Source organism: Pseudoalteromonas sp. SR44-2 (genome assembly GCF_014163745.1).
Classification (GTDB): domain Bacteria; phylum Pseudomonadota; class Gammaproteobacteria; order Enterobacterales; family Alteromonadaceae; genus Pseudoalteromonas; species Pseudoalteromonas distincta.
In genome coordinates this window covers 57672-162812 of sequence record NZ_JACJDW010000007.1, presented here as the reverse complement: position 1 = coordinate 162812, position 105141 = coordinate 57672, and the positions used below count along the sequence as shown (strand labels likewise).

The window sequence follows — 105141 nt, the reverse complement described above, 5'->3', positions numbered from 1 at the left end:
AGTATGTTCGTTAATCATAATGTGCCCTCAAACAAGATTTGAAGATCTGATCATGAAATTGAGATTTAGTTCAAAAAAATCCCCGCTAATTTCTTAGCAGGGATTTGTGTATAAGAGACAGCTTACTAAGCGCCTTTTTACTACATAGAAAAACAAGCTTAAATCGCTTCTTCATCTTCCTCTGCAGTACGAATACGTATTACACGCTCAACATCTGTGATAAATATTTTACCATCACCGATTTTTCCTGTTTGCGCCGTTTTTACAATAACTTCAATTGCACGGTCTACATCTTCATCAGTCAATACAATATCAAGTTTTACTTTAGGTAAAAAATCGACCATATACTCTGCGCCACGATATAGCTCTGTGTGACCTTTTTGACGTCCAAAGCCTTTAACTTCGCTTACCGTCATCCCCGTAATACCTACATCAGACAACGCTTCACGCACATCATCTAACTTAAAAGGTTTAATAATTGCTTCTATTTTTTTCATATTAATTACTTTTGAAAGCTCCAGTTGCCTCGATTTTAGACAATCATGGTGTTCATAGCAAACAAAGCAATTGAATTACGGTGATAAAACAACCTATCGTGGTATAATTTATTATATAAAAATAGCTATACTTAAATGACTAGCAGTAAATGAGATTAATATGAAAAACAAACAAAACGGGTTCACCCTTTTAGAACTCATGGTAACCGTTGCTATCGTTGGCATTATTGCATCAATTGCAATTTGGAATAGTAGCGATATGCTAGAAGAAAATAGAGCTGAGAACTTTTTGTTGGAATTAAAAAGAAATATTAGCTACGCCCGTGCTCAAGCTGCAAGTACGGATGAAATTGTTATCATATGCCCTGCTCCTATAAGTAAAGTTGAGATTAATCGATACTTTAAATGTCAAAGTTCATGGGGGGAGGATTCAATCATAACTCTCTTTGTAGATACCAATAATAACGGAATATATAACTGGGAAAAAGATACTATTTTACGCACCATGGAGCAGATAAATAGTATAGACAAGGTTAAATTTACTGGTGATAGTAGCCTTCGCTTTAATACTAGTGGGCGCATTACAACAAACCTAAACACCAGCGGTAACTTTGCTGGCTTTGTATACTGCCCCAATAATGACAATGAAAACAATAAAGCGCTGAATGTATCAGTATCTGGTACTGCTTTTTACCTTGGTGACACCACTGAAAAATGTGATTAAAAAACGTACAATTATATCTTGTCATATTTGTATCATTTACTAGACTGAGTTAATCATTTATTAACTCAGGTCTTCAAGGGTGAGATTATCAATATCAAAAAGTAAGGGAGTAACACTTCTCGAATTAATGGTATCTATGGCTGTTGTCAGTATTATTAGCCAATTATCTATGTGGTTTTACCCAGATTTTTTAGCTAAAAACCGCTTAGATAACCACGTAAACCTCCTACACCGAGATATAAATTATGGCCGTTTATATGCCATTGAAAATACTACTTACGTCACGCTTTGTGCACTAAAAGACAGTCAATGTACAAAAGACGAGTGGAATGGCCAAATATCACTCTTTATCGACAAAGATAAATCAACCTCGTTAGATGATGATGAACTACTCTTAAGTACTTTTGAGGAGATCCATGAAGCTGACAGTCTTAAATACCCTCGCAGCGCAATTACGTTTCGTCCTGATGGTTCTTTGAATGGTTTTCAAAATGGTACTTTTATATATTGCCCCAACAGCAATAAGGCCAACCTCGAGGGGTTGGCCTTATCAGTAAGTCAGACTGGCAGAATACGTATTAAATCAACTGATAAGTGCCAGAAGAAGTAATCTAGGCTATCGACCCCAGCAATAACCAATATCGGTGTCTCCTTTAGACCCTTTTGCACCTTTGAGACCAATATCAGTGATTGAAAGCTCTTTACAATCAGTATCTCCTTTTACAGCTCCGTCTATAGGCTTAGCTGTAATAGTGAAGGTATTACTATCAACTACGCTGATAGATAGTTCAAAGTGACCATTTTCGGTTTTACTTTGTAACCCTAAGTCAGTAAAGGATTGCGTATACTCACGATTATCTACAAAATATTGCTCCTCTTTGTTTGCAGCATCTAACAATGCTGCAGCAGCTTCAGCGCGCGAAGCACGCTTTACATATTCTGTATAATTGGGCAATGCAATTGAAGCAAGTATGCCTACAATTGCAACCGCTATCATCAGCTCAATTAAGGTAAACCCATGTTGTTTCTTCATTTAATTTCCTTAATTATTAACTTCGTCATTTTCTTCACGTTTATAGATATATGTTTGTTGAGTTTTAAAGCCAAACCCTACAGCATTGTCATTAACCAATACAACTTTACCATCAACGATTGTTAAGCCAGGACCTTTTATTTCTACAGGCTTCATTGGGTTTTCAGCATTTTCACCTTTGATACCCGGCCCAATTAGATAAAACTGACTTTCTTGTGTTACGTCAACTGTTGGGTTGTCATCACACTTACCATCTCCATTACCATCTACGCATGAAGGGCCTTCGCCAAAGTATAACTGAGGTGTATCTGGTACATCATAGCTGGTTGTAAATTTAAGGTCGTCATACACTTTAGTACCGTAATGTAAGTGAAATGCGTATAAAGAACCACCACCACCACTTAGTGAACATTGGTTTTCAGTCGATGTATCTGATGCAGGTGTGAAACTTGTAAAATAAGCAACACCTCCAACAACTGTAGCAGCAGCTAGTGATTTTTCACCCGTTCCTAACTCATATCTCCAGCCATTAAATTTAGCCAAGTCGACTTCTAAGTCAACAAAATCATCAACGTCATCTAGAGCATTACCAAATGGGTCTGAATTCATTTGCATCAAATCAGCAGGTACAATAGTATCTGGTGCATTCGTTTTATACGATTTAGTAACTGTATTTTCATCTCTGATCATAAACAGTTGATCTTTTTCATTGGTACCGGTTGGTTTTGAGCGGTTACCACTACCAATAACTATTGCATCATACGGCGTATCTAAGCGTGTTATAACGGTACTACCATCAATTGTTGTCTCGCTTACTTTACTATAAATAGTTCGTGCTACGAGTGGTTTGTAAAAAAAGCGTCGGTCTTCAGTTGCTTTATTACTGCCAAGCTCAGCTAATTTAAAGTGACTAAATTCACTAGTACTAGTGCCTGGCATATCTATACGCCAAATATCTCCACCAGTATCTGCCGCATAAATTCGGTCTATATATCCATCATAATCTGAGTCAAGCGTGGTAATATCTGCAGCAATACTATGCTTACCTTTAAAGCCATTAATATCGGGTGTTAATGCCCATACTCTTTTACCTGTTTCGGCTTCAACAATGTAAATACCTCGCCCTATATTATCTTCACTACGAATAGCTGCATCTTTATTTGTATCGTATCCAGCACCAAAAATTAATAAAGGCTTATCACCAAATGCTTTAATATAGGCTATTTGTGGCTTTGACCATGTTTGCGCAAGCTCTTTAAAATCACCTTTTCCGCCCTCTATTGGTGCGTCCCATAATTTTTTTGGTATGTTTGGGTTTGTTATATCAAGTCCGTAATAATTTTTACCACCGCGACGCATTCCTGCAAAAGCCCACACTCTATCGTCGCCACTCGCATCAATAATACCGTCGTTTAAACCATCACTATTTAAGTTTTTATTATCAAAATAAATACTAATAGGGCCATCCATACCATATACTTTCGTATCGGCCTGATTTTTACGTAGAGGTTCAATAATGTCGTATAAAGCAGACGGTATAAATGCCCAACTTTCACTTACGCTATCATCAGAATCCTTGAACATATGCAAAAAGCCTGCATTAGTTCCTATTAAAACTCGAATATCATCATTACCATAATCGATTGCGACAGGTTTAGAATGCAGAGGATCACCAAAAATATCTTGACGCTGGTCAACGTTAGACCCATCAGCATCATCATCATCAACATCAACACCCATCGCCCATTTAATATCATCGCTCGATAAGCTCAGAGGATTATTATCGACTAAATTAAGAATATCACTGACAACTGAGGTATTAAAATTTACTATTGCTCCTTGATTGTCAGTGTATAAATTACGGCTATCTGAATCTAATGTAGTTAAATGAAGGTTTACACCACCTTGTGCAACTAAGTTACCATCAGCTGGCTCCCCGCTTGGCAACCAAAATGTTTCTGCATTTTCGTCAATCAAGCCATTTTCATCAAGTGCCGATAATCCTTTTGAGTCAACAATTTGACTCCCTGATACTTTCAGCTTTTTTAGGTTTCCACGCCAACGAGCACCTGTTTCTGGGTAAAACATGGCAAAATAAACAGCATCTCGACTACGAGTTTGATCTACATTATTACTTGCAACTGAAGGTGATGAAAAACTATCATTTACTTCTCTGATTCTTGAAATCGTATTTTTTAATGCCTCTGTTAAAGCCTCTGAAGTTCGCGCCTCTAAGTACTGCCCTCCACCAACCGATGCCGCTTTCTCTAGTAAGTCAATACCGCCATCACTCATTCCTGTGCCAAAGCCAATGGTAAAAACTCTACCCGTATCTAGCACATCGCTTGTCTCAGAGTATAAATCTACTTTTGTATTATTTGTTCCATGTATTATTTTTGATAGAGCAACTAAATAGCTATTAGAATAATCACCACTCACAAAAGGGATTGAATCATTAAATAAATTATTATGTACACTTTTAATCTGATCATCACGACCATCATCGTTAGTGGGATCTCCATCAGTCATCAAAATAATATTAATTGAGTTATCGCACCTAAGAGGATCTCCTGACTCCTTTTTAAATGGTGACTTATAAGTTCCATTAGCATCAGCTGCTTTATCTCTATTGTTAATACCATAACCATAGTAAAGACTTTGCCCAGTAATATATCTATACGCCTCCCATAAGGTTTCTGTTAAGGGAGTTGCTCCACTTGCAGGCAAATCATCAATTTCATTAAGTAAGGTATTTTTGTTAGAACCAAGCCTTGCTAATACATAGCCACCTGAACTTTCTCTAAATCTCATTAAACCAAAATCAATATCATCATTATCAGTAACTAGTTGGCTAACGGCGTTTTTTGCTACTAATAATCGGCTATCTTCACAAATAGCTTGTGCATATCCATTTACAGACTTGTAACACTGCTGTGTGTAATTAAAGTAAGTCTGACTTTTAAAACAATCAGATTCATAGAACTGTCCATTTTGGTAACGACGATAACACTTGCCTCCATCTACAACATCCCAAGCCATACTTCCTGAAGTATCAAATATCATTAACACTCTTGGATTTTCGTCTGTCTCTACATCATGATTTACATAAAGTTCAATATCCTCTGCAAATACCGACATACTTATTGTTAAGCCAAGTAAAGAGGCTAACACTTTGTTTAATTTTAATTTCATATTAAATCCCCTTACTTATGCTAGCCATTTCTTGCGCTACACCTGTAACAATGGTTAGTTCATGCTTACTTTTAGAGCCATATTCTATCGTAGTGGCGACCTGTAACATATTGCACGATATACCTGCTGTAAAATTAAAGCGTCGAGGACACTCTAGGTCAAGCGCACCTTTGTTTAGATTAACCATTTTGCTTTGCATACCATCATGTGTTGCGATCACCATGCCTTCTTTATCAGAGGCTGCAATCGAAGTGACTTCATCTGGACTCAAAAAAAACTGATTATTCGCACCTTTATTTGCTTCATCAGAAATCATGCGCTGTACTTCGCCAATAAGTTCATTTTCGGCCACTTCACGCTCTTGCGCTGCATTGGTAATTTTAATATCAATACTACTACTGCTCATAAGAGTCACCGCTATACCCGTCACTGCAATTACCATTATTAGAGCAGTGATCAGTACTACACCCTGCTGCTTTTTCTGTGATTGTTTTAAATACGCCATAAATTTGATCCAACATTATTTAATCGAATAGTCGTGGTAAACACTGTGCGTCTGAAACTATCTGTGAATTTCAATTCACGCTTGTCTTCATCTTCACCTAATATATAAGTTTGGTTTTTAATTTTAACCCCAGGGTCTGGCTCCAATGCGCGTATTAATAAAAATACCTGTACTGTTAAAATACCCTTTCGATTTTCCCAATCAGTGTGCTCCATACTTTTAATACTTCGGTATGTATCTACACGATTGTCGCTGTTTGTATCGAGACCAAAAACAAACCGCATGTTTTCGACACCTTCCATAATAGTTTCTGTGGTGATATTCCCACCAACTAAGCGCTTTCTCATTAATGCAGGTACAGTTAGGTTCTTGTTATTTACTTTATATGTTTGCTCTGAAATATAATAAACATGATGGCTATACGGCCAAATAGAGGCATTAACAGAACTTCCTGTAATTTCACCTCGCTTGAATTGGGCTCTCTCTTGCTCCGCTATGAAATAGTTTTCACTCGTTTGAGTCTCACCTTCAGTTAATTGATCACCTTGTAAAAACTTTAACTGAATAATATCGGTACCTTTTACTGGACTCGTTACGCAGTTTAGTTCTTTTGAAGCATCTGCAACCTTCGCATAAATAGTTCTAAAGTTACTCGCAGTTGCCAAATCAGGAAAACTACCGTTATTTAGTCCTTCAAAACAGTCATTTAGCGGGTTTGATAATGCTTCTGTGTTTACCGAAGTAAAAGAATCATCATAATAAGTGCCCCAAAAGCCAATTTGTTCAATATCACGTTGCATTATGTTAATTGCAAGGCGTCCTGATTCTTGAAGTTCACCAATAGTCATCGTATCTTTAGTGGTTACTTTCATACCTATATAGGTAAACATAACGCCGCCTAAAATTAACCCACCAATAAATAATGAAATCATCATTTCTACAAGTGTAAAACCTTTTTGCTTCATGTTAGCTCCTAAGGTAAATATAACTAGTTAAAACAACTAAACGGCGCTTTTTATCAGCCGTTCCACACTTGATGTCTCCAGTCGTACTATTTGCATTAAACTCTTGACGCCCTTGCCAAGATACAACGACCTCTAAATTAAATGCTTTACCACCTGTACCTGCAACTGCAGTAGCCGCAATACATACAGTTGCGTCATCTAAAGAGCCTGTGTTTTCCCTTGCTTTTATAGCTCTTTTCCATTGCTCAAGGTCTAGGGCTGCAACTTGCGCTGCGCTACAAGTGCTTGTAAAACACGTCTGTGAGGTTTTAGTTGAGGCTTCGCTATTAAATGTTTGGGTATATAGGCTAGCTATTTGCGGGGTATCGTTAGCACGGATACGCTGCACAATATCATTACCAAGTGCAACTGCAGCAGCACGCTGCATAGAATCAAAGCTTGCTTGCTTTGCTTTTGCTTGCAAAGCAACTGCGCCTAAAAGGCCAAAACTAAGAATAATAAATGCAATTAGCACTTCAATCAGAGTGAAGCCTCTTTGCACTTTTACGTGAGGTGATTGCATAATAAAACCAAATAAAAATTATCTGATTATAAGTTTATGTTATTTATTTGAGGAATCAATGAGGACTAAGACAAGCGGTTATATTTGTTGATAAACGGTTAATTAAACCTGTTTATTCAATAACACCGTTGATAATTAAGACTCAAATGTATTTAAATCAGGGGAAGGTTAATTGCAAGGTAAGCCTAAAGCGAATTTTTTACTAATTTAAGCTCACGGCGGCTCACTGGCAATAACTCACTGCACCCTTGTAGCTCAATCATATGATTGCCATTCGCTTTTGAATGCAAAGCAATGACTTTTTGTTTATTAACCAATGTATTGCGATGAATTCGCAAAATATGTGTAGGATATTGTAACTCTAATTGTTTTAGACTTTGTTCAAGTAAAGCTTCTCCACCACAGAATATCATTTTGGTATACTTTTCTTCGGCACTAAAATACAAAACATCATTTATATCAACACTGCGTAGAGTACCAGCTAGCTGATAAGAGATTTTTACATTTTGTTGTTTTTGAATATGAACTTTATTTAAGCGCCCAACTTGCTTAAGCACCTTTTGCAATGATTGCTCTGAAATAGGTTTAACTAAATAGCCTGCAGCGCTTAATTGTAAAGCATCGAAGGCATGCTCAGGGTGAGCAGTTATAAAAACAATAGCAGGAGGTAGAGTTAAACTATTGAGCTCATTAGCAACTTGCAAACCATTCATACCAGGCATATCAACATCTAAAAAAATCAAATCTGGCGTTTGCTTTTTAGCAAGTACTAGAGCTTCATTACCATTACTTGCCTCGCCTTGTACAACTATACTTTTATCATGAGCCAACAAACGAATTAAGCGCGATCTCGCAAGAGGTTCATCGTCAACAATGAGTACGTTCATACACTACCCTCAATAAGCTTAGGGATCACGACCTTGACCCTAAACACATCATTTTTATTAGTAATTGTTAGCTGCGCTTTATTTTTATAATAAATATTTAATCGCTGGCGAATATTTTCAAGCGCCATGCCGTTATTAGGCCTAGTTTGAGCATTAGAAATTGTTATTGGGTTAGAAACAATCATGGTTATATAGCCGGTAGTAATATGTAGCTCTACTTTTATTTCTGCACCATGCTCACTTGTTTCAACACCGTGGCATACTGCATTTTCAATTAATGGCTGCAGGGTTAAACAAGGAATGCTCAATGCAGGTAGTTCATTGGGTATTTGCCAATTAACTCTTAAGCGATTACCGAAACGCCATGTTTCAAGTGCTATATATTGCTTACTCAGCGTTATTTCATCGTCAAGAGATACATTTTTTCCTGAGTGCATTGCAGCCTGCGATAAGGCGGCTAATGCTAAAATAGCCTGCTCTGCCGCATCGGCATCATGATGAGTAAGCTCTGCAGCAGTGTTTAAACTATTATATAAAAAATGAGGACGTATTCTAGCTTGCAAGGCATCAAGTTCAGCTCGAGAAAGCGCTTTAGTTTGCTGCTCTTTTTCAAAATGAATTAATAAAAATTGGACGAATAAAGCCGCCAGCAAAGCCACTATAATGCAATTGCGAAGTGTGAAATAAATTAAGTTATCTGTATCATCTATATCAAAAGCAAAATGGGAAAATAAAATACTAAAAATGCACGTAGATAATAAAAAAAAGATAAAAAACAAACTTAACTGAAAAGTTTGAGTGCGCGTTTGTAAGAAAAATCTACAAAAATATAAAGAAGAGGTACCGACTAAAACAATTAAATGAATAAACAAACTAATGATCCCAAGTCGAAGCCAAATATCGCCTTCTACATTGGGTGCAAAGGCTAAAACAATAGCAATAACTTGAGAAACAATAAGCGAAGCTAGTACGCCTCGCTCATTAAAAAGAGCCGAAAAAAGCAAACCATCATCTTTTAGTGACTTGCTCATAACGACTCTCCTATAATCTAAATTTTAAATTAACGTAGCTCTACAGGAACAGCAAATACGATATTCTCTTCTTCGCCTGGGTTTTCAACAACCTGCGTACCACCAAGATCTTTTAATCGGCTTATAACTTCTTGTACAAGTACTTCTGGCGCAGATGCACCCGCAGTTACACCCACTGATTTAGAACCTGAAACCCACTGCTCTTGCACATCAGTTGCATCATCAATTAAATAAGCAACAGTGCCCATTTTATCTGCAAGTTCACGTAAGCGATTAGAGTTAGAGCTGTTTTTAGCGCCAACAACTAATAGCACATCAACTTTGTCAGCTAAGTCACGAACAGCATCCTGACGATTTTGCGTTGCATAACAAATATCATCTTTACGAGGTCCGTCAATTGATGGAAACTTATTGCGTAGTGCGTCAATAACATCTGCTGTGTCATCAACTGAGAGTGTTGTTTGGCTGCAATAAAAAAGATTTTCAGCATTTTTTACATTAAGCGCAACAACATCATCAACGGTTTCAACAAGATAAATACCACCGTCTGAGTTATCATATTGTCCCATTGTTCCCTCTACTTCAGGGTGACCATGATGTCCAATTAAAATACACTCAATACCTTTGCGACTCGCACGTGTAACTTCCATATGCACTTTAGTTACAAGCGGACACGTTGCATCAAATACTTTTAAATCACGACGTTTAGCCTCACTGCGAACCGCTTGCGATACGCCATGTGCGCTAAAAATAACAATACTGTCGTCAGGTACTTGATCAAGCTCTTCAACAAATACCGCACCACGGCTTTTTAGTCCATCAACCACATAGCGGTTATGTACTACTTCGTGGCGAACATAAATTGGCTTTTCAAAAATATCTAAAGCGCGCTCAACAATACTAATAGCACGGTCAACACCAGCGCAAAAGCCGCGAGGATTAGCTAGTAATATTTCCATTAACCTTCCACCTCAATAATATCAACTTCAAACGTTAAACGCTGGCCAGATAAAGGGTGATTAAAATCAATCGTTACCGACTCACCTTGCACTTCGCGAACTAAACCAGGAAGCTCAGTGCCATCAGGTTGAGTAAACGCAATAATTGCACCTACCTTAGCTGGTGTTTCTGGACCAAACTTACTACGGTCAACGTAGTAAATATTATCTGGATTTGGTTGACCAAAAGCATCTTCAGGTTCTAATTCAAACGTTTTACTTTCGCCTGCAGTTAAACCTAATAAACACTTTTCGAAGTTTGCCGTTAAGCTGCCATCACCCATTGTTAATTTAGCAGGTTTGTTGTGCACCTTGGTAGAATCAGCGGCAGAGCCATCTTCTAATTTAATAGAAAAATGGAAAATAACTTGCGAGTTTTCACCAATTACAGCTTGGCTCATGCTTTATGCTCCTTTGGACTCTCGCCGGTGAAGGCGTCAAATAACAATAATGCTGCGCCAATACAAATAGCGCAATCGGCAATATTGAATACAGGGAAATGTGAGTCTTTATAAAAAACGTGAATAAAGTCGATTACATAACCATACGCAATACGATCGTATAAATTACCAATAGCGCCAGCAAGTACCAATGCATAAGCACCGCATAGTACTTTATTTGTAGCAGGTAAGCGTTTTAGCCACCACACAAGCAAAGCACTAATAGCAACGGCAATTGCACTTAAAAACCAACGCTGCCAACCACCCGCTTCACTTAAAAAGCTATAAGCAGCACCATAGTTATGTACATAAGTAATACTAAAAACAGGGAGTAAGTTTATAGACTCTTGATAAGCCATAGTCCCTACAACAAGTGTTTTACTGGCAAAGTCTATTACTAAAAGTAATAGACTCAACCAAAGCCACACTAAACCACTTTTTTGGGCTAGTTTGCTCACTAAGAATAACTCCTAAGCGAATTGACGCTTTTCACCTTCGCCGTCAACATTACTTACACAACGACCACAAATTTCAGGATGAGCAGGCTCAACACCTACATCTTCGCTGTAATGCCAACAACGCTCACATTTAGCAGCATCTGTTGCAGCAACGCTAATGAACAAACCTTCAATTTCGGTAGCTTGTGTATCTGCAGGCTGGCTATCAACTTCAGTAACATTCACCGCTGATGTTAACAATACAAAACGCAGTTCATCACCAAGCGCGTTTAATTTAGCGGCAAGCTCTTTACCCGTAAATAAATTCACCGTTGCTTGAAGTGTTGCACCAATTACTTCTTCTTTACGTGCAGCTTCTAATAAGCGGTTTACTTCGTCACGTACAGTTAAAATCTCTAACCAATCATCGTTACTAAATTGGCTATTTGTTGGCGCTTGTAAGCCATCGTACCAAACTGATGTAAATACGTAGTCACTACGCTCACCCGGTAACGCTTCCCAAATTTCTTGTGCGGTAAAGCTCATAATAGGTGCCATCCAACGCGTCATTGCTTCTGCGATATGATAAAGCGCAGTTTGACAAGAACGACGTGCATGGCTATCACTCTTAGCTGTATATTGACGATCTTTAATAACATCTAAATAGAACGAGCCAAGCTCACCCGTACAGAAGTTCATTAGCTTTTGAGTTACTAATAGCATTTGGTAGCTGTCGTATGCGGCTAAAATTTCGTCTTGCAACTGAGCTGCGCGGCCAACAATCCACTTATCAAGCTCAACCATATCATCAACAGCTACTTGATCTGTTTCTGGGTTAAAACCATTTAGGTTAGCAAGCAAGTAACGGCTGGTGTTACGAATACGGCGGTAACGATCGGCTGAGCGTTTAAATATTTCATCCGACACAGTCATTTCTGCCGTGTAATCGGTAGAAGCCACCCACAAACGTAGAATGTCAGCACCTAGTTTATTCATCACATTTTGTGGTGAAATAACATTACCTAGTGACTTAGACATTTTGCGGCCGTTTTCATCAACAGTAAAACCATGAGTCAATACTTGGCGGTATGGCGCATGACCATTAATAGCCACAGATGTCATCATTGATGACATAAACCAACCACGGTGCTGATCAGAACCTTCAAGGTATAAGTCAGCTGGACCAACCAGGTCTTCACGTGCATCTACTACACAAGCGTGTGACACACCTGAGTCAAACCATACATCTAGCGTATCTTGCACTTTCATGTATTGCTTGGCGTCTTCTTCACCAAGTAAAGTAGCTGGTTCTAAATCGTACCATGCTTGTATACCAGACTTTTCAACAAGCTCTGCTGCTTGAGCAATTAACTCTTGTGTATTTGGGTGAAGTGCACCGGTGTCTTTATCAACGAACAATGCAATAGGAACGCCCCAAGTACGCTGACGAGAAATACACCAATCTGGGCGGCTTTCAACCATGTTAGAAATACGGCTTTCGCCCCACTCTGGTAACCATTGCGTGTTTTTAATCTCAGCAAGAGAATCTTGACGTAAGTTAGCCTGATCCATACTTACAAACCACTGCGGTGTAGCACGGAAAATGATTGGTGTTTTGTGGCGCCAACAATGTGGGTAACTATGCGTAAGCGCATGGTGATGCATAAGCGCACCACGCTCTTTTAACACTTCAATTACGCTCGCATTCGCCTTAAATACGTGCTGACCTGCAAAAAGTTCGGTATCTGGTAAATAAACACCATTTGCACCAACAGGGTTAGCCACTTCAAGGTTGTAATTTAAGCCTGCCACGAAATCTTCTTGACCATGGCCTGGGGCGGTATGTACAACACCAGTACCTGAATCAGTAGTTACGTGTTCTGCAACAATCACTGGTACATTAAAATCATAAAAAGGATGGGCTACTTGCAAGTTTTCAAGCGCTGCACCTTTTACATACCCTAGTACGTGAAAGTGATTAAAACCAAAACGGTCCATAGCATCTTTAACAAGCTCAGAACCTAAAATTAGGCGTTGTTGTACGCCTTCATCTTCAACCTGTACTAACGCATACTCTAAATCGGCATGCACAGCCACAGCGCGGTTTGCAGGAAGCGTCCACGGTGTTGTTGTCCAAATAACAGTACCAACACTGCCTTCACCTTTATGACCATCAGCCAGATCAAAGGCACTAACAACAGCATCTTGATCAACAAATGTAAAACGCACATCGATTGCTGGTGACTGCTTATCTTGGTATTCAACTTCTGCTTCTGCTAATGCAGAGCCGCAGTCTGTACACCAATGCACAGGCTTGGCGCCTTTATGCAAATGACCTTTTTCAATAATTCGACCAAGCACACGAATTGCATTCGCTTCAAAGTCAAAGTTCATTGTTAAATATGGCTTATCCCAATCTGCAAATACGCCTAAACGTTTAAAATCAACTTTTTGACCTTCAACTTGTTTTTTAGCGTATGCACGGCATTTTTCACGAAACTCACTCGCAGTAACTTTTACACCCGGCTTGCCTACTTTTTTCTCAACCATTAACTCGATTGGTAAACCATGACAATCCCAACCTGGAACTAATGGTGAATCAAAGTCAGATAATGTTTTAGACTTAACAATAATATCTTTTAATATCTTATTAACTGAGTGGCCTAAATGGATATCGCCATTTGCATACGGAGGGCCGTCATGCAAAATAAAGGTTTTTTTACCTTTCTTAGCGCTGCGAATTTGACCATAAAGGTCGTCCTCATACCATGCTTTAAGCATTTTTGGTTCACGTTGTGCCAAATTGCCACGCATTGGAAACGGTGTTTCCGGTAAGTTCAAAGTATGTTTATAGTCGCTCATTTATCCTACATTCCGTCTCTATCGGCTACCTGATTTAAACCAAAACACTGCTTAGCGGCAGCAACATCAGTTGCTATTTGCGCCGTTAATTGTGTTAATGTCTCGAATTTTTTCTCATCGCGAAGTTTTTTTATTAACTCCACATGCATAAATTGTCCGTAAATATCCTGTGCAAAATCAAAAAGGTGAACTTCTAATAATGCACGAGTTCCATTAAATGTCGGCTTATTGCCTACATTTGCAACTCCAAAAATCTGTTTTCCTGCAATCGTTGCTTGCACTGCAAACACTCCGTTGACAGGACACACTTGGCGTTTTAGGGCTATATTTGCCGTTCTAAAACCGAGTTCACGCCCTCTTTTCCAACCATGTATAACACGCCCAGAAATAGCATAATCGTGACCAAGCATTATTTTAGCACTTCCTAAGTCACCGGATGCTAAAGCATCTCGTATTAAAGTGCTGCTTACTCTAGCATTTAATTGACGAAAGCTCGCGGTGCTTTTTACATCCATGCCCGCTTGCTCACCCATGCTAGTAAGTAAGTGAAAGTTACCTTGGCGTTGCTTTCCAAACTTAAAATCATCACCAACAGTAAGTGCTTTAACACCTAACTTTTTAATCAAAATCTCATTAACGAATTGCTCAGCATGCATGTTTGCAAATTGCTGATTAAAGCTAATGCAAATAACTCGCTCAATACCTAAATCACTCAATAAACGTAACTTATCTCGTAAGCGCGTTAACCGTGCAGGGGCATTGTTTTTAGCAAAAAACTCTTGTGGCTGGGGTTCAAACAGCATTACAGTGCTAGGCAAACTATGCGCTTTAGCATCGCTAAGTAAACCTTTTAATACTTCTGCGTGGCCTAAATGAACGCCGTCAAAATTACCAATAGTTAACACACAACCAAAATGGTGTGGGCGAATATTGTGTATACCTCTAATTAACTCCATGCCACCTAATGCCTTGTTTAGCGAGCTATTAATTACGGCTAAAAAATGATTAAAGCCGCAGAGTTGCCGATTATAATCTTTTTTTTAGTTTGATTCAGTAATTGCTACACTTTTTATCGTATTTAGTCTAACGCCCATCACAAATAGCATTGCAAAGTAGCTAATACCTGCCAAAGCCACTAGCGCTACTAATAATATTACTTGCTGTGTAAAGGCCCATGTAGCCCAATAATAGTAACTGCTCACAAACCATGTGACAGCTCCCATAACAATACTTGCAACAACACATTTAAGTGTAAAACGCATACTCATTGATGAGAACTGGTATACATTTTCTTTTTTAAGCTGTCTGTATAATAAAAATGCATTGCAGCTAGCCGATAACGAAGTAGCAAGTGCCAACCCTAAATAACCAATGAAAGGAGCCAGCATAATGTTAAACACCATATTAAGTACTAAGGTAATAATACCAATACGCACCGGTGTTTTTGTATCTTGACGAGCATAAAAGCCAGGAGCGAGTACTTTTATTAGCATAAAGCTTACAAGACCGACCGAATATGCGACTACGCCTAAGCTTACAGCTTTGACATGATCAACACTGTCTTCTTTAAATGCACCGTGGTCGAACAACACGGTAATAATAAGTGGACTGATGATCATTAAACCTATCATTGCTGGTAGGCCTAAAAATATAACAAAACGAACTCCCCAATCGAGAGTATGCTGAAAGTCGCTACTTTTTTTACTGCTATGTAGTTTAGAAAGCGCCGGTAAAATAACTGTCGCAATACCAATACCAAATAATCCCAGCGGAAATTCAATTAAGCGGTCTGAATAATAAAGCCACGCAATTGAACCCGTCATCAGTAATGACGCAATCATGGTATCTAGCAACAGATTAATTTGACTAATAGAGACACCAAACAAAGCCGGTAGCATAAGTTTTCGTACTTTTTTTACGTTTTCGTCTTGCCATGCCCAGCGCGGACGCGCCAACATTTTAGCGCGATACAAGAACGGTAGTTGAAATAGTAGTTGCACTACACCACCGACAAATACACCTATGGCAAGTGCATAAGCACCTACTGAAAATTTATCATGTAAAAAAATTGCACACGTAATAATAGAAACATTAAGCAAAACTGGTGTAAAAGCAGCAACAGCGAAACGGTTATACACATTCATAACCGCACCACTAAGTGCAACTAAGCTTACAAAAAATAAATAGGGGAATGTAAGTTTAAGTAGTGAACTTGCAAGTTCAAATTTTTCGGCATTAGGTCCGCCTTGCCACCAATCTATAAACCAACCGGTACCAAATAATGCTGCAATAACAGGAGAAGCAACAACACCTATAATAGTGACAATTAGTAAAATGGTTCCTAATGTGCCTGCTGCTTGTGCAACAAAAAGTCTGACCTTGTCGTCGCCTTGCTGTTCTTTAATTTCACTTAGCACAGGTACGAATGCTTGTGCGAAGGCACCTTCTGCAAATAAACGGCGTAAAAAATTAGGAATACGGTTAGCAAATAAAAAAACATCAGCCGCTGCACTTGCGCCTAATAAATTGGCAACGACAGCATCTCGAACGAGCCCTAAAATACGCGATATCATAGTCATACAACTAACAATCATACCAGAGCGAAATAAACCTTTTGACACCTTAAACCTACTCAAAAATCCTCAAGATAGGCGATTATGCCACAGTCTTTTTTATAAATCGCTTTAAAGCACTAGGCTGGGGGTCTGTGCTTTGTTACAATGTCTATATTAACTGCTAAAGCGGCAAATTGATGCTCGTTATATGGTGCAGTTTTTCTTGGATTGTTAAATTTAAATTGACATCCATGATAGAAACAGGCATATTCCACGGCCTTTAATTTAAGCTTTATTTTAAGATTGTTAGGAGCAAACCTTGGCTAACATCAAGTCTGCAAAAAAACGCGCTATCACAAGCGAAAAAAACCGTCAGCACAACGCAAGCCGTCGTTCAATGATGCGCACTTACTTCAAAAAAGTAATTGTTGCTATTGAAGCGGGCGATAAAGAAGCTGCACAGCAAGCTTTTTCTGTTGCTACACCTATCCTAGACCGTTACGCAACTAAGGGTCTAATTCACAAAAACAAAGCAGCTCGTCATAAGAGCCGTATAGCAGCTAAGATTAAAGCTCTATAATTTGTTTTTGATTGAATATAAAAAACCGGCTTTTGCCGGTTTTTTTTTATCTAAGATTTAAACTCGTACTTTAATAACAGTCGACATAAATATTTAAACAGATTGGTGTCATACATTTTCCAAGTCTGGATAAAACTTCTTAAGCATTGCCGCTATTTTTTTAGGTGTAAACGGCTTCACTACAAATCCTTTAGCGCCTTTATCAATTGCATCCTTAACATTTTCAATACCTGAATGTGCAGATACCATTACAACATTTGTCTCAGGGCTTAATTCATTGATTTGTGCAATCAAATCTTTGCCATCGCCGTCCGGCAGTTCTATGTCTAAAAAAATGATATTATAATTTGCAGCCTGGCACTCACTAATACATTGTGAGGCAGTAGATGCTTCCTTTACGTTATCTATCCCTAAGTGCATGAGCGTTTGGCTCAAAAAACTACGCACTGTGCTAACGTCATCTACAATTAAAATTGATAGCTGCGTATTCATCTTTATTCCTCGTAGGCTATAAGCTAACTTTAAGTTATCATAATAATTAGCTTAGTATATAAATTTGCTCATTTAATTATAGAGACCTACGGAAAAAAGGCCAGATTTGCTTTATGTCTAAAACCCCAAATAAACAGTCGTTGCTAGGTAAAGCACCAACAAGAAAAAAAACAGCGCAAAAAAGAAAGCCGCAACGCCCTACTCAGCGCTCTATACCCGCAGCGGAAAAAACAAACATAAACAATGGCACTAGCCAAAAAACAAAGTCAAAAAAGGGGCTATTTATATCTCTGGCCATTGTTATTGTAATAATTTTAGCTTTTCCAAAACCAACCTTGCTCACCTATAAAAAATTAGGGATGGTAAGTGAGAGTGTATACTGGCCTGGACTTTTGGGTTACGGAGCTACTTTAATTGATTCCAACTTGCACCCCAACTATGATTCTAGCCGTGAATCCCTTTATTTATGCAGTGATTTACAAAAACCACAGAGCTGTCAAAAGTATCAAGTAATTGCTGACAATGGTTTGTTTTCGGCAATTGGCAGTTACTTTTAGCATTAAAAAAACTAATCTGAAAATTTAAAATTACTTGGTTGAAAGGTGTGCAAAAGATCAACATAATGGCGCTCCTTTTTTCAACAACTGAACTATTGAAACGACCATGCTAAACGAGCTAGATTGGCTTTTAAATACTACACTACTTGCACTAGGTTTAGGTGCATTCTTTATTAACCAGATAACACTGCTGCGCGTTGCCGCCATTAGTGCATGTGGTTTATTGTTCTTATCATTTAGCCTAGATCTTATGTCGTCGAGCGTTATTTCAAATATGAGTTTAGTGTTGATCAACACTTTTTACTTGTTTAAAGTTTATACATTTGGGCAATTTAATGTAACCCAAAGTTAACAACTTTTCCTTAGAATATTTAATAGCCCAGCATTGCTGGGCTTTTTTATTGCTAATTTTTAAAATATTAGAAACACGTTGGATCAGGACAATATTAAACGCCACTAAAGCACCACTACAATAATGGTGCTGTGCATGTACTGTTGAGAGAAACGAGAAGAGAGACGAAAATACCTAATAAGCTAGGTTAATCTGCTATTGTTAATTCACTTTGGGTTTGTGTTTTAGATGGACTATCTTCAGCGTTAGCCTGATTAAACCAAGCTGAAACACCTAGCACGATAATTGAAATAACAACGAGGCTTAATTTAGCCCCACTTTGATTGGATTTCATAACACCCTCTTTATATTTTTATTAGTGAGAATATCTTTTACATTAATGAAAATTACAAATGTTAACAAGCTGTTTTTTAAACTAATTAGCTATCAGCTAATAACCTTTAGTTCTATCCACTGAATTATTAAGTGCTAAGCCCTTATTCAAACGTTCAATATTATCGGCTATTTGGTCTATAACGCTATTTAAATCAGATAGCGCGGCACAATGTGGTGTAAGTGTTATTTTGGGGTTTCCCCAGTAAGGGTGGTTCTGCGTTAAAGGTTCTTGGTCAAAAACATCCAAGGTAGCAGCGCGTAAGCTATCGTTATTTAATGCATTTAATAAATCTTGCTCAACCACATGAGCACCACGTGCCACATTAATAACAACAGCATGTGAAGGTAGCTTAGCGAGCATTGAGTGATTAATAATACCCTTCGTTGCCTGCGTAAGAGGTAATAAGCACACGAGATAATCAATCTTACAAAGCATATCGCTAAGTCCTTCATCGCCATAATAAACCTCGACATTAGTCGTGTTTTTATTACTTTGCGCCCAGGCACTTACTTTAAAACCATTAGTTACAAGTTTTTGCGCACATGCTTTACCTAATTCGCCAAATCCAAGTATACCAACATGTTTATTACTAAAAGCTCGTTTTGGCTTCCATGTTTGCTGTGTTTGTTTAGTGTAATACTCTTTTAAGCGTAATTTTTGAGCTAAGACATGTGTAAGTACATATTCCGCCATATCTTCAGCTAGTTGCATGTCAACAATACGTACTACTTCGACATGTTCAGGTAATAATGTTAAATCGATACTGTCTACGCCTGCACCAAATGACGACACAGCTTTTAAGTTAGGCAGCTGCGGCCACAGAGACTCAGGAGCATTCCACGCAAGTACAAAATCCACATTATTTGCGTTTTTGCAATCAGGCCATTGCTCTATCAATGTATTTGGTAATCGCTCTTGTAACTTCGTTATTAGCTTTTCGTTGTTGCGCCCCGTTATAGCCACCAATACCGACATAAATTCTCCTAGCAATTCACAGTTTATAATTTAGTACTTTAAAAAGTCACACTACTGCAAAGTAACTGTCACACCCTTTTTTTAATCTTACATGTATAGCGAATAGACCAAACGGAATATGAGGTTAATATGATAAGTGTTGATAAAGTAATTGCAGCAAACTTACCACAACTAGAGAACTCTCCAAAAGTAAAAGGTTTAGTAAAAAAGGGCTTAGGTTACTTATTGCATGAGCAAGAGTTTATCACCTTTGGTAATACGTACCCTCACCTACAAGGGTTAGAATTTGTTGAGCAAGTACTTGATGAACTCAATTTTGATACGCGCTATAAACCTAAGCAGATAGAACATATTCCTAACGAGGATAAACTTGTTATTGTTGCTAACCACCCTATTGGTTCACTAGATGCTTTAGCACTTATCAAAGTACTCTCTACAGTAAGGCAAGATTTAAAAGTAGTCGCAAACCGCATGTTAATGTCGGTCAGCGCAATGCATTCTCTTTTACTCCCTGTTGATAACTTATCTGGTATGAGTAAAAAGCAAGAGCTTAGTAATATACAAAACCATTTAAAAGGCGGAGGTGCCTTACTTATATTTCCTGCAGGGGAAGTGTCGCGCCTAGGACCAACCGGTATTAAGGATTGCAAATGGAATAGCGGTTTTTTACGTATGGCAAAAAAAGCCAACTGCCCCATTTTACCTATTTTTATTAAAGCCAAAAATAGTCCACTTTTTTATGGTACATCAATGATTTACAAGCCTCTGGCAAGTTTATTATTAGTGACAGAAATGTTTAAGCAGCGCAAAAAATCTTTAGAGTTTGAGATTGGTGCTTCTATCCCTCCTGAATCCTACTTAATAGAAAACCTTAAAGATAAAGAAATTGTAAACCTCATACGTAAGCAGCTTTATAGGCTTACAACTAAAAAAACACTGCCGCTAAAAACACAAACACCTATTGCTGTGCCTGAGTGTAGAAAAGAACTAAAAAGAGCAATTGAGCAATGTCAGCTTCTGGGTAAAACACACGATGGCATGCACATTCATCTATATCAATATGTAGGTAGTTCACCTATTTTTAGAGAGCTAGGACGCCTCAGAGAAATAGCATTTAGAGCAGTAGGTGAAGGAAGCGGTAAGCGTCGTGATATAGATAAATACGATATGGATTACCAACACCTTGTACTGTGGGACCCTATGCAACTAGAGCTAGTAGGTGCTTATCGATTAGCCTGCGCACAACAGATAATACAAAAACATGGACGTGAAGGTTTATATACCGATAGTTTATTTTCTTACACCGACGCTATGACGCCCTATCTAAAACAAGGAATTGAGCTTGGTCGAAGTTTTGTACAACCTAAGTATTGGGGACGTAAGAGTCTTGACTATTTATGGTACGGTATTGGTGCTTTTATAAAAAACTACCCACAGTATAGATATCTATTTGGGGCTGTAAGTGTATCCAACGCTCTACCTGAGCAAGCCAAAGCCATGCTCGTTTATTTCTATCAACATTATTATAAAAGCAGTATAGAACTAGCTACGCCTAATAATGAGCTTAAATTAACTGAGCAACAGCTAACTCAATGCAATATTCTTTTTAATGGAAACGATGTTAAAGAAGATTTTGTAGAGTTAAAGCATGTGTTAGCTAATATGGGCGCTCAAGTCCCTACTTTATTTAAACAATATACTGAGCTTTGCAACCCTGGCGGTGTACAATTTTTAAGCTTCAGCATTGATCCCGATTTTAATAATTGTATTGATGGATTGGTATTAGTCGATCTTAAAAGTGTGAAAGAAAACAAAGCTAAACGTTATTTAGAATAACTATTGATAAGTAAAGTCAGTGCACCGAGTATTTTATGCCTTATAAAGTACTCGGTTAATATTTAATTATAAATACCGACTCAATCGCGTTTAAGTCTTCCAATGCTTTTTAAATGTCGGGTGTTTAAATTATTTTTGTACCCTGCTAAAAACATATTTTCTTGTTTATTAAGACCCTTGGTTAAACACGAGATTATGACAAGGCAGTGCCTGCCTTATATTCATGTGACTGTTAATTAAATAAATATGTCAATCTTTACAAAAGCATAACGACACTAAAATTAATCTAAATCAATAAAACATTTTATAAGCTTCAAATGCTTTTTAAACTTTGATCTAGAACAGGTTTTCATATTTATTGCTCGGTAATAATAGCGCCAATCAAACAGTAGTTCTTGGAGAACAACATGAAAACTCAAATTAGCATCGCATTATTAACCTCTTTATTAGCACTCTCTCCAGCTGCACACGCTAACTTTAGCGTAAATGTTGGCGCTATTAACGTAAACCCTGATAACAGTAGCTCAGCGATTAATGAAGCACCTACGCTAGGCCTTAAAGGTGATTCAGATACTCAACTAGGTATCACCGTAGATTATGCATTTAACGATCAATGGGTGTTAGAACTGATAGCAGCAACACCGTTTTCACACGATGTAAATGGCGCAGGCGGCTTAGCAGGCAATAAAATTGCAGATATAAAACAACTTCCACCGTCATTGGTTGCACAATACCACTTTTTAGATACAAGCTATGCGCTAAGACCTTTTATAGGCGTAGGCATAAACTACACTGCATTTTTTGATGAGCAACCCTCTCAAGCACTTAAAGCAACACTAGGAACAGACGATGTAGAAGTAAAGTTAGATGATTCGTTTGGCTTTATGGCTCAGGTAGGTGCTAACTATAAAATTGATAAAAACTGGGGTTTACACGCCATGGTATCAATTATGGATATTGATACCGATGCCACTGTTTATGCTAATGGTGCAAAAGCGCTTACATCAACTGTTGAGCTTGACCCTGTTGTGGCTATGTTTGGTGTTAGGTACAGCTTTTAAAGCATATATAAAGTAGTACATAGTTGCCCAATTACAATGTGTGTTAAAAGGCCGAAAGGCCTTTTTTTTCATTTGTAGAGATTAGGGCAGGTTACTTAACTTTTTCTGCTCTAACATTTCTTTCCAGTGCATTACTTCACTTGGCAATATAGGTGTTTGCCCATCAAAACCAGCAACTTCAAGCATTTCTTCAATGCTTATAATACCCTTTTTACTTTTAAATACACCGCGTACATAAGCAATAGCATGTAAGCCTCGCTCTGAGTGAAACTTTTGCTCAATATAAAAGTATTTATGATCCCAGCCAACTAACTTAGTACTTATTGTATATCGCTGCATAGGTTTAATATCGCGGATATAAGTAATAGCAGTTGCGTTAACAATCGGAAACCAACGACGCTTCATTATTTGCTTTAGTAAGCCAACACGCTCCGTCATCCACGTGCGAGATAAATCCATCATCGCAAGATAGCGTGAGTTCGTTAAATGTAGATTAATATCACAATCAGTCGGCAAAGCTTTGTAATCAATATCTACTGTATCAAGTAGATTTTGATATTGCTTATTGCGTTTAATTTTGAAAAATAATAATAAAAGTCGAATATATAAGTTCACAAAAAAGGTCTTACCAGTTAAATTTATTCGAGTGTAGCATAGCCCCTTGCGAAGACGAATATTCTACTTTAATCTTAAATCATTATTACAATAAAAAAGATAACTAATGAAATCAAAACTAAAAATTATCGCTGCACTGGCCCTATTAGTCCCTAGCTACAATGCTTTTGCCGATTTCTCGTTACCAGGTAAAGGCTCAGTAACTTACCCTACCGGTGTAGTTAAAGAATTTAAATTTGGTTTTGAATGGCAGCAAAAAGCTGAGAAATTCACTATTGGATCTAAAAGTTACAATATGGAGCAAATTCCTAGCTCTTATTCTGTCGCCATCACGCTTTCAAAAGATGACAGCCAAGTATGGGTTCAAGAATTTAATAATGGGTTTATTGAGGAGTTTGAATGGCAAATTGGCGAACATACAGTCACTCTAAAAAAGCAGCAGTTTAGCGATCCGGTAAAAGGTGACTATGTTATTGAGCTAAATGGCCGTAGCTATTTTTTCACTCGTAATAACGCCAGTATCGTAATGAACTTTAACGAAGAAGGTATTGAGACGATTGCAATTGATGGGGTAACAAAAAATATGGGCACTAAAAATTAGTCCCCATATTTTAATTTCTTTAAGTCAATTACACTTTTACTGTTTTTCGATTAATCCCGTAATCACGTAACTTATTAGCTACAGCGGTGTGACTTAGGCCCAATCGCTTAGCTAACTGACGTGAGCTTGGGTAAGCGGGGTAGAGTTTGCGAAGTAAAGTCGCCTCAAAACGTTTAACAGCTTGATCTAGTGAGCCTTCAAAATCAGACTCTAAATACCCTAAATCATGAGTAAAAGTTGGTAACTGCAAATGCTCTACGCGAAGCTCGCTATCATCTAGTAACGACACTGCACGGTAAATTGCATTTTCCAGCTGACGTACATTTCCAGGCCACGGGTACTCTTGTAAAAAGCTTAAACATTCTTGTGATAAAACAGGAATTGCATGACCATTTTGTTGTGCGTATTTTTGAATAAAATGCTCTGCAAGTGGCCCTACATCTGCTTTTCTATCTCTTAGTGGCGCTATTTCTAAAGTAAGCACGTTTATACGGTAATATAAGTCTTCTCTAAAAACCCCTTCTTGTACCATTGCAGGTAAGTCTTTTTGAGTAGCGGCAACAATACGTACATTTACTTTAACTTCGTTCTCATCGCCTACTTTTCTAAACGTACCATCTTGTAAAAAACGCAGTAACTTAGTTTGTAGTTGAGTCGACATTTCGCCAACCTCATCTAAAAATACAGTTCCACCATCAGCTTGCTCTAATACACCACGCTTTGGCGCTGCGTTTTCTTCGTACCCGGCATAACCGAATAATTCAGACTCAGCAACATCATCAGGAAGTGAAGCACACGATAGCGCAATAAAAGGCTTAACAGAGCGATTAGATGCGTAATGGCACGCTCTAGCTAATAACTCTTTACCTGTGCCAGTTTCACCAGTAATCAAAATAGGGGCTTCTAGTTGCGCCATTTTGCGTGCTTCGCGCACAACTCGGCGCATTGCCGTACTAAAGTTATGAATAGTAGCAAAGCTTTCTTGCCCGTAGCGTCTAAATGCACTGACCTGCTGCCCTAAGCGGCTTTGCGATTTAATGTTAATAACCGCACCCGCAAGCACATCACCTTCACTACCTTGAGGGACTGCAATTGGTAAAATGTCTGCAATAAAATCCTCACCCGCCACTTCAACGCGTGTGGTTTGCCCGAGCACTTCTTTACCTTCTAGCCAACGTGTAAAGTTAAAGCCTTTAAGTAAGTTATTAATATTTGCACCAATAACTTCTTTTTCAATTAACTGTAAGTCCTTACATGCTGCATCGTTGCATAAGCGTACCCAACCTTTAGCATCAATAGAGATAACGCCATCAGGCAATGCGCGTAGCAAAGTATTTAATTCGTTGTGTTCACGCTCTGATGGTAAAAACGCAGTGGTACGCACGTCATGTACGCCGTCGATTAAACGTATCGATGGCATAATTTTTTGAAATTGTTCAAATTCTATTTCGGGAAAACTAACGTACATACGACAATTTACAGAATCAACTTCAATTCCTTTTAGATCAACGCTGTAGTTAACTAATATATTAAGGATTTCTTGAGCAATACCAATTCGATCAGCACAGTGAATATCTAGACGCATACATCCTCAAAGAAGGAAAAACTATATTAGCTGAATAATACGCTAAGTCGCTTTGAGAAGGTAGCTTATTGTAAACATTTTTGGACAAAACAGACTGCGAAAGCGATAAGTTGAAATGTAATTAAATGAAGAAAAGTAGCACTGATATTTAACTATACCAGTGCTATTTGTTAAATCTTATTATGAGACTACTTACCTTGTGGGTAAGCTGACCAATCACCACCATCTAATTGTATGAATGGTCGTTGGTTAACATACATCATTATTGTGCCTTCGTTTTCAGCAACCTTAGGTGCTGTGGGTAGGTTTTCAAGCAAATTAGCAACACTATTATTCCCACCAAATACATCAGTTTGCAGCGCCTTACTTACCAGCTCTGAAAGCGCAAAGTAACTTGTTGAATCATCAACCACAATTTGCGAATAGTTTTGTACGTCTGGGCCTATAAATTTAATTGCTACAGGTACCGACACAATTGCTGGGCTTGGGATTTCACGTAAACCTGCAAACTGTACTTTGTCACCTTTTAAATTAGCGCCGTGTTCAGGCACTATCATTAACATAACGTTGCGACCGCGTTTTTCTAATTTTTTTACAAATTGGTTAATATCAGCAAACAAGTTTTTATGTCTGATTGGGTATGTCTCTTTACTATTAACCCTTGGTTGATTCTCTAGCTGATTACCATCATGTAAACTTGTGGTGTTGTAGTACATCGCACACGGCTTACAATCTTCAGCTTGCTCTAACCAACCATCCAGCACAGCTTCATCTGAGTAAATAGGACTATTATCAAAACCTCGTAGCGCCACTGGCATTGAATCTATATTAAATGGCGTACTATCTAGGCCACCGTACTTATTTATTAAACCTTTAAACTCATCAAAATGTCCGTCGTGATTCATCACAACATTGTTTTGATAACCTAGTTTCTCTAGGTTTTTAAACAAGTGACATTGTTCAGGTGCCTCTTTAAATAATGCTGTTTGACTCGTTTGCCCACAACTAGCGCGCAGCAGCCTTACTGCAGCGGGTCCACTGTATGACGTAGCCGAGTTAAAGTCTGAAAACACCACATCAAAGTCTTTATACATATCAGTAACACTTACACCAATAGCATTTAAATCAGCAACAGCCATTGAGCATATATTCAAAATAATTACATCAAACAGCTCACCATTCACTTGGTTTGGAAAGTGGCTCATTAGTAAGCTTTGTTGTTGATAAAAATCAGCGAGCTTTTGATCGGGAGATTGCGCTGCCTGAGTGATCACTTGCGTTTGAGGATTACTTTGATTTTGGGTAACCGGTTCAGGGGTTGCCACATTATTAACGAATTGTGATTGAGAGTTATCTCCTTGCCACCCTACAACTAACAGCCCAACAATAGTCACGGTGGTAAAGCGTATCCATTGCGATGTATACCAAAAACACACACTAATTACGAACAAAGCCAACAACATATCAACGCTAATAACTCGGGTTAATAGCTCGATAAAGTAACCAAAACTAAAATCTTGAACGTTACCTGCTTGTTTGGTCAACCTGTTTATTGGTGGCAACCATGAGTCTTGATAAAGTAACACCACAGCAAACACAGCACCTAGTATATGTTTTGCCTTCTCTATTAATGGCTGTTTAAATTTAATCGCAAGCAATGCAGCAAAAGCGGCATTAGTTAGTACGTTAAAATCAATTGCACCGTAATAAAACAGAGCAAACTTAACTAAAAAATAAAGGTTCCAAACCCCTAAACCTGATAATTTCACTGCTTATCCTTTTTTACTGTATTTGGTGTATAAGGCTCTAGTACTTCATGTTTAAAAGTAAGCTTATAATAATATTTTGTTATTTGAGATAAAATGTATTTGCCTAGCATACAAAGCACCGCGCCAAGCACCATTGCAAGAAACACGGTAATTAAAAGCTGATTCATACTCATAAGTTATCTCTTAGTTTCATTATAAAAGGCTTAGCATCTGGGCGGCTTTTACTAGAAAATTCTGGGGTGTTAATATTTTCAGTAACGCTGTTTGCTATATCAGGTGCAAATTTATAGCTATCATTCTCAGCAAGTTTTTGCGAGAAATCTACAACACTCTTACCTTTATAAAATCGCCTTAACTGTTTACATTCTTGTTGAATGTAAAAGTGGTCAGAAATTATATTTTGCTGTACAAAAAAATCACTCGTTTTTAATTTAAACAAATGCTTAATTGCATTATCAACGTCATTTTCTCTACAAGCATGCAAATATAAATAAACTGTATTATCTGCAATGCTAAATACATCACCTTCGCGCTTAATATGAAATAAATGCAAAGGATGAATAGGGTCAATTCTTGGTAGTAGCTCAAGTTTCACTAGCACACCACTAACACCTAAATTAACGGCTGAGTCACTATGAATTTCTACTTGTTTCGTAAACTCGATGAAAGGTAAATATCCTTTCGAAAAGGTATTTTCAGTGTATTTTAAAACATCCTCAACTGAGGAAGGTAAAGGCCTTGAAAACTTAAAACCTTGAATAGATTGCACTTGTGAAAGCAAACGCGAAGGCTCTGAAAAGCTATACAAAATTAGATTTACACCCAAGGTTAAAAATAAGCACTCATCTTGATGGCGAATAACACCATCAACATTTTGAATAACAAGCTTTAACCATCGTCCGCAGTTTTTTCTAAGTTCAAAACACTGCTTACCCAATAGCGCCAAATCGGTGTAACGCGTAACTGCAAAAATTAAGGTGGCTGCTTCTACTTTTGGGCCTTTATTAAATAAATCATTATTATCTTTTACGCTTTTATAATGCATCGGTAACTTAGTACCTTCGGGCACAGCACTTTGCACGAGCCAAACATCGTCTTCATCGGCAAAGTCTGAGTGTTTAAGTGTTTTACTTTCGCTTGGCATTCCAGTTTGTACAACAAACTGATTACCACTTAATAATAATTGGTAATGTTCACCAGCAATAACCCCCCTACTGTGACGCCAATAATCATATTCAAGTACTCGAACCGCAGAGTCGTTATCAACAAATACCAGCCCATCAAATACATTGTTTAATCGTCTAAATAAAAAGCGATAATTTGCAATATCAGGTCCCGAAATTAAAAATAATAATGTAGCTCCCGTACTACGAACAAAATCGTTGTACTGCCTCATCATCAACTCTAAGCTTTTCTCGTCAGTACTGCTTAACTGTGCTGTATTAAAATGAACAAAAATAAGCGCTTTGTTTAGGCGTTTATAAGCACTTATTTCTTTTATAATACCTGAATTAATTTTCTCTATAGAATGATTCTGTGTTTCTGAGGCCAACGAAAAAGGGTGTACTCTATTATGCTTATAAGCATAATTTAACGATGCAGAAAAAGAAGAATCAAAAAATGATTCAATCTCTTGGGAAACTATATATATATCATTAACCAAGCTTTGGTTAATTGAATGTAACGCCAATTCGATTACAAAATTGTCTAAAGGGGCTAAAACAGCATAACTTGAAGCCGATTTTAACTCTTTTGCAGCAGGCTCTAATCCCGTTATGTTAAAGTTATGCACTTAAAACGCCCTATAAAAAATACTTTTTTACTAGTTTTAACCGTTATTCTATATATAATAGCCAAATATTGTCCACTTTTAATCAAAATAATTAAAGTAACTGTAAAGGTAATAATGAATAACTTGACGCCTAAAAACTCACAAACGTTAACATCAAGTGACATAGAAAACCTTGCACTACGTTTTGGTGGAAAGAGTGATGACTACATAGAAATTGTAAACAAACAGCAAAATAATAATACAATTAATAAGTACGCATTACTTAAAGAAATAAACAACGAACTAAACACATAAGTTAGTTCAATTAAAGATAGGTAAAACTTCCGTTGCAAAGAGTTTTCGTTAAAGGTATCAAAGGCGGTTTAGGCACTACCTCTGTGGTTGCAAATTTAGCGTGCGTGCTAAAAAAGTCTGATGTTGACGTTATTGCAATCGATCTAGATGCAAAAAGTGACCTAGGTTTACATTTTGGCTTGCCATGGAAGTATACCAAAGGCTGGAGTAATGAAGCGAGCTTTGAAGATGCACTTGTGCATTTTCATCAAGATGACGATGGCATTATATTTTTACCATATGGTGACAGCACTGATACTAGCATCGATAACATCACTAAAATGGTAAATAGATGCAAAAACCTAAATTATAGCCAAGAAGCGTGGGTAATTTTTGACTGCCCTGCACATATTAACCTTCCCCACTATCCGTTAGAGAAAAACGATATTGTAATTGAACTGGTTAATTGCGACGCTATTTGTCACAGCTTAATTTATAGACGCCTACAAACACTCAAAAATTCAGATACTGATTGGAAGCATTACTTTTTAGTTAACCGCTATAATTCTGCATCTACGCTAGAATTTGACTTGTTTTCTCTTTGGCAATCTACGCTCCCCCTTATAGCTCCGTTTTTTATCAACAGTGACGAAGTTATTAAAGAGTCAACCGCATACAGAAATGTAGCGCTTAATTGCGCGCCATATAGTGTCGCAAACGATGACTTTGAAACACTAGCTGGTTGGCTAGTTAGTAAAGCGACCTTATAAAATGAGCATTACATTATTTTATCAGCGTCCTATTCACAGCACTTTATACTTGCTGCTGAGCATTTTATTTACTGATAAGTTAGTCCGATACATTTTATTTAAGTTTCATAGCTACTTTAATCAACATAAAGTAAATGTTATTGAAGCTTTTTTAATGCCTTTTATTACGCTTTTAAGCTCACTGTTTATAAATATTAAAAAGCACAAAATCAGCTTTGAATATACTCTTTATGACTACTACCCTCATTTAAGGTTGCCTTACCGAGCCTACATTTACTCAAATATATTACGCTTTATTATACAAAGTGTTTTTTTAGTGTTTTTTAAAAACCAGCTTAAATCTAGTTCTGTAAAAGAAAATGCTGTTAATTATTTTTATGATGGTGTTAGCTACCTTTTAAGGCAATTACGTTGGTTTGATTTAAAGCTAGGTAGATTATTAAAGCGCCTACTATCAAAAAACAAAAAAGGCCCTAAAAAAAGTGCGTTTAAAACCATGGCGGATGCGCGTGTATGGCAAAATAAACTAGTCAAATACGTCATTCTCGCGTTTATTCTATTTTTATTAGCAATATTTATTACAATTCCTTTTAGCTTGGAAGCTCAAGCCGTTTTTATAAGCTTTATTTTACTAGTTGCGTATGCGCTTAAACGAGTAAAAGGCCAAATGGCAACCATTGTCATGATTACCCTGTCAGTAACTACGTCTTCTCGTTACTTGTGGTGGCGTTACACTGAGACTTTGAATTGGGATGATCCACTTGCACTTGCACTAGGTGGTGGCTTATTACTTGCTGAAACGTATGCCTGGCTTGTACTGATTTTAGGTTTTTTCCAAACAATTAACCCGCTTGAGCGAAAACCAGTTCCTTTACCAAAAAATACTGACTTATGGCCAACAGTAGATGTATATATTCCAACTTATAATGAGCCATTAAGCGTTGTGAGGCCCACTACTCTGGCTGCTTTAAGTATCGATTGGCCTGCAGATAAACTAAATGTTTATATATTAGATGATGGTAAGCGCCCAGAGTTTAAGGAATTTGCAGAGGAAATTGGAGTAGGCTATTTAGCTCGTTCGGATAACAATCATGCTAAAGCCGGCAATATGAATAGCGCTATGCGTTATACCGATGGCGAATATATCGCAATTTTTGATTGTGACCATGTCCCTGCTCGCTCATTTTTGCAAATGACGATGGGACAGTTTTTAAAAGATAGTAAAGTGTGTTTAGTGCAAACACCGCATCACTTTTTCTCTGCAGATCCGTTTGAGCGAAACCTTAACAACCATAGTCAAATTCCTAACGAAAACATGTTGTTTTATGGGCTTATTCAAGACGGAAACGACATGTGGGATGCGACCTTCTTTTGTGGCTCTTGCGCCGTATTAAAACGAGCTGCGCTTGATGATATTGGCGGTTTTGCATTTGAAACAGTAACGGAGGATGCTCACACGGCACTTCGTATGCAGCGCGCTGGTTATAAAACTGCTTATATAAATATTCCACAGGCAGCAGGTCTTGCAACCGATAGCCTGTCAGCGCATATAGGCCAACGCATTCGGTGGGCGCGTGGTATGGCGCAGATATTTAGGCTTGATAACCCATTAATGGGTAAGGGTTTAAGCGTTCCTCAACGACTATGCTACATAAACGCAATGCTGCACTTTTTATCGGGTATTCCTCGTATTGTATTTTTAACAGCCCCTTTAGCGCTAATATATTTTAATGCATACATAATTTATGCCCCATTTTTAGCTATTTTTATTTATGTAGTACCGACACTAATTCAAATAAAAGCGACTAACTCACGTATTCAAGGTAAATACCGTTACTCCTTTTGGGGTGAAGTGTATGAGTCAGTACTTGCTTGGTACATACTAAAACCAACTACCGTTGCTTTATTTAATCCTAATAAAGGTAAATTTAACGTAACCGAAAAAGGCGGTTTAAATGATGAAGAGCATTACGACTGGGGTATTTCTAAACCGTATTTAATTCTCTTACTTATTAATTTACTTGGTATATTAGTGGGCGTATTACGTCTATTTTTAGGTGACCCAAGCCAGATTGGCGTACTTATAATAAGTATGGGTTGGGCTTTTTATAATATTATAATTTTAGGTGCTGCGGTTGCTGTTGCAGCTGAAGCTCGTCAAGTGAGGCACTCGCATCGTATAAAGGCAAACTTTCCTGCCGGCGTTCGTTTAGCAAATGGCCATACTTTGAAAGTAAAAATAACGGATTATTCAGATAACGGCGTAGGCATAGAGACAGATCACGCGCATTTATGTCGTGTTAACGATAAAATTGAATTATTAATGAGTCGCGGTAATAAGCAGTTTTCGTTTACAACGTATGTATGTAATACCCGCAAAAAACAAATTGGCCTTACACTTAAAGACTTATCTCTCGAAAAACAGAGAGCTTTTATACAATGTACCTTTTCAAGAGCAGATGCTTGGCTAGATTGGCAAAATAACTTTAGACATGACCGTCCATCGTATAGCTTCAAAGAAGTACAAAAAACCAGTTTACGGGGCTTTAGTAATTTACTATTTCATGCTCCAAGAGCGTTACAACCAGTTATTAAGTTAATGACTAATATTGTCATTTACATAAATTCATTTACTCCAAAAAAACCGATAGTGCATAATAATTATGATTAAAAAGTTACTTAATACATTTCTAACATTGTTACTTATTAGTAGCGCATATAAAGTGCTCGCTATCGAGCCCATGCACGACAAAACCCTGTTTGTAAATGGTTACCCTGAGAGTGCCCAGGTTTCTAGTTTACGCCTTAGCTTTGAAAAATTAGGATTCAATGACTATAAACTCGACGGCGTGAATAATAATTCTCGTGTCGATTTCACAAATAGAATTGATAAATTAAGCACTAATTTAAAGCTTAACTTTTCGTACACTAACTCACCTTCATTACTGGCTAATGTATCGCACTTAAAAGTTTATTTTAACGATAACTTAGTAACAGTATTACCTATTAATGAACAGCTAAGTGTTGTAAAAAATACGGTAAATCACAGCCTTGACCTAAATGCTAAATACATTCAAGACTACAACCAAATTCGCTTTGAACTAGTTGGTTACTATGATTTACGATGCCAAGATTACTTTAGCCGCTCAATTTGGACTGAAATAAACAAATCAAGCCACATAACGCTTGATCAAAAACAGTTAGCAATTGATAGCCGCCTTGAATATTTACCAGAACCATTTTTTGATGCTAAAGATTACAACAAATTAAACTTACCTTTTGTATTTGCAAGCACACCTAATACACAAGCTATAGAAGCGGCAGCCACTTTATCTAGTTGGTTTGGCGCACAAGCAGACTGGCGTGGCGCTAACTTTCCCGTAGTTTTAAATAAAGCACCAGAGCAGCACAGTGTGGTGTTTATTACTAATGACTCAAAACCTGATTTTTTAAAAGATTATCCAGATGTTGAAAAGCCAACCGTCGAGCTAATTTCAAGCCCTATTCACAGATACAATAAAATGCTGCTAATTTTGGGGCGTGACGAAAAAGACTTAAAAACAGCGGTTACTGGTCTTGTGTTTGGTCATAAAATTATGACAGGCCGAAGTGCAAGTATCGAAGCAATTAACAAACTCCCACTGCGTAAAGCTTATGATGCGCCGAGATGGCTTAGAACCGATCGTCCCGTGCACTTTGACGAGCTTATTGACTATCCAACTCAGTTACAGGCTGAGGGACTTAACAACGGTCCTATAAAGCTAAATGTTCGTTTTGCACCTGATTTATTTACTTGGCGTGAAAAAGGTATTCCTATTACTTTGCAATACCGTAATACGCCAGAGAGCGAAACCTTAAATTCACGTTTAAACATGTTAATAAACCAAGAGTTTATAAGTGGTTTTTTACTTGATAAAAAAGACACATCGTTAACTACCGCAAAAACCTTACTGCCTTTAATCGCTAATACAGACACAACGCAAAGCGCTGAAGATTTTTCATTGGATGGTATTAATCTTGCCAGCCGAAATGAATTAAATTTTGACTTTAGATTTGCAGTACTTAAAAAAGGCGAATGTGCCGTTGCTCCACCTGGTGGCGAGTACGGGGTAATTGATGGAAACTCCAACATTGATGTAAGTGGGTTTGACCACTACATAGCTCTGCCTGATTTAAATGTATTTGCAAACAGCGGATTCCCATTTACAAAATACGCAGACTTACAACAAACTTTAGTCTTAATAGATGAAGTTCCATCACCTAAAGCGCTATCTGTATTGTTTAATTTAACAGGCCACTTTGGTGCTATCACAGGCTACCCCGCTCATAGAATAAGCGTTGCTCATTTAAACGAAGATGCCAACTTAGATGATAACGACATATTGATAATCGCCAAACCTAATAGCATTGCTAACAACTTAGATGAAGATGCGCAAACTAATATCTTGCTTGATAACAATCAGCGCGCTATAAAACAAGCCATTTACAATGGTGCTTACGATGAACAAACAACAGATAAAGTTCAAGTAAGTATAAAAAGTAGTGGTGATATGGCCGTTATTACAGGCTTTCAATCACCGTTTGATTCAGAGCGATCAATAGTATCGCTTAGTGCAACATCACAAAAAGCCTTTACTCTACTAGATGATGCGTTAATGAGTTCACAAGCTCTTGCGCAAATTAAAGGCAGTGCTGCGGTCATAAATTCTCAAGGCATTAAAACAATTAAAACTGATGAGCAATATTTTGTTGGTCACATTCCTGTGCATACCCTAATTTGGTTCCATTTATCGGATCACCCATTTGTACTGGCACTATTGTCTATTTTAACACTACTGTTGATCTCATTTATAATATGGCGATTACTGCAAGCATTAACATACAAGCGATTAGCTGAAGGAGATAAGTAATGAAGTCACTCATTAATGTATTTTTTACCGTGATTGCATTATTTACCTTTAATGCCAATGCACAAATAGAGCAATGCCAACCATGGGATGCATGGCAAACGTTTAAAAGTAACTTTATAAGCCAAGATGGTCGCGTTATTGATTTGGGGAGTGAGCAAAAAGTCACAACCTCTGAAGGCCAATCTTATGCCTTATTTTTTGCTGTTGTAGCAAATGACAAAGCAATGTTTGACTTAGTGCTTGATTGGACGCAAGAACATTTATCAGAAGGTGATTTAAGCACTCGTTTACCGGCATGGCAATGGGGTGTTAATAATCAAAATGTTGGCGGAATTTTAGATTCAAACCCTGCGTCTGATTCTGACTTATGGATAGCATACAGCTTATCGCAAGCAGCTATTCTTTGGGATGAGCGCCGCTACAGCATATTAGCAGCTGTACTTGCACAGCGAATAATGCGTGAAGAAACCGCTTATATCTCGGGCCTAGGTTTATCATTACTACCCGCTCCTACAGGTTTTGAATTTGATAACGAACGTTTTAAGTTAAACCCGAGCTACTCACCATTATTTATTTACCAGCAGTTTAAAAAGCTCTACCCACACTCACCTTGGCATCAATTACACGAAGGCTCAGCAAAGCTAATTTTAGATACAGCAAAGCAAGGTGTTAGCCCTGACTGGGTAATGTTTGATGCAAATAACGGCTTTTACTACGATAAGAAAACGAGCGACTTGGGCAGTTATAACGCCATCAGAGTATATTTATGGGCAAGTATGATGGCAGACAACGCGCCTTATAAAAAAGAGCTATTAGCGCAATTCAACCCTTTTATAGAAACAATTAATAAACGTGGTTACGTGCCTTTAAATACCTTTGCTAAATCAGGAAAATCTGAAAAAAGAGGCCCTTTGGGCTTTAATTCAGCTTTGTTACCTTTACTGGCGACTAATAACGATAATTCTACGGTAATGGCGATTCAGCAAAAACTAATGATTGATAAATCATTTACCCAGACTCGTTATTACGACAGCGTGCTTAACTTGTTTGGTACAAGTGCTTTAAATAAGCGTTTTTCAATTACAGCAGATGGGACGCTACAACCGGTATGGAGCACTGAATGCCGTTAAGGTTTGCCCTCGCTTGCACATTAGCGCTTAGCTCTGGATTGAGCGCTAACACAGCCAACGATATTGATACGCAATCTGTTGATTGGTTACTAAGCCAAATAGGTATTGGTGAAGCACAGCAAAATAAAAAACTAGTTGAAGATAGCTTACGAAAGCTAGTCGCTATTGCTCCTGCCCGAATAGAAACGCAGTGCGCAGTAGCGCGTTATAATTTTGCCAATGGCGAATCAGTGAAAGCCAACCAGTTATTAAGCAAAATAGATAACGGACTCACTAAGCAAGCCCCTTGTGTTGAAAAACTTAAAATACTCTCTCGTATTGAGGGTAAAGATAAGTCTTTAATTCATGAAGCTAGGCTACTTTCTCGAGCTGGACGTTATGAACAAGCCCGTGAAATATACAATAAAATATTTAAAAAAACCTACCCTACACTTAATTATGAGCTTGAGCATTTAAGCTGGTATGGACAAGACAGCGACCAATGGGAAAGTGTTAAAAAAGGCTATGAAAAGTTATTAAAAAGCTATTCTAATATCCCTCAAGTAGAAATACCTTATGCTCGCCATTTACTGAGGAAAAACCCAGCAAATAGTAAAGCTATAGATATTTTAAGTAATTACGGTACCAGCCCTTCTTTTATTAATGAAGTTGAGTTTATTTGGCTTGCAGCTCTTAAGAGTATGGATCTTACTCAAAATACAGTTGAGCAATACCAACGTTACTTCTCTGTGTATCCATTTAGTAGTAAAGGTAAGTTACAATATGAAGATTTCCAACGAGACTTTAAAGTAAGACAAGCATTACTTGCCGATCCCGCGTATCAGCTTTGGCTCAAAGGCGATCGTTTACTTAATAATAAAAAATTAAAAGAAGCTGAGCCCCTACTATTAAATGCTTTAAAAGGGCGGCCAACCGATAAAGAAATTATGCGCAGCTTAGGGTATTTGTACCTAGCGAAAAGCGACTACAAAAAATCATATTACTATTTTTTTACCGCGCAAAAATATACACCTAACTTTGATGAGCGTGAAGGACTTAAAGAGCTCGCGACAGTTGCGAAGTTTTGGCTGTATATGTCTGAAATGGAAGATGCTATAGAGCAATCTGATTTTAAAACAGCACAATTAAAACTAAATCTAGCTGAGCAACTAAATCATGACCAAGAAGCTTTTCTTTATAACAAAGGCCTATTATTAGCAGCTCAAGGAAATTACACACAAGCAGCTACCGCCTATCAAGCAGCCCTAAAAACCAATCCTTTGTATGAAAATGCCTTACTTGGCTTATTAAATATCGCGCAACTAGATCAAAACCAAAAATCAATTCGCAACTTTTATAATTCATTAAATGCAAAGCAACGAGATTTAATCTACCCCTCATATGCACTAGCTACCAGTAATACTCTAAGGGATAAAGCAAGCCAGTATACTAATGGTGGAGAGCTAGAAAAAGCAGAAGAACTACTTAAGCAAGCTATTGAGCTTTCACCTGAACAACCTTGGTTATATTACGATTTAGCTTTTATATACCAACAAAAAGGCCTGACCCAACAAGCACGTGATTTGTTTAATAATGTATTGTGGCAGTTCCCGCTAAACCCCCAAATTAGATATAGCCATGCTTTATTTTTGCGCTCTATAAATGATTATGAAGGAGCTTTGGATACACTTAAATATATTCCTTTTAAAAATCGAGATACCGATATTATTGCTTTAGAACAGCAATTGTTGCTTAACGAGTCTCTTACACAAAGCCAGCAATATCTTGATTTAAAAAATAAATCTGTCGCCATCTACCATTTAAGTAACTTAGAAGCAAGAGAGCTAACACCTGAAATGCAAGCTGAGCTTTCTAATAGTTGGTACAAAATTGATGAAAAACGACATGCTCTTAAATTACTTTCAAGTGCCCTTTCATCTGACTCATCTTTGTCGCCTTATTGGCACCTTTTACAAGGCCAGTGGATACTAGAGCAAAGTAACCAAGTTGAAATAAAACGCTGGTTTGAGGATTACGTGTTACCAGAGAGCGCTTCTGAAAACGAAACGGCTCAATATGTGCAGTTACAAAATAACTACCTCAACCAGTTTTATACCGGCAGTGACTTAATTGCTAAGCTCAATCAGCTTGATCAAAAATATAAAGATATTCCAGCAACAACAACTGCACTTATTAATGCAAACTTAGCGCTAGAACAATATGAAGCAGCCGTTATCTTATATCAGCGAAAAGTACAAAGTAGTCAAACAATTGAGCCTCAAGCACTTCTCGCTATTGCTAATGCATACATAGAACTTGGAGACGACTTTCAAGCAAAAGAAGTTACGCAAAAAGCGATTACGCAAACCACATCGCAAGAGGGTTATTTACAACGCCAAATCATGTCATCTCTTAATGAGTTTAATTACTCAGGGGATGCACTTTATTTAGCTAAGCAACTTATTGAAAAGTCACCAAACGATCAAGAGTTACGCTATTTAGGTGCTCAAGTAGCCAGTAAGTTTAATGAAACCGAACAAGCACAATATTGGTACGCACAAACCCTGTCACCTAATCGTACTTTAAACGAAAAAGAGCTTTACGGAGCGCTTTTAAAAATAGATGAAAACGATCAATGGTATGTAAACGGTGCTAAACGTGAGCTAATAAACCAGCAAAACAAAAACCAAGCATACATTGCCATTGGTGTTAACTTTAGTGGACAAACAAGCACCGAAAGTGAAGCAACACTTGGTGCGGGCTTAGTACCAATTGAAGCTTACTTTCCACTTTGGCAAGGCCAAGGTTTTATTAAAGTAGACCCGACTACTATTAGCGCACAAACAACTCGCTTTGATGAGCAGTTCGCTGGTAGTCGCTACGGACAAGGTGCTTTATGTATTTTCACTTGTTCAGTCGATGAAGTGGCACCAGAGGAAAGTGGTGTAGATATAGGTATTGGTTGGCAAAACGAAAACTGGCGTGTAGATGTAGGCACTACCCCACTTGGCTTTTTAATTGAAGACTTTGTGTGGGGTGTAAATTACGCAGACAGTTTTGGCGACTTTGGATACAGCCTAGAACTTGAAAAGCGCCCAGTTACAAATTCAGTGCTTTCTTATGCAGGCTTAAAAGATGTAAATACAGGTGAAGTATGGGGGGGCGTACGCTCTACAGGCCTAACAGCTAATGTATCACACGACTTAGGCGGAAAATGGGGTTTTTGGTCAAGCGCCGACTTTACCCTCTATAAAGGCCAAAATGTAAAAGACAACCAACGCTATCGTATGATGGGCGGTACTTATTACCGTGTAATAAGCAATCAAAAGCGTGAATTTATCGTAGGTGCTAGCTTATTACATTGGGCATACAAGTATAATTTAAGTGAAGAAACATGGGGCCATGGTGGTTATTACAGTCCACAAAACTATGTAGGTCTATCCGTGCCACTCACTTATGACGCACGTTGGGGTGATGATTTTGTTTATAGATTAAAGACCGGTGTTTCGTACTCGCAAACAAAAACTCAATCTATTGATTTCTTCCCTAACGATAGAGATTTGCAAATAGCTGCGTATGATAGAGAATCAATAACAGGTGTTGACCCTGTATTTGAAGGTGAAACAAGTTCTGGTGTTTCATATAATCTTGAAGGTAGTTTTGAGTATAGAATAACGCCGAATTGGTTTTTTGGTGGCTACTTAGCCATCGATCGTTCTGACTTTTACGAACCAAACTTTGGTCAACTTTACATACGTTACTATTTTAACCCTGTTTATGGAACGCTTGAGTTCCCAGGTACCCCTATTGTTCCTTATGCTGAGTTCTAACTTGGCATAAGGTGATACACCGCGCAATACTTCCCCTAGCACTAAGGTATATGTATACTTGTGCCCAATTGTAACTAGGATAAGGGTGTGTCTCTTACCTTCTGGTGTTACTACCATATAGCAAATCATTATCTTAGCTACAAATAATAAACTGATGGTCGAGCATTTTAGTATGACTAAATACTAAGATAGCTAAAGCAAAAAATTATAAGGCCATTACAACAATTCTTAAAGTTAGGAAGTAAATATGAGTTCAGCTCCAGATAGTGGTTGGTTTGGCCACCCTAAAGGACTTTCGACATTGTTCTTCACTGAAATGTGGGAACGAATGAGTTATTACGGTATGCGAGCTATGCTCGTATTATTCATGACAGCAAGCTTACAAGAAGAAGGCCTTGCCTTTACTGTTGCATCAGCTGCTGCAATCTATGGTTTGTACACAGGCGCAGTATACTTTTTAGGCTTACCAGGTGGTTGGCTAGCTGATAGATTGTTTGGTGGTCAAAAAGCAGTTTGGTATGGCGGCATAATTATTATGATTGGCCATATTATTTTGGCTATTCCACATGATTATTCTTTCTTCGTTGGCTTAATATTTGTAGCAACAGGTACTGGTTTACTAAAACCAAATATCAGTGCAATGGTAGGCCAATTATATAGCGATGCTGATGAGCGTCGTGATGGCGGTTACGCTATTTATTACATGGGTATTAACATGGGTTCTTTAATAGGTTACTACGTATGTGGTTACTTTATGGAGAACGTAGGCTGGCACTGGGCATTTGGTGCGGCAGCTGTAGGTATGGCCATTGGTTTAGTGCAGTACAAACTCACACTTAATAACTTACCAAAGCACAGCGCTTTACCGGCTAATCCATTAGGCTCTAAAGGTACTTCACGTGCATGGGGCGGTATTGCAGCATTTGTAATTGCAGCTGCTGCAGTTACTACGGCAGCAATGACCGGCGCAATTGTAATCAATCCAACAGTGGTTGCAGGGTACGTAGCTATTGTATTTACTATTATCTTTTTTGTTTATTTTGGTGTTATTTACTTTACAGGTAATTTAACCGATGCCGAAAAACAAAGAATGTGGGCACTATTTTTAGTCTGTATTGCATCTGCATGTTTTTGGTCTGGCTTTGAACAAGCTGGTTCATCATTAAACTTGTTTGCCCGCGACTATACTGACCGCCTTATTGGTACTTTTGAAATCCCTACAACGTGGTTTCAATCATTAAACTCACTGTTTATTATTGCTTTATCACCATTTTTTGCAGCGCTTTGGATTAACTTATCTAAAAGCCTAGTGTCACCTAGCTATAGCGTTAAGTGTGCAATTGGTTTAATTATCATGGCATCAGGCTTTTTAGTTATGTTTATGGCGGCTCATTACGCAGCTGAAGGCTTAAAAGTTGCGCCTTACTGGCTTGTTACTACGTACTTTTTACATACAGTGGGTGAGCTTTGTTTAAGCCCTGTAGCATTAAGTGCTGTAAGTAAGTTATCGCCTAAACGTTACACTGGCCAAATGATGGGTGTGTTTGTATTAACTTACTCGATTGGTAATATTATTGCGGGTTTACTTGCTGGTAATTTCGATCCGAATAATGTTGATGAAATTCCTAACTTATACTTACAAATTGCATTATTTAGCATTGGTGTTGGTGTTGTTTTAGTACTAATGACTTTTAAAGCTAAAGTATGGGAAAAACAAGGTTTAGAAGAGAAAGTCTCTTAATTATTGTTTTTTTCAAATGTAGCAATATAACCTAAGACAATTCCTCCATAGCTTCTATGGGGGAATTTTTTATTCAACTTTGCCCTTCCACCGTTAACTGATATTATATCCTGATTGGTTATTGAATAGACTCAGGGACATCCGTAGATGCAATCGTTAACGATATCACGTGTTATTATATTTATATTTCTTAGCTTTATTCTAACTGCCTGTGGTAGCGGTGATGAAGTGACGGTTAATCCAAACGATCCTGTTGAGCCTGAACCTAGCAAATTAACACTATCAAGCGCTAATGGTTTAGACGTTACATTAGACGAAGGCAATTTTATATTTAATGCACCTTCCAGTGCTATTTCTAGTGATGTAGAGCTTACCTACGAGAAAACATTATTAGATGAGACAAATATACAACAAAATATAATTTCTGATTTACATGCGCTTACGCCCTCCACGCTTACTCTTGAAAAACCTATTACCATTACAATAAAAATCCCTGATGACTACGCATTAGGCGGACAACTGTTTATCGCAAAACTATCGGGCGCTAATTGGGATACTGTTACAAATTCAATAGTTTTAGATGGGTTTGTTAGCGCTCAAGTAACAACACTGGGCACATATGCAATACAAATGCAGCGCAATGAAGCTTTCGCAAATATCGGCCCAACTTGCGACGCTAATGCAACAGAGCAATCGGTAAGGTTTGTTCACGTTGCAGATTTACATGCTCGCTTTGGCTATGAAGAGCAATATTTCAGCCGGATCAAAGCCTACTACAACCAAGTAGCAAGCCAAACCCCGCACACCTTATTTACAAACGGTGGTGACGACTATGAAAAAGGCACCGTTGCTGAGCAATTATCACAAGGTACCGCGACAGAAGAAGCTATAAAAGCAATGCAGTTTGACCTGCGAGTCGTTGGAAATCATGATTATGCTTGGGGCCCTGAAAAATTACTAAGTTATTCCCAAGACGAGAATGCAATCGTACTTGCTAGTAATACTCGTTATGAAGCAGAGCAACTACAAGATTTTGCAGGCGTAGGATTTGCAAAAGTTCAAGTAGGATGTATTACACTTGGTGTGTTTGGCATGACCTCAGTGCCATGGAATGAGCTAGATGAACCAATTCAAGATGATCCGATCCCTGATTTTATTAAACAATTTAAAATGAGCTGGCAATGGCAACAAATCGCACAAAGCATCGTAAACCAATACAGTGATGATATAGATTACATGATTATGTTAAGCCATTTAGGTGTAGGCCAAGATACTGATATGGCAACAAACGTACCCGGTATAGACTTAGTACTTGGCGGCCATACACACGGTGGGGAAAGCTACACAACCCTTGATAACGGCGCTATTGTTTTACAACCGGACTTTTATGCTAAAGGTATTACTGACTTAACGCTTACTTTTAATTTAGCTGATAAATCATCCCCAGTTGTTGATTACAAAACGATTGAAACCGATACAATTGATGAGCGCGATGAGGCAACAAAACTAGCTATAGATGAGATAATGGGGCGTTATGCTCCCGATGCAGAAACTGAAATCGCTATTTCTGAAAACTATCCAACTGATGCGCAGCTAGCCGAAATCACCGCCTTAGCCGCAAAACATTCAAGCACAATTAGCGCAGCATTACTTAACCCTGAACTAGTACAAAAGCGCTGGACACCCGGCACACTGACTCAAGAAGACTTCCATAAAGCTTTTTACGTAGAAAGACAGCCATCAAATACGCCAGGGTTTAACTCTATTTATAAAGTAACAGTATCGGGAAGCGACTTAACAACGATGTTTGCAAGTCAACCAGATTGGTTTTTACTTAAACCTGAAGATATACAACCCACTAATAATTACGAAGTTGCACTATTTAAAGGAGCAGCTTTGAATCCTGATTTATTTTTTAATAGTGTTACATTCTCAAACGTAGAACCAATAGCTGAAGCTTGGTGGCTACTTGATAAATATGCACGTGCTAGAACAAGTCAGTGCCTACACCTTGACACTGACACCGAACTTTATTCATGTAACAACTTAGCAAATGTAACCGTATGGAACTTTGACGATACTAACAACCCGTTAGCAGCTGATTTTGGACCTTCGGTACTTAGCTACTTTGATCCAGATGAAACAAATTGGGGCACTGCAGAGACACAATATAGCACCACTACTCAATTAAATATTGATGATTTAAGTGATGGCCCTTCAGGTGTTATGGCGTTTTCTCGCCACGCTCCAACAGAAGGCTTACTTATTGATTTAAACACACCAGCAAATGGTGACTTTGCAAATGAAGGAATGGTGTCTGACTACACCTTGGTAATGGATTTATACTGGCCCGCAGAAGGTAAAGATATTTACCGTGCAATTATGCAAGCCAATACAACTGATTATCTTAATGATGATGCCGATATGTTTATTGACCCAAGCGGCGGCTATGGACAAGCAACTAGCGATAGCGGCTATTTTGGCAACACACAACCTGACTCTTGGCATCGTATAGCTTTTGTATTTTATACAGCACCAACCAATGGGGTATTTGAAGTCTATATAGATGGAGAACTTGCTGGCGTAAAAGAAGATGGCGAAATCGATAGTCGCTGGGCACTCAATCAATCTGTATTGCTTTTTACAGATAACAATTACGAAACCCGACCTGGTTACTTAAATGCATTACTCTATGCGGGCCGTGCTATGACCCGTGGCGAAATTAAAAGTATGGGCGGCGCACAACAAAAGCTGTCTTTTGAGCAACCGACGCGAGTGCTAAATCAAACCATTGAGCGCCATTACCAAGCAGCTCCAGCAATTAAAACTAACGTGTGGATAGAACAACGGAACAAGTTCTTTGGTAACGGCTCTTAAAGTGTAAACAATTACATACAAAAAGGCTTTTGCTTATTAATTATAAAAAGAGGTTTAGCGCAGGTTAAACCTCCTTTTTAGTATTTAAATACAACAACTTAAAAACAAGTACCCCCACTTGAATTTATACCATATAACTTCATTTTACTTAACTGTATTACAAACACGTAACTTTATAATAACCGTCCTATAAAATTTACACATGCACTACATACTAAATAGCGCCCCCCTCTTCCCCAAATTAAAAATCTGGTTGATTATCTACTGCAATATGACAACAACACATAATCGCAGTGCTTAATTGCGGGAGTAATAATAATGAGTGAAGTAAATAACTATTTGGGTTTAGTCGGTATTGAATTTACCGAGTACGCAACACCTGATGCTGATTATATGGATAAAGTATTTACTGATTTTGGCTTCTCTAAGCTTAAAAAATTCAAAGGTAAAGACATTGTTTATTACAACCAAAACGATATTCACTTTTTACTGAATAACGAGCGTGAAGGTTTTTCTGCAGAATTTGCTAAAAGCCATGGCCCTGCTATTTGTTCAATGGGTTGGCGTGTTGAGAATGCGCAAAAAGCATTTGAAACTGCAGTAGAACGTGGTGCAAAACCAGCGACCGACTCAACGCATAAAAATATGCCTTACCCTGCAATCTATGGTATTGGCGACAGCCTAATTTACTTTATTGAACAATTTGGCGACAAAGGCACTATTTACGAAAGTGATTTTGAAGACTTAGAAACGCAAAATGTTGTAGAAGATAAAGGCTTTATCCGAATCGATCATTTAACCAATAACGTTTATAAAGGCACCATGGAAAAATGGGCTAACTTTTATAAAGACGTATTTGGTTTTACTGAAGTACGCTACTTTGACATTAAAGGTCAAAAAACAGCGCTTATTTCGTATGCACTAAAATCACCTTGTGGCACCTTCTCTATTCCAATAAACGAAGGTAAAGGTAACGATAACAACCAAATTGATGAATACCTTGGTGAGTACAACGGCCCAGGCGTTCAACATTTAGCGTTTTTAACAGATGACTTAGTAAGCTCTCTTGATAAGCTTGATAAATCAACAATTGCCACTTTAGATATTATCCCAGAGTACTACGATACTATTTTTGACCGTGTACCTTGGGTTGCTGAAGATAAAGAAAAAATTCGTGAGCATCAGATACTCGTAGATAGCCAAAGTGAAAATTGTTATTTATTACAAATTTTCTCTAAAAACTTATTTGGTCCAATCTTTATAGAAATGATCCAACGCGTTGATGATGGTGGCTTTGGTGAAGGTAACTTCCAAGCATTATTTGAATCAATCGAACGTGACCAAGAGCGTCGCGGCGTTTTATAAAATATTTGAGTAAATTAAAAGCAGCGAACTTCGCTGCTTTTTGTCGTTTTAATATTTAAAAAGTATGGCGCCAAGTACAAGTATGATTAAATAAACTATACCTTGTCGCCATACAGTAAAATCCAAAGGAAATGTAATGAGCCTAATTAACGAAACCCACGATATTAATTTAACCAGCTGGGTAGAATCAGCTAATGTTGATAATTGCGACTTCCCGATTCAAAACTTACCGTTTGCAGAATTTCGTCGTAAAGGGTCTGATGAGGCCTTTCGTGGTGGTGTTGCAATTGGTGACCAAGTAATCGATTTAGCAAAACTAAGTAAATTAAACGTTTTAACAGGTGACGCTAAAACAGCCGCAGATGCAGCAAGTGAAGCAACCTTAAATACATTTATGGGTTTAGGGAAGCAGTATTGGTCAGCTCTTCGTTTAGCGCTTTCAAAAGCACTAAGAGCAGGCTCTGAGCACCAACAAGCGCTTAGCGATACATTGGTTTCACAATCCGATATAGAGTTTTCTTTGCCTTGTCGCATCGGTGATTACACCGACTTTTACACTTCTATTTATCACGCTACAGCTGTGGGTAGTTTATTTCGCCCTGACAACCCATTATTACCTAACTATAAATGGGTACCTATTGGTTATCATGGTCGCTCTTCATCTATTGACGTATCGGGTCAAACATTTCATCGCCCTAAAGGTCAAACCAAAGCGCCAGACGCAGAAGTGCCATCATTCGGTCCTTGTAAACGCCTTGATTACGAACTAGAGCTGGGTATTTACTTAGGTAAAGGCAATGCACTGGGCGATGCAATCGCTATCGAAAATGCTGAAAACCACGTATTTGGCTTTTGTGTATTTAACGATTGGTCAGCACGTGACTTGCAAGCGTGGGAATATCAACCGCTTGGTCCATTTTTAGCTAAAAACTTTGCCTCAACGGTATCGCCTTGGATTGTAACAACCGAAGCATTAGCGCCTTATAGAACAAGCTGGACACGTGATGAAAACGATCCACAGCCTATGGACTATTTAGAATCAAAAGCGAATCGCGACCAAGGTGCTTTTGATATTCAAATGGATGTTAAAATTCAAACGCAAAAAATGCGCAGCGAAGGCCATAACCCAACGCGCGTATCAACATCTAGCTTTAAGCACTCTTACTGGACTGTGGCACAAATGGTTACTCACCACACAGTGAATGGCTGTAACTTTATGCCAGGTGACATGCTAGGTTCGGGCACTCAGTCTGGTCCAACGCACGAAGAAGCAGGTTCATTACTTGAGCTTTCTCGTGGCGGTAAAGAAAAAATCACGCTAAGTAATGGCGAACAACGCAGCTTTTTAGAAGATGGCGATAACGTTATTATGCGTGGCTGGTGTGAAAAAGAGGGCTATGCACGTATAGGTTTTGGCTCTGTAGAAAGCACTGTACTGCCGGCAAAATAATACGCATATTAAAAAATTTATTAAAAGGGCTGCTTACTAAAAGCAGCCCTTTTTTATGAATTTTTGAACAGTTACAATTTTTTTCTAGCTTTTTTAACTAAAATTGCTATCTTAATTCGGTTAATAGCCAGTGTTTATATGCCATGTCAGTATTTATAAAGTCTTTTTATCATAAATTTTTCCCAGCTCGTCAGCTACTTATTCGTCAAAATGGCGAAGTTAAGCATGTTGTTTTAGCCTCTTGGTTTCAACTTCTTGTAGCGTTACTTATTTTAGTCACTTTTACTTGGCTGAGTATTTCGAGCTTTCGTGTTTATACACAAACAAATAAAATCTCTGACATAAAACAAAATCAAATAACCGAGCAAACGCTGTGGCAACAAAAAGTCAGTGAGCAACAAGCCCTTCAAGCAACGCAGTTAGAGCAACTTGCAATACTTGAGCAAAAGCAGGCGCTACTTCAAAGCATGATAGAATCCCTTCCTGCTTCAATTAGCAAAGATGTTATTAAGCTTGATACAGAACTTGATGTACCTATTAATGAAAATGGCAATGAATTTCATGAGCCATTAGTCGATGAAACTCAAAAAGGTAAACAAGCACAGTTAATCGCTCCAATTACATTCGCAACAAGAGTGGCCAACTTAAATAATCATTATGAGCAAAGCTTTACCTATTTAGATAACCAAATTAGTGAACGTCACCAAGCCATTTTAGCTATGGTCAAAGGCGCAGGAATTGAGTCTGCGCTTGAGCAACACCTAATATTAAGCGCCCAGACAACTGCACAAGGTGGGCCACTTGATATATTTAACGAAACAAAAATTCCAAGCCACTTTTTAGCCATCGTTGATAAGTTATTAATATTAAATAATTTAGAAAACTTTTTAACTGAGCTACCAAACACCCTGCCTTTAGCTAAAGCTAAATACTATATTTCGAGTAATTTTGGCCTTAGAAAAGATCCTATGAATAGTAATCATGCTTTTCATAAAGGGATTGATTTAGCCGGTTGGCATAAAACCGAAATATTCGCCCCAGCAGACGCTGTAGTGCTTCGTGCCGGTCGTAATGGTGGTTATGGTAACTTTATTGAGCTTGAACATAAAAATGGCTTAGTGACTCGATTTGGACACTTAAATAAAATTAAAGTAAAGAAAGGTCAATCAATCACTAAACATGATGTGATCGGTCTAATGGGCAGCACCGGCCGAAGCACAGGCACGCATTTACACTACGAAGTATTACTTAATGGTAAACAAGTCAATCCTCTAAAAATAACAAAGGCGCTTTCTCGTGTTTGGTAGAAAAAAACAAAAAACAGTTAGCTCTAATTTAAAAAGAGTGAATCACACACCGTCTATTATTTCTGAAGACGTACGTCTTACAGGCACTTTAGTTAGCCAAGGTGAAGTACAGCTTGATGGCCGTATTGATGGTGACATAAAAGTGGAACATTTAGTTATTGGTTCAGCGGGAGTTGTTGAAGGTATTGTTGAAGCTAAAAGCGTTATTGTTAAAGGTAAAGTTATTGGGTCAATTAATGCCAGTGAAGTAAAAGTACAAAGTGGCGCTCATGTTCATGGCGATGTATTTCACGATACATTGAGTATTGATGCAGGCGCAGTAATTGAAGGCAGTTTAAAGCAACGCTTTGAAAAAGAAGAGCCGGAACTAATTTCGAAAGAACTAAAACCCGCAAAAGAAGTTAAAGCATTATTAAAAGAAGATGGCAGCGACTTATCATTTGTAAATAAACAAGCCGCTGATAAAAGCTAAGTCAAATCAGCTTTACGTAAGTTACTTTTTCTCAGTAATGTACATAGTAATATCTGCAGTGAAAACAAGCTCATTGCGGGTATTATACAGTTTAACCGGTACTACTAAGTCTTCTTTATCAATCCACTTATGTGGTAAATCAATTTCAGCGACTGCTCGTACATCTGTATCTACTTTAGCCAAATACCTAACTGTCATCCCTTTTGGGATCCAACGATGCGTTTTAACTGGCACTGTTGCATCAACCATTACACCTGCACACAATTCAGCTAAGTTACACTGCGCAATAGCATGAATAGTTCCAATATGATTATGAACGCAGCGACGATTTTTAACCACCGCACTACAATGGCCCTCTCTCAAATCGAGTACGTAAGGTTTCATCGAACCAAAATATGGCGCTTTAAAGCAAACAGCTTTAGTAAAAAGCCAATTCCCAAAAGGTAGGCGCTTAAATTTATGCCATATTTGTACAAGTGCAGATTTATTACTCATTATTATTTTCCATCAACAGTTACTTTTTTAAAATTAACACATCAGACCAGTTTTAAAAAGTGCATTTATGCTGGCTTTTTAGCTTAATCCAATCAAAAAGTAAGAATGACGACCTATGCAGGGGTCATAAGCCCTTTCTTTTTTATGAGTGCCCACCTAAAATACTCGACAAAAGGAGACTCAATGCAAACACAGCCCGCTAAACCTAATATGACTTTGTTACTTATCTTAGCGTTACTCGTTATATTTTGCCCTATGGCAATCGATATTTACCTACCTGCTTTTCCAACTATTGCAGAACAATTTGCAGTTACTGAACAACAAGTACAGCAAACCGTTGCTATTTTTATGCTAACAGTGGGTTTAGGCCAATTAATTGCGGGCCCTTTGGCTGATAGATTTGGCCGAAAACCAGTGGCAGTAGTGGGCATTAGTTTGTATGCAAGCTCTGCATTACTCGCATACTACTCGCCTTCTTTTGAGATATTACTAATAGCACGTGCTTTTCAGGGATTTGGAGCCTGTGCCACATTTGTTGTCGCATTTGCGATAGTGCGTGATAAATATGGTAGTGAACGAAGCGGACAAATGATTACCTACCTTAACGGGATTGTGTGCTTTATTCCGGCAATGGCACCTATTTTAGGGGCTTGGCTTACCGTACAGTTTGGCTGGCGTATGAACTTTATGTTTTTAACCGCGTTTGCTATTTTGGGCCTTATTGTTACCCTATTCTTTTTTAGAGAAACTCGTCCTGCTGATAGTCATTATCAGGGGCATATTTTAGATTTACGTCGCTTTACACCGATTATTAAAACACCGGTATTTTTGTTTAATAGCCTAATTTGTATGGTCTCAATGTCGGCCATATTAGTGTATGTAACGCTCGCACCAGGCTGGCTTATTACTCATTTAGGCGGCACCGTAGCCGACTTTACTTTTTGGTTTACGTTAAATGCCATAATAAGTATTGTCGCAAGTTTTATTTTACCAACCTACATTAAACGAAATAGCCAACGTGCTTTGCGTGTCGGTGTGAGTGTACTGGTTTTCTCAGGTATTTTAATGCTAGCCTTGAGTCATATAGAAACAGCATTTGCGCTTATGCTACCTATCTTAATTGCTGCATTAGGGTTTGCTTTAAGTTTAGGCTCTGCTGCAGGAATGTCTCTGTCTAGCTTTCCTAAACAAGCAGGCACAGCCTCTGCATTACTCGGTGCTATGCAAATGAGTGGCGCAAGTATACTTGTTGTTTTAACCCAATATTTGGGGTTAAGTACACCGTGGTTGATTGCTTTTCATTTATTATTGCTAGTTCCGCTTTGGCTTATTTTAATGAGCAAAAAAGCACATACTTTACACCCAGCTAAAAGTACTCAATGATCAATCCTGACTTTCTAGTCTCATTTTTATTAGCCAGCTTTTTAATGGCAGTAGCGCCTGGGCCATCAAATGCATTTTTGATGGCGCAAACATTTGCTAATGGTCGAAGCGCTGGTATGCAAAGTGCTTTTGGTTTTGCATTAGGTGGGGTTGTTCATACGCTATTTGCTGTTGTAGGCCTAAGCGCAGTACTGAAAGCTTCCCCTAGTGCCTATGCAGCAGTGCAATACACAGGCGCAGCATACTTATGCTATTTAGGGTTTATGATGATTAAAGGCACGCTAAATCAGCCAGAGCCGACACCTGGTGACAAGCAAACCGATAAACCGCATATAAGTACCAGTAAAAAAAGTAATGTCATGTTTCAGGCCATGATGACTGAAGTATTAAACCCTAAAGTAGCATTATTCTTTATTGCATTTATTCCACAATTTGTAGATCCAACGCTTTCATCGGCTACTTTTCAGCTCGCTTTTTTTGGCTTACTTTACCCTCTTTTTGCTTTTCCGATTGACTGCACGTATATTTATTTTGGCGACAAAATTGCACAGTTTTTTAGACGTAACCCAAATAGCCAACTTTGGATTGATAGGATCACTGGCATTGTATTTATTGCCCTTGCTATCAATCTATTATTTTAACTAACCTGCACTTTGGTTAAGAGATTTATTCTTCCGAGTTTAGGTTCACCAATAAAAAGAATTAGCATGGAACAAAAAACACAATCTCTTCCCGCACAAAAAAATATTGCTTTAGTGGCACACGATGGTAAAAAAGCAGCACTAAAATTATGGTGTGAAAAGCACAAAGAAATACTAAGTAAGCACACTTTATATGGCACAGGTACTACGGGGCATTTAATTCAAAAAACTACGGGGCTTGATGTAGTTCAGCTTTTAAGTGGCCCTATGGGCGGCGATCAACAACTTGGCGCAAAAATAGCAGAACATGAGATACATGTATTAATATTTTTTTGGGACCCATTAGCATCACAGCCTCATGACCCTGATGTTAAAGCGCTGCTGCGTTTAGCCGCTGTTTGGAATATTCCGGTGGCGTGTAATGAAGTGAGTGCAGATATGTTATTAAGCTCACCGCTTATGGACGTAGAGCTTGAACGCACATTGCCAGATTACGAAAAATACCTCGCAACCCGACAAATAGATCTTTAAACCTCAATTGTAATCTAGGTTATTTATAAAGCATGCTGGCCCATTTAGTCAGGCCAGCGGTTACACTACCAAAGTGATCCCCGTTAACCATTTTTATATTGCCTAAGTGCTCACTTAAAGCCGCTTTAATCAATGGTGATTGTGCACTTCCGCCTGTTAAATAGATAATGTCTGGCGTGGTCGCAGCGTCACTGATTGCTTGTTTTGCTAAAGTAACTATTTGGCTAATACTACTCTCAACGGCAACAGCTAAATCGCTTACCGATACATTTTTATTCAGCCCACTATCTAAAAAGCTTAAATCACAATCAAACGCACTAGCTGACGAAAGTGCTATTTTAGCCGCTTCACCTTGTTGCACTAATTGATGGCCTTGCTTGTTTTGCTGTAAATGTATTAAACGCTTATAAAGCTCAGGTGCACTTACATCACGTAATTGTGCATTTAGCTCTCGGGTATGACTTTCACTATAAAATTGGCTTTGTAAGTTTACATCGTTAATTTTACACGCTTGCCAAAACGCTTGATTAGGCAAAGGCAAACCCGATTTAAACGTACTACCTAAACCCAATAACGGCATTAAACCATGAAAGCTCAAAGCAATATCTAAATCGTTTCCGCCAACACGTTTACCACTGTGAGATAAAAAATCGCTATCGCGCTGGCTATTTCCTCTAAAGCTTGGACCCATTTGTACAAATGAGCAGTCACTTGTACCACCACCAATATCAATAACGAGTACTTTTTGATCCTGAGTTAAATCACTCTCGTAGTCGATACCCGCAGCAAGTGGCTCATATAAAAACTCTACGTCTTTAAAACCAGCACGTTTAGCAGCACGCTCTAAAATACCGACCGCTTGTTGATTTGATTGCTCGCCACCCACAGCTTGAAAGTTTACTGGGCGACCAATCACTGTTTGTGTAAGTGTTTTACCTAAAGAGAGCTCAGCGCGTTGCTTAATTTTTAAGATCATCGCGGTTGCGATATCTTCAAAAAAGTTAATTTGACCTTGCTTTAAACCTGTTGCACCAAAAAATGATTTAGGGGACTTAACAAAATAGCCTTCTTCAGGAAACTGCACGTACTCGCTAATCGCTTCACGACCAATAAATAGGGTTTCATCTGAAGGTTGTAAATCAAGGTCTGACTTAATACGAGGTAAGGTATTTAATAATGCTTGGCGCTGCGTTAAAAAGTCATGCTCATGGGCTGTGCCATGTAAATGCTTAGCAACAAAATCAACAACCAACGCACTGTGATGAGTGTAAAGTGTAGACGGTAAGTAATGTTTTCCTTGCTCTAGCGGTACTAATTGAACATTACCCTCGCTCATTACACCCATAGCACAATTAGAACTACCGTAATCAAAACCTACAAACATACTTCACCACACATTACCAAAAAGGCCGCGCAATTTAGCACACTTTGTAAAATTTATAAATGTTATAAACTATCTCTGACCCGTAAAAAACTGGCAAAACGCGGTAACCCATTTTTTGTTAAGCCATGAAATCGGTACGTTACAGTACTACCAATCTCCGGTGGGATGGAGCGCTGTGCATCATTAAACCCAGTACCAATAGAAAATACCTGCCCCTGCGCTGTTTTTACCCTTAATGCCCCTAACATACCTTGATATTTACCTTTGCCTGGTAAGTGCGCAATTACAACCGCTTCTGCATCTAAATAAGGTTTTAATTTTAGTAATGCATTACTTCTTCCATTGCTGTGCTTAGCGCTGGCCAAATGAAGCATTACTCCCTCGCCGCCCTGCTTAGTTATATTGTCAAAATACTCTGTAAGTTGCTCATTATTTGTAAAGCTATATTGAACTACAGCACTAATGTGCGGCGAGTTTAGGCTAATAATAAGCTCATTATAGTTTTTATAGCGAGTGCTAAAAGGCAGATTTTTATCTGGCATATCAAATACTTTATAAGTAATAGTTTGCCAATCATGATTATTAGGTTTTTTAGTTCTGACTATGCCACTAAGCGCAGAAAAGTGCTCACGTTTAGTCCACAGCTCACCATCAAGCCATACATTTGGCAATGGCGCTGTAAACCAACTTGGCGCATTGATAATATTACCCTTACGAGTGACAAACTCCGTGCCGGTCCAGATAGCTCTTACGCCATCATATTTTTCACTGACTAAATATTTACTTACATCATAATGCTTCGTTTCGTCATATACTTTAGCCAGTAAAACAGACGGTTGTGCTGCACTTATGCATTGCGTAAAAAGTACAATAACAATTAAAAGCAGGTGTTTAATAGTAAACATTGGCGCATCCAAGCATGTAAAAGTTGGCTTAAACTATAGTTGAGATTGCGCCCATTGCCAAAAATCATCTAAGTTGCTCATTTGATAGGTAGCTTGGCTAAAGTCGTGATCTTTAGTATGGCTATTGGCAATGGCTACAACACGTAACAAAGCATTGTTGGCCGCCGTAACGCCGGTAAATGTATCCTCAACAGCAATTGCATTGCCTGCCTGTATATTTATCTGCTCAAGTGCCAGTAAATATGGATCCCCTGCAGGTTTAGGATTAGTTACATCATCTTTTGTAACCACCGTATTAAACAGCTCATAAAACCCTAAGCCTTTCAGTATTGGCATGGCTTCACTTTTAGCACTGCCTGTTACTAGCGCCATTTTTAAGCCACTCGCTTTTACAGCTTTCAATGTTTGCTCTGTAAATGGCATCAGTGGCGGTAAATGCGTTACTACATATTCACCAAATAAACGATATTTTTCATCTGCTAAAAACTGTGCACTTACCGATAAGTTATGCTCTTGCTTAATTTCGATTGCGGCTTCTAAAGTGGGCCGTCCCGAAAAACGCTGACAAAAATCATTTTCTAAATAACTAACACCGTAGGGTTTAAGTAATTTACTCCAGCATACAAAGTGCATGCTTTCTGAATCAACTAATGTGCCATCCATATCAAATAATATTGCTTTTAAAGTCATCCTCATTCCTTATTTAACTTGAGCTAAATTTTGACAATAAAAAAAGGCGCCTTAAGCACCTTTTATATAAATACAGTTATTGCGTTAAGCCTGCTGGTGGCTCACCCGTTGCTTCCTCACCCGTTTCAACATCAACAAGCTCGTAGCCACGCGTTTTACGTACAACTTTAAGTACTGGCTTATCAAATGCTGTTTTTAAACGCTCAGAGTCATCTTTCAACTCATCTAAGGTTGTTCCAAAAGGGGCTGCGCCAGTTTCTGACCAGTTAGTTACTTTACCATTTAGGTTATATTCTACTTCATGTATTTGATATTGCGCTGCTTCGTCTTTAGTTGCTTCACAAAAAATTACACGGTAATTCCAAAATCCAGCCATCTTTTTATCTCTTTAAATTAATTAACGCTACTTTACCAGCTTTATAAAAACATAAAAGCCTGCACAAGGCAGGCTTTTAAAAATTAATATAATTTAAGGTTATCTTTAGAAAAAGTTAACTTTAAATTCAGCACCAACATAACGCTCTTCGTTAACAATACCTGTATTGTTATTAAAGTCTACAGCGCCAATAACTTGTTGCTCGTCAAATAAGTTACGGACAAAAGCAGCAACTTCGTATTCGTAATCGCCTTCAGACCATGTGTAACCTGTACGAAGACCTGTTTCAATAAGCTCTTTACCTTCAAACTCTACTGATTCGTAAAGGAACATATTGATTTTACTACGATAAGAAATATCACCGCTTGCGAAGAAGTTACCATCGGCAAGTTCTTTAGTGTAGCGAAGCGTAAAGTTAGAGATCCACTCAGGAGCATGCGGTAAGCTATTACCATCAAGGAATACTTTACCGTCTACTACTGGGTCTGTAATATTTAACGTTGAACGGTCAGGAGCTGCAATACTTAGATTACTATCTTTGATTTCAGTTTTATTGTAGCTTAAGTTAAACGTCGCATTAAATTCATCGCTTAATACCCACTGCGTATCTAACTCAAAACCATAGCCAGTCGTTTTATCAGCATTAACTAAACGGTTAAAGTTAGCACCACCGCCTACAGCGGTAAGTTGCTGGTCGTCCATTGTGTAATAAAACACAGTCGCGTTAACACGACCTTGGCCATCTAACACGTCTGATTTAATACCCGTTTCGTACGATGTTACCGTTTCTGATTCAGCTGTTGTTACATCATCACCAAACAAAATACGACCTTGTAGACTAGGTGCGCGGAAACTGTTTGCTACACGGCCGTACCAGTTAACATCGTCGTTTACTTTATAATTTGCAGATAAATCCCAGCTAACATGGTCGTCACTAACATCACGCTCTACAAGTAATGCGCCGCCGCCAATTGGGCTAAGAGTACGGTTTGCTACAAAATCTTTATCATCATCAGAGTAACGAAGTCCCGCTGTTACTTTTAAATCATCTGAAAAAGTATAATCTACTGAGCCAAATACAGCCCAAGCAGTTGTGTCTTGTTGTTGACGCACAAAACCATCTAACTCACCAGCAGGTGACGAAAATGTATTGTAGCTGTAGTTTTCAATTGTAAGCTCTTCATCAAAGTAAAAAACACCCACTTGATAATTTAAATCACCATCAAAGTTACTAGATAAACGTAGCTCTTGCGTTAACTGGTCGTGATCTGGAATACCATCAGCACTTTCTGAAGCAAATGGGATTATACCAGGACCTTGAAAGTTACCGTCATCAATAAATGCTGCGCCGTAACCGCCGTCAATATCAGCACGCGAGTATATTTCAGCACTTTCCCATGCAGAAATAGAAGTTATTGTGTGGTTTTCAAGTTCCCACTCAAGCTTTAAGCTTGCACCTTCCGATTCTACTTGTTGAGTAGAGCGAGATGCCGCATCTTGATAAACAACATCATTTTCGTAGTTATCTACTAGCTCATTAGTACCCGCTTTAATTACATTTGCACGAAATGCAATTGGTGAGCCATCTAAGTCACGTGTGTGATAGTTTAATAAAGCAGTAAAATCATCGCCTTCATATAAAAACTGAACGCGTGCCGCTTTTTCAGTGTAACCACCTTGCTCATCTTTAGCTTCAAAGCCTGGAGCTTGGTTATCAATGTAATCGTCTTTGTCTTGCCATAATAATGAAACACGAGCAGATAAACGGTCAGTTAAAGCACCACCTACAGCACCACTTGTATCTACAGCACCACGGCTACCGTATGAAACAGAGCCATAACCATCAAATTCTTGGCTTGGTTTAACAGTATCAAACTTAACAAGGCCAGCTGGCGTGTTACGGCCAAATAGCGTTCCTTGAGGACCACGTAATACTTCTACGCGTTCAACATCAAATACTGGGAAACCTTTTAAAATTGCATTTTCTTGAACTACTTCATCAACAACAAGTGATACTGGCTGTGATGCATTCAAATCGAAATCGGTATTACCTAAACCACGAACGTAAAAGCGTGGGAATGAACGACCAAATGAAGACTCAATAGATAAACTTGGAATTTTCGCATTTAAAAAGCGAATATCCATACCTGCAGAGCTATATGCATCAAGGTTATCACCTTGTAATGCAGATACAGCTACAGGTACTTCTTGTGCATTTTCTACGCGTTTACGGGCGGTAACTTGAATAACTTCTAGTTGATTGCTTTTTTTAGCCGTTTCTTCTTCAGCGGCGAATGCTGAAATAGATGTGCCAGCAGCAGATAGTAGTGCAGCGTTAATAATTGTCGCTATTGCAGATTTCTTTAATGATTTCATGTCGGGTATTAACCTTTAGTATGCACTCTTGTTCAACGGTTTTTTGTGTTGCGCAATGTATTCATTGCGGGCTCGTACAATTTTTCGCGACTTGCTATATGGCGCGCGGACCTCATCACCGAGAGTACAAAACGGAGTAACAAGGCTGAACGAACGATTAAGATTATACCATTGTGTAATAATTTTACTGCATAAATATGAACATAAATGGAAACTTTTTTGCAACATTTAACTACAAGATTACGTGTTTTTATCAATATTTAGATGCAAAAACCTAATAACGAGGACATATGTCCTTTATTGAAGATCGCGAAGTAAAGTAAGAAAAATGGATTACCTTCCATATTAACCCAAAATAGAAACGTTGTGATTACTCATAAAAAAGTCACCCGCAAGCGACTTTTTTATTAAAACTACGACCTTTTAAAAGCAATTTCACCATCTATATGAATATCGCGCTGTGGAAACGCAATCACGACATCATGCTCTTCAAATACAGCATAAATACTAAAACGAATATCACTGCGCACTTTTCTAAGCATGGTTTCAGACTCGGCGCATACCCAAAAAATAGCATTAAATACAAGCGAGCTATCTGCAAAGTCATCAAATAACACTGATGACTTTGGATTAACCAATATTGCATCATGATCATCAAGCACTTGCTGGATAAGCTTTTTAACCAGTATAACGTCTGAACCATAAGCAACGCCGACACTGACCGATGAGCGTGCATTGCCATCTATCAGCGTCCAGTTTGTTACTGTATTTTCGAGCAATTGAGAATTAGGTATAAGCATATGTACGCCGTCATTTCGGCGAATACGTGTAGAACGCGTATTAATAGTTTCAACTACGCCCTTTGCGTTACCTACCTCTAAAAAGTCACCAATGCGAATTGGGCGCTCCCACATCAATATCCAACCGCTGATAAAGTTATTAATAATATTTTGCGCACCAAAACCTACACCAATGGCTATTGCACCGGATACGAAAGCAAATGCCGTAAGCGGGATGCTGAGCACTTCAAGCGATGTAAAAATTAAAATTGCGATACTTAAAATAAAGTAAATTCGAGTAAACAAATGCACTGCATCTTGGCTTATTTTTTTAGCGAGTAATGTTTTTTTAATAAGCTTGCCAATACGTGTGACTACAAACCACATAGCAAACAATATAAGTGGCACTTGAATTACTTTTGCTACTGTAATATTCACATCGTTATAAGTGAATATTACAAAGGCTAAGTATTGATTAATTTGTTCGAGGGTCATAAGTGTTCCCAATATCTTTTTTGATTGTTATTTGTTCACTAAAAATAAGTGTGGTTCAGTTTTCGCTAAGCTTAGCACGTCATAATATAACTAAAACGCCAAGTTAATAAGTTCAATATGAATTTTATAAACAATTTATTAACTCTTTATTGCACCGAGTGCTATATAAATAGTGTACAAGCACTGGAGATCAGATATGACACAACTTACTCTAAATCAAAGACTCGCTACTTTGCAGCCGCAGGTAGATTTAAAATTGTTTGAAAGCAGCCTAGATTACCGAAATAAAGTTTTGTGCTTGCTGGCCGAACAAGAGCAAACTCTAGCAACTATTAATAAAGAGTTTGGGCAGCAATCTAATAGCTTTGGCTCAGAGAAAAAATTTGTTTTAGGTTATAACTAACCCCCTCTCAAGCACACAATCGTATAATTAAGTAGCTTTAACGTTTAATTTTAGAGCTACTTTTACCCACCTTAATACTAATTATTAGCTAATTTGCGTTCAAATCCCCCTTAATACCGATAAACTTTATTGTATAAACCCACAAATTTGATAAGTTAACTAGGTTTTTCGACTCGCAAAGCCTATTTCGGCTAATCTTTTTATGGAGTTATTATGCGTAAAACCCTGATCGCCACTACTATTGCTAGTGCCCTAATCCTATCGGCTTGTTCTTCTAACGAACCTCAAGACATGGCAAAAGAGAGCGCAGCAGAAGTGCAAGACATGAACGCAAACAATGTTTTATTCAAACCAAGTCCATTACAATACATGGCACCTGAGTTTGATAAGTTTGGTACAAAAGACTACGAAGCCGGCTTTGATGCTGGTATTGCTCAGCATACTGCGCAAATACAAGCTATTGCTAACAACCCAGCTCCTGCAACTTTTAAAAATACATTAGTTGAAATGGAAATGTCTGGCGAGCTACTAAATCGTGTATCAGCTGCTTTTTATAACCTTTCAGGTTTGATTTCTGATGACGAATACCAGCGTATAAGTAAAAAAATGGCGCCGGTATTATCTGCTCACTCTGACGACATTTACTTAAATGGTGCATTATTCAAGCGCGTACAAACTATTTACGACAACAAAGACTCGCTTAATGCTGAAGATCAACGCCTTGTGGATTTTTACTATAAGCAATTTGTAAAAGCAGGCGCTAAATTAAATGACGCTGAAAAAGCAAAAATGCGTGAAATCAACTCACAACTTGCAGAGCTTTCTACTGCGTTTTCTCAAAACATTTTAAAATCGTTTAAAGAAGATGTCATTGTAGTTACCGATAAATCTAAACTTGCTGGCCTTTCTGAAGGTGAAATTGCAGGTCTTGCGTCCGCTGCTAAAAAAGCAGGTAAAGACGGCTACATGATCACGCTAGTAAATACGACTCAACAGCCAATTTTATCAAGCCTTGAAAACCGCGACCTACGTGAGCAAATTTTTAAAGCCTCTGCTAACCGTGCAGCAAAAACTAACGGCCCAATTATTATTGAAGAAACAAACCTACGCGCTCAAAAAGCAGAGCTACTAGGGTTTAAAGATTGGGCATCGTATGTAATGACTTCGCGTATGGCACAAACAACTGACAACGTGTACGGCATTTTGGACGACTTAGCACCAAAAGCAGTTGAAAAAGCTAAAATTGAAGCAGCTGCTATTCAAAAAGTAATTAACGATTCAGGTGAAAGCTTTGAGCTTAAACCATGGGATTGGGCTTTTTACGCAGAAAAAGTACGTGCTGAAAAGTACGACTTAGATCCTGCCCTTGTTAAGCCTTACTTTGAAATGGATTCTGTAATTCACGATGGTTTATTCTTTGCAATGAACAAGCTATACGGTATTACATTTAAAGAGCGTAAAGATTTACCGGTTTATCATGAAGATGTTACAGCCTACGAAGTATTCAACGCTGACGGCAGCGCCATCGGTTTATTTTACCTAGACCCATACGCACGTGAAGGTAAGCGTGGCGGTGCATGGATGAGCGCTTACGTAAGTCAAAGCGGCTTAAAAGGCACTAAACCAGTTATTTACAATGCGCAGAACATTCCAAAACCTGCTGCAGGCGAGCCAACGTTAATGACCTTCGACGAAGTGTCAACTATGTTCCATGAGTTTGGTCATGCGGCGCACGGTTTATTCTCTGACGTTAAATACCCAAGCTTAGCGGGTACTGCTACAGCGCGTGACTTTGTTGAGTTTCCGTCGCAAGCGAATGAAGATTGGATGATTGAACCTACGGTACTTGCTAACTACGCCAAACACTACAAAACAGGTGAGCCAATTCCACAAGCTTTACTTGATAAAGTACTTGCATCGCAAAAATTCAACCAAGGTTTTGGTACCACTGAATATTTAGCAGCTGCTTTACTTGATATGGAATGGCACTCGTTTGGCTCAGATAAAAAAATTACTGATGTTCAAAAGTTTGAAAGCGATGCGCTAAAAGCACACGGTATTGATTACTACCCTGTACCACCGCGTTATAAATCAAACTACTTTAGCCATACATTTGCCGGTGGTTACTCTGCGGGTTACTACGCATACCTTTGGACTGAAGTATTTGCAGCCGATGCCTTTGCACACATGGAAAACAACGGCGGCTTAACACGTAAAAATGGTGATAAGTTCCGTAAAGAAATCCTATCTAAAGGTAACAGCCGCGACTTAATGCAAAGTTACATTGAGTTTAGAGGTCAAAAACCAACTACCGACGCATTACTTAAGCGCCGTGGTTTAGTTGAGTAAATAACTTAATTTATTGAGCTCACTTTTATAAAAGCCCGCTTGCGGGCTTTTATTGTTTATACCCTCACATATAACAGATAAACTTAGCTCAATATTTATTAAAAGATGATGGTTATGCAGTACTTATTTGCAGTCACTTTGCTTTGGGCGTTTTCGTTTAGTTTAATTGGTGTGTATTTAGCAGGCCAAGTTGACGCTTGGTTTAGCGTATTAATACGCATAGCACTGGCAACACTGATTTTTTTACCTTTTTTAAAGCTCAAACAAACGCCTAAACCTTTAGCCTTAAAGCTTATGCTGATTGGCGCTATACAACTTGGTGTTATGTATAGCTTTTACTACCACTCATTTTTATTTTTAACCGTTCCCGAAGTTCTGCTATTTACTGTAATGACTCCTTTGTACATTACCCTGCTAAATGATGGATTGAACAGATGCTTTAACCCACGCTTTTTTTTAGTCGCACTTATTGCTGTAATCGGTGCAATTACTATTCGTTACGAAAACCTAAATAGCGACTTCATAATCGGCTTATTAATCGTTCAAGGGGCGAATATAAGTTTTGCTGTAGGCCAAGTTACCTACAAACGCTTAATGAATAACAATCAGCTTGATGACAAAGCCGTATTTGGATGGTTTTTTATAGGCGCACTTATTATTGCCACAATTTGCTATGCATTATTTGGTAACTCAAACAAATTACCAACCACTATCACACAGTGGGGCATACTAATTTATTTAGGGTTGGTTGCATCAGGACTTGGTTACTTTATGTGGAATAAAGGCGCAACCCTTGTCAACGTAGGTGCTTTGGCAGTTATGAATAACTTGCTTATCCCAGCTGGGATTATAATTAACGTGCTGATCTGGAACCGAGATGCCGATATAGTTCGGTTAAGTATTGGGGCTGCTATAATGTTAGGTGCATTATTGGTCAATCAAATGCTTAATAAAAAAGTAAATTAATAAGCTTGTAGCAAAATCGTCATTAATAATCATTAAGGTAGTACAAATTTTACTTTTTAAGGATAAACAATGAAACGTATTACCTTACTTACAAGCTGTATATTGTTAGCCACACTTGCTGGCTGCGATGACGATGTAGAAATAGTAGAAAAAGAAGTGGTTGTTACCAACACCGAAGTGGAAATTGTTGAAGTACCTACGCCCATTGTTGTAGAGGTTGCTGAAGGAGTAAATATTCAGCTAGGGACTCGCCCTGACTATTTAATTAACGATATGGCGCAAAGCACACTAAAAACAAAATTAGAGTCATGCAGCGAAGGTCCTTTTTACCGCACCGATTTTTCTATTGGTCATCGCGGTGCATCAATGCAATACCCAGAACACACTAAAGAAGCCTACATTGCGGCAGCGAGAATGGGCGCTGGCATTGTTGAATGCGATGTTACATTTACAAACGACAAAGAGCTTGTTTGTCGCCACTCTCAATGCGATTTACATACCACAACTAATATTTTAGCCATTCCTGAACTTGCAGCTAAATGCAGTGTGCCATTTACACCAGCCGACCCTGCTAATGGTATTGCCGCTTCTGCAAAATGTTGTACCAGCGATATAAGCTTAGCGGAGTTTTTAACCCTTGAAGGTAAAATGGATGGTGCAAACACTAATGCAACGACCGTTGCCGATTACATGGATGGCACACCAAGTTGGCGCACTGATTTATATGCCACCAACGGCACATTGATGACCCATAAACAAAGCATTGCACTGTTTAATGAGCTAGGTGTAAAAATGACACCAGAGCTAAAATCGCCACAAGTAAGTATGCCATTTGATGGAATGACACAAGAACAATATGCGCAAAAAATGCTAGACGAGTACACGCAAATGGGTGTGCCAGCCTCAAAAGTTTATCCGCAATCATTTAACCTTGAAGACGTAAAATACTGGATTAACAATAACCCTGACTTTGCAGATAAAAGCGTATACCTAGATGGACGTGACAGTGAAGCCGGATTTGATCCAAGTAACCCACAAACATGGCAACCGGGTATGGATGAACTTGTTGCTGATGGGGTGAAAATTTTAGCTCCTCCAATTTGGATGATGCTAACAATAGATAACGAAAGCAATATTGTGCCATCGCAATACGCTATTGACGCAAAAGCAGCAGGTTTAAAGCTTATTGCATGGAGCCTTGAGCGCTCGGGCCCGCTTAATGAAGGTGGAGGTTATTACTATCAATCAATTGCTGATGTTATAGATAACGATGGCGACATGATGACAGTAGTCGACGTACTCGCAAAGGACGTGGGGGTAATGGGTATTTTTTCAGATTGGCCGGCTACGGTAAGTTACTACGCCAGTTGTAATAAAATGCCTGCAAGTATTTAAAAACAGACTACAAAAGTCGTTTATTTTATCGCGCTCAGTTACCATATCAGCATATATAATTTTATTTTACTGAGCGCTTTTTATGATAATCCAACAACATAATGCTGACTTGCCAACACCGACAGGTTTAATGCGAACAACTGTATATCGCCCTCAAGCGCAAGGACAGTTTCCTGCTATCATTTTTTATTCTGAAATATTTCAGCAAACTGCCCCCATCGCACGCAGCGCAGCTATTTTAGCAAGCCATGGCTTTGCAGTGTTAGTGCCTGAAGTGTTTCATGAGTTAAACCCTATAGGCACTGTGCTTGCTTATGATGATACAGGTAAAGACAAAGGCAATGCCGACAAATGGGCAAAGCCACTTGAGCACCACGACAGTGACACACAAACTATGATCGACTTCATTAGATTACAAAGCTATTGCACAGGCACCGTCGGCGCAATGGGCGTATGTATTGGCGGTCACTTAGCTTACAGAGCGGCACTAAACCCTGAAATTAATGCGGCTTTTTGTTTATACGCAACTGATATTCACAGCAATACGTTACCTGCGCAACCTGGAAATAACTCATTCGAGCGTATGGCTGATATACAAGGCGAAATTCACTTTATATGGGGTAAACAAGACCCGCATGTGCCACAGGAAGGCCGCGCTAAAATATACCAACAATGTGTAAGCACGGGCATCAATTACCAGTGGCAGGAAGTTAACGCACAGCATGCCTTTATGCGTGATGAAGGTGAGCGATACGATGCAGCCCTTGCGATAAATATGTATCAACAAGCGGTGGCATTATTTAGCCGAACTTTATAAATGCTGTAAAAACTACTCATTAAGTACTTTTCAGCATACCTAAAGCGGTATGCTGTTTTACAAAGTATGCTTTTAAGTAATCAATAAACAATCGTAGCTTTTTAGAGCCTGCAGCCCCTGGCGGAAATACCCCGTAAAGCTCAATATCTTTGCTTTTATAATCATCTAATATTATTTCAAGCAGTCCAGCTTGCACTTTTGGCCACGCATCGTAAAGCGGAATACGCCCAATGCCATGCCCTGCTTCAACAAAAGCAGTACGAGCAGCGGCATTATTGGTGCTTAAGGCGCCTTGCATTGTAATATCGTGTTTTTTGCCATCTTTTTGAAGTGTTAATGTTTTACTGCCCAATTGATAAACGACCCATTGGTGCTCTGCTAACTCTAAAGGCGTTTTAGGTTTACCAAAATGTGCAAAGTATTCAGGCGCGCCACAAATACAAGTGCTCATTGTAGTCAGCTTGGTTGCCTGCAAGTTGGAGTCACTCAGTGCCACGCCCCTAATTGCAAAATCAAACCCATTTTTAATAATATCAACCACATCGTCAGTAAGCTGTATGTCTATTTGAATTTTAGGATATTGGCGCTTAAACGTATTTATAGCAGGCACAATTAACTGCATTCCCACATTTACTGGGCAACTAATTTTAAGTAAACCTTGTGGCTCGCTCTTTATATTTTCTATTTGCTGATTAGCCGCATTAGCTTGTTCGGTAATTATTCTACAACGCTCATAATAAGCAATGCCCGCTTCAGTGAGCGCCATGGTACGGGTTGAGCGATTTAGTAAAGTAACTTCAAGCTGCGTTTCTAATTTTTTTAAATGATAACTTGCAACTGCTCGCGTAAGCCCTAGCTGTTTAGCAGCAGCGGTTAAGCTGCCCTGCTCTACAATTTGTGCAAATACAACCATGCTCTTTAACTGCTCAAACGACACTTTCATAAATGCTCCGTAGTGTGTTTTAAATTCAACCGCTTTATTGTATCAATAATTAAACCAATAAAGTTAAATTTATCATCGTTGTTTAAAGCAGTGTTAGTGCATATAGTAATTGGTAAGCAAGATAAACTAATTCAAATCATCAGAAGGAATATATTCAATGTCTAAAAAAATACTTATGGTTCTTACATCTCACGCAGAACTTGGTAACACTGGCGAAAAAACAGGTTTTTGGGTAGAAGAATTTGCAGCCCCTTATTACGCCTTCGTTGATGCAGGCGTTGAAGTAACATTAGCGTCTCCAGCTGGCGGCCAACCACCCATTGATCCGACAAGTACACTTTCTGATTTTCAAACAGATGCAACTAAACGTTACGACGCAGACAGCGCGGCGCAAACATTAATGGCAAACACTAAAGTGTTGAGTGAAGTAAAATCTAGCGATTTTGACGCTGTATTTTACCCAGGCGGTCACGGTCCATTATGGGACTTAGTTGATAACACAGATTCAATCTCTCTTATCGAAAGCTTTGTAAAAGAGCAAAAACCTGTTGCTGCGGTATGTCATGCAAGTGCTGCATTTTTAAATGTTAAAGATGCCGATGGCAATGCACTAGTAGCGGGTAAAAAAGTAACTGGTTTTACTAACTCTGAAGAAGCTGCAGTGCAACTTACCGATATCGTGCCATTTTTAGTTGAAGACGAGCTAATTAAAAAAGGTGGCGATTATCAAAAAACTGACGACTGGGGTGTATTAGCACTAGAAGACGGTTTAGTAATTACCGGCCAAAACCCAGCAAGCTCTGAACTAGCTGCAAAAAAACTATTAACTAAATTAGGTTAATAGTGAGTAATAATTAAAATTAAGCACAGCATTTAATGCTGTGCTTTTTTAATTGCTTTTCATTAGCAAATACAATTCCTATACTGGCAACTCTTAAAGTCAATTAGGGCGATTATATGGCAACCAAGCCAACCACACTGTCATTACTAACAAGTACCCGTTTCGCAATATTTAGTATTGTTGTTATTTGCTTCGTACTACAGGTGATCAATAGTCTACCTGGCATAAATCTTAATGGTTTAGGCATATATCCACGCAGTATCCAAGGATTAATTGGCATACTATGCGCACCTTTTTTACATGGTAGCTGGTGGCACTTTGCCAGTAATATGATCCCATTTGTAGTATTAAGTTGGCTAATTTGCCAGTACAGCGTAAAACGTTTTTATAACGTATTTATTTTTACCGCTCTAATCGGTGGACTTTTAGTTTGGGCATTTGGGCGCAGTAACATACATGTTGGTTTAAGCGGTGTTATATATGGTTTATGGGGCTTTATTCTATGCTACGGCTTAGTAAGACGCTCATTAAAATCAATTATAATTGCAGTTGTAGTGGCTATACTTTATAGCGGTTTTATATGGGGTGTTTTACCTCAGCGCTATCATGTATCGTTTGAAAGCCATTTATTTGGAGCGCTAAGCGGATTGTTTTTAGGTTATAGATTAGCAAAAGCCGATAAATTAAAAGGTCGGTAAATTAAATATTTAGGGCCTTTAATTAATTTTTTATGGCCACATTTATGAGTAAGTATTAAACATTTCCATTTAACATTGAGGTTATTTATGAGTGATCAAAACGAATACACGCCACCAAAAGTATGGACGTGGGAAAGTGAAAGTGGCGGTAAATTTGCCAGCATTAACCGCCCAATTGCAGGCGCGACTCATGACAAAACCCTACCTATTGGTGAGCACGCATTTCAGCTTTATTCTCTTGCTACGCCAAATGGCCAAAAAGCTACAATCATGTTTGAAGAGCTTTTACAGCTTGGTTGCACCGATGCAGACTATGACGCATATTTAATAAACATAGGTGATGGCGATCAGTTTGGATCTGACTTTGTTGATATTAATCCAAACTCAAAAATCCCAGCGCTAATGGATCATTCAACCACTCCACCTACTCGCATCTTTGAATCAGGTTCTATTTTACAGTATTTGGCTGAAAAATTTGATGTACTCATCCCTAAAGATTTAAAAGCTAAAACGCAGTGTCGTAACTGGCTATTTTGGCAAATGGGATCAGCGCCATACTTAGGTGGTGGGTTTGGTCACTTTTATAGTTACGCACCAAGTAAAATGCAATACCCTATTGATCGTTTTACTATGGAAATTAAACGCCAACTTGACGTGTTAAATCGTCATTTAAGCGAAAATGAATACATGGCGGGTGATGAATACTCAATTGCCGATATTGCAATTTGGCCTTGGTATGGCTCGCTTGTTTTAGGCGACTTATATGATGCAGCTGAATTTTTAGATGTCGCCTCATACACTCATGTTGTTCGTTGGGCAAAACAAGTTGCTGATCGCCCTGCTGTAAAGCGCGGTCGTCGCGTAAATCGCACATGGGGCCCTGAAGAAGATCAAATGGCAGAGCGCCATAACGATAGTGATTTCGAAGGTTAAATCTACTAAACAGCAAGTAAAGTCGTTAACACTTTAACCTGCTTAATAATTTTAAGGCTCATAATGATTATTTATTATGAGCCTTTTTACTGTGCTAGCTTTTTTTTTTGCTTTCATAAACTATATTTATTCTTATACTCAGGATTAGAGCCTAACTAATCGATGTTTAATACGCTTTTGTTCATCTGAAATATTTGCTGTATTTCTTGAACGTTTCTCCATCGCTAGTTGGAGTGACTTTTGTATAAGGTTTTACTTAGTGCCATATAAAAATCTAAATAGTGAAGAACGCAGAGAAACCGTTAAAATTTTATACTCTAATGCCATCTCTGGCATTGCCATTTCGACTGTAGTCAGTTTTATATTAGTGTTTGCTTTTGATTTAAATAACCAGAAAATATCCTACGAAAAAAGTATTTGGCTAAGCATTATGGTTGTCTTATTAGCAGCTCGCGCTATTGATGTAATATGGTTTTATAAAACCAAAAAGGATAGCCCGCTATTTAATGCTGACACATATTCAAAAAGATTTTCAACCGGGTGTATTTTAACTGCGCTATCGTGGTGTGGGTATGCACTTTGGTTTCATAGCACCTCATCAGCAATAGAAACTACAACTACTATTGCTATTTTATCTGCCTTTGCAGGAGGCTCTGCAAATCTGCTTTCAGGAAGTCGAGTAACCGCTGTACTCTATAGCATTATTTTACTGGCGCCCTACTCTTTTTTATTAACCTTTTCTAACGAAAACTACAACTCTGTCCTCGGTATTTTAGGCCTAGCATTTACTGCTATTATGGTGGCTTCATCGTACAAATCAGCCACATTTACACACAGCGCAATCAAGCTCAAAAACCAAAACAGAGAGCTGCTTAATGAAATGGAAAACAAGGTTGAGCAACGCACAGAAGAAATCTACCGTTTATCGAATACCGATCCACTTACAAATCTATTAAACCGAACCGCATTTTTAAAAAATGCAAACAGACAACTAGCAGACAACCCTCAAGAACCCTTTGCTTTATTATTCGTAGATTTAGATGGGTTTAAACAAATAAATGATTCGTTGGGTCATAAAGTAGGCGATAAAGTATTAAAAGAAATAGCACGAAGAATTAGTAATGTATGCAATCAACAGCTATTTAAATGCCGATGGGGCGGGGATGAGTTTTTAATTTTAGCAACGTATCAAAAACAAGCTGAGCTTATCGAGTTTGCAGATAAAGTACTTCAAAGCATTGGTGCCGAGCATGAAACATATAAATATCAAAAATGGGTATCTGCAACTATTGGTATTGCCATGTATCCTGAGCACGGGAGTGATTTTAATACTTTAATTCGCTCTGCTGATACTGCAATGTATCACCAAAAACGCATAGCTAAAGGTAATATCAATATTTATAGCGATTCGCTCAAATTAAAACAAGAAAGAGAGTACCTTTTGAGTCAACGCTTAGCCTGTGCCATAGAAGAAAATAGTTTAAGGCTAGTATTTCAACCAATTGTTGATAGCAAAACATCAAAAGTAACCTCTTTTGAATCATTATTACGCTGGCAACTAGATGGTGAAAATATTTTTCCTGATGAATTTATAGCTATTGCCGAGCAATACGGTTTAATAACCGAGTTAGGTATTTGGGTAATAGAACAGGCATGTATACAAGCAACAAAATTAAGTCACTTACAACCACAAATTGCTATAAGCGTAAACGTATCGGTTATTCAGCTACAAGATCCTGATTTTGTATCTAAGGTATTAAAAATAGTAAATCGCCACCAGGTAGAACCTAAAAACCTACACATAGAAATTACTGAGTCAGTATTTGCCGAGGATAAACTCACATTTTTGACAGCCGTTAAAGCACTACAAAAACAAGGCTTTTGTATTTCAATTGATGATTTTGGTACAGGCTACTCATCACTATCAAGCATGCTTGATATTGGTGTAGATATAGTAAAAATAGACAGAAGCTTTATTCAAAATATGGATAAAAGAGGGTTAAGTATTATTCATGCAATTGTACAAATGGCCTCTACTTTAGATTTTACTGTTGTTGCAGAAGGCGTTGAAACTATTGAGCAAGCAAACACGCTTACTAATATTGGTGTATCTCACCTACAAGGTTATTACTTTTCAAAACCGATGGAAATAGGTTTTGTAGATGCTTATTTAAATGAGCAAAATAAGCAATGTAGTTAATAACCAAACACTTCTAAAAGCGCTTAGCTACCATATGAGTTATGCGCAACCTTTCTTATTAGGGCCTGTTTATTTTTTGAGGTTGAATTTGCAGCAGACTGTTTGGTATTTAAGCAAGGCAGAGCCTATGTAGTGTGGTTATTAATCATACATAGTTGATAACGTAGTATTAATACTAAACATGCGCTGCCCAAAGGGTTCTGCCTAAGGAGATTGACTCTTTGTTACTAGATTACAAACCTCGCGCCGCGATTAAATCGTCCTTGGATTAAACAAATTGCAATCCTTAAAGATCAACAGCCCTTCCTAAAACATAATCTTACAATTGCTTACACCCAGTACATAGTAATTAGCGTAGGCTAAATATAATCCAACTTACATATGTATATTACGTTTAAACGAAAAAGCCCCAGCGCTGGATAGTACGTAAAATCATGCGCTGACGCTGCTTAAATAATAAAAATTTTAACGATACAACTAAATATAAAAAAGGAATTTGCATGATAAAACCACTTTGCTATTCACTCATCACTTTACTTACCCCCATAAGCGTTATAGCTCAAACAATGGCAATAAAAACAACGGATGAATTAGTATCAACCGATTCAGAGATTTTATTTGCATATAATAAAGAATCAAAACAATTAGAAGCCATCAATTTACTTACATCACTTAGTAGTGAACTTGCTTTACCAAAAAACGCCATCGGGTTTGATGTGGCAACACTTGCTAACATCACCGATAAACAAGCACTCGTACTAACAAGTGATGGCGTATATAAAGCCCAAGCAGGTAAACCAACATTGTTGTTTAATTATGAGTCGGTTCTTAATCAATTAAAAATAGATAAATTTGAAAAAGTAGACTTTGTTTTCGATGCTAACAACGACGGTCTAAGCGATATTTTTATCCCTGGATTAGCAAGCAGTACTTTATACATTCAAAATAAAGATGGCAGCTTTAAGCCTAACAAATTTAAACAAACGCCTAAGTATGAAGGCCGCTTTTCAGGAAAAGGGCTTTCTCTAGAAGTTAATATTAACAATAAACCTGTGGTTATCGATTTTAACCACGACGGATTAAACGACCTGGTTTTTTCAAATGACTTTGGAGCAGATGTACTACTTGCTAATTCAGAGGGCTTTGAGCAAAAGCTCACCTCAATTGATTTTAACATTGAGCTAGGCGAGCTAAGCAATGGCGAGACTCGCAAAATAAAGCAAATTATTGATATTAATAACGACGGATTTCTAGATTTTACAACCAGGCAGTTTAAGCCTACACAAGGTATGGACTCGCTAGATATAAAAATAGCACATACTTTGTACCTAGGGAGTGCTAAAGGTTTTACTAATACGCCCATTACCTTATTTGAAACACAGGGCCCTAGTGAGTTATTGCTCAAAACTGATTTTAATAATGATGGCTTAATTGATTTACAAAAAATGGACTTAGATATTGGCTTAGGTACAATCGCCTCTATGGCATTAGGCGGTGGTAGTACTGATATCGATGTAGAAATGAATCTTTATAAGCAGCAACCCGACGGCTCATTTGCCAATAAATCGAGTATTGAACTTGATTTAGAAATGGAAGTGGGGATGAATGGCGATGAATCAGAACCGGCTCTCTATTTAGGTGATATTAACGGCGATAGCTATATTGATGCGGTATACAAATACAGTAAAAAAACGCTGTATATTTATTATGGAGAGCAAGACTCACTGCTAAATGATAAACGCAAAAAATTAAAGCTAACGCTGCCTAAAAATAATAAAGATATTCTTCTAGTAGATATAAACCAAGACGGTAAAAAAGATTTTGTATTTAAATTTACCGAAGAAGATGGCACCAGTAAAATAGAAACACGGTTAAATTAAGCCAATAAAAAAAGCCCAACAGAATTAACCGTTGGGCTTTGGACTTAAGACTTTCGAGTAACAGTCAGCTTTACTCTAAGTAATAATACCTAAGCAGTTACATTTAGCAGTGAATCGCCTTCACTTAAGCCAAATTTCTCTTGCACTGATGCAAGGATTGATTCTTTATCTTCATCAGACAACTGGTTTGAATACTCAGTTAAGAGCTCATCTAAGTAGCTCACTACCTCGTCTGTATCGACTGATTCTAATGAGTTTTGTGACGGTGGCGGCGGTCTTTGACCCTCTGCTCTTCCTGCATCACCAATGCTTTTAGCATCAAACTCGAGTTCGCCCATTAAATCAGCAAGCTCTTTTGTTGGTTCAATACCTTGTTCTTTAAATGCCGCTTGAATACTTTGCGCATCGTCGCTAGTTAAGTTTTCTGCATCAAACTGTGCAAGCGTTTCTTTAACAAAATCGCTTTGCTCTGTTGTTAATTTTGCAGCTTGACTACTTTGTTGCGGCACAAAACTCGCAGAGCTGCTGCCAATATTATTAATCATTTTAGTATCCTTTCAACGTTCACGACGAGGTGGTTTATGATCGCTAAGCTCTTGTTCACTAATTTCGCCATTACCATCGGCATCTATAGAATCAAAAATTGTTTGTGCATCACCGTGCGGTGGTTTTTTAGCACTAAACTCTTCAAAGCTAATTACGCCATCACCATCAGTATCAATAGTTGAAAAGTCAGGTTTTTCAGGAGGATTGTCACCGCCTCGAGCAGCTACATTAGCTGAAAAAGCAATAGATAATATTGCCACAGTGGCAAGAGTTGAAAGATGCTTCATAGTAATAACCTCGTATTTAAGAATTAAACTAAGCTTACGCTTTAAAAACGCAAACAATGTGCAAATAATGAGGAAGTAATAAATTATTTTTAATAAAAACTGATGATTCAAAAAAGTTCTGGTTGATTGCTTTGCAATCAATATATAAGCTAATAAAATAATACGATTACTTACTCTCTGGCAGTAGTGTTACTGCCCTTAATTCTCAAAGCTGATATACTGCTTGAGCCAATTAAACAAACAAATACAGAGCACTTTCATAAATAATGATTAATAACCAACCCTACTTAGCAGGCAATCTGTGAAAATACCTAAACGCCTACAACCTCTTGTTGATGATGGCCTTATTGACGAAGTAATAAGCCGACTAATGAGCGGTAAAGAAGCCGATGTATTTATTGTGCGTTGTGGTGAACATATTCGCTGTGCGAAAGTGTATAAAGATGCGGTTAAACGTAGTTTTAAAAAAGCGGCACAATATCAAGAAGGCCGAAAAGTACGTGGTGGACGCCAAGCGCGTGCAATGGGTAAACGCTCTAGCTATGGCCGCCAATTAGAAGAAGAAATTTGGCAAAATGCCGAAGTTGATGCGTTATCTCGTTTAGCTGGCGTGGGTGTACGTGTTCCTGATACTTACTTTTGTATTGATGGCGTGCTGCTTATGGAGCTCGTCTCTGATGAAGATGGTAACGTAGCCCCTCAACTAGGACATGTCGTTTTTAGTGAAGAGCAAGCGATTGAGCAGTATAAACTCATGATACATTACATTAAGCTTATGCTTTGCGCTGGTATAATACACGGTGATTTATCTGAGTTTAATGTACTTGTAGATAATAACGGCCCTGTAATTATAGATTTACCGCAAGCCGTTAACGCTTCAGCAAATAACAGTGCACGAGCTATGTTTGCACGCGATGTAAATAACATACGCCGCTACTATGGTGAATTTGCGCCAAGCATACTAAAAACTCAATACGCTAAAGAAATGTGGGCACTATTTGAAGAGGCCAATTTAACGCCTAATTCAACGCTTACAGGTGAATTTGAAGACAGCGACGAACTTGCTGATGTAGATTCTATTCTTGATGAAATTCAAGCTGCCGAATACGAAGAGTTTGACCGTTTAGAGCGAATTAAAAATGCTGACGATGATGAATAACTCATCGTCATAGCTCATTCCACCTTACTGTGGATGCACAAATCGGTAACCAACCCCATAAACAGACTGGATAACACTTTCAGTTTGTGTCACTTCATCTAGTTTTTTACGCAACTTTTTAATATGGCTATCAATAGTGCGGTGGCTCACAATACGCTGATCGGCGTACATAGTGTCCATTAAGCTATCGCGCGAATAAATACGATTTGGGTTGTTAAACAAAGGTTTAAATAGCTGAAATTCAAAGTTCGTTAATTCTATACTGTTTGATTTATATTTTACGCTGTAGCTGCTCTCATCAAGCTTCATTGTTGACTCTGTAACATCACTTGCGTTATTTAATCGCCTTAAAATAGCTTTTACGCGTGCCACCAGCTCGGCATAACTAAACGGCTTACAAATATAATCATCTGCACCTAATTCAAGCCCAAGCAGCCTATCTATTTCTTCTACTTTTGCCGATACCATAATAATAGGCACGTTTGAAAAGCGCCTAATTGCTTTACACAGTTCAATACCACTTTGGCCTGGTAACATTATGTCTAGCAAAATCACACTCGGCCTGTTAATTTCAAGCCAAGGTAATACTTCATCCCCGTGATGTATTTGATGAGTAATAAAGTGATGGCTGCTTAAAAAGTCACTCATTAAGTTAGCTAGCTTTACTTCATCTTCCACAATCAGTATTTGTTCACTCATAGGCATCTCTGTAGGTAACCTCAACTTTATTTTTATAAACTAAATAGTTGGCAATCTAATAATAATAGCAAGGCCGCCTAAGCTGGCTTTTTCTGCAGCTATTTCACCTTTATGACCTTTAACTATATGCTGGCAAATAGATAAACCTAAGCCCGAACCGCCCTCTTGGCGATTACGCGAACTATCTACTCGATATAAATACTCAAACAAATGCGATAAATGCGACTGCTCTACACCTACACCATTATCTTCAATTATAAGCTCTAAATAAGTTTGCCCTTTAATACTTATATTTTTAGCTGTTAATGAAATAGTTGTACATTGTGCATAGTGTACGGCGTTCATTAAAATATTATCGAGTAGCTGCAAAAGGCGTGTTTTATCTGCTTGTACAGTTATGTATTTAGCGCTATTTAGCAGGTATATTTTTATATTATGTTGTTCAAGCAAAACCTGATATTTTTGCTCAATAGTATTTAATAATAACGCCATATCAGTAGGTTGCATTGTGTAGTGCATACCTCCTAACTCTGCGCTATTGAGCATATGCAAGTCGTCTATTAAGCGTTTTAAATGCAGGGCTTCATCGTTAGCCGAGCTTATATTTTTTGCGTTCGGTTCTCGTATACCAAGTAGCATAGCTTCAAGTTCACCGAGTAAAATGCTCATTGGCGTCCTAAGCTCATGAGAAATATTAGCAAGCCAACGCTTACGTACTTGCTCATCTTTAGCGAGTGTAAATGCAAGCGTATTAAAATCTTCGCTTAATTGGCCCAACTCATCTTTTCGTTCAAGCGTAAGTTTGGTCTCGTAATTACCTTGCGTTAAGCGATGCATACCGTTAGCAATTTGCTTTACTGGGCTTACTAAGTGGCGAGACAATAAAAAGGTAACTAGCAATGTTAGCAATACCGCAGCTAAAGCAATAAACCATAAGTAGTTAGTTTGCTGCTGTAAAAAATCAAGCTCATAGCCATCAACCAAGCTATCTCTTTTAGAAACTGCTAAGTAACCCACTACTTTATCGCTAACAATAATTGGGGTTGTTATATATTTTAAATCGCTAAGGTATTTACCCACTACTCGCTGTTTATTTTCGTCAAGCAAAGCGTAGTGAGCAATATTTTCAGGTGGTAGGCGGCGCTCTCCCCCTAAACGAATATGATCTGGCGGCGGCCGTCGCATCATTCGCCCACGCGGACCTGGGCCTTCTTGTGGCCTAGGTAAAAACTGGCTATTTTCTAGCTGCGATTCAATAAGTTTTCTAAAATTTTCGCCATTGCCGACAACACGTTCCCATGAGGGGTTTTGTTCGTATTGCTTTGCAAGTTGCACAACAAGTGGTTCAAGCGCTTTTACTTCTTTTGCATTAACAAAATCAATTACGCCTTGCCCTATACTCCATTGTATAAGTACTACTAGCCCTGCAATAACACTAAAGGTAAAACTAAATAGTATTAAAAAAAGTTTATTATGAATTTTCATTAATTCGTGTTTTCAACCTTGCTAGGAAAGCTTTCAAATCGGTATGTTATAAACTCTTTGGTTTGATCGTTAACATACAGCGTAGCAACTATTTTTTTGCCCTGAGCGGTCCAATACATATGACCATGATTATTTAAAGTAACCGATACGGTATTTATACCAGTTTTAAATAAGTTAGCAGGTAAATGCAACGCTTGTCCGTAAATTCGCTGTATTTTAACCCCATTAATGTATAAATGAGCATGACCTTGTAAAAAACCGGTGTCTTGGTTTGTTGTCACGCCCATCATTTGTTGCATGTTCATCGTGCCCTCTGGCGGCACAGACAAATCATAACGCTGTGTATCTAAAATTAAGTTATAACCCGACATACTATCTTTTAATAACTTAAGGCTTAATGCCGGGACTGGCATATCATTTGGCACTGCTATGGGCATATGGCTATGATCCATCATTTCCTGCTGCGCAAAGAGCTTAAAGCTCAATAGCGCAGCAGTAGTTAGGATCAATGCGTATTTAAAATAACGCATAGTTACTCCTACATTCCCGGTGGTGGAGCCATTGTTTCGCCCGTATCACAGCGACCAATTGAATTATCGGCTAATTGACCTTTAAAACGAGGCCCTATTTGATAAGGAAAAGAAGGCTGTAATTTACCATCGCTGTCTAACGTTAGTGTTATATGGTAGTGATAACCCTTGCCATCGTTAGTATCGTGGCCGTTATGCTCATCTAATTGAGCACCGGTTACTGTTTTTTGTGCGTAGTAATAATCTTCAAAGTAATACCCATCGTCGGCATTTAATGTATTACCAGAGAGCGTCGTTACTTGTGCACCGATAGCAGGACCTGCATCACTTGTTTGTGTGCCTTGGCTAACATCGTATTGATCAACTAAGGTACAGCTTCGTTCGCCCTCAGTACCACAACCACCTTCACTTTCTGATGCGCCATAATCACGCATTTCCCAGCCACTTAATGCTAGTTGTCCGTTACTTTCATAAGGACCATAAAGCGGATAGCCATCAGCTGCAAACCCATAAATAGGTGAATGCGCATCGCCATCATCTTCAAGTAAATCAGCTAAGCAACTAGTATAAAAATGGTGATGATATTCACCGTTAGCAGCATGTCCGCCGCACACATCAACATCGTATTGCTCAGCAATGGGCGCTAATGTATACCAAATATTATTACCGTAGCTCATACCATCGCCCCAGTTAAATATACTGGTGCCATTAACCATTAAGCCAACTGTACCTAAACCTGTTTCGCAAGTTTCAGTGTCAGATAAATCGGTAGGTGTTAGCGGAAAATACGCTTCAACCGCTTGTTCTGTTGGACAACCCGGTCCTGGAGGCCAATAACCTGCACCGCCTGTGTCATCGCAGTTTTCAGTGCTGCTGTTATAGCCAATATCTTCACCAAAAGAAATGGTTTGCCCTACTGCTGCAGAAGTTACACCGTTATAAAAATCGGTAGCTGCACGCGGGCGGTTATTTAACGCGTCTACTTGGTCTTGTGTAAGCGTTACATCATATTTAGGAATGTCAGTAGTTTGCACGTACATGTATTCAACGTCAGCATCTTCCTCAGTAACAGTAACAACCTCAACCGATTGAACATCTTCAACCACTGCACCATTATTTTGTATGTATGTAGAAGTTGTATCGTTGTTAATTAACCAGCTGGTAAGTTTTGCACTATTATCAACTGTATCTGAGTCTGATGAAGCAATCACATTAACTATAACTGTATCTACAACGACATCGTTTGTGCCATCATCTGCACTGATTTCAAATACAAGTGCTTCATCGGTTAATACCTCTGGAGCAACAAACTCTGTAGACGTTGCAGTACTTGAAGATAAACTAACGGTAGTGCCTGATGTTTGCGACCAACTAACCGATACTTCACCGTCATCTTCAACCGCTGAACTTAAATAAACGGTATCGCCCGCATTAACAGTTTGGTCAATACCAGCATCAACCGTTGGAGCACTATTACTGACTGTATCGCCGTCTGTTGCAGTACTTGTTGAATCGCTATTACATGCACTTAAAGCGATGCAAAGCGCGCTTAACGCAAATAACTTAGTGGCATTAACGGCTTTTGTTTTAAGAAGGGTTTTCAATGCTTGAACCTTTACTTTAACGTTTAATAAAACAAAGTTAACAAGTAAAAGTGCAAACAATGTGCACAAACAAAGGAAGAATCTATATTAAAATTACAACTGTGGCCTTTTAAGTAAAAACTTATCTTTGGTTGTACTAAAGTAATCGCCGCCCATTTTGCCCACTGCATTTAATAATTCTGGGTCAATATAGCCACCACTCATCACTTCATCGTCTATACAAATACCCACTACATCCAACAACATCATTTTTCCGCCGCCAGGCTCATTTGAAATACTAATAACTTCGCGTAATTTACATTCAAACCTTACTTTTGAATCGGCAACGCTTGGCGCGTTAACTAACTTACTTGGAGCTTGGGCAATGTTAGCTGCATCAAACTCGCTTATATCACTAGGATAATTTGCACAACTTTGGTTCATTTTTTCAACTAACTCTTGGCTGACAATATTAACCACACATTCTTTAGTTGCCATTAGATTACTGAGCGTATCTTTATTCGTTTTATCACTAGGGTTTACTTGCGTAACACTTAAAACAGCTGGCTTGCAACTAGCCACAGTAAAAAATGAATAAGGCGCAATATTTGCAATACCTTCGCTATTTAATGTACTTATCCATGCGATAGGCCTTGGGCTGATACCGCCTACTAAGTAAGAGTAAACATTTTGGTTGGTATTTTCGGTGAGATCTAAAAACATATTTTTCAACTAAATAAGAATATCAACATGCCTAATATCTTAATTGGGGTTAAAGAAGATTTACAAATGAGAAAAGTTAAAAAGTAAAACCGAGCCTTCAGGCTCGGTTTTCAATCCATTTAGCAAGGCGCTACATTATTGAATACTCTGACTTTTGTTTTTAAATCAAATGCAGCATAAGCTGCAACAATAATAAAACACCCCGCAGGCACAACATAAGAAAACGCGACACTGTATGTATCAATAAACACAGCTTGGAATACAGGAACTATCGCTCCACCTAAAATAGCCATTACTAAACCAGCAGCACCTAGTTTTGCATCATCGCCTAACCCATGTAGTGAAATCGCGTAAATAGTTGGAAACATTAATGATAAGCAAGCCGATATACTTACCAGCGCCCATACGCCACTTATATTTGGCATTTTCACCATATAAAAACACAGCAGCATTGCAATAATAGAGGTTGCCATTAACAGTTTGGCAGGACGAATAAATCCCATAAGCCAGGTCATTACAAATCGAGAAACTAAAAAGGTGATCATACTGTATTGTAAAATACTTCCCCCGGTAACTTCATTTGTATCGAGTGCCTCCATTACGTACTGGATGGTAAATGTCCATACACAAGTTTGCGCCGCAACATTAAAAAACTGGGCGATAACACCAAAGCGGTAATGGGTATTTTTAAACAAGCGCTTAAACGTTGCACTAAATTCTACATGCTTAGAGACTTTTTTTTGCTTACAAAAATTAGGTGTTTTAGTAAACGCAATTGCCAACCAAATAAAAACCAACACACAAGCCATACCAACATAAGGCACCATAACTGCATCAAGTTCTGCGCTTATAATGCTAGTTAATTGCTCACTATTCATATTTGTGCGCTCACCAGAGGTTGCAGTATTGAGCTTTGGTAAAATAAGGGTAGCGGCTAAAAAAACACCAATGTTAGTACCGACAGGGTTAAATGATTGCGCCAAATTCAACCTGCGAGTTGCACCTTGTTGGGTGCCCATTCCCATTACATAAGGGTTTGCTGATGTCTCTAAAATAGATAAGCCTCCAGCTAACACAAACAAAGCCACTAAAAAAAAACCATAAGTCATTGCTTGGCTGGCGGGATAAAACAAAAATGCTCCGATTGCAGCCATCCCTAAACCGGTTAACACACCTGTTTTATACGAAAAGCGTTTATTGATATATGCCGCCGGAATAGCTAAGCAAAAGTAAGCTCCATAGTAGCTAAATTGTACCAATGCAGACTGCACTGACGACATAGTAAAAATTTTACTAAACACTTTTACTAGCGGATCAGTCATGTTTGCCGCAGCTCCCCATGCAGCAAAGCACAGAACAAGTAAAATAAAGGGAACCACCATCTCCTTGGAGACAAGAGGTGTTTGTGTGTGTGTGTGTGTGGTCATTGCCGTGTCTCAGTTGTTAATGTTAAGTAAAGCATTTAACCAGTTAAATATCATTCCGTCAATAAATCAACTATAGTTATTTATTGACCTCCTGTGACTTATTTATACTCTGTCGTAAATTTAATAATAAGAAATGAACCCGGCAATAAAGCTAATATAGTCGCCAATTACACACACTCGGTGTACAATTAATCAGGTTATTCAAGATAATAACAACTAGGTAGGAATAATTATCAAATCTAAAAACCCTCGACTCTCTTTACAAGAAGGCCGAAGCCAATCTGGCCTGCGTGCTCATAATGAACGCCGAATTATGTCATTAATTCGCCAACACGGTAGTGCTCCAAAAGCTGAAATAGCACAAAAAACAGGGCTTTCAGCACAGGCCGTCACAGTAATTATCAATAGTTTAGAAGCCGAATCGTTATTAATACGGAAAGACCCTCAGCGTGGTAAGGTTGGCCAACCAACCATCCCATTTGCGTTAAATCCAGATGGTGCATTTGGAATTGGCTTAAAAGTAGGTCGTCGCAGTTTTGATTTAACCTTGATTGACTTAGTAGGAAATATACGCGCAACTTTGCACGAAAACTGCGCTTACCCCACAGTACAGAGCTTGCTAACCTTTTTAGAGAAAGGGATCAGCGTACTTAAAATGAGCTTAAGTGACGAATTAGCCAAGCGTATCTTAGGTGTGGGTGTTGCAACCCCTTACGAAATTTGGAACTGGACAGAAGAAGCCGGCGCTCCAAAAACAGTATTGAATGAATGGAAGTCTTTTGATTTTAAAGAAAAAATAAATCAAATTGTACACCTTCCCGTGTATGTATGTAATGATGATACCGCGGCTTGTTCAGCTGAATTAAGCTTTGGTAATCCTGCTCGTTTTAGCGATTTTTTATATATTTTTATTGGTACTTTTATTGGTGGTGGAGTTGTTATAAACGAAACCTTATTTACCGGTAAAAAAGGTAATGCCGGCGCTATAGGCTCATTACCTAGGCCTATGCTTAATAGTGAAGGTCAACTAACCTCCCAACAACTTATTATGCAATCATCACTGTATATTCTCGAAAAAATGCTCAAAGGTGATGGCTACAATACTGACATACTGTGGAGTTCAAAAGAGTATTGGGGAGACTTAGGCCCCGTACTCGATAAGTGGATAGACCAAGTTGCAGATGGTCTCGCCTACGCGGCATTGTGTTCTTTAGCTATTTTTGATTTTGAGGCGATTGTCATTGATGGCGCCATTCCTATCAATGTCAGAGAAAAAATAGTTTTGGCAACAAAGTTAAAATTGAGCCAGGCTGATCATCGCGGTATTAATCGCTGTGAAGTACAAAGTGGCTCTATTGGCGCCAAGGCTCAATCAGTAGGCTGCGCTAACCTTCCGTTACTTATCAACTTTTCTCAAGATCACGCAAGCCTTTCACACCACTAATATACTTTAAAGTTAAAAAGCAGCCATCGGTAACGTTGGCTGCTTATTTATTTTTTATCAGAGGAAAAAAATTCACTTAAACAATCAAAAAGCTGTACAAAAAATAATAAGTAATAATAGTTGATTTATTATTTTAAGTTCTCTACATTCTATTTACAAATTTGATAACACTGACATGTTTGATTAATAAAACCGCAAATTTGTATACACACACAACAAAGAGGGAACAGAAAAATGAAAGTATCAGCAAAAATGACTCTAATTGCAGTCGCTGTAGGTCTATCCATATCCCCTAGCGTCTTGTCACAAGAGCAACAAGAAGCAAAAAGTGATTTAGGGTTTGAGCGCATCATTGTAACGGGAACATCTCGGCCAAAAGAGAAAATCGAATCAACTAATGCAATAACTACCTTTAACGAAGCAAAGTTAGAGCAATTGGCTCCGCACAGTGTTGCTGAATTAGTGCGAAGTATTCCTGGTTTTCATGCCGAAGACACCGGTGGAGAAACCGGTAACAACGTAGCCCCACGAGGCTTTCCGTTATCAACGCAAACAGAGTTTACAGCACTACTTCGTGATGGTATGACCGTGTTTTATAATCAAGATATTTTATTTACTCAAAATGATCGCTTTACCCGTTTGTCTAATTTTGTTGGCAGCGTTGAAGCTATTCGTGGTGGTGCCTCGTCAATTTTTGTTGGTAGCGCGCCAGCTGGGTTTATTAATTTTATTTCTCGTGAAGGCTCCGATGATACCCAAGGTGATGTGTTTTTTGAGACCAACAGCAACAACCGCCTAGGTGGACAAGGTTGGGTTAGCGGATCAATAGACGATCAGACAACCTATGCTGTTGGCGCTTGGTATCGCAAGGATGACTCCGCACGCGATCCGGGGTATACAGCTAACCAAGGTGGTGAGCTTAATGGCAATATTAAGCACTTTTTTAAAGATGGCAGCGGCTTTACCCGCTTTGAGTTTAATAAACAAAACGATAGATCATTCTTTTTTATTCCTCAGCCATTAATAGGCTCAACCACCAATGCTAAAACAATCCCAGGCGGGATGGATATCAGAGATGGCACCACCGGTAACTCAGCAGGTGCGCGTTTATTAACTCTTAATAACACCCCAAGCGGCGACATTGATTTGGATATTGCAGATGGTAACTACGCTAATGTGACCTACTTTGGCAATACAACCGAAATTGAAATCAACGAAAACTTAGTCTTTTCAAATCAAATGCGTTATACCGATATGCTAACAACCTTTACCGGCATCATTAACGTAGGTAACGCCGAACCGTTAGCTAGTAAAGCACAAGCTATATATGCTGCAAATACTGATGTTCTTGCAGGTGCCATGGTTGATGGTAACCTAAGTTACGATATACGCGATGCAGGAAACGGCTTTGTATTGGCTGATTCAAGCACCGTAAATACCTACAACACCAATGGATACGGAATAAACGCAGGCTTTTGGCATAGACGTTTTGAAGGCGACAACTTTCAAAACGAAACCAGATTCAACTACACCTTTGATGATGTAGGCGAAGGGACTCTTTATGCTAATTTTGGCTTATTCTTCTCTAATATTAATGGCCATGTTACCGACTATCGAATTAATACACTGCAATCAGTAGAGCCCCTGCCGCAGCGCTTAGATGTTGTATTTACAGATGCACAAGGTGTTGACATTGCCAGCGGTACTTACAAAGGTATTCAGTCTGGATCACATGGTTTTGCCGATATTGTTTATAGTGAAAATACCCTTGCGCCCTTTGCTGACTTTGAATACGAGCTTGAAGATGTGTCGTTTAATCTGGGCCTAAGGTACGAAACCCTCAAAGCAGATGGGGAAGCGCAAAACCAAGCTAATTACACAATTGACAGTTTTGCCAGCGATACTGATACCGTCAATGGGAATATTACCCTGCCCTTTGGTGATGGGACTTACCGAAATTTTGATGTTGAATACAACGAAATGGCATGGACAGTTGCAGCTAACTACAAATTTAACGACGACTTAGCGGTATTCACTCGATATGCAGATGGTTTTCGTATGCCTGATGTAGATAAATACATGGCGATTACCAACCTAACTAGTCAAGAGGAAATTAATCAATTTAATAACTCTGAGAGACGTGAAACACAACCAGCTTCAACGGTAATGGCCGAAGTGGGCATTAAATATAACGAAGGTGATGTCGCAGCATTTGTAACCGGTTACTTCGCCGGTGCGGATGATTTATTCTTTAATGTACCTACTGTTGAAAATGGTCAAGTAGTGCAACGTCAAGCCTTTAGAAACACAGAAACCTTAGGTGTAGAAGCCGAATTTAACCTGCAAATCACCCAAGACTGGCGCATTGGTGTATCTGCAACGTACCAATCACCCGAATTTGTAAACACACCAGCGGCGCAATACTTGGATGCTAATGGAAGCTCTGCCTCTATTGATATAAACGGCAACTTACCTGTACGTGTGCCTAAGCACTTTGGCCAATTAACTAGTAGCTATCAGTTTGAAGATTTTTCGTGGGGTATGGCAGCTATTCATGGTAGCTACTCTTGGAGCGGTAAACGTTATGCCGACGACGCCAACGCAGCAGAACTGCCTATGTATGGCATGTTAAACCTTGGTTTATCCCTTGAAAACGAAGACGGTTATTACCTTCGTGCCGATGTTAAAAACCTAAATAACTCAGAAGGCTTATCAGAGGGAGATCCTCGCGCAGGTGAAACGGTAGCAGGTCAAGCAACTACATTTAATGCGCGCGTTGTCTTACCTCGTACCTTTACCCTTACTATTGGTAAGCGTTTTTAATTTTACTCTAATCTAGGGTATCGTCATGCAAAGCGATACCCTCGCAATTTTTAGGAAAATATAATGGAAGTAGTTGCAATTGGTGAAGCTTTAATAGATATACTCTCACATGACTGCATGCACAATAAGGCATCAAATAGCGAACTAGACTTCACACAGTTTGCCGGAGGCGCACCCGCTAATGTTGCTGTAGCCGTAGCAAAGCTTGGTGGTTCAAGTTATTTGCTTGGTAAAGTAGGCAATGATAAATTTGGTCGCTTTTTAATAAATGCACTCAAAATGTATAATGTAAACACATCTTATGTTGGCTTTTCAAAAAAAGGGAAGACGGCACTCGCGTTCGTATCGTTGGATGAAAACGGTGAACGTACATTTGAATTTTACGATAAAGATGCTGCACATTACGATTTACAAATAACCGATTTAGAGCCCTCTTTATTTTCAACACCTAAAATTGTGAGTTTTTGTTCAGGCTCTTTTGCAAAACCTTTAGTATTAAATACAACCTTACATGCGCTAAAACACTTTAAAGAATCAGGCTCGGTTACATGCTTTGACATTAACTTTCGTTCAGCCTTCTGGGATGAACCACTCACAGCTAAATCTGTTATTGAGGATGTTGCTAAAACAGTTGATGTTATTAAAGCGAGTAAAGATGAGCTGATCTCGCTTTATGGAATAGAGCATATTGATACCACTATTAGAAGTTGGGTAGATAGTGGCGTAGCTTTAGTTTTAATGACCGATGGTGGCGAGCCTATTACTTTTTCATCTAGCTCATTTAGTGGTACTTATCCTTGCCCTCAGGCATATGTTGTGGATACCACAGCTGCAGGCGATGCGTTTGTAGGTGGTTTTTTATATCAAATATCTTCGCTAGTGAGTAATAAAACAGAATTTACTGACTGGGCAAATAACTTTACTAACGTTTCAAAGGCTATCGACTTTGCTACTAAATGCGGAGCCAAAACAGTAGCAACGTTTGGAGCCTTTGATGCCCTACCTACATTCCATGATATCTCGGCGAGTACCCTTAAATCTTCGTGTCGATATTAAAAACCTAAATAACTCAGGAAACTTATCAGAGGGAAGTTTCACTCAGGTGAAACGGTAGCAGATCAATCAACTATATTTAATGCGCGCGTTGTCTTATCTCGTGTCTTTAGCTTTACTATTGGTAAGCGTTTTTAATTTTACCCTAACTGAGGGTATCGTCATACAAAGCGATACCCCCGCAAGTTTTAGGAAAAGACAATGGAAGTAGTTGCAATTGGTGAAGCTTTAATAGGTGTACTCTCACATGACTGTAAGTGCCAAAATTGCTTAAGTATCACGGTAATTCTCCCTATTTATAATACTTCTTTTATTGGCGACTCATTTTAGTATCACCTTAACATGAGTTGCCTATATCAAAATCGTTTTTACACTAGTCTTCTTTTACATTTAATACGTATTGGTTTTGTCTTATTATTTATAATGCCACGGTTTTAATATTGCCAGTATGAAAGAAAAAATAAACATCGTGTGGTTTAAACGTGATTTACGTCTTAGCGATCATCAACCATTAAAAAATGCATTTAGTAATGGCTTACCGACCCTGTTACTTTATAACTTTGAGCCATTACTGCTCGAAGATGCACACTACAATGAGCGGCACTGGCGCTTTGTGTATCAATCAATAGTTGAGTTAAATAATCAGCTAGCGCGTTTTAACGCCTGTGTTTATATATTTAATTTAAATATGAACGATTTACTTGAATCGTTAAAGATGCAGTTTGAAATAGTTAATATTTTTAGCCATCAAGAAATAGGCTTAAACAACACCTTTGAGCGCGATAAGGCAATAAAAGCATGGTGCCAGCATAACCACATTAATTGGCAAGAGTCGCAAACAGGCGCGGTAATTCGCGGCAAAAAAAATCGTAATAATTGGAACGAACGCTGGCAGCAAACAATGCAAGCACCTATTGCTGTTCCTAATTGGAAGAGTATAAAAACAATTACCTTTAATAACTATCAAGCGCCTGAGCTGCCTAGCGCTTACACTCAAGATCATGACAGCTTTCAACAAGGTGGCCCACTGCATGCGCGCACTGTAATGCAGAGCTTTTTTGCCGAGCGCGGTAAAGGTTATCAAAGGGGAATATCGAGCCCAAGTTTAAGCCAAACACATTGCTCTCGACTTTCGCCGTATTTAGCGTGGGGGAATATTAGCCTTAGGCAAGTGTATCAAATGGCCATTGATGAATATCATTCAAAACACCCTGACAAAAGAGGCTGGAAGCGACCGCTTGCTGCGTTTGTATCGCGCTTGCATTGGCACTGCCACTTTATGCAAAAGTTTGAAAGCGAGTGCTCTATGGAGTTTTTAGCTCTTAATCCGGGTTATCACGTATTTCCGTATCGTGATGATGAACGTGTGAAAAACGATATTGAATGCTGGGCGCAAGGTCAAACTGGTATTCCAATTATTGACGCTTGCATGCGCTGCTTAAAAGCCACCGGTTATATAAACTTTAGAATGCGCGCCATGCTTGTAAGCTTTGTAACGCATCATTTAAATATAAGCTGGCAGCAAGCAAGCTTTCCTCTCGCTAATTACTTTTTAGATTTTGAGCCCGGAATTCACTACCCGCAAATTCAAATGCAAGCCTCGGTCACAGGCATTAACACCATTAGGCACTACAACCCAATTAAACAATCAGAAGATCAAGACCCAACAGGTTCGTTTATTAAAAAGTGGTGCCCCGAGCTTGAAAAACTCCCTATTGAATATTTACATCAGCCTTGGGAGCAAACTCCAATGGAAGCACTCTTTAACGACTTTAAGTTAGGGGAGGATTACCCTGAACCCATGCTTGATTTAACAGCCGCCTCAAAAGAAGCACGCGAGCGCTTATGGCAATACCGTGAGCGAGCCGATGTTAAACGCGCCATAGGGAGGATTCTTAAAAAACACGTTGGGGGTACTCAAAAAGTTACTCGAACAAAAAGTAAAACGGATACTAAAAATAACAGTAAGGCTAAGTAAGCATGGCGCACAAAAAACTAAACTTACCTCAAAAAATGTGTCCTATTTGTAATAAACCTTTTACGTGGCGTAAAAAATGGCAGCGCGACTGGGATAACGTTATTTACTGCTCAGAGCGCTGTAAGCGAAATAAACAGGGATAACAATTAACTGGCGCCTATTTTGCAGCATCATCTGTAATTAGTGCTTTAAAGGCTTTATATAAGTTTATTTTGTAAATAACGCTTAGCTAGCCTGAAAAGCTTACACTCTAGCAAGGAGAAGATGATGACGATTAAAAAAACGGCAAGTTCAACATGGTCTGGCGACATTAAAACAGGCAAAGGTAGCATATCAACTCAAAGTGGCGCGCTTAATAAACAACCTTATGGTTTTAATACCCGCTTTGAGGATGAGGCAGGCTCAAACCCTGAAGAATTAGTAGGTGCAGCGCATAGTGCATGTTTTAGTATGGCGCTTTCACTTGCATTAGGTGATGCAGGCTTTACCGCAGATAAAATTGATACTAAAGCCACTGTAAGCCTTGATGAAGTAGATGACGGTTTTTCAGTAACGCATATTGCCCTTGAGGTAAAAGCGCGTATTGATGATATTCAAAACGAGCAGTTTCAAGCCTTATGTGAGCAAACCAAAAAGAGCTGCCCTATTTCAAAACTCTTAAATACCGAAATATCACTAGATGCGACACTTCAATCAGCATTTTAAATATTTAGGTTTAGATTACTGTAAATAAAGCACATTAAATTAAAGCCAAGTAAATTATTACTTGGCTTACTAATCATCAAGATACCTTTTTAGAGCTGCTTATACCTAAGACTTCAGATAATAAAGCGATCCCCATGCCAAGCGCGGGCCAAATCACCCATAAGGTGTTTGGTGATGTAATTAAATTAATTAATCCTAAAAACATTAAAGCAACTGCATACTGTTTAAAACTTTGAAATATTGTTGTTGATGTATTCATGGTTATCCTCCTGTTAATGTATAAATCTATTTTTATATAAAAACGAAATGCAAACCCCTGCCAAATATCATTAAAGAGCATGACATTAGTCATAATATTACTCACATATAAATAATTACTTATTACGTTAAAAAAATACAAACTAATACTTTAATCTGTTTGTGTTAGGATCTACCCTCAACTAACTTTAAAAATAAACATCAGAGGATGAACTAAGTGATCGAAAAATCAAAAGATTGTGAAAAAGTGACATGTAGTAATTGTGCTGACGCCAACGATCTTGAATTTGATTTTTCTATGGCTTTTCAACCGATTATAAACTGTAAAACTCGCCTAATTTATGGCTATGAAGCATTGGTTAGGGGTTTAAATGGCGAGTCTGCTTATTCAATTATTTCAAAAGTGAATGAAGACAACCGCTATGCATTTGATCAGTTTTGTCGTATTAAAGCCATTCAACTAGCCGCAAAGCTGGGCATAACATCAATGCTAAGCATTAACTTTTTACCTAATGCTATTTATAAACCAGAGCGATGTATACGCACCACATTAGAAGCTGCAAAAAAGTATAACTTTCCAATTCAAAATATTATGTTTGAATTTACTGAAGTTGAAAAAATTGAAGACACCGCACACATTAAACGCGTTGTTGATTACTATCAGTCTCTCGGATTTAAAACCGCCACTGATGACTTTGGTGCAGGTTATTCTGGTTTAAATCTGCTGGCTGACTTTCAAACAGATATTATCAAGCTGGATATGGCGCTCATACGCGATATTAACAACGACAAAAAACGCCAACTAATAGTAACTCATTGCTTAAATATGTTTCGCGATTTAAACATAACCGCACTAGCTGAAGGCATTGAAACAGTAGAAGAATATAAGTGGCTTAAAAACGCAGGTGTTGAACTTATGCAAGGGTATTTATTTGCCAAACCAAGCTTTGAAAACTTGCCTGAGGTAAATTTTAAGGACATAGGTGCTGATTAGTACTCAACACCTATTATTAAACCTTATTGAGTCTAAGTACGTTTAAACTACATATTACCAAGCTCTATCATCATTGCTGTGTACATACGTAAATTCAGTTCAAGTTGCTCAAGTGTCATAAATTCATGCTCTGAATGACCTGTGTAGCGCTTACCTGGCATTGAAGGGCCAAACGATACCGCATTATCAAACAGCTTTGCGTTAGTGCCACCACCTATTGATACAAAGTCAGCTTTTTCGTCGCCCGTAAAATGCTTGAAAATATCAAGCAGCTTTTGCGCATGCGGCGCGCCATCAAGTAGCATCGGTGTGCCAATAATTGTTTCTATGTTAGCAAGTGTTACATTGTTAGTAGCTTGCCAATTAGCGAGTGCATCATCAATTTGCTTTTGTAATACAGCTTCATCTTTACCCATTGGGCGACGTGCATTTACAGCGAGTGTTAGCGCATTACCATCACGCTCAATAACTGTTGGTGCCACTGTCATTGGGCCCATAAAGTCGTGCTTGTAAGCTATTTCGCCAAATTGTTTACCGTGAATGTCTAAACCAATTAACTGATTCACAAAGTCGATTAGCTCGCCGTCACTGTTATTTTCAAGCTCCACACCTTTAAATAACTCAGCTAAATAAGCAATGGCATTTATACCCGACTCCGGCTCAGATGAATGCGCCGACATACCTTTAACGCTTATTGCTAAGCCATTACTTTTTTCACTAAAGTTAAATTCAACTTTATTTAATGTTTTAGCTTTTGCTTTTAATGTATTAATAAGTGCCGCGTCTGCATTGTGCAAAACTAAGCTTGCATCTTCTGGAATTTGACTTCTAAACGCACCACCAGTTACATCCTTTACATATAAACCCGTCTGTGGTGATGTTGCATTAAAAGTAGGTGCAATTAAGCTCCAGCCTTTCTCGGCAACCACTACAGGGTATGATGCATCAATCGTTACGGCATATTTTGGTTGTTCATACGTTTTCATAAATTGAGTAAGCGGACCCCAATCAGACTCCTCAGCAAGGTAAATCATAAGCTCAATACGGTTATTAAGGGTTATGCCTTTATCTTTAATTGCTTTCATGGCGTAAAGCGCTGTTGCTATTGCACCTTTGTCGTCCTCAGTACCACGACCAACTAATTTACCCGGTTCAGATGTATCAATAATAAAAGGGCTTTGTTTCCATTTGCTTGCATTAGCAGGTTGCACGTCGCCGTGGGTTACTACCGTTACTTTTTCGCTTTGCTCGCCCATACCAATTAATACGGTGTAGCCTAAATCTTGGTAGTCAAAACCAAGCTCTGCGGCTTTCATTTTTAAAAGTGCTTTAAAGCCAATAAAATCGGGATTTTGAGGAGCGCTAATGTCGCTTTTATTAACCGTCGGAAAAGCCACTAAGTTAGTTAGTGTGTGTATTTGAGCATTTTGGTAGGTATTTACTGCGTAATCGGCAACGCTATCAATATTTTTATTTAACTGCGCATGAGCGCTAAATGCAAATAAAGCAATACTGGCTAAAGCTAACTTTTTCAAAACAATTCCCATTTAATTAATAACTAAGAGCGGTAATTATAACGCTATGAAGCGCTTACTTATAGCTCTTTACGCTAAACACACAGGTAACTTAAGCTGAATATTTATATAGCAGCTTTTATGAGGATGACTGTATAATGCGCGACTTAAAATTAAGAGAGTATTTAATTGTGAACCGTCGTAAAAAAATCGTCACTAAATTTCAAAAGAAAGATAAACGCACTAACGCTAAATTGCATAAAAGCAACAAACCCTCTTATGTATCAAAAGCTGAGCGCGAAAAACAAGCTGAACAAGAAAGTAATGAGCCACAGGTAATCCAAGAGTAGCTTTACGTTACCTGTTGCTTTGATAATTTAAAGTGGCAAAAGTACCGACCACTTACATAACATACCACTGCCGTGGCAACTATAAGTTCAAACGTAGCTAAGTAATTAACTGTATCTACATATGGCATTGCGAGGTTTATACTTTGCATCCAATCAGCCATTTTAAATAATGCAGTTGCCCCAATAACCATTGGAAATGTAAAAGCACCGTAGCTCGGCGAAAAAGGTCTGCGTAATAACTTTATAAATAACACATAAACAATCAGTGTTTTTATTATCGCTAATATAAATAATGCCGCCACTATAACAAGTGATGGATTAGCTACAATATGAAAGTATCCCGCTAATGTTAAGCTAGCAGGCGCTGCTAAAATGGCGAGTGTTGGCTGTATTTCGTAGTCACTTTTTAATGCTAATATAAAACGATAAAACATAATTGGCAGCATTATCGCGTACGTTGATATACCAATAACCAGCGCACTATAAGCTAACCACGCTAATGTCGGATTTCCCGAAAAAGTAACATCTGCAATAATTATCCCTACTGGTGGCACAAACCAGCTGGGCGCCATATCCTCAAAGTTAAACTTTTTTACTCGCTGGTATAAAAAGCTCACCAAAAATGTGAGATGCAACACAAAAGCTAAAACCCACATAATGTCGCCAGCTAATGAGTGAAATTGCCCAACTGAGTTTGAAATAACAAGATTAGCCATTGCAAATGTAGGGATCACACTTCCTGCAACTGGGTGTGCTAAATCAGCTTTTAATAAATGAGGGTGTAGTAAAAACTTAGCAGCCAAAAGTAAAACTAATACGCCAGCTAATACCGCTCCCAAAAATTGCCCTTGGGAGTTTAAGTTAAAAACGTTTTCCCATGTCCATCCCATACTGGCAATACCCAAAGCTAAACCGGCCATAGCTGTTGGCGCACCCATCACTTTATTTTTAAATTGCTCAAAAACTGTACTTCCTAATCATTGGGTGATGAACAAGCTACTGCTTTTTACTGCATTGCCTTAAAATAACGCTGTAAAATTAGTACAAGCGTGCTTAATAGAACGCTTTTTGCGTACAAATATTTCATAAAAATAAGTTTACGGCTTACATATTAAAGCGTATGAAAAAAGCCATAACACAGTTATGGCTTTTACTTTATTTTAAAATTTAATTTAGTTAAAACGCGTAACTAATGCTTACATTAAATGAACGACCCTGCCCAGCAAGTTGTTCAAACCCGTTGCTGCTATCTTGTTTAAGTGCTGCAATACTTACGCCGCCTAGTGGGAGTTGGTAGTACTCATCAAACACGTTACTCACTTCTGCGCTTAGCGTTAATGAATCCCATGTGGCTTTAGAGCTTAAATTAACCAAGTTGTAGCTGTCTGTTTGGTTTTCAAAACGATTATTATCTACACGGGTTTTAGTATCTACCCACTGCCAAGTTAATGCGTTTTCAAATCGATTAATTTGCTGGCTAATACCTAGCTGGGTTTGCATTGGTTTAATTTGATAAAGCGGCTGGTTAGTATCGTCGCGCTTGCCTCTGGTATTGGTAACATTAGCGTGTAACTGCCAGTTACCTAATTGCTTAGATTCATAAATGTTGGCTGTTAAATCTATTTTTGCACCATATAAAATGGCATCTACATTAGTAAACTGCAAAATGTTACGCGCTGTGTTGTCCAAGTCATAACTATTGAAGCTTCTTACAATATCAGCATCAATATAATCATTCACATCTGTATACCAAACATTGGTGCTTAATCGCCAACCATCATCTTTAGCCTGCTTAATATAAGTAGCACTTAAAGTATGCGCTGTTTCAACGTCTAAATCAGGGTTACCAATATAGCCATTACCATCGCCATACCAACCAATCATGGTGGTTGCCATATTACTTACGCCCCAGCTGTATCGCTCGTATAAATTAGGCGCGCGGTTTTTACGGGCAAGACCAAATTGTAGCTCATCATAATTTGTTATTTGGTAGTTAATTAAAAAGTTAGCATCAACTATAGTGTCGGTTTTATCTCTGTCGCCAGCATTAAAGTTCTGTGCAGCAATAGTGTTATCTGTAGACATATCGCTCATGGTCATAGTTTCCATACTATCCATGTCGCTCATATCGTCCATATCCATCATGCTCATACCATCGTTGTAAGGCTGAACCTCACCTACTTGGGTATTAACACTTTCAATACGTACACCTGCGTTTAGCCACAGTTTTGTATTTATTTGGCTCTCATATTCAGCAAATGCTGCTATGCGCTCTCGTTTGCCATTATTTATATTTACGTAATCGTTTGGTCCCATCATGGTTGAGCCTTCAATACCTGGCCACCAATCATCAATGCTGTAATTGTAATATTCTTGGCCGAGTAAAATACTGCTGTTTTTATCAAGCGCGATACGCCATTTAAGCTGCGTACTTATATCTTGTGCATCGGTTTTCATTCGCATCATGCCTGTTTTTTCTTCACCGAAAAAACCCATTTCGTGCTTTACGCTATGCCAGTTAACTTGCCCTTCAAGCTCGCTGCTTTCAAAGGAGCGCTTGTATTGAGCTATTGCACCGTAACTGGTGTTATCGGTCATATCCATATACTGATTTGCAAATCCCTGATACGGGATTTTTTGATGCGTTAGCTTTATAACTAATTGCTGTTTATCATCGCGCATAGCGGCAGTTAAACTATGATTTTGTGCTCGGTACAATGTATCTAATACTACATCGCTGTTACCGTCTTCATAACTATCTGCGTCACTAAACGAACCCTGATAATTAAGGCTAAACGTGTCACTAGCTAAACGTGCACCTACGCCAAGTTTACGTCCGTTATCAACGCTACTGTACTTTGCTGACACATAACCTGAGTGCCAACCTAATTCACTGCTATCGCTATACTGTGATGAAATAGAATTAACGCTTATTACGCCAGCAATATTATCGCCGCCCGCACTCACTGGCGACACGCCTGCAGCCACATTATAAGACGTAATTTGATTAGCCGAGATATACGAAAGTGGCGGGTTCATGTGATTAGCGCATGCAGCGGTTACATCTGCGCCATCAATTAACACTTTAACTCTGTCGCCCATTAAACCATTTAAAATAGGGAGGTTAGATACGCCGCCTGCAGCTGAAAAGTCGACACCTAAATCACTTAATAACGATTCTGACGAACCAAGTGCTAAGTGCTTATTTTGAGCATGTCCGTGTACTTCAATTACTTCTAAAGACGTATCGTCGGCAAATGCAAAAGTAGATAGCACACAGCTAATAAAAAGTGCGACAGGGGAAAGTAAGTAAGTTTTTTGAGTTTTGCTTTTATAAACCATTGTTAATTTATGCCACTGTAATAATTGGCGTAATTATAGTGTGAACTGCAAAAGCAAAAGCGCGACATATTGTCGCACTTTATCAATTTTGAATGTTGTTAGGCGTGTTTAATCTAAAAGGTCATATAATAAATTAAGTATTTAACTCAGCGACTGTTTGAGAAACAATATCAGCCCCTCGCTCAATCTCTTTAATAACTTCAGATACATTCGCAATAAGCTCTCGGCCTTGCTCTGAAGAGTCTGAAACCGACGTAATTTGCCTTGATATATCATTAGTGAGCTCTTGGTTATTTTTAACAACGGTCGCTATTTCATTAGTTGAACTACTCGTACTGGCTGCAAGTTGCCTTACTTCGTCAGCTACTACAGCAAAACCTCGACCGTATTCACCAGCACGAGCAGCCTCTATGGCAGCATTAAGTGCCAATAAATTAGTTTGATCTGCAATGCTACTAATTGTAGAAACAATAGAGCCTATTACAGCGGATTGTTCATTAAGATTTTTAATTAAATCAACTGACTTAAGAACTTGGCTTACAATGGCATCTGAGTTTGCAACAGAACTTTGTAGTATCTCAGAACCTTTTTTAGCGGTTTGCGCTGTAGCTACCGCCGATTCATACGCGATTGCAGCGGCTTCAGTCACTGCATTATTATTGTGTATACGATCAGTAATATTTGATGCAAACTTAATTATTTTAATTACATTACCTTTGCTATCTAATATTGGGTTATAAGTAGCTTCTAGCCAAATTTCTGAACCGTCGGCGGCAATACGTTTAAATTTTCCTGACTTAAACTGCCCCTGCGCTAATTCATTCCAAAAGTGTGGGTTTTTCTCATAAAACACTTCAGTACAAAACATTTTATGATGTTTACCTACAATATCTTTTAAGCTGTAGCCTACTGTTGCTAAAAAGTTTTGATTTGCGCTTAAAATATTACCTTGTGGGGTAAACTCTATTGTAGCCAATGCTTTATCGAGTGCAGTAGCTATCGCTTCTTGTGCCTTTCGTTGTATATAACTAGTCGTAATATCAGAGGCTATTTTAATCACTTTAGTGACTACGCCATGCTCTTCTACAGGAAAGTAAGTTGCCTCAAGCCAAAGCTTATCGCCATTAGCTTTGTATCTTAAAAACGATCCTGATTTAGAATCTCCGGTTTTTAATGCTTGCCAAAATTGGCTATATTCGTCTGACTTTGCATATTCAGGTTCGCAAAACATGCGATGATGTTTGCCAATTATTTGCTCTTTGCTGTAGCCTACAGTAGCTAGAAATAACTGATTTGCGTCTAATATTATTCCTTCAGGTGTAAACTCTATATAAGCCACATGCTTGTTAATTGCCGACAAGATAGACTGTTTTTGAATTAATTGAAGCTCCATTTCTTCAATTTTTGCGTTTCTTTTAGAAATACCAAACATATAAAAACCTTAAGGAGTAAATTAGTAAAAACATTAGCAAATTAATGTGATATCAACATGTAACTGTACTGTAAATATAAGCTCTAAATAACCTTTCGGCGAATATTTAACACCTTATAGATGCATGCTTTATAAATAGTTTTTTTATTTTATGAATTTTAAGTAGTATTTTCTTCTAATTAACATTTTAAAAACCTAACAAAAACACTAATTTATGCATGACTCTGTACTTTTTTTAACTTAAAATAGCACTTTCACAGACTACCCTCTCACACCAAAATTTAAGCATACATATAATATTTTCTATTCAGAATTTATTGTGCTGTTTCACTTTTAAAATTAAATCTTAAGGGATCATCTATGACATCAGATGTAACGTCGGCATCTAGTCAACTTAACAGAACCGCTATTTTACTCGTATTAGCACTTGGCACATTTATTTTAGGATTATCTGAGTTTTCGATGATGCCTATGCTGCCACTAATTAGCGAAACATTTGGCTCAACGCCCTCACAAAGTGGTTACGCAATTAGTGCTTACGCCATTGGTGTTGTAGTTGGTGCGCCTATTTTAATGCTCACTACAGCTAATATGAGAAAGCGCAAAGCATTGCTCATTTTTATAAGTTTAATGTTTATCTCAAACGGGTTAAGCGCGATGGCAACGTCGCTTGAGCAACTTGTAATATTTAGATTTTTAAGTGGCTTACCTCATGGTGCATATTTTGGTGCTGCTATTTTATTAGCATCAGATATTGCCCCAACAGGTAAGCGTGCAAGCTTTATGTCTAAGGTGTTTATGGGTTTAACTGTGGCTACTATTGTTGGCGTGCCTATAGTTACACTTGTAGGTCAAAATTTAAGTTGGCGTTATTGTTTAGCTGGCGCTGCAGTACTGGCCTTTATTGCTTTTGTTTTTGTTTATAAAGTAGTGCCTAATATCGATAACGCTAAGCCTTCTAACTTACTAAACGAGTTTGGCGTACTTAAAAATAAACTGGTTTGGTCTATTTTGGGTATTGTAATTATTGGCTTTGGCGGAGTGTTTTGTATTTATACTTACATTGCCGACACCATATTAGTGGTAACAAAAACAGCTCCGTATACTATTTCTATCGCAATGGTAATGTTTGGTATCGGTTGTACACTCGGTAACTATGTACTGGGTAAAGCTGCCGATAAATCAGCAATTAAAACGACTGGCCTTGCGCTTGTATGTACTATTGTATTTGCCTTTGCATATGTAACGGCAAGCCATAATATTTGGGCTCTTTACGCGGTGATCTTCTTTATTGGTTGCAGTGTGGGCTTGGCTACGCTGATTCAAACGCTTTTAATGGATGTTGCGCCCGAAGGCCACGCTATGATTGGTGCCTTAGTACAGTGCGCATTTAATACTGCCAATGCTATAGGTCCTTGGGTTGGCGGAATTGCAATAGCGCAAGGTGCTGCACCTAATCAAACAGGTTACGTAGCAGCTGCATTGTTTTTAGGTGGTTTGGGTATGTGGCTATTAAGTTACTTACAACTAAACAAACAGCAACCAACAGCGCAAACCGCTGGTTAATCTATACTTTAAATAGTAAATACAAAAAGAGCCGCTAATTAGCGGCTCTCTTATTTTTAATTTACCTAGTAAATTAAGCGTTTAACGATGCCATATCAATAACAAAGCGGTATCGTACGTCAGATTTTTCCATACGCTCGTATGCCGTGTTAATTTCGTCAATGTTGATCATTTCGCACTCTGGCAGCACGTTATTCTCACCGCAAAAATCAAGCATTTGCTGCGTTTCTGCAATACCACCAATAAGTGAGCCTGCTACTTGGCGACGACCCATTAACAGCGGCACCGTGTTTAGCTCTTCTACAGGGCCAACTTGGCCAACGATGATTAGTGCGCCGTCTATGTCTAATAAAGGCGTGTAGATTGAAAGGTCATGCTTAACAGGCACTGTATCAATAATTACATCGAAAGCCGACTGCGAGTCTTTCATTTCGTCATCATTAGATGACACTAAGTAGTGCTGAGCACCTAATTTAACCGCATCATCTTTTTTAGACTCACTACGGCCAATTACCGTAACGCTTGCGCCCATTGCAACTGCATTTTTAACGGCCATGTGACCAAGCCCACCTAGACCAACAACACCAACACGGCTACCTTTTTGTACTCCCCACTTATGAAGTGGCGAATACGTAGTAATACCTGCACAAAGTAGCGGTGCAACGCGTGAAAGGTCTAAATTTTCTGGTACAGAAAGTACAAATTCTTCGCGTACAACAACATGTTTAGAATACCCACCTTGGGTCATTTCACCACTAACGCGGTCTTTGCCTGCGTACGTACCAACCATGCCTTCGCGGCAAAATTGCTCTTCGTCGTTATCACATTGATCGCAACTTTGGCACGAATCAACCATACAACCAACAGCAACCGTGTCGCCTTGCTTGTATTTTTTAACGTCGCTACCTACCGACATAACTTTACCAACAATTTCATGCCCAGGTACTAATGGGTAGTCACTGCCACCCCAATCATTTCGTACGGCGTGTAAATCTGAATGGCACACACCACAGTATAAAATTTCAATTTCTACATCGTTATTTCGTAAATCGCGGCGCTCAAAAGAAAACTCTGTCAATTCAGAACCTTGGCTTTTTGCTGCATATCCTACTGTTTTCATAATAACTCCATAGTGGTTAAAAATTTAAATCATCAACAGCATAGTCCATAGCCCGTGAATAGAACCTGACAATATAAAATAGGCACAAAAAAGCCCAAACAGTATTTGGGCTCAATCGTTAGTACTAGGGCGCTAAATTTAATTATTTTGCAAGTAAGCTGTTTAGTTCATTAATAATTGAATGAATGCGCTCTGCATTTTTTCCTAAATCACTACGCCCTACTCGCGATTTACTACGAATATCAACAAAACGCTGGCTGCCTTCATCTTTAATACGAATTACCACATCGTCTTTAAAACCAAACCATGTGGTTGTATCAGTAGCTTCTACAATACCTGTAGCCGTATTTGCACTTACCACTGCAAAGCCAAGATTTTTAACTGCTTGTTCGCTTGCTGCCATCAAATCGGCTTTAGATTGTGCAAAGCTTAATGTCACCAGTTCAGGGTATGCTTTGCGTTGCTGTACTGCCGTTTCTTCGCCCGCGTATTCTACTGGGTTAGATGCGTTTGCACGTAGTGGCGCTATTGCTACAAATTTTGGTGGGTTAACTAAATCTGTTGAAATGTCATGAATTGCCGGTACGCTTTTAGCTTTGTTCATCATATTAAGTGGCATAGCAATAGCCACAACCGAAAACACAAGCGCAATAACACCACTGCTTAGCGTTAACGTTTTACGCATAAATAGCGCTTGTATTATAAGTAGCACCAATGCAGCGCCACCAGCGTAAACGCCAAATCTAAATCCCGTAAACGCAACCTTCAGTTCTACAATACCAAATTTATACAAAGGCCCTGGCAGTATGACGAGTAAAAAGGCGATTAGACTAACTAAGCTCACTAAAACTTTCATTTTATGATTCCTATATTGTGTGATTTTTATTATTAAAACAATTAAGCACTATTAACCAGTAGCTTATACTACTAACAAGTGCTTTTAGATTACTATTAGCGACTAATTACACAAAAAAGTCCAATGTTGTGTGATCAAAGTTACTCAAGTTTGGAAAAATATCAACAAGCTCAGAGCTTGGCACACCAAACCACTGAGCAAGTGTGGCAAAGTACTGCTCATTAGCAACACTTGGAATTAAACGCCCGCCACCGGTATCTTGTGGGCCATCCAAATGTTGGGTTAGTAGCTCACCATATATATTGCCGCCTTTTACTGCGCCGCCCATTACTATTTGGTTTCCTGCCCAACCATGGTCAGTGCCATCGCCATTTGAGGTCAACGTGCGACCAAAATCAGACATAGTAAACGTAGTCACTTTATCAGCCATATCAAGCTCTTTCATCGCACTATCAAATTCACTTAACCCTTGAGCTAACGTATTTAATAAAGCAGGGTGCGTTGTTAATTGGTTGTCGTGGGTATCATACCCCCCCATAGAAACAAAAAACACTTGGCGTTGAGTACTCAACTTTGCCTGTACGCTAATTGTTTTAGCGACTGCGGCAAATTGCTCACTAAGGCTATTATCGCTAAATGGGGTAATAAGTGCAGGCGCGCTTTCTAACGCGCTGTTCATTGCTTGAGTGTTATTTATCGCACTTGTTAAGCCATAGGCATAAGCTGTACTTAACGGATGGCTCGTATTGCCTAGTAAGCGGTTCATAATAGCGGTTACGTGCTCGCTACGAGGTTGATACCCTCCAAACGCGTTAATACTACTAATGCCGCTTTTGTTAAGCGCAAATGCATTGCTAGCACTTCCCGTTTGCCATAAATTAGTACCGTCGAGTGATACATTAGCTGCAAACTCATCTTGTAACTCTAAACGCTCTAAAAGTCGTGCGCCCCACCCGCTATTAAGTGATTGTTTTTCTCGACCATACATCCACGCAGCTTGCTGATCGTTATGCGAAAACAAATGCTTAGGCAAACCTATTGTTTTATTTTTATAGTCATTCAATGTTGTGGGAGCGAGTAAAGTACCTACCCCGCCTATAAATGCTAAATTTTGAGATTCAAACACATTTTGTATCGGTTCAAGTGAAGGATGAATACCAACGCCACCGGCAAACTGACTTTTAATGCTTAGCTCAATAGGGCTCTGTACCGCTAGGTTTTGCCTGCTTTGCTCGTACAAACTCCGTTGCTCGCCTTCAAGCGGAACGAGCATATTTAACGAATCATTCCCCCCGTATAAATACACACACACTAATGCTTTATAATCACCTAGCTCAACGGCATTAGTCGCTCCAGTTAATGCTTGTAATTGCAGGCTCGTTAACGCGGCAGCCGATACGCTGCCTTTTACACATAACGACAAAAACTCTCTTCTATTAATGCTCATTATGCGCTCCTAATACTGCACGTTAAATTCAGGTGAAATAGCAATCATATATAATAAATACGAAACCCGTTCACGGTATTGTTCTTCATTAAAGTAGGCATCTAAATCAAGTAATGCTTGGCGTGTGCCACTGCTCATTGCGCCTGCAAAATATAACGTGTTGTACTGAGTTAATAGCGCGCTAACACCGTTTTTCTCTAAAACATTCATGTCGTCTTGAATATAAACATAAATACCATTTGAATTTAAATCACTGTGTGCTTCAGCGGTACTCCACACTAAACTTGCGTAAAGCGCGTTCATGGTGCCAATTAGTGTTGTATCGTTTGCTATTTGTAATTCTGGCGCAACAATACCTTCATTTCGTAAAGCTGCGGTTTGATAATCAGGCCTAAAAAAGTTAAATACCGAAGCCGACTGCATTGGCCCTTGCCCATAGCTATTTATTAAATTCCACGTTTTATAATAACCAGCCAAAGATTTAGCATCGAGATTTCGCCAAAACTGTACAGTTTTTAAAATAGGCTCTTTAATTTTCCCTTGGTAATTAAGCACTGAACCAAAATGCCGCGCTTCATCATCTAAATAAATAGCCTTTACTACAGCCGCTAAATCGCCGCGTAAACCGGCGCCATTATCAATAAATACATTAGCTACTCGTTCAACGTATTGGGGGGTTGGGTTTGAGGTAATTAATCGCTGAATAAGCTGCTTAGTAATAAATGGCGCAACATTTTGATGGTTAAATAAATTATCGAGCGCTATTTGCAATGACTCTTCTGCTGTATAACCTTGTGGTATAACCTCGCCATTTAGTAAGGTTTTTTGTTTACTAGAATGGTACTCGTCAAATGCTTCCATTGGCTTAATATAGTCACGACTTTTACGCTTAAATGTTTCACTATCGGCAAACGTCCAACCAGTAAATACGCGTGCAAAACCCTCTATTTCGACCTGCCCGTAAGTGGCAATGGTATTACCTTGTGCATCAAGCTTGGCGCTGCCATCTAGGTTTAGCTCTTCAAGGCCAATAGTAAATAACTGCATTACTTCACGTGCGTAATTTTCGTCTGGGCGAATATTAAGTGCATCGTCTGCTTTTTCGTTACCCAAATGGCTTAAGTAAGTTCCCATAATAGGCGAAAGCGTGACATCTTCGAGTAAGTCACGATAATTACCAAAGGCATGCTTTAGTAGCAAATCGTAATAAGTGATCATGCCCTCAGGTTGGCCTCTTAAGGCACTGTTTTCATCCGACACTACTAATATTTCACTTAACGCAAATGCAACACGTTGACGAAGTTGATCGTCACTTTGCATTACAGCCTTCCACCATGCGTCTATGCGGCTTATGTATTTAAAGTCATCATCGTCATTTAACTTTACTAAATAATCACGGTGATAATTAATAGGTAGCGCTATTTGTTTATCAAGCCATTGCTGCTCGCTTAAACCTTGTGCGTTTTGTATTTCACTAAGCTTAGGTCCCATTGTTGCTTGGTGTAGTAACCGTGCGGCGCTAATGTCGTCCAAATTATTACGTGCAGTAAAGCTTAGGGTTTTTACATTGCTTGCCCCTTCATTGTCGGTTGCTGTGACCGAAAAAGCGTAATCAACAGGCTTATAACTTTGCGCATTTAGCAGTGTTACTGAAGTAGTTGTTGCCTCTAAAGCTCCACTAATTAGTTCAGGCCCTTGCGTTTGTTGCCACACAACAGATGTAATAGTGCCGTCTTTATCACTGGCTGTTGCTGTTAGCTCAATTGTTTGGCCTTTACTTAATTCACTAGGAATATCAGCGACTGACAAAATGGGGATTTTATTTCCGTTAACGGTTGGCGTATCATCGGAGCCTGAACCACCGCAAGCGCATAGTATAAAAACCGAGCTTGCGATAAGAGCAAATTTATAATGCATGTAAAGTCGTCATCATTTGTTAATTAAAGTACGTTAGTGTGTACCGAGTTTAATGCATTTATTGAAACACAAAATTTACAATTTAACTCTTTATTTTTTGTAACCGAATCATGAACGCCCCATTAATAATGCGCTAGCAGCTGGGGTAAACAGCCAGAGCTTTATTATTTATGAAAACAGAAATTCGCTATTGTTTTGAATCTTCACAAGTTGCTAACAGATTTTTACACGAGCTAAAAGACTGGCCGGTTAACGATGTAAAAACACGACTTTTTAATGGCGGCGATAGTGTAAAAGTGACATACGAATACGACGAAAGTGGTTTTGATTACACTTGCGCCGAACTTGACGACCTAGCACAGAGCCATGGCGGGAAAGAGGTTTGAGCGTTTAATAATAAAAAACAGCTGATGCATCTTTAATAATTGATTTAAATTATATAGATTTGATTAATGTTTTATCTCTACCTGAGTTTTTCGCTTCGTAAAGCATTATGTCAGCTTCTTTAATTAGTGATTGAATAGACACATTATTACCACTCAAGGTTTCTTTTGTAGCAAATACACACCCAGCACTAATTGTTAAATATTTACGTACCGGCGACGCTTCATGAGGTAAATTTAACTCCCGAACCGCCAAAAGCAATTGCTGAGATATATTTACAAACTCTTCATAAGAAAGCTCTTTAAAGAATAATATGAACTCTTCGCCGCCATAGCGCGCAACTGTACCTGTGTTTTGCTTTGCCATTTGTTGTAATTTACCAGCTAGGAGCTGTAAAGCATTGTCTCCGCCTTGGTGACCATAAAAATCGTTATAATTTTTAAAGTGATCTACATCAAGTAATATTACTCCAAAGGCATTTTGTTGCTGTTGAGCCTGTTCCCATTGCGCCGCTATAATTTCATCAAAGGCACGCCTGTTGTAAATTTGGGTTAACCCATCAATTTTACTTATTTTTTCGAGCTTAGAATTTTGCTCTTTTACTTGTTTAATTAACGCATTAAAACCGCTAATTAAAACGCGCATTTCTAAAAATT

Annotated in this window: 91 protein-coding genes (1 of these 91 cut by a window edge); 44 read left to right on the top strand and 47 right to left on the bottom strand. The window is 38.6% G+C overall.

The window, feature by feature from the left end:
• Nucleotides 1-158: 158 nt before the first annotated feature.
• Nucleotides 159-497 (bottom strand): nitrogen regulatory protein P-II, encoded by a 339-nt coding sequence (gene glnB / locus H5115_RS06565; protein ID WP_182673707.1) that lies wholly within the window; start codon nucleotides 495-497, stop codon nucleotides 159-161.
• 160 nt (nucleotides 498-657) lie between these two features.
• Here glnB and H5115_RS06560 point away from each other — a divergent pair, with 160 nt between their 5' ends.
• Nucleotides 658-1221: a GspH/FimT family pseudopilin gene (locus H5115_RS06560; RefSeq protein WP_182754379.1), complete on the top strand. Its 564-nt coding sequence runs from the start codon at nucleotides 658-660 to the stop codon at nucleotides 1219-1221.
• 79 nt (nucleotides 1222-1300) lie between these two features.
• Nucleotides 1301-1831, top strand: coding sequence for a GspH/FimT family pseudopilin (locus H5115_RS06555; RefSeq protein WP_182754376.1), 531 nt, complete (start codon nucleotides 1301-1303; stop codon nucleotides 1829-1831).
• A gap of 6 nt (nucleotides 1832-1837) precedes the next feature.
• Here H5115_RS06555 and H5115_RS06550 read toward each other — a convergent pair whose 3' ends face one another.
• From H5115_RS06550 to murJ, 13 genes are all read right to left on the bottom strand, one after another.
• The gene (locus tag H5115_RS06550; protein WP_024596576.1) at nucleotides 1838-2254 is read right to left on the bottom strand and encodes a type IV pilin protein; all 417 of its coding nucleotides are present in this window, start codon (nucleotides 2252-2254) and stop codon (nucleotides 1838-1840) included.
• A gap of 9 nt (nucleotides 2255-2263) precedes the next feature.
• Complete coding sequence (locus H5115_RS06545) at nucleotides 2264-5446, bottom strand: pilus assembly protein (protein WP_182754373.1); 3183 nt, start codon at nucleotides 5444-5446, stop codon at nucleotides 2264-2266.
• 1 nt (nucleotide 5447) lies between these two features.
• Complete coding sequence (locus tag H5115_RS06540; RefSeq protein ID WP_024596574.1) at nucleotides 5448-5951, bottom strand: hypothetical protein; 504 nt, start codon at nucleotides 5949-5951, stop codon at nucleotides 5448-5450.
• A complete protein-coding gene (locus H5115_RS06535) occupies nucleotides 5939-6916 on the bottom strand; it encodes a PilW family protein (RefSeq protein WP_182696013.1) in 978 nt (325 codons plus the stop codon). Before H5115_RS06535 ends, H5115_RS06540 begins: the two co-directional genes overlap by 13 nt.
• Before the next feature lies 1 nt (nucleotide 6917).
• Nucleotides 6918-7478: a type IV pilus modification protein PilV gene (gene pilV / locus H5115_RS06530; RefSeq protein ID WP_024596572.1), complete on the bottom strand. Its 561-nt coding sequence runs from the start codon at nucleotides 7476-7478 to the stop codon at nucleotides 6918-6920.
• 185 nt (nucleotides 7479-7663) lie between these two features.
• Nucleotides 7664-8365, bottom strand: coding sequence for a LytTR family DNA-binding domain-containing protein (locus tag H5115_RS06525; RefSeq protein ID WP_138489452.1), 702 nt, complete (start codon nucleotides 8363-8365; stop codon nucleotides 7664-7666).
• A complete protein-coding gene (locus tag H5115_RS06520) occupies nucleotides 8362-9396 on the bottom strand; it encodes a sensor histidine kinase (RefSeq protein ID WP_182754370.1) in 1035 nt (344 codons plus the stop codon). Before H5115_RS06520 ends, H5115_RS06525 begins: the two co-directional genes overlap by 4 nt.
• A 29-nt stretch (nucleotides 9397-9425) precedes the next feature.
• Nucleotides 9426-10355 carry a 4-hydroxy-3-methylbut-2-enyl diphosphate reductase gene (gene ispH, locus H5115_RS06515; RefSeq protein ID WP_182754367.1) on the bottom strand — a complete coding sequence of 310 codons (930 nt, stop codon included), beginning with the start codon at nucleotides 10353-10355 and terminating at the stop codon, nucleotides 9426-9428.
• Nucleotides 10355-10795, bottom strand: a complete 441-nt coding sequence (fkpB, locus tag H5115_RS06510; RefSeq protein ID WP_002958231.1) for an FKBP-type peptidyl-prolyl cis-trans isomerase — start codon at nucleotides 10793-10795, stop codon at nucleotides 10355-10357. Before fkpB ends, ispH begins: the two co-directional genes overlap by 1 nt.
• A complete protein-coding gene (gene lspA / locus H5115_RS06505; protein WP_002958230.1) occupies nucleotides 10792-11292 on the bottom strand; it encodes a signal peptidase II in 501 nt (166 codons plus the stop codon). The genes fkpB and lspA overlap by 4 nt, the downstream gene beginning before the upstream one ends.
• A 12-nt stretch (nucleotides 11293-11304) precedes the next feature.
• Complete coding sequence (gene ileS, locus H5115_RS06500; protein ID WP_182670890.1) at nucleotides 11305-14133, bottom strand: isoleucine--tRNA ligase; 2829 nt, start codon at nucleotides 14131-14133, stop codon at nucleotides 11305-11307.
• Between the two features lie 5 nt (nucleotides 14134-14138).
• Nucleotides 14139-15089 carry a bifunctional riboflavin kinase/FAD synthetase gene (gene ribF, locus H5115_RS06495; RefSeq protein WP_182670889.1) on the bottom strand — a complete coding sequence of 317 codons (951 nt, stop codon included), beginning with the start codon at nucleotides 15087-15089 and terminating at the stop codon, nucleotides 14139-14141.
• A gap of 84 nt (nucleotides 15090-15173) precedes the next feature.
• Nucleotides 15174-16712 carry a murein biosynthesis integral membrane protein MurJ gene (murJ, locus tag H5115_RS06490; protein ID WP_404936120.1) on the bottom strand — a complete coding sequence of 513 codons (1539 nt, stop codon included), beginning with the start codon at nucleotides 16710-16712 and terminating at the stop codon, nucleotides 15174-15176.
• Between the two features lie 295 nt (nucleotides 16713-17007).
• On the opposite strand from murJ, the gene rpsT reads away from it, so the two are divergent.
• Nucleotides 17008-17268: a 30S ribosomal protein S20 gene (gene rpsT / locus H5115_RS06485; protein ID WP_002958225.1), complete on the top strand. Its 261-nt coding sequence runs from the start codon at nucleotides 17008-17010 to the stop codon at nucleotides 17266-17268.
• 108 nt (nucleotides 17269-17376) lie between these two features.
• Here the strand turns inward: rpsT and H5115_RS06480 are convergent, their stop codons facing one another.
• On the bottom strand, nucleotides 17377-17760 hold the full coding sequence (locus tag H5115_RS06480; protein WP_002958224.1) for a response regulator: 384 nt from the start codon (nucleotides 17758-17760) through the stop codon (nucleotides 17377-17379).
• 113 nt (nucleotides 17761-17873) lie between these two features.
• On the opposite strand from H5115_RS06480, the gene H5115_RS06475 reads away from it, so the two are divergent.
• The gene (locus H5115_RS06475; protein ID WP_182754365.1) at nucleotides 17874-18317 is read left to right on the top strand and encodes a hypothetical protein; all 444 of its coding nucleotides are present in this window, start codon (nucleotides 17874-17876) and stop codon (nucleotides 18315-18317) included.
• Between the two features lie 106 nt (nucleotides 18318-18423).
• Nucleotides 18424-18669: a hypothetical protein gene (locus tag H5115_RS06470; protein ID WP_002958222.1), complete on the top strand. Its 246-nt coding sequence runs from the start codon at nucleotides 18424-18426 to the stop codon at nucleotides 18667-18669.
• 187 nt (nucleotides 18670-18856) lie between these two features.
• Here H5115_RS06470 and H5115_RS06465 read toward each other — a convergent pair whose 3' ends face one another.
• Complete coding sequence (locus H5115_RS06465) at nucleotides 18857-19003, bottom strand: hypothetical protein (RefSeq protein WP_182754362.1); 147 nt, start codon at nucleotides 19001-19003, stop codon at nucleotides 18857-18859.
• A gap of 96 nt (nucleotides 19004-19099) precedes the next feature.
• Complete coding sequence (locus H5115_RS06460) at nucleotides 19100-20020, bottom strand: glyoxylate/hydroxypyruvate reductase A (protein WP_182670886.1); 921 nt, start codon at nucleotides 20018-20020, stop codon at nucleotides 19100-19102.
• 129 nt (nucleotides 20021-20149) lie between these two features.
• On the opposite strand from H5115_RS06460, the gene H5115_RS06455 reads away from it, so the two are divergent.
• Complete coding sequence (locus H5115_RS06455) at nucleotides 20150-21856, top strand: lysophospholipid acyltransferase family protein (protein ID WP_182754359.1); 1707 nt, start codon at nucleotides 20150-20152, stop codon at nucleotides 21854-21856.
• A gap of 407 nt (nucleotides 21857-22263) precedes the next feature.
• Nucleotides 22264-22917: an OmpW family protein gene (locus tag H5115_RS06450; RefSeq protein ID WP_039487096.1), complete on the top strand. Its 654-nt coding sequence runs from the start codon at nucleotides 22264-22266 to the stop codon at nucleotides 22915-22917.
• A gap of 81 nt (nucleotides 22918-22998) precedes the next feature.
• Here H5115_RS06450 and H5115_RS06445 read toward each other — a convergent pair whose 3' ends face one another.
• On the bottom strand, nucleotides 22999-23532 hold the full coding sequence (locus H5115_RS06445; RefSeq protein ID WP_002958217.1) for a thioesterase family protein: 534 nt from the start codon (nucleotides 23530-23532) through the stop codon (nucleotides 22999-23001).
• A 106-nt stretch (nucleotides 23533-23638) separates the two neighbouring features.
• Here H5115_RS06445 and H5115_RS06440 point away from each other — a divergent pair, with 106 nt between their 5' ends.
• A complete protein-coding gene (locus H5115_RS06440; RefSeq protein WP_024596632.1) occupies nucleotides 23639-24133 on the top strand; it encodes a hypothetical protein in 495 nt (164 codons plus the stop codon).
• Between the two features lie 28 nt (nucleotides 24134-24161).
• Here the strand turns inward: H5115_RS06440 and tyrR are convergent, their stop codons facing one another.
• From tyrR to bcsE, 3 genes are all read right to left on the bottom strand, one after another.
• Complete coding sequence (gene tyrR / locus H5115_RS06435) at nucleotides 24162-25718, bottom strand: transcriptional regulator TyrR (protein WP_002958215.1); 1557 nt, start codon at nucleotides 25716-25718, stop codon at nucleotides 24162-24164.
• A gap of 188 nt (nucleotides 25719-25906) precedes the next feature.
• On the bottom strand, nucleotides 25907-27487 hold the full coding sequence (gene bcsG / locus H5115_RS06430) for a cellulose biosynthesis protein BcsG (RefSeq protein WP_182754356.1): 1581 nt from the start codon (nucleotides 27485-27487) through the stop codon (nucleotides 25907-25909).
• Nucleotides 27488-27656: 169 nt separating this feature from the next.
• Nucleotides 27657-29279, bottom strand: a complete 1623-nt coding sequence (gene bcsE, locus H5115_RS06425) for a cellulose biosynthesis protein BcsE (RefSeq protein WP_182754353.1) — start codon at nucleotides 29277-29279, stop codon at nucleotides 27657-27659.
• Between the two features lie 114 nt (nucleotides 29280-29393).
• Here bcsE and bcsR point away from each other — a divergent pair, with 114 nt between their 5' ends.
• The 12 genes from bcsR to H5115_RS06365 all read left to right on the top strand — a co-directional run bounded on the left by bcsR (nucleotide 29394) and on the right by H5115_RS06365 (nucleotide 49383).
• Complete coding sequence (gene bcsR, locus H5115_RS06420) at nucleotides 29394-29573, top strand: BcsR/BcsP family cellulose biosynthesis protein (protein ID WP_002958211.1); 180 nt, start codon at nucleotides 29394-29396, stop codon at nucleotides 29571-29573.
• Nucleotides 29574-29605: 32 nt separating this feature from the next.
• Nucleotides 29606-30322, top strand: coding sequence for a cellulose biosynthesis protein BcsQ (gene bcsQ / locus H5115_RS06415; protein WP_182754349.1), 717 nt, complete (start codon nucleotides 29606-29608; stop codon nucleotides 30320-30322).
• A gap of 1 nt (nucleotide 30323) precedes the next feature.
• Complete coding sequence (bcsA, locus tag H5115_RS06410; RefSeq protein WP_182754346.1) at nucleotides 30324-32993, top strand: UDP-forming cellulose synthase catalytic subunit; 2670 nt, start codon at nucleotides 30324-30326, stop codon at nucleotides 32991-32993.
• Nucleotides 32986-35232 (top strand): cellulose biosynthesis cyclic di-GMP-binding regulatory protein BcsB, encoded by a 2247-nt coding sequence (bcsB, locus tag H5115_RS06405; protein WP_182754343.1) that lies wholly within the window; start codon nucleotides 32986-32988, stop codon nucleotides 35230-35232. Before bcsA ends, bcsB begins: the two co-directional genes overlap by 8 nt.
• Nucleotides 35232-36362: a cellulose synthase complex periplasmic endoglucanase BcsZ gene (bcsZ, locus tag H5115_RS06400; RefSeq protein ID WP_182754340.1), complete on the top strand. Its 1131-nt coding sequence runs from the start codon at nucleotides 35232-35234 to the stop codon at nucleotides 36360-36362. Before bcsB ends, bcsZ begins: the two co-directional genes overlap by 1 nt.
• Nucleotides 36353-40171 carry a cellulose synthase subunit BcsC-related outer membrane protein gene (locus tag H5115_RS06395; protein ID WP_182754337.1) on the top strand — a complete coding sequence of 1273 codons (3819 nt, stop codon included), beginning with the start codon at nucleotides 36353-36355 and terminating at the stop codon, nucleotides 40169-40171. Before bcsZ ends, H5115_RS06395 begins: the two co-directional genes overlap by 10 nt.
• 247 nt (nucleotides 40172-40418) lie before the next feature.
• The gene (locus tag H5115_RS06390; RefSeq protein WP_002958204.1) at nucleotides 40419-41912 is read left to right on the top strand and encodes a peptide MFS transporter; all 1494 of its coding nucleotides are present in this window, start codon (nucleotides 40419-40421) and stop codon (nucleotides 41910-41912) included.
• 147 nt (nucleotides 41913-42059) lie between these two features.
• Nucleotides 42060-44789 carry a metallophosphoesterase gene (locus H5115_RS06385; RefSeq protein WP_182754334.1) on the top strand — a complete coding sequence of 910 codons (2730 nt, stop codon included), beginning with the start codon at nucleotides 42060-42062 and terminating at the stop codon, nucleotides 44787-44789.
• 318 nt (nucleotides 44790-45107) lie between these two features.
• Nucleotides 45108-46154 (top strand): 4-hydroxyphenylpyruvate dioxygenase, encoded by a 1047-nt coding sequence (hppD, locus tag H5115_RS06380; RefSeq protein ID WP_002958202.1) that lies wholly within the window; start codon nucleotides 45108-45110, stop codon nucleotides 46152-46154.
• A 136-nt stretch (nucleotides 46155-46290) separates the two neighbouring features.
• Nucleotides 46291-47604, top strand: coding sequence for a fumarylacetoacetase (gene fahA / locus H5115_RS06375; RefSeq protein ID WP_182754331.1), 1314 nt, complete (start codon nucleotides 46291-46293; stop codon nucleotides 47602-47604).
• 143 nt (nucleotides 47605-47747) lie between these two features.
• Entirely contained in the window at nucleotides 47748-48911 is a 1164-nt protein-coding gene (locus tag H5115_RS06370) for a M23 family metallopeptidase (RefSeq protein ID WP_182754329.1), read from the top strand.
• Nucleotides 48901-49383, top strand: coding sequence for a polymer-forming cytoskeletal protein (locus tag H5115_RS06365; RefSeq protein WP_002958196.1), 483 nt, complete (start codon nucleotides 48901-48903; stop codon nucleotides 49381-49383). The genes H5115_RS06370 and H5115_RS06365 overlap by 11 nt, the downstream gene beginning before the upstream one ends.
• Nucleotides 49384-49404: 21 nt before the next feature.
• Here H5115_RS06365 and H5115_RS06360 read toward each other — a convergent pair whose 3' ends face one another.
• On the bottom strand, nucleotides 49405-49878 hold the full coding sequence (locus H5115_RS06360; RefSeq protein ID WP_182754326.1) for a hotdog fold domain-containing protein: 474 nt from the start codon (nucleotides 49876-49878) through the stop codon (nucleotides 49405-49407).
• A gap of 183 nt (nucleotides 49879-50061) precedes the next feature.
• Here H5115_RS06360 and H5115_RS06355 point away from each other — a divergent pair, with 183 nt between their 5' ends.
• The 3 genes from H5115_RS06355 to H5115_RS06345 all read left to right on the top strand — a co-directional run bounded on the left by H5115_RS06355 (nucleotide 50062) and on the right by H5115_RS06345 (nucleotide 52433).
• Entirely contained in the window at nucleotides 50062-51261 is a 1200-nt protein-coding gene (locus H5115_RS06355; RefSeq protein WP_182754324.1) for a multidrug effflux MFS transporter, read from the top strand.
• On the top strand, nucleotides 51258-51902 hold the full coding sequence (locus tag H5115_RS06350; RefSeq protein ID WP_182754321.1) for a LysE family translocator: 645 nt from the start codon (nucleotides 51258-51260) through the stop codon (nucleotides 51900-51902). The genes H5115_RS06355 and H5115_RS06350 overlap by 4 nt, the downstream gene beginning before the upstream one ends.
• A gap of 66 nt (nucleotides 51903-51968) precedes the next feature.
• On the top strand, nucleotides 51969-52433 hold the full coding sequence (locus H5115_RS06345; RefSeq protein WP_002958191.1) for a methylglyoxal synthase: 465 nt from the start codon (nucleotides 51969-51971) through the stop codon (nucleotides 52431-52433).
• A gap of 19 nt (nucleotides 52434-52452) precedes the next feature.
• Here the strand turns inward: H5115_RS06345 and yegD are convergent, their stop codons facing one another.
• The 6 genes from yegD to H5115_RS06315 form a co-directional block, all read right to left on the bottom strand.
• Nucleotides 52453-53817 carry a molecular chaperone gene (gene yegD, locus H5115_RS06340; RefSeq protein ID WP_182754318.1) on the bottom strand — a complete coding sequence of 455 codons (1365 nt, stop codon included), beginning with the start codon at nucleotides 53815-53817 and terminating at the stop codon, nucleotides 52453-52455.
• A 62-nt stretch (nucleotides 53818-53879) separates the two neighbouring features.
• Nucleotides 53880-54722, bottom strand: coding sequence for a DNA ligase (locus H5115_RS06335; protein ID WP_182754316.1), 843 nt, complete (start codon nucleotides 54720-54722; stop codon nucleotides 53880-53882).
• Nucleotides 54723-54755: 33 nt separating this feature from the next.
• Nucleotides 54756-55412, bottom strand: a complete 657-nt coding sequence (locus H5115_RS06330; RefSeq protein WP_182754313.1) for an HAD family phosphatase — start codon at nucleotides 55410-55412, stop codon at nucleotides 54756-54758.
• Nucleotides 55413-55488: 76 nt separating this feature from the next.
• Nucleotides 55489-55788, bottom strand: a complete 300-nt coding sequence (locus H5115_RS06325) for a hypothetical protein (protein WP_002958185.1) — start codon at nucleotides 55786-55788, stop codon at nucleotides 55489-55491.
• A 105-nt stretch (nucleotides 55789-55893) separates the two neighbouring features.
• Nucleotides 55894-58164 carry a TonB-dependent receptor gene (locus tag H5115_RS06320; RefSeq protein ID WP_182682236.1) on the bottom strand — a complete coding sequence of 757 codons (2271 nt, stop codon included), beginning with the start codon at nucleotides 58162-58164 and terminating at the stop codon, nucleotides 55894-55896.
• A gap of 413 nt (nucleotides 58165-58577) precedes the next feature.
• Complete coding sequence (locus H5115_RS06315; RefSeq protein WP_002958183.1) at nucleotides 58578-59438, bottom strand: mechanosensitive ion channel family protein; 861 nt, start codon at nucleotides 59436-59438, stop codon at nucleotides 58578-58580.
• A gap of 196 nt (nucleotides 59439-59634) precedes the next feature.
• Between H5115_RS06315 and H5115_RS06310 the strand changes: the two genes are divergently transcribed.
• From H5115_RS06310 to H5115_RS06290, 5 genes are all read left to right on the top strand, one after another.
• Nucleotides 59635-59841: a hypothetical protein gene (locus tag H5115_RS06310; RefSeq protein WP_002958182.1), complete on the top strand. Its 207-nt coding sequence runs from the start codon at nucleotides 59635-59637 to the stop codon at nucleotides 59839-59841.
• A 213-nt stretch (nucleotides 59842-60054) separates the two neighbouring features.
• Nucleotides 60055-62190: a M3 family metallopeptidase gene (locus H5115_RS06305; RefSeq protein WP_182754309.1), complete on the top strand. Its 2136-nt coding sequence runs from the start codon at nucleotides 60055-60057 to the stop codon at nucleotides 62188-62190.
• A gap of 114 nt (nucleotides 62191-62304) precedes the next feature.
• Nucleotides 62305-63156 carry a carboxylate/amino acid/amine transporter gene (locus H5115_RS06300; protein ID WP_182673732.1) on the top strand — a complete coding sequence of 284 codons (852 nt, stop codon included), beginning with the start codon at nucleotides 62305-62307 and terminating at the stop codon, nucleotides 63154-63156.
• Between the two features lie 69 nt (nucleotides 63157-63225).
• The gene (locus H5115_RS06295) at nucleotides 63226-64551 is read left to right on the top strand and encodes a glycerophosphodiester phosphodiesterase family protein (protein WP_182695991.1); all 1326 of its coding nucleotides are present in this window, start codon (nucleotides 63226-63228) and stop codon (nucleotides 64549-64551) included.
• Between the two features lie 82 nt (nucleotides 64552-64633).
• Nucleotides 64634-65368: a dienelactone hydrolase family protein gene (locus H5115_RS06290; protein ID WP_182682233.1), complete on the top strand. Its 735-nt coding sequence runs from the start codon at nucleotides 64634-64636 to the stop codon at nucleotides 65366-65368.
• 19 nt (nucleotides 65369-65387) lie between these two features.
• Here the strand turns inward: H5115_RS06290 and H5115_RS06285 are convergent, their stop codons facing one another.
• The gene (locus H5115_RS06285; RefSeq protein ID WP_182754306.1) at nucleotides 65388-66311 is read right to left on the bottom strand and encodes a LysR family transcriptional regulator; all 924 of its coding nucleotides are present in this window, start codon (nucleotides 66309-66311) and stop codon (nucleotides 65388-65390) included.
• Between the two features lie 157 nt (nucleotides 66312-66468).
• Between H5115_RS06285 and H5115_RS06280 the strand changes: the two genes are divergently transcribed.
• The 5 genes from H5115_RS06280 to H5115_RS06260 all read left to right on the top strand — a co-directional run bounded on the left by H5115_RS06280 (nucleotide 66469) and on the right by H5115_RS06260 (nucleotide 72863).
• Complete coding sequence (locus tag H5115_RS06280) at nucleotides 66469-67152, top strand: type 1 glutamine amidotransferase domain-containing protein (protein WP_007581292.1); 684 nt, start codon at nucleotides 66469-66471, stop codon at nucleotides 67150-67152.
• Nucleotides 67153-67268: 116 nt separating this feature from the next.
• The gene (locus H5115_RS06275) at nucleotides 67269-67850 is read left to right on the top strand and encodes a rhomboid family intramembrane serine protease (RefSeq protein WP_002958175.1); all 582 of its coding nucleotides are present in this window, start codon (nucleotides 67269-67271) and stop codon (nucleotides 67848-67850) included.
• Nucleotides 67851-67937: 87 nt separating this feature from the next.
• On the top strand, nucleotides 67938-68783 hold the full coding sequence (gene yghU / locus H5115_RS06270; protein WP_182754303.1) for a glutathione-dependent disulfide-bond oxidoreductase: 846 nt from the start codon (nucleotides 67938-67940) through the stop codon (nucleotides 68781-68783).
• A 259-nt stretch (nucleotides 68784-69042) separates the two neighbouring features.
• Nucleotides 69043-70983: an EAL domain-containing protein gene (locus H5115_RS06265; RefSeq protein WP_182754300.1), complete on the top strand. Its 1941-nt coding sequence runs from the start codon at nucleotides 69043-69045 to the stop codon at nucleotides 70981-70983.
• A gap of 500 nt (nucleotides 70984-71483) precedes the next feature.
• Nucleotides 71484-72863, top strand: a complete 1380-nt coding sequence (locus H5115_RS06260) for a VCBS repeat-containing protein (RefSeq protein ID WP_182754297.1) — start codon at nucleotides 71484-71486, stop codon at nucleotides 72861-72863.
• Nucleotides 72864-72952: 89 nt separating this feature from the next.
• Here the strand turns inward: H5115_RS06260 and H5115_RS06255 are convergent, their stop codons facing one another.
• Nucleotides 72953-73408 carry a hypothetical protein gene (locus H5115_RS06255; protein WP_182754294.1) on the bottom strand — a complete coding sequence of 152 codons (456 nt, stop codon included), beginning with the start codon at nucleotides 73406-73408 and terminating at the stop codon, nucleotides 72953-72955.
• A 12-nt stretch (nucleotides 73409-73420) separates the two neighbouring features.
• Complete coding sequence (locus H5115_RS06250) at nucleotides 73421-73696, bottom strand: EF-hand domain-containing protein (protein ID WP_182754291.1); 276 nt, start codon at nucleotides 73694-73696, stop codon at nucleotides 73421-73423.
• A gap of 301 nt (nucleotides 73697-73997) precedes the next feature.
• Here H5115_RS06250 and H5115_RS06245 point away from each other — a divergent pair, with 301 nt between their 5' ends.
• Complete coding sequence (locus H5115_RS06245; protein WP_182754288.1) at nucleotides 73998-74855, top strand: PA4780 family RIO1-like protein kinase; 858 nt, start codon at nucleotides 73998-74000, stop codon at nucleotides 74853-74855.
• Nucleotides 74856-74879: 24 nt separating this feature from the next.
• Here the strand turns inward: H5115_RS06245 and H5115_RS06240 are convergent, their stop codons facing one another.
• The 6 genes from H5115_RS06240 to fucP all read right to left on the bottom strand — a co-directional run bounded on the left by H5115_RS06240 (nucleotide 74880) and on the right by fucP (nucleotide 81302).
• Nucleotides 74880-75554 carry a response regulator gene (locus H5115_RS06240; RefSeq protein WP_182673740.1) on the bottom strand — a complete coding sequence of 225 codons (675 nt, stop codon included), beginning with the start codon at nucleotides 75552-75554 and terminating at the stop codon, nucleotides 74880-74882.
• Between the two features lie 39 nt (nucleotides 75555-75593).
• Nucleotides 75594-77039: an ATP-binding protein gene (locus H5115_RS06235; RefSeq protein WP_182754285.1), complete on the bottom strand. Its 1446-nt coding sequence runs from the start codon at nucleotides 77037-77039 to the stop codon at nucleotides 75594-75596.
• A complete protein-coding gene (locus H5115_RS06230; RefSeq protein ID WP_182673742.1) occupies nucleotides 77039-77569 on the bottom strand; it encodes a hypothetical protein in 531 nt (176 codons plus the stop codon). The genes H5115_RS06235 and H5115_RS06230 overlap by 1 nt, the downstream gene beginning before the upstream one ends.
• A gap of 8 nt (nucleotides 77570-77577) precedes the next feature.
• Nucleotides 77578-79233 carry a YHYH protein gene (locus H5115_RS06225; protein ID WP_182754283.1) on the bottom strand — a complete coding sequence of 552 codons (1656 nt, stop codon included), beginning with the start codon at nucleotides 79231-79233 and terminating at the stop codon, nucleotides 77578-77580.
• Between the two features lie 33 nt (nucleotides 79234-79266).
• Complete coding sequence (locus tag H5115_RS06220) at nucleotides 79267-79875, bottom strand: flavin reductase family protein (protein WP_182712565.1); 609 nt, start codon at nucleotides 79873-79875, stop codon at nucleotides 79267-79269.
• Nucleotides 79876-79994: 119 nt separating this feature from the next.
• A complete protein-coding gene (gene fucP / locus H5115_RS06215; protein WP_029753314.1) occupies nucleotides 79995-81302 on the bottom strand; it encodes an L-fucose:H+ symporter permease in 1308 nt (435 codons plus the stop codon).
• 226 nt (nucleotides 81303-81528) lie between these two features.
• Here fucP and H5115_RS06210 point away from each other — a divergent pair, with 226 nt between their 5' ends.
• From H5115_RS06210 to H5115_RS06185, 6 genes are all read left to right on the top strand, one after another.
• A complete protein-coding gene (locus tag H5115_RS06210) occupies nucleotides 81529-82746 on the top strand; it encodes an ROK family transcriptional regulator (RefSeq protein WP_100218334.1) in 1218 nt (405 codons plus the stop codon).
• A 234-nt stretch (nucleotides 82747-82980) separates the two neighbouring features.
• Nucleotides 82981-85569 (top strand): TonB-dependent receptor, encoded by a 2589-nt coding sequence (locus H5115_RS06205; protein WP_182754280.1) that lies wholly within the window; start codon nucleotides 82981-82983, stop codon nucleotides 85567-85569.
• 63 nt (nucleotides 85570-85632) lie between these two features.
• Nucleotides 85633-86625, top strand: coding sequence for a carbohydrate kinase (locus tag H5115_RS06200; RefSeq protein ID WP_182754277.1), 993 nt, complete (start codon nucleotides 85633-85635; stop codon nucleotides 86623-86625).
• Nucleotides 86626-87070: 445 nt separating this feature from the next.
• Nucleotides 87071-88600, top strand: coding sequence for a cryptochrome/deoxyribodipyrimidine photo-lyase family protein (locus tag H5115_RS06195; RefSeq protein WP_182754274.1), 1530 nt, complete (start codon nucleotides 87071-87073; stop codon nucleotides 88598-88600).
• Between the two features lie 2 nt (nucleotides 88601-88602).
• Complete coding sequence (locus H5115_RS06190; protein ID WP_007376862.1) at nucleotides 88603-88743, top strand: DUF2256 domain-containing protein; 141 nt, start codon at nucleotides 88603-88605, stop codon at nucleotides 88741-88743.
• A 124-nt stretch (nucleotides 88744-88867) separates the two neighbouring features.
• Complete coding sequence (locus H5115_RS06185) at nucleotides 88868-89305, top strand: OsmC family protein (RefSeq protein WP_024593544.1); 438 nt, start codon at nucleotides 88868-88870, stop codon at nucleotides 89303-89305.
• A gap of 76 nt (nucleotides 89306-89381) precedes the next feature.
• Here H5115_RS06185 and H5115_RS06180 read toward each other — a convergent pair whose 3' ends face one another.
• On the bottom strand, nucleotides 89382-89564 hold the full coding sequence (locus H5115_RS06180; RefSeq protein ID WP_182754271.1) for a 2TM domain-containing protein: 183 nt from the start codon (nucleotides 89562-89564) through the stop codon (nucleotides 89382-89384).
• Between the two features lie 216 nt (nucleotides 89565-89780).
• Here H5115_RS06180 and H5115_RS06175 point away from each other — a divergent pair, with 216 nt between their 5' ends.
• On the top strand, nucleotides 89781-90557 hold the full coding sequence (locus tag H5115_RS06175; RefSeq protein ID WP_182754268.1) for an EAL domain-containing protein: 777 nt from the start codon (nucleotides 89781-89783) through the stop codon (nucleotides 90555-90557).
• Nucleotides 90558-90604: 47 nt separating this feature from the next.
• Here the strand turns inward: H5115_RS06175 and H5115_RS06170 are convergent, their stop codons facing one another.
• A complete protein-coding gene (locus tag H5115_RS06170; protein ID WP_182754265.1) occupies nucleotides 90605-92092 on the bottom strand; it encodes a dipeptidase in 1488 nt (495 codons plus the stop codon).
• 137 nt (nucleotides 92093-92229) lie between these two features.
• Here H5115_RS06170 and H5115_RS06165 point away from each other — a divergent pair, with 137 nt between their 5' ends.
• Nucleotides 92230-92421 (top strand): DUF2986 domain-containing protein, encoded by a 192-nt coding sequence (locus H5115_RS06165; RefSeq protein WP_182754262.1) that lies wholly within the window; start codon nucleotides 92230-92232, stop codon nucleotides 92419-92421.
• A gap of 2 nt (nucleotides 92422-92423) precedes the next feature.
• Here the strand turns inward: H5115_RS06165 and H5115_RS06160 are convergent, their stop codons facing one another.
• The 3 genes from H5115_RS06160 to H5115_RS06150 form a co-directional block, all read right to left on the bottom strand.
• Nucleotides 92424-93341, bottom strand: a complete 918-nt coding sequence (locus H5115_RS06160; RefSeq protein ID WP_259396335.1) for a TDT family transporter — start codon at nucleotides 93339-93341, stop codon at nucleotides 92424-92426.
• Nucleotides 93342-93597: 256 nt separating this feature from the next.
• A complete protein-coding gene (locus H5115_RS06155) occupies nucleotides 93598-95763 on the bottom strand; it encodes a TonB-dependent receptor (RefSeq protein WP_182754256.1) in 2166 nt (721 codons plus the stop codon).
• Between the two features lie 133 nt (nucleotides 95764-95896).
• A complete protein-coding gene (locus H5115_RS06150) occupies nucleotides 95897-97195 on the bottom strand; it encodes a PAS domain-containing methyl-accepting chemotaxis protein (RefSeq protein ID WP_182670848.1) in 1299 nt (432 codons plus the stop codon).
• 360 nt (nucleotides 97196-97555) lie between these two features.
• Between H5115_RS06150 and H5115_RS06145 the strand changes: the two genes are divergently transcribed.
• Nucleotides 97556-98761 carry an MFS transporter gene (locus H5115_RS06145; RefSeq protein ID WP_182754253.1) on the top strand — a complete coding sequence of 402 codons (1206 nt, stop codon included), beginning with the start codon at nucleotides 97556-97558 and terminating at the stop codon, nucleotides 98759-98761.
• A 73-nt stretch (nucleotides 98762-98834) separates the two neighbouring features.
• Here H5115_RS06145 and H5115_RS06140 read toward each other — a convergent pair whose 3' ends face one another.
• The 4 genes from H5115_RS06140 to H5115_RS06125 all read right to left on the bottom strand — a co-directional run bounded on the left by H5115_RS06140 (nucleotide 98835) and on the right by H5115_RS06125 (nucleotide 104101).
• Nucleotides 98835-99881 carry an NAD(P)-dependent alcohol dehydrogenase gene (locus H5115_RS06140; RefSeq protein WP_182754250.1) on the bottom strand — a complete coding sequence of 349 codons (1047 nt, stop codon included), beginning with the start codon at nucleotides 99879-99881 and terminating at the stop codon, nucleotides 98835-98837.
• Between the two features lie 142 nt (nucleotides 99882-100023).
• Entirely contained in the window at nucleotides 100024-100737 is a 714-nt protein-coding gene (locus tag H5115_RS06135) for a DUF1499 domain-containing protein (RefSeq protein ID WP_182754247.1), read from the bottom strand.
• Between the two features lie 106 nt (nucleotides 100738-100843).
• Complete coding sequence (locus H5115_RS06130) at nucleotides 100844-102184, bottom strand: DUF1501 domain-containing protein (protein ID WP_182754244.1); 1341 nt, start codon at nucleotides 102182-102184, stop codon at nucleotides 100844-100846.
• A gap of 9 nt (nucleotides 102185-102193) precedes the next feature.
• A complete protein-coding gene (locus tag H5115_RS06125; RefSeq protein WP_182754241.1) occupies nucleotides 102194-104101 on the bottom strand; it encodes a DUF1800 family protein in 1908 nt (635 codons plus the stop codon).
• 170 nt (nucleotides 104102-104271) lie between these two features.
• On the opposite strand from H5115_RS06125, the gene H5115_RS06120 reads away from it, so the two are divergent.
• Nucleotides 104272-104487 carry a hypothetical protein gene (locus H5115_RS06120; protein WP_002958138.1) on the top strand — a complete coding sequence of 72 codons (216 nt, stop codon included), beginning with the start codon at nucleotides 104272-104274 and terminating at the stop codon, nucleotides 104485-104487.
• A 49-nt stretch (nucleotides 104488-104536) separates the two neighbouring features.
• Here H5115_RS06120 and H5115_RS06115 read toward each other — a convergent pair whose 3' ends face one another.
• A protein-coding gene (locus tag H5115_RS06115) for a diguanylate cyclase domain-containing protein (RefSeq protein WP_259396334.1) crosses the window boundary here: on the bottom strand, nucleotides 104537-105141 show its 3' end. The gene runs 961 nt beyond the window's last position; the window shows 605 of its 1566 coding nt (coding positions 962-1566); its start codon lies beyond the right edge, outside the window; its stop codon occupies nucleotides 104537-104539.

What these genes read in the sequence shown, in the direction of transcription:
- H5115_RS06255 (WP_182754294.1), bottom strand. Translation starts at nt 73,408, where the DNA reads ATGATTAATAATATTGGCAGCAGCTCTGCGAGTTTTGTGCCGCAACAA.
- H5115_RS06260 (WP_182754297.1), top strand. Translation starts at nt 71,484, where the DNA reads ATGATAAAACCACTTTGCTATTCACTCATCACTTTACTTACCCCCATA.
- H5115_RS06165 (WP_182754262.1), top strand. Translation starts at nt 92,230, where the DNA reads ATGCGCGACTTAAAATTAAGAGAGTATTTAATTGTGAACCGTCGTAAA.
- H5115_RS06180 (WP_182754271.1), bottom strand. Translation starts at nt 89,564, where the DNA reads ATGAATACATCAACAACAATATTTCAAAGTTTTAAACAGTATGCAGTT.
- H5115_RS06130 (WP_182754244.1), bottom strand. Translation starts at nt 102,184, where the DNA reads ATGAGCATTAATAGAAGAGAGTTTTTGTCGTTATGTGTAAAAGGCAGC.
- H5115_RS06305 (WP_182754309.1), top strand. Translation starts at nt 60,055, where the DNA reads ATGCGTAAAACCCTGATCGCCACTACTATTGCTAGTGCCCTAATCCTA.
- H5115_RS06355 (WP_182754324.1), top strand. Translation starts at nt 50,062, where the DNA reads ATGCAAACACAGCCCGCTAAACCTAATATGACTTTGTTACTTATCTTA.
- H5115_RS06135 (WP_182754247.1), bottom strand. Translation starts at nt 100,737, where the DNA reads ATGAAAGTTTTAGTGAGCTTAGTTAGTCTAATCGCCTTTTTACTCGTC.
- bcsA (WP_182754346.1), top strand. Translation starts at nt 30,324, where the DNA reads ATGAGCATTACATTATTTTATCAGCGTCCTATTCACAGCACTTTATAC.
- H5115_RS06200 (WP_182754277.1), top strand. Translation starts at nt 85,633, where the DNA reads ATGGAAGTAGTTGCAATTGGTGAAGCTTTAATAGATATACTCTCACAT.
- H5115_RS06560 (WP_182754379.1), top strand. Translation starts at nt 658, where the DNA reads ATGAAAAACAAACAAAACGGGTTCACCCTTTTAGAACTCATGGTAACC.
- fahA (WP_182754331.1), top strand. Translation starts at nt 46,291, where the DNA reads ATGAGCCTAATTAACGAAACCCACGATATTAATTTAACCAGCTGGGTA.
- H5115_RS06370 (WP_182754329.1), top strand. Translation starts at nt 47,748, where the DNA reads ATGTCAGTATTTATAAAGTCTTTTTATCATAAATTTTTCCCAGCTCGT.
- H5115_RS06325 (WP_002958185.1), bottom strand. Translation starts at nt 55,788, where the DNA reads ATGGCTGGATTTTGGAATTACCGTGTAATTTTTTGTGAAGCAACTAAA.
- H5115_RS06275 (WP_002958175.1), top strand. Translation starts at nt 67,269, where the DNA reads ATGGCAACCAAGCCAACCACACTGTCATTACTAACAAGTACCCGTTTC.
- H5115_RS06205 (WP_182754280.1), top strand. Translation starts at nt 82,981, where the DNA reads ATGAAAGTATCAGCAAAAATGACTCTAATTGCAGTCGCTGTAGGTCTA.
- H5115_RS06150 (WP_182670848.1), bottom strand. Translation starts at nt 97,195, where the DNA reads ATGTTTGGTATTTCTAAAAGAAACGCAAAAATTGAAGAAATGGAGCTT.
- H5115_RS06285 (WP_182754306.1), bottom strand. Translation starts at nt 66,311, where the DNA reads ATGAAAGTGTCGTTTGAGCAGTTAAAGAGCATGGTTGTATTTGCACAA.
- H5115_RS06360 (WP_182754326.1), bottom strand. Translation starts at nt 49,878, where the DNA reads ATGAGTAATAAATCTGCACTTGTACAAATATGGCATAAATTTAAGCGC.
- H5115_RS06345 (WP_002958191.1), top strand. Translation starts at nt 51,969, where the DNA reads ATGGAACAAAAAACACAATCTCTTCCCGCACAAAAAAATATTGCTTTA.
- H5115_RS06450 (WP_039487096.1), top strand. Translation starts at nt 22,264, where the DNA reads ATGAAAACTCAAATTAGCATCGCATTATTAACCTCTTTATTAGCACTC.
- H5115_RS06465 (WP_182754362.1), bottom strand. Translation starts at nt 19,003, where the DNA reads ATGAAATCCAATCAAAGTGGGGCTAAATTAAGCCTCGTTGTTATTTCA.
- H5115_RS06290 (WP_182682233.1), top strand. Translation starts at nt 64,634, where the DNA reads ATGATAATCCAACAACATAATGCTGACTTGCCAACACCGACAGGTTTA.
- H5115_RS06390 (WP_002958204.1), top strand. Translation starts at nt 40,419, where the DNA reads ATGAGTTCAGCTCCAGATAGTGGTTGGTTTGGCCACCCTAAAGGACTT.
- H5115_RS06520 (WP_182754370.1), bottom strand. Translation starts at nt 9,396, where the DNA reads ATGAGCAAGTCACTAAAAGATGATGGTTTGCTTTTTTCGGCTCTTTTT.
- glnB (WP_182673707.1), bottom strand. Translation starts at nt 497, where the DNA reads ATGAAAAAAATAGAAGCAATTATTAAACCTTTTAAGTTAGATGATGTG.
- H5115_RS06300 (WP_182673732.1), top strand. Translation starts at nt 62,305, where the DNA reads ATGCAGTACTTATTTGCAGTCACTTTGCTTTGGGCGTTTTCGTTTAGT.
- H5115_RS06140 (WP_182754250.1), bottom strand. Translation starts at nt 99,881, where the DNA reads ATGAAAACAGTAGGATATGCAGCAAAAAGCCAAGGTTCTGAATTGACA.
- H5115_RS06160 (WP_259396335.1), bottom strand. Translation starts at nt 93,341, where the DNA reads ATGGCCGGTTTAGCTTTGGGTATTGCCAGTATGGGATGGACATGGGAA.
- H5115_RS06250 (WP_182754291.1), bottom strand. Translation starts at nt 73,696, where the DNA reads ATGAAGCATCTTTCAACTCTTGCCACTGTGGCAATATTATCTATTGCT.
- H5115_RS06330 (WP_182754313.1), bottom strand. Translation starts at nt 55,412, where the DNA reads ATGACTTTAAAAGCAATATTATTTGATATGGATGGCACATTAGTTGAT.
- H5115_RS06295 (WP_182695991.1), top strand. Translation starts at nt 63,226, where the DNA reads ATGAAACGTATTACCTTACTTACAAGCTGTATATTGTTAGCCACACTT.
- H5115_RS06545 (WP_182754373.1), bottom strand. Translation starts at nt 5,446, where the DNA reads ATGAAATTAAAATTAAACAAAGTGTTAGCCTCTTTACTTGGCTTAACA.
- H5115_RS06145 (WP_182754253.1), top strand. Translation starts at nt 97,556, where the DNA reads ATGACATCAGATGTAACGTCGGCATCTAGTCAACTTAACAGAACCGCT.
- H5115_RS06235 (WP_182754285.1), bottom strand. Translation starts at nt 77,039, where the DNA reads ATGAAAATTCATAATAAACTTTTTTTAATACTATTTAGTTTTACCTTT.
- H5115_RS06470 (WP_002958222.1), top strand. Translation starts at nt 18,424, where the DNA reads ATGCTAAACGAGCTAGATTGGCTTTTAAATACTACACTACTTGCACTA.
- hppD (WP_002958202.1), top strand. Translation starts at nt 45,108, where the DNA reads ATGAGTGAAGTAAATAACTATTTGGGTTTAGTCGGTATTGAATTTACC.
- H5115_RS06440 (WP_024596632.1), top strand. Translation starts at nt 23,639, where the DNA reads ATGAAATCAAAACTAAAAATTATCGCTGCACTGGCCCTATTAGTCCCT.
- pilV (WP_024596572.1), bottom strand. Translation starts at nt 7,478, where the DNA reads ATGCAATCACCTCACGTAAAAGTGCAAAGAGGCTTCACTCTGATTGAA.
- H5115_RS06455 (WP_182754359.1), top strand. Translation starts at nt 20,150, where the DNA reads ATGATAAGTGTTGATAAAGTAATTGCAGCAAACTTACCACAACTAGAG.
- H5115_RS06395 (WP_182754337.1), top strand. Translation starts at nt 36,353, where the DNA reads ATGCCGTTAAGGTTTGCCCTCGCTTGCACATTAGCGCTTAGCTCTGGA.
- H5115_RS06220 (WP_182712565.1), bottom strand. Translation starts at nt 79,875, where the DNA reads ATGTTTTTAGATCTCACCGAAAATACCAACCAAAATGTTTACTCTTAC.
- H5115_RS06385 (WP_182754334.1), top strand. Translation starts at nt 42,060, where the DNA reads ATGCAATCGTTAACGATATCACGTGTTATTATATTTATATTTCTTAGC.
- ribF (WP_182670889.1), bottom strand. Translation starts at nt 15,089, where the DNA reads ATGGAGTTAATTAGAGGTATACACAATATTCGCCCACACCATTTTGGT.
- H5115_RS06280 (WP_007581292.1), top strand. Translation starts at nt 66,469, where the DNA reads ATGTCTAAAAAAATACTTATGGTTCTTACATCTCACGCAGAACTTGGT.
- H5115_RS06335 (WP_182754316.1), bottom strand. Translation starts at nt 54,722, where the DNA reads ATGTTTACTATTAAACACCTGCTTTTAATTGTTATTGTACTTTTTACG.
- murJ (WP_404936120.1), bottom strand. Translation starts at nt 16,712, where the DNA reads ATGACTATGATATCGCGTATTTTAGGGCTCGTTCGAGATGCTGTCGTT.
- H5115_RS06540 (WP_024596574.1), bottom strand. Translation starts at nt 5,951, where the DNA reads ATGGCGTATTTAAAACAATCACAGAAAAAGCAGCAGGGTGTAGTACTG.
- H5115_RS06155 (WP_182754256.1), bottom strand. Translation starts at nt 95,763, where the DNA reads ATGGTTTATAAAAGCAAAACTCAAAAAACTTACTTACTTTCCCCTGTC.
- H5115_RS06190 (WP_007376862.1), top strand. Translation starts at nt 88,603, where the DNA reads ATGGCGCACAAAAAACTAAACTTACCTCAAAAAATGTGTCCTATTTGT.
- bcsB (WP_182754343.1), top strand. Translation starts at nt 32,986, where the DNA reads ATGATTAAAAAGTTACTTAATACATTTCTAACATTGTTACTTATTAGT.
- H5115_RS06535 (WP_182696013.1), bottom strand. Translation starts at nt 6,916, where the DNA reads ATGAAGCAAAAAGGTTTTACACTTGTAGAAATGATGATTTCATTATTT.
- H5115_RS06460 (WP_182670886.1), bottom strand. Translation starts at nt 20,020, where the DNA reads ATGTCGGTATTGGTGGCTATAACGGGGCGCAACAACGAAAAGCTAATA.
- bcsZ (WP_182754340.1), top strand. Translation starts at nt 35,232, where the DNA reads ATGAAGTCACTCATTAATGTATTTTTTACCGTGATTGCATTATTTACC.
- fkpB (WP_002958231.1), bottom strand. Translation starts at nt 10,795, where the DNA reads ATGAGCCAAGCTGTAATTGGTGAAAACTCGCAAGTTATTTTCCATTTT.
- yegD (WP_182754318.1), bottom strand. Translation starts at nt 53,817, where the DNA reads ATGTTTGTAGGTTTTGATTACGGTAGTTCTAATTGTGCTATGGGTGTA.
- H5115_RS06310 (WP_002958182.1), top strand. Translation starts at nt 59,635, where the DNA reads ATGACACAACTTACTCTAAATCAAAGACTCGCTACTTTGCAGCCGCAG.
- fucP (WP_029753314.1), bottom strand. Translation starts at nt 81,302, where the DNA reads ATGACCACACACACACACACACAAACACCTCTTGTCTCCAAGGAGATG.
- H5115_RS06480 (WP_002958224.1), bottom strand. Translation starts at nt 17,760, where the DNA reads ATGAATACGCAGCTATCAATTTTAATTGTAGATGACGTTAGCACAGTG.
- bcsR (WP_002958211.1), top strand. Translation starts at nt 29,394, where the DNA reads ATGAATAACTTGACGCCTAAAAACTCACAAACGTTAACATCAAGTGAC.
- H5115_RS06475 (WP_182754365.1), top strand. Translation starts at nt 17,874, where the DNA reads ATGTCTAAAACCCCAAATAAACAGTCGTTGCTAGGTAAAGCACCAACA.
- H5115_RS06525 (WP_138489452.1), bottom strand. Translation starts at nt 8,365, where the DNA reads ATGAACGTACTCATTGTTGACGATGAACCTCTTGCGAGATCGCGCTTA.
- H5115_RS06320 (WP_182682236.1), bottom strand. Translation starts at nt 58,164, where the DNA reads ATGAAATCATTAAAGAAATCTGCAATAGCGACAATTATTAACGCTGCA.
- ileS (WP_182670890.1), bottom strand. Translation starts at nt 14,133, where the DNA reads ATGAGCGACTATAAACATACTTTGAACTTACCGGAAACACCGTTTCCA.
- H5115_RS06185 (WP_024593544.1), top strand. Translation starts at nt 88,868, where the DNA reads ATGACGATTAAAAAAACGGCAAGTTCAACATGGTCTGGCGACATTAAA.
- H5115_RS06240 (WP_182673740.1), bottom strand. Translation starts at nt 75,554, where the DNA reads ATGAGTGAACAAATACTGATTGTGGAAGATGAAGTAAAGCTAGCTAAC.
- H5115_RS06315 (WP_002958183.1), bottom strand. Translation starts at nt 59,438, where the DNA reads ATGACCCTCGAACAAATTAATCAATACTTAGCCTTTGTAATATTCACT.
- H5115_RS06195 (WP_182754274.1), top strand. Translation starts at nt 87,071, where the DNA reads ATGAAAGAAAAAATAAACATCGTGTGGTTTAAACGTGATTTACGTCTT.
- H5115_RS06125 (WP_182754241.1), bottom strand. Translation starts at nt 104,101, where the DNA reads ATGCATTATAAATTTGCTCTTATCGCAAGCTCGGTTTTTATACTATGC.
- H5115_RS06550 (WP_024596576.1), bottom strand. Translation starts at nt 2,254, where the DNA reads ATGAAGAAACAACATGGGTTTACCTTAATTGAGCTGATGATAGCGGTT.
- H5115_RS06230 (WP_182673742.1), bottom strand. Translation starts at nt 77,569, where the DNA reads ATGCGTTATTTTAAATACGCATTGATCCTAACTACTGCTGCGCTATTG.
- tyrR (WP_002958215.1), bottom strand. Translation starts at nt 25,718, where the DNA reads ATGCGTCTAGATATTCACTGTGCTGATCGAATTGGTATTGCTCAAGAA.
- ispH (WP_182754367.1), bottom strand. Translation starts at nt 10,355, where the DNA reads ATGGAAATATTACTAGCTAATCCTCGCGGCTTTTGCGCTGGTGTTGAC.
- H5115_RS06120 (WP_002958138.1), top strand. Translation starts at nt 104,272, where the DNA reads ATGAAAACAGAAATTCGCTATTGTTTTGAATCTTCACAAGTTGCTAAC.
- H5115_RS06350 (WP_182754321.1), top strand. Translation starts at nt 51,258, where the DNA reads ATGATCAATCCTGACTTTCTAGTCTCATTTTTATTAGCCAGCTTTTTA.
- yghU (WP_182754303.1), top strand. Translation starts at nt 67,938, where the DNA reads ATGAGTGATCAAAACGAATACACGCCACCAAAAGTATGGACGTGGGAA.